Annotated in this window: 100 protein-coding genes and 3 pseudogenes (2 of these 103 running past the window's edge); 44 read left to right on the top strand and 59 right to left on the bottom strand. The window is 65.7% G+C overall.

The features are described 5' to 3' along the window. The 3 genes in view from ACW4E8_RS01775 to ACW4E8_RS01765 are tightly spaced (at most 31 nt apart) and all read left to right on the top strand, a layout consistent with a single transcriptional unit that may run on beyond the window. A protein-coding gene (locus tag ACW4E8_RS01775) for a molybdopterin-dependent oxidoreductase (protein WP_456803026.1) crosses the window boundary here: on the top strand, positions 1-17 show its 3' end. It extends 3,397 nt beyond the left edge of the window; only the last 17 of its 3,414 coding nucleotides appear in the window; its start codon lies beyond the left edge, outside the window; it ends in the stop codon at positions 15-17. Positions 18-47: 30 nt separating this feature from the next. Next, positions 48-992, top strand: coding sequence for a bifunctional Delta(1)-pyrroline-2-carboxylate/Delta(1)-piperideine-2-carboxylate reductase (gene lhpI, locus ACW4E8_RS01770; RefSeq protein ID WP_456802938.1), 945 nt, complete (start codon positions 48-50; stop codon positions 990-992). Between the two features lie 31 nt (positions 993-1,023). Next, positions 1,024-2,472, top strand: a complete 1,449-nt coding sequence (locus ACW4E8_RS01765; RefSeq protein ID WP_456803025.1) for a short-chain fatty acid transporter — start codon at positions 1,024-1,026, stop codon at positions 2,470-2,472. Positions 2,473-2,529: 57 nt separating this feature from the next. Here ACW4E8_RS01765 and ACW4E8_RS01760 read toward each other — a convergent pair whose 3' ends face one another. Together ACW4E8_RS01760 and ACW4E8_RS01755 are read right to left on the bottom strand one after the other, a co-directional pair. Then, a complete protein-coding gene (locus ACW4E8_RS01760) occupies positions 2,530-3,192 on the bottom strand; it encodes a DsbA family oxidoreductase (protein ID WP_010810636.1) in 663 nt (220 codons plus the stop codon). A 131-nt stretch (positions 3,193-3,323) separates the two neighbouring features. After that, positions 3,324-3,737, bottom strand: coding sequence for a hypothetical protein (locus ACW4E8_RS01755; RefSeq protein ID WP_456802937.1), 414 nt, complete (start codon positions 3,735-3,737; stop codon positions 3,324-3,326). 178 nt (positions 3,738-3,915) lie between these two features. Between ACW4E8_RS01755 and ACW4E8_RS01750 the strand changes: the two genes are divergently transcribed. After that, the gene (locus ACW4E8_RS01750; RefSeq protein WP_456802936.1) at positions 3,916-4,296 is read left to right on the top strand and encodes a c-type cytochrome; all 381 of its coding nucleotides are present in this window, start codon (positions 3,916-3,918) and stop codon (positions 4,294-4,296) included. Here the strand turns inward: ACW4E8_RS01750 and soxR are convergent. Beyond that, on the bottom strand, positions 4,259-4,774 hold the full coding sequence (gene soxR / locus ACW4E8_RS01745; protein WP_456803024.1) for a redox-sensitive transcriptional activator SoxR: 516 nt from the start codon (positions 4,772-4,774) through the stop codon (positions 4,259-4,261). The genes ACW4E8_RS01750 and soxR overlap by 38 nt on opposite strands. 172 nt (positions 4,775-4,946) lie before the next feature. Here soxR and ACW4E8_RS01740 point away from each other — a divergent pair, with 172 nt between their 5' ends. After that, positions 4,947-5,399, top strand: a complete 453-nt coding sequence (locus ACW4E8_RS01740) for a RidA family protein (RefSeq protein WP_456803023.1) — start codon at positions 4,947-4,949, stop codon at positions 5,397-5,399. A gap of 169 nt (positions 5,400-5,568) precedes the next feature. On the opposite strand, the gene ACW4E8_RS01735 is transcribed toward ACW4E8_RS01740, so the two are convergent. After that, entirely contained in the window at positions 5,569-5,955 is a 387-nt protein-coding gene (locus ACW4E8_RS01735; protein WP_114134091.1) for a nuclear transport factor 2 family protein, read from the bottom strand. A 105-nt stretch (positions 5,956-6,060) separates the two neighbouring features. Then, the gene (locus ACW4E8_RS01730; protein ID WP_456802935.1) at positions 6,061-6,954 is read right to left on the bottom strand and encodes a LysR family transcriptional regulator; all 894 of its coding nucleotides are present in this window, start codon (positions 6,952-6,954) and stop codon (positions 6,061-6,063) included. A gap of 87 nt (positions 6,955-7,041) precedes the next feature. Between ACW4E8_RS01730 and ACW4E8_RS01725 the strand changes: the two genes are divergently transcribed. Next, positions 7,042-7,818: an NAD(P)H-dependent oxidoreductase gene (locus ACW4E8_RS01725; RefSeq protein ID WP_456802934.1), complete on the top strand. Its 777-nt coding sequence runs from the start codon at positions 7,042-7,044 to the stop codon at positions 7,816-7,818. 30 nt (positions 7,819-7,848) lie between these two features. On the opposite strand, the pseudogene ACW4E8_RS01720 reads toward ACW4E8_RS01725, so the two are convergent. Next, positions 7,849-7,955, bottom strand: a pseudogene (locus tag ACW4E8_RS01720) (tripartite tricarboxylate transporter substrate binding protein); the annotation flags it as partial. Positions 7,956-8,618: 663 nt separating this feature from the next. Between ACW4E8_RS01720 and ACW4E8_RS01715 the strand changes: the two are divergent. From ACW4E8_RS01715 to ACW4E8_RS01655, 13 genes are all read left to right on the top strand, one after another. Continuing rightward, positions 8,619-9,476: a hypothetical protein gene (locus ACW4E8_RS01715; protein ID WP_456802933.1), complete on the top strand. Its 858-nt coding sequence runs from the start codon at positions 8,619-8,621 to the stop codon at positions 9,474-9,476. Between the two features lie 234 nt (positions 9,477-9,710). Continuing rightward, positions 9,711-10,574 carry a hypothetical protein gene (locus tag ACW4E8_RS01710; protein ID WP_456802932.1) on the top strand — a complete coding sequence of 288 codons (864 nt, stop codon included), beginning with the start codon at positions 9,711-9,713 and terminating at the stop codon, positions 10,572-10,574. Positions 10,575-10,692: 118 nt separating this feature from the next. Beyond that, a complete protein-coding gene (locus ACW4E8_RS01705) occupies positions 10,693-11,091 on the top strand; it encodes a hypothetical protein (RefSeq protein ID WP_456802931.1) in 399 nt (132 codons plus the stop codon). Between the two features lie 385 nt (positions 11,092-11,476). Beyond that, positions 11,477-12,319 carry a hypothetical protein gene (locus ACW4E8_RS01700; protein WP_456802930.1) on the top strand — a complete coding sequence of 281 codons (843 nt, stop codon included), beginning with the start codon at positions 11,477-11,479 and terminating at the stop codon, positions 12,317-12,319. After that, the gene (locus ACW4E8_RS01695) at positions 12,319-12,447 is read left to right on the top strand and encodes a hypothetical protein (protein WP_456802929.1); all 129 of its coding nucleotides are present in this window, start codon (positions 12,319-12,321) and stop codon (positions 12,445-12,447) included. Before ACW4E8_RS01700 ends, ACW4E8_RS01695 begins: the two co-directional genes overlap by 1 nt. Before the next feature lie 62 nt (positions 12,448-12,509). Further along, the gene (locus ACW4E8_RS01690) at positions 12,510-12,845 is read left to right on the top strand and encodes a hypothetical protein (RefSeq protein ID WP_456802928.1); all 336 of its coding nucleotides are present in this window, start codon (positions 12,510-12,512) and stop codon (positions 12,843-12,845) included. A 631-nt stretch (positions 12,846-13,476) separates the two neighbouring features. Next, complete coding sequence (locus ACW4E8_RS01685; RefSeq protein WP_456802927.1) at positions 13,477-14,343, top strand: hypothetical protein; 867 nt, start codon at positions 13,477-13,479, stop codon at positions 14,341-14,343. Beyond that, positions 14,343-21,485 (top strand): tandem-95 repeat protein, encoded by a 7,143-nt coding sequence (locus ACW4E8_RS01680; RefSeq protein WP_456802926.1) that lies wholly within the window; start codon positions 14,343-14,345, stop codon positions 21,483-21,485. Before ACW4E8_RS01685 ends, ACW4E8_RS01680 begins: the two co-directional genes overlap by 1 nt. A 164-nt stretch (positions 21,486-21,649) precedes the next feature. Continuing rightward, entirely contained in the window at positions 21,650-23,845 is a 2,196-nt protein-coding gene (locus tag ACW4E8_RS01675) for a peptidase domain-containing ABC transporter (RefSeq protein ID WP_456802925.1), read from the top strand. Positions 23,846-23,903: 58 nt separating this feature from the next. Beyond that, positions 23,904-24,581: a hypothetical protein gene (locus ACW4E8_RS01670; RefSeq protein WP_456802924.1), complete on the top strand. Its 678-nt coding sequence runs from the start codon at positions 23,904-23,906 to the stop codon at positions 24,579-24,581. A 78-nt stretch (positions 24,582-24,659) separates the two neighbouring features. After that, positions 24,660-26,000, top strand: coding sequence for an HlyD family type I secretion periplasmic adaptor subunit (locus ACW4E8_RS01665; RefSeq protein ID WP_456802923.1), 1,341 nt, complete (start codon positions 24,660-24,662; stop codon positions 25,998-26,000). Between the two features lie 8 nt (positions 26,001-26,008). Continuing rightward, a complete protein-coding gene (locus tag ACW4E8_RS01660; RefSeq protein WP_456802922.1) occupies positions 26,009-27,427 on the top strand; it encodes a TolC family outer membrane protein in 1,419 nt (472 codons plus the stop codon). Further along, a complete protein-coding gene (locus ACW4E8_RS01655) occupies positions 27,424-27,876 on the top strand; it encodes a toxin-activating lysine-acyltransferase (RefSeq protein WP_456802921.1) in 453 nt (150 codons plus the stop codon). Before ACW4E8_RS01660 ends, ACW4E8_RS01655 begins: the two co-directional genes overlap by 4 nt. A 34-nt stretch (positions 27,877-27,910) precedes the next feature. On the opposite strand, the gene ACW4E8_RS01650 is transcribed toward ACW4E8_RS01655, so the two are convergent. Both ACW4E8_RS01650 and ACW4E8_RS01645 read right to left on the bottom strand, forming a co-directional pair. Then, a complete protein-coding gene (locus tag ACW4E8_RS01650; protein WP_456802920.1) occupies positions 27,911-28,894 on the bottom strand; it encodes a Bug family tripartite tricarboxylate transporter substrate binding protein in 984 nt (327 codons plus the stop codon). 80 nt (positions 28,895-28,974) lie between these two features. Next, positions 28,975-30,429 carry an amidase gene (locus ACW4E8_RS01645; RefSeq protein ID WP_456802919.1) on the bottom strand — a complete coding sequence of 485 codons (1,455 nt, stop codon included), beginning with the start codon at positions 30,427-30,429 and terminating at the stop codon, positions 28,975-28,977. A 118-nt stretch (positions 30,430-30,547) separates the two neighbouring features. On the opposite strand from ACW4E8_RS01645, the gene ACW4E8_RS01640 reads away from it, so the two are divergent. Next, positions 30,548-31,474: a LysR substrate-binding domain-containing protein gene (locus tag ACW4E8_RS01640; protein ID WP_456802918.1), complete on the top strand. Its 927-nt coding sequence runs from the start codon at positions 30,548-30,550 to the stop codon at positions 31,472-31,474. A gap of 27 nt (positions 31,475-31,501) precedes the next feature. On the opposite strand, the gene ACW4E8_RS01635 is transcribed toward ACW4E8_RS01640, so the two are convergent. Together ACW4E8_RS01635 and ACW4E8_RS01630 are read right to left on the bottom strand one after the other, a co-directional pair. Beyond that, positions 31,502-32,437, bottom strand: coding sequence for a BON domain-containing protein (locus ACW4E8_RS01635; protein WP_456802917.1), 936 nt, complete (start codon positions 32,435-32,437; stop codon positions 31,502-31,504). Positions 32,438-32,741: 304 nt separating this feature from the next. After that, entirely contained in the window at positions 32,742-33,353 is a 612-nt protein-coding gene (locus tag ACW4E8_RS01630; RefSeq protein WP_456802916.1) for an OB-fold protein, read from the bottom strand. 404 nt (positions 33,354-33,757) lie between these two features. Between ACW4E8_RS01630 and ACW4E8_RS01625 the strand changes: the two genes are divergently transcribed. From ACW4E8_RS01625 to ACW4E8_RS01615, 3 genes are all read left to right on the top strand, one after another. Further along, positions 33,758-34,432, top strand: coding sequence for a response regulator (locus tag ACW4E8_RS01625; protein ID WP_456802915.1), 675 nt, complete (start codon positions 33,758-33,760; stop codon positions 34,430-34,432). Positions 34,433-34,441: 9 nt separating this feature from the next. Next, on the top strand, positions 34,442-36,328 hold the full coding sequence (locus ACW4E8_RS01620) for an ATP-binding protein (protein ID WP_456802914.1): 1,887 nt from the start codon (positions 34,442-34,444) through the stop codon (positions 36,326-36,328). A gap of 316 nt (positions 36,329-36,644) precedes the next feature. Further along, positions 36,645-38,594 (top strand): methyl-accepting chemotaxis protein, encoded by a 1,950-nt coding sequence (locus ACW4E8_RS01615; RefSeq protein WP_456802913.1) that lies wholly within the window; start codon positions 36,645-36,647, stop codon positions 38,592-38,594. A gap of 15 nt (positions 38,595-38,609) precedes the next feature. Here the strand turns inward: ACW4E8_RS01615 and ACW4E8_RS01610 are convergent, their stop codons facing one another. Continuing rightward, positions 38,610-38,810 carry a DUF2905 domain-containing protein gene (locus ACW4E8_RS01610; protein WP_340525616.1) on the bottom strand — a complete coding sequence of 67 codons (201 nt, stop codon included), beginning with the start codon at positions 38,808-38,810 and terminating at the stop codon, positions 38,610-38,612. Between the two features lie 469 nt (positions 38,811-39,279). On the opposite strand from ACW4E8_RS01610, the gene ACW4E8_RS01605 reads away from it, so the two are divergent. Continuing rightward, on the top strand, positions 39,280-40,662 hold the full coding sequence (locus ACW4E8_RS01605; protein WP_456802912.1) for an MFS transporter: 1,383 nt from the start codon (positions 39,280-39,282) through the stop codon (positions 40,660-40,662). Here the strand turns inward: ACW4E8_RS01605 and ACW4E8_RS01600 are convergent. Continuing rightward, positions 40,656-41,609 (bottom strand): LysR substrate-binding domain-containing protein, encoded by a 954-nt coding sequence (locus ACW4E8_RS01600; protein WP_456802911.1) that lies wholly within the window; start codon positions 41,607-41,609, stop codon positions 40,656-40,658. The genes ACW4E8_RS01605 and ACW4E8_RS01600 overlap by 7 nt on opposite strands. 94 nt (positions 41,610-41,703) lie before the next feature. Between ACW4E8_RS01600 and pcaH the strand changes: the two genes are divergently transcribed. The 4 genes from pcaH to pcaDC all read left to right on the top strand — a co-directional run bounded on the left by pcaH (position 41,704) and on the right by pcaDC (position 45,691). Then, positions 41,704-42,405 carry a protocatechuate 3,4-dioxygenase subunit beta gene (gene pcaH / locus ACW4E8_RS01595; RefSeq protein WP_316156092.1) on the top strand — a complete coding sequence of 234 codons (702 nt, stop codon included), beginning with the start codon at positions 41,704-41,706 and terminating at the stop codon, positions 42,403-42,405. 4 nt (positions 42,406-42,409) lie between these two features. Further along, positions 42,410-42,979, top strand: coding sequence for a protocatechuate 3,4-dioxygenase subunit alpha (pcaG, locus tag ACW4E8_RS01590; RefSeq protein ID WP_456802910.1), 570 nt, complete (start codon positions 42,410-42,412; stop codon positions 42,977-42,979). Positions 42,980-43,056: 77 nt separating this feature from the next. After that, the gene (locus tag ACW4E8_RS01585; protein WP_456802909.1) at positions 43,057-44,442 is read left to right on the top strand and encodes a 3-carboxy-cis,cis-muconate cycloisomerase; all 1,386 of its coding nucleotides are present in this window, start codon (positions 43,057-43,059) and stop codon (positions 44,440-44,442) included. Between the two features lie 70 nt (positions 44,443-44,512). Then, entirely contained in the window at positions 44,513-45,691 is a 1,179-nt protein-coding gene (pcaDC, locus tag ACW4E8_RS01580; protein ID WP_456802908.1) for a bifunctional 3-oxoadipate enol-lactonase/4-carboxymuconolactone decarboxylase PcaDC, read from the top strand. 13 nt (positions 45,692-45,704) lie between these two features. On the opposite strand, the gene ACW4E8_RS01575 is transcribed toward pcaDC, so the two are convergent. After that, positions 45,705-46,613 (bottom strand): helix-turn-helix domain-containing protein, encoded by a 909-nt coding sequence (locus ACW4E8_RS01575; protein WP_456802907.1) that lies wholly within the window; start codon positions 46,611-46,613, stop codon positions 45,705-45,707. A gap of 126 nt (positions 46,614-46,739) precedes the next feature. Between ACW4E8_RS01575 and pobA the strand changes: the two genes are divergently transcribed. Beyond that, positions 46,740-47,909: a 4-hydroxybenzoate 3-monooxygenase gene (gene pobA / locus ACW4E8_RS01570; protein ID WP_456802906.1), complete on the top strand. Its 1,170-nt coding sequence runs from the start codon at positions 46,740-46,742 to the stop codon at positions 47,907-47,909. Positions 47,910-48,154: 245 nt separating this feature from the next. Here the strand turns inward: pobA and cobA are convergent, their stop codons facing one another. Beyond that, positions 48,155-48,928, bottom strand: a complete 774-nt coding sequence (gene cobA, locus ACW4E8_RS01565; RefSeq protein ID WP_456802905.1) for a uroporphyrinogen-III C-methyltransferase — start codon at positions 48,926-48,928, stop codon at positions 48,155-48,157. Positions 48,929-49,016: 88 nt separating this feature from the next. Between cobA and ACW4E8_RS01560 the strand changes: the two genes are divergently transcribed. Then, positions 49,017-50,066, top strand: a complete 1,050-nt coding sequence (locus ACW4E8_RS01560) for an RNA-guided endonuclease InsQ/TnpB family protein (protein ID WP_456803022.1) — start codon at positions 49,017-49,019, stop codon at positions 50,064-50,066. A gap of 52 nt (positions 50,067-50,118) precedes the next feature. Here the strand turns inward: ACW4E8_RS01560 and ACW4E8_RS01555 are convergent, their stop codons facing one another. From ACW4E8_RS01555 to ACW4E8_RS01505, 11 genes are all read right to left on the bottom strand, one after another. Then, positions 50,119-51,618 (bottom strand): cytochrome D1 domain-containing protein, encoded by a 1,500-nt coding sequence (locus tag ACW4E8_RS01555; RefSeq protein ID WP_456802904.1) that lies wholly within the window; start codon positions 51,616-51,618, stop codon positions 50,119-50,121. Then, the gene (nirJ, locus tag ACW4E8_RS01550; protein WP_456802903.1) at positions 51,615-52,778 is read right to left on the bottom strand and encodes a heme d1 biosynthesis radical SAM protein NirJ; all 1,164 of its coding nucleotides are present in this window, start codon (positions 52,776-52,778) and stop codon (positions 51,615-51,617) included. The genes ACW4E8_RS01555 and nirJ overlap by 4 nt, the downstream gene beginning before the upstream one ends. A gap of 12 nt (positions 52,779-52,790) precedes the next feature. Continuing rightward, complete coding sequence (ahbB, locus tag ACW4E8_RS01545) at positions 52,791-53,291, bottom strand: siroheme decarboxylase subunit beta (protein WP_456802902.1); 501 nt, start codon at positions 53,289-53,291, stop codon at positions 52,791-52,793. After that, positions 53,291-53,755 (bottom strand): Lrp/AsnC family transcriptional regulator, encoded by a 465-nt coding sequence (locus tag ACW4E8_RS01540; protein ID WP_456802901.1) that lies wholly within the window; start codon positions 53,753-53,755, stop codon positions 53,291-53,293. Before ACW4E8_RS01540 ends, ahbB (ACW4E8_RS01545) begins: the two co-directional genes overlap by 1 nt. Continuing rightward, positions 53,752-54,741 carry a siroheme decarboxylase subunit beta gene (gene ahbB / locus ACW4E8_RS01535; protein WP_456802900.1) on the bottom strand — a complete coding sequence of 330 codons (990 nt, stop codon included), beginning with the start codon at positions 54,739-54,741 and terminating at the stop codon, positions 53,752-53,754. The genes ACW4E8_RS01540 and ahbB (ACW4E8_RS01535) overlap by 4 nt, the downstream gene beginning before the upstream one ends. A 7-nt stretch (positions 54,742-54,748) precedes the next feature. Next, on the bottom strand, positions 54,749-55,984 hold the full coding sequence (locus ACW4E8_RS01530) for a cytochrome D1 domain-containing protein (RefSeq protein ID WP_456802899.1): 1,236 nt from the start codon (positions 55,982-55,984) through the stop codon (positions 54,749-54,751). Then, positions 55,924-56,286: a c-type cytochrome gene (locus ACW4E8_RS01525; protein ID WP_456802898.1), complete on the bottom strand. Its 363-nt coding sequence runs from the start codon at positions 56,284-56,286 to the stop codon at positions 55,924-55,926. Before ACW4E8_RS01525 ends, ACW4E8_RS01530 begins: the two co-directional genes overlap by 61 nt. A 12-nt stretch (positions 56,287-56,298) precedes the next feature. After that, a complete protein-coding gene (locus tag ACW4E8_RS01520) occupies positions 56,299-57,963 on the bottom strand; it encodes a cytochrome D1 domain-containing protein (protein ID WP_456802897.1) in 1,665 nt (554 codons plus the stop codon). Between the two features lie 220 nt (positions 57,964-58,183). Further along, positions 58,184-58,828, bottom strand: coding sequence for a 3-isopropylmalate dehydratase small subunit (leuD, locus tag ACW4E8_RS01515; protein WP_456802896.1), 645 nt, complete (start codon positions 58,826-58,828; stop codon positions 58,184-58,186). Further along, positions 58,821-60,239, bottom strand: a complete 1,419-nt coding sequence (gene leuC / locus ACW4E8_RS01510; protein ID WP_456802895.1) for a 3-isopropylmalate dehydratase large subunit — start codon at positions 60,237-60,239, stop codon at positions 58,821-58,823. The genes leuD and leuC overlap by 8 nt, the downstream gene beginning before the upstream one ends. A gap of 20 nt (positions 60,240-60,259) precedes the next feature. After that, positions 60,260-61,222 (bottom strand): tripartite tricarboxylate transporter substrate binding protein, encoded by a 963-nt coding sequence (locus ACW4E8_RS01505; protein ID WP_456802894.1) that lies wholly within the window; start codon positions 61,220-61,222, stop codon positions 60,260-60,262. Positions 61,223-61,325: 103 nt separating this feature from the next. Here ACW4E8_RS01505 and ACW4E8_RS01500 point away from each other — a divergent pair, with 103 nt between their 5' ends. Both ACW4E8_RS01500 and ACW4E8_RS01495 read left to right on the top strand, forming a co-directional pair. Then, positions 61,326-62,252: a LysR family transcriptional regulator gene (locus ACW4E8_RS01500; RefSeq protein ID WP_456802893.1), complete on the top strand. Its 927-nt coding sequence runs from the start codon at positions 61,326-61,328 to the stop codon at positions 62,250-62,252. Between the two features lie 117 nt (positions 62,253-62,369). Then, complete coding sequence (locus ACW4E8_RS01495) at positions 62,370-62,942, top strand: DUF2889 domain-containing protein (protein ID WP_456802892.1); 573 nt, start codon at positions 62,370-62,372, stop codon at positions 62,940-62,942. Here the strand turns inward: ACW4E8_RS01495 and mobB are convergent. The 9 genes from mobB to ACW4E8_RS01450 all read right to left on the bottom strand — a co-directional run bounded on the left by mobB (position 62,908) and on the right by ACW4E8_RS01450 (position 74,595). Further along, positions 62,908-63,465 carry a molybdopterin-guanine dinucleotide biosynthesis protein B gene (gene mobB, locus ACW4E8_RS01490; RefSeq protein ID WP_456802891.1) on the bottom strand — a complete coding sequence of 186 codons (558 nt, stop codon included), beginning with the start codon at positions 63,463-63,465 and terminating at the stop codon, positions 62,908-62,910. The two genes, ACW4E8_RS01495 and mobB, sit on opposite strands and share 35 nt — an antisense overlap. A 4-nt stretch (positions 63,466-63,469) precedes the next feature. Continuing rightward, positions 63,470-64,177: a carbonic anhydrase gene (locus ACW4E8_RS01485; protein WP_456802890.1), complete on the bottom strand. Its 708-nt coding sequence runs from the start codon at positions 64,175-64,177 to the stop codon at positions 63,470-63,472. Positions 64,178-64,192: 15 nt separating this feature from the next. Then, positions 64,193-64,945, bottom strand: a complete 753-nt coding sequence (locus ACW4E8_RS01480) for a peptidylprolyl isomerase (protein WP_456802889.1) — start codon at positions 64,943-64,945, stop codon at positions 64,193-64,195. Between the two features lie 27 nt (positions 64,946-64,972). Then, positions 64,973-65,656, bottom strand: coding sequence for a respiratory nitrate reductase subunit gamma (gene narI, locus ACW4E8_RS01475; RefSeq protein WP_456802888.1), 684 nt, complete (start codon positions 65,654-65,656; stop codon positions 64,973-64,975). A 48-nt stretch (positions 65,657-65,704) separates the two neighbouring features. Then, complete coding sequence (narJ, locus tag ACW4E8_RS01470; protein WP_456802887.1) at positions 65,705-66,379, bottom strand: nitrate reductase molybdenum cofactor assembly chaperone; 675 nt, start codon at positions 66,377-66,379, stop codon at positions 65,705-65,707. A 31-nt stretch (positions 66,380-66,410) separates the two neighbouring features. After that, a complete protein-coding gene (gene narH / locus ACW4E8_RS01465; protein ID WP_456802886.1) occupies positions 66,411-67,961 on the bottom strand; it encodes a nitrate reductase subunit beta in 1,551 nt (516 codons plus the stop codon). Further along, positions 67,958-71,695: a nitrate reductase subunit alpha gene (locus ACW4E8_RS01460; protein ID WP_456802885.1), complete on the bottom strand. Its 3,738-nt coding sequence runs from the start codon at positions 71,693-71,695 to the stop codon at positions 67,958-67,960. Before ACW4E8_RS01460 ends, narH begins: the two co-directional genes overlap by 4 nt. Before the next feature lie 197 nt (positions 71,696-71,892). Then, a complete protein-coding gene (locus tag ACW4E8_RS01455; protein ID WP_456802884.1) occupies positions 71,893-73,278 on the bottom strand; it encodes a NarK family nitrate/nitrite MFS transporter in 1,386 nt (461 codons plus the stop codon). 36 nt (positions 73,279-73,314) lie between these two features. Then, positions 73,315-74,595 carry an MFS transporter gene (locus ACW4E8_RS01450; protein WP_456802883.1) on the bottom strand — a complete coding sequence of 427 codons (1,281 nt, stop codon included), beginning with the start codon at positions 74,593-74,595 and terminating at the stop codon, positions 73,315-73,317. Between the two features lie 259 nt (positions 74,596-74,854). Here ACW4E8_RS01450 and ACW4E8_RS01445 point away from each other — a divergent pair, with 259 nt between their 5' ends. Continuing rightward, the gene (locus tag ACW4E8_RS01445; RefSeq protein ID WP_456802882.1) at positions 74,855-76,081 is read left to right on the top strand and encodes an NnrS family protein; all 1,227 of its coding nucleotides are present in this window, start codon (positions 74,855-74,857) and stop codon (positions 76,079-76,081) included. A gap of 44 nt (positions 76,082-76,125) precedes the next feature. Here the strand turns inward: ACW4E8_RS01445 and ACW4E8_RS01440 are convergent, their stop codons facing one another. Next, complete coding sequence (locus ACW4E8_RS01440) at positions 76,126-78,264, bottom strand: PQQ-dependent dehydrogenase, methanol/ethanol family (protein WP_456802881.1); 2,139 nt, start codon at positions 78,262-78,264, stop codon at positions 76,126-76,128. A gap of 145 nt (positions 78,265-78,409) precedes the next feature. Here ACW4E8_RS01440 and ACW4E8_RS01435 point away from each other — a divergent pair. Beyond that, positions 78,410-78,887, top strand: a pseudogene (locus ACW4E8_RS01435) (substrate binding domain-containing protein); the annotation flags it as partial. 11 nt (positions 78,888-78,898) lie between these two features. On the opposite strand, the gene ACW4E8_RS01430 reads toward ACW4E8_RS01435, so the two are convergent. Continuing rightward, positions 78,899-79,927, bottom strand: a complete 1,029-nt coding sequence (locus tag ACW4E8_RS01430; RefSeq protein WP_456802880.1) for an AraC family transcriptional regulator ligand-binding domain-containing protein — start codon at positions 79,925-79,927, stop codon at positions 78,899-78,901. Positions 79,928-80,446: 519 nt separating this feature from the next. Between ACW4E8_RS01430 and ACW4E8_RS01425 the strand changes: the two genes are divergently transcribed. Continuing rightward, complete coding sequence (locus tag ACW4E8_RS01425; RefSeq protein ID WP_410054231.1) at positions 80,447-80,980, top strand: hypothetical protein; 534 nt, start codon at positions 80,447-80,449, stop codon at positions 80,978-80,980. Positions 80,981-81,057: 77 nt separating this feature from the next. Here ACW4E8_RS01425 and ACW4E8_RS01420 read toward each other — a convergent pair whose 3' ends face one another. Beyond that, positions 81,058-81,366 (bottom strand): H-NS histone family protein, encoded by a 309-nt coding sequence (locus tag ACW4E8_RS01420; RefSeq protein WP_010810880.1) that lies wholly within the window; start codon positions 81,364-81,366, stop codon positions 81,058-81,060. Positions 81,367-81,648: 282 nt separating this feature from the next. Here ACW4E8_RS01420 and ACW4E8_RS01415 point away from each other — a divergent pair, with 282 nt between their 5' ends. Next, positions 81,649-82,059: a VOC family protein gene (locus tag ACW4E8_RS01415; RefSeq protein ID WP_456802879.1), complete on the top strand. Its 411-nt coding sequence runs from the start codon at positions 81,649-81,651 to the stop codon at positions 82,057-82,059. 181 nt (positions 82,060-82,240) lie between these two features. Here ACW4E8_RS01415 and ACW4E8_RS01410 read toward each other — a convergent pair whose 3' ends face one another. Further along, entirely contained in the window at positions 82,241-83,635 is a 1,395-nt protein-coding gene (locus ACW4E8_RS01410) for an NCS2 family permease (protein WP_456802878.1), read from the bottom strand. Between the two features lie 468 nt (positions 83,636-84,103). Here ACW4E8_RS01410 and ACW4E8_RS01405 point away from each other — a divergent pair, with 468 nt between their 5' ends. Then, positions 84,104-84,310 carry a hypothetical protein gene (locus tag ACW4E8_RS01405; RefSeq protein ID WP_456802877.1) on the top strand — a complete coding sequence of 69 codons (207 nt, stop codon included), beginning with the start codon at positions 84,104-84,106 and terminating at the stop codon, positions 84,308-84,310. 14 nt (positions 84,311-84,324) lie between these two features. Here ACW4E8_RS01405 and ACW4E8_RS01400 read toward each other — a convergent pair whose 3' ends face one another. Further along, the gene (locus ACW4E8_RS01400) at positions 84,325-84,948 is read right to left on the bottom strand and encodes an N-acetyltransferase (protein ID WP_456802876.1); all 624 of its coding nucleotides are present in this window, start codon (positions 84,946-84,948) and stop codon (positions 84,325-84,327) included. 166 nt (positions 84,949-85,114) lie between these two features. Continuing rightward, positions 85,115-85,306, bottom strand: a complete 192-nt coding sequence (locus tag ACW4E8_RS01395) for a glycosyl hydrolase (protein WP_456802875.1) — start codon at positions 85,304-85,306, stop codon at positions 85,115-85,117. Positions 85,307-85,531: 225 nt separating this feature from the next. Here ACW4E8_RS01395 and ACW4E8_RS01390 point away from each other — a divergent pair, with 225 nt between their 5' ends. The 3 genes from ACW4E8_RS01390 to ACW4E8_RS01380 all read left to right on the top strand — a co-directional run bounded on the left by ACW4E8_RS01390 (position 85,532) and on the right by ACW4E8_RS01380 (position 88,184). Beyond that, entirely contained in the window at positions 85,532-86,689 is a 1,158-nt protein-coding gene (locus ACW4E8_RS01390) for a glycosyl hydrolase (protein WP_456802874.1), read from the top strand. A 27-nt stretch (positions 86,690-86,716) separates the two neighbouring features. Further along, positions 86,717-86,977, top strand: coding sequence for a MoaD/ThiS family protein (locus ACW4E8_RS01385; RefSeq protein ID WP_013953842.1), 261 nt, complete (start codon positions 86,717-86,719; stop codon positions 86,975-86,977). A gap of 238 nt (positions 86,978-87,215) precedes the next feature. Further along, entirely contained in the window at positions 87,216-88,184 is a 969-nt protein-coding gene (locus tag ACW4E8_RS01380) for a chemotaxis protein (RefSeq protein WP_456802873.1), read from the top strand. 275 nt (positions 88,185-88,459) lie between these two features. On the opposite strand, the gene ACW4E8_RS01375 is transcribed toward ACW4E8_RS01380, so the two are convergent. Further along, the gene (locus tag ACW4E8_RS01375) at positions 88,460-89,116 is read right to left on the bottom strand and encodes a peroxiredoxin (protein WP_013953840.1); all 657 of its coding nucleotides are present in this window, start codon (positions 89,114-89,116) and stop codon (positions 88,460-88,462) included. Between the two features lie 92 nt (positions 89,117-89,208). After that, on the bottom strand, positions 89,209-89,646 hold the full coding sequence (locus ACW4E8_RS01370; RefSeq protein ID WP_035823164.1) for a universal stress protein: 438 nt from the start codon (positions 89,644-89,646) through the stop codon (positions 89,209-89,211). A 211-nt stretch (positions 89,647-89,857) separates the two neighbouring features. Here ACW4E8_RS01370 and ACW4E8_RS01365 point away from each other — a divergent pair. Then, positions 89,858-91,521 (top strand): annotated as a pseudogene (locus ACW4E8_RS01365) (SulP family inorganic anion transporter). 1 nt (position 91,522) lies between these two features. On the opposite strand, the gene ACW4E8_RS01360 reads toward ACW4E8_RS01365, so the two are convergent. The 13 genes from ACW4E8_RS01360 to ACW4E8_RS01300 all read right to left on the bottom strand — a co-directional run bounded on the left by ACW4E8_RS01360 (position 91,523) and on the right by ACW4E8_RS01300 (position 105,972). Continuing rightward, positions 91,523-91,717: a hypothetical protein gene (locus ACW4E8_RS01360; RefSeq protein ID WP_018308668.1), complete on the bottom strand. Its 195-nt coding sequence runs from the start codon at positions 91,715-91,717 to the stop codon at positions 91,523-91,525. Positions 91,718-91,910: 193 nt separating this feature from the next. After that, positions 91,911-92,189: a PAAR domain-containing protein gene (locus tag ACW4E8_RS01355; protein WP_456802872.1), complete on the bottom strand. Its 279-nt coding sequence runs from the start codon at positions 92,187-92,189 to the stop codon at positions 91,911-91,913. A gap of 16 nt (positions 92,190-92,205) precedes the next feature. After that, entirely contained in the window at positions 92,206-93,432 is a 1,227-nt protein-coding gene (gene tssL / locus ACW4E8_RS01350; protein ID WP_456802871.1) for a type VI secretion system protein TssL, long form, read from the bottom strand. Between the two features lie 131 nt (positions 93,433-93,563). Continuing rightward, on the bottom strand, positions 93,564-94,058 hold the full coding sequence (locus ACW4E8_RS01345; protein ID WP_456802870.1) for a hypothetical protein: 495 nt from the start codon (positions 94,056-94,058) through the stop codon (positions 93,564-93,566). A 54-nt stretch (positions 94,059-94,112) separates the two neighbouring features. Continuing rightward, positions 94,113-96,386, bottom strand: a complete 2,274-nt coding sequence (locus ACW4E8_RS01340) for a T6SS phospholipase effector Tle1-like catalytic domain-containing protein (protein WP_456802869.1) — start codon at positions 96,384-96,386, stop codon at positions 94,113-94,115. After that, positions 96,383-97,000 (bottom strand): DUF3304 domain-containing protein, encoded by a 618-nt coding sequence (locus ACW4E8_RS01335; RefSeq protein ID WP_456802868.1) that lies wholly within the window; start codon positions 96,998-97,000, stop codon positions 96,383-96,385. The genes ACW4E8_RS01340 and ACW4E8_RS01335 overlap by 4 nt, the downstream gene beginning before the upstream one ends. Positions 97,001-97,040: 40 nt before the next feature. After that, a complete protein-coding gene (locus tag ACW4E8_RS01330) occupies positions 97,041-97,661 on the bottom strand; it encodes a DUF3304 domain-containing protein (protein ID WP_456802867.1) in 621 nt (206 codons plus the stop codon). Next, positions 97,648-98,502, bottom strand: a complete 855-nt coding sequence (locus ACW4E8_RS01325) for a DUF4123 domain-containing protein (protein WP_456802866.1) — start codon at positions 98,500-98,502, stop codon at positions 97,648-97,650. The genes ACW4E8_RS01330 and ACW4E8_RS01325 overlap by 14 nt, the downstream gene beginning before the upstream one ends. Positions 98,503-98,534: 32 nt before the next feature. Next, positions 98,535-100,985: a type VI secretion system Vgr family protein gene (locus ACW4E8_RS01320; RefSeq protein ID WP_456802865.1), complete on the bottom strand. Its 2,451-nt coding sequence runs from the start codon at positions 100,983-100,985 to the stop codon at positions 98,535-98,537. Between the two features lie 648 nt (positions 100,986-101,633). Beyond that, a complete protein-coding gene (locus tag ACW4E8_RS01315; RefSeq protein ID WP_456802864.1) occupies positions 101,634-102,752 on the bottom strand; it encodes a dihydrolipoamide acetyltransferase family protein in 1,119 nt (372 codons plus the stop codon). A gap of 34 nt (positions 102,753-102,786) precedes the next feature. After that, on the bottom strand, positions 102,787-103,764 hold the full coding sequence (locus ACW4E8_RS01310) for an alpha-ketoacid dehydrogenase subunit beta (protein WP_456802863.1): 978 nt from the start codon (positions 103,762-103,764) through the stop codon (positions 102,787-102,789). A 45-nt stretch (positions 103,765-103,809) separates the two neighbouring features. After that, positions 103,810-104,895 carry a pyruvate dehydrogenase (acetyl-transferring) E1 component subunit alpha gene (gene pdhA / locus ACW4E8_RS01305; RefSeq protein ID WP_456802862.1) on the bottom strand — a complete coding sequence of 362 codons (1,086 nt, stop codon included), beginning with the start codon at positions 104,893-104,895 and terminating at the stop codon, positions 103,810-103,812. A gap of 255 nt (positions 104,896-105,150) precedes the next feature. Further along, positions 105,151-105,972: a MetQ/NlpA family ABC transporter substrate-binding protein gene (locus tag ACW4E8_RS01300; protein WP_010810904.1), complete on the bottom strand. Its 822-nt coding sequence runs from the start codon at positions 105,970-105,972 to the stop codon at positions 105,151-105,153. 183 nt (positions 105,973-106,155) lie between these two features. On the opposite strand from ACW4E8_RS01300, the gene ACW4E8_RS01295 reads away from it, so the two are divergent. Next, positions 106,156-106,512: a hypothetical protein gene (locus tag ACW4E8_RS01295; RefSeq protein WP_456802861.1), complete on the top strand. Its 357-nt coding sequence runs from the start codon at positions 106,156-106,158 to the stop codon at positions 106,510-106,512. Between the two features lie 294 nt (positions 106,513-106,806). Then, complete coding sequence (locus ACW4E8_RS01290) at positions 106,807-107,766, top strand: lysylphosphatidylglycerol synthase domain-containing protein (protein WP_456802860.1); 960 nt, start codon at positions 106,807-106,809, stop codon at positions 107,764-107,766. Positions 107,767-107,881: 115 nt separating this feature from the next. On the opposite strand, the gene ACW4E8_RS01285 is transcribed toward ACW4E8_RS01290, so the two are convergent. Beyond that, complete coding sequence (locus tag ACW4E8_RS01285) at positions 107,882-109,156, bottom strand: O-acetylhomoserine aminocarboxypropyltransferase/cysteine synthase family protein (protein WP_456802859.1); 1,275 nt, start codon at positions 109,154-109,156, stop codon at positions 107,882-107,884. An 89-nt stretch (positions 109,157-109,245) separates the two neighbouring features. Here ACW4E8_RS01285 and ACW4E8_RS01280 point away from each other — a divergent pair, with 89 nt between their 5' ends. Further along, positions 109,246-110,295, top strand: a complete 1,050-nt coding sequence (locus ACW4E8_RS01280) for an RNA-guided endonuclease InsQ/TnpB family protein (RefSeq protein ID WP_456803021.1) — start codon at positions 109,246-109,248, stop codon at positions 110,293-110,295. A gap of 303 nt (positions 110,296-110,598) precedes the next feature. Here the strand turns inward: ACW4E8_RS01280 and ACW4E8_RS01275 are convergent, their stop codons facing one another. The 3 genes in view from ACW4E8_RS01275 to ACW4E8_RS01265 are tightly spaced (at most 32 nt apart) and all read right to left on the bottom strand, a layout consistent with a single transcriptional unit that may run on beyond the window. After that, positions 110,599-111,561: a TauD/TfdA dioxygenase family protein gene (locus tag ACW4E8_RS01275; protein ID WP_456802858.1), complete on the bottom strand. Its 963-nt coding sequence runs from the start codon at positions 111,559-111,561 to the stop codon at positions 110,599-110,601. A gap of 31 nt (positions 111,562-111,592) precedes the next feature. Next, entirely contained in the window at positions 111,593-112,387 is a 795-nt protein-coding gene (locus ACW4E8_RS01270; protein WP_456802857.1) for an ABC transporter ATP-binding protein, read from the bottom strand. A 32-nt stretch (positions 112,388-112,419) separates the two neighbouring features. Continuing rightward, a protein-coding gene (locus ACW4E8_RS01265; RefSeq protein WP_456802856.1) for an ABC transporter permease crosses the window boundary here: on the bottom strand, positions 112,420-113,211 show its 3' portion. It continues 6 nt past the right edge of the window; the window shows 792 of its 798 coding nt (coding positions 7-798); the start codon falls outside the window, past its right edge; its stop codon occupies positions 112,420-112,422.

Raw genomic sequence — 113,211 nt, 5'->3', positions numbered from 1 at the left:
TGGTGATCGATGCCTGATTCCCTTTCTACTTCTGACCCGATAACGCCATGCTGAATATCGATGCAGAGAGCGCCCGCGCGTCGCTCCCTTTTGACCGGCTTGTTGATGCACTCAAGGAAGCGTTTGCCTCTGGCTGCGAGGTGCCGCTGCGGCATAACCATACCGTCACCACCGCGCAGGGCCAGCAGGGGACGCTGCTGCTGATGCCGGCCTGGAGCCCGTCGCACGGATACCTGGGCGTCAAGACCGTCTCGATCTATCCCGGCAACGCCGGGCGCTCGCTGCCGGGACTGTTCTCGACCTACATCCTCTACAGCGTGGAGACCGGCGAGCCACTGGCGCTGATCGATGGGAACGAGATCACGTCCCGGCGCACCGCGGCCGCGTCGGCGCTCGGCGGCTCCTTCCTGAGCCGCAAGGACGCCAGATCCATGCTCTTGCTGGGCGCCGGTCGGGTGGCCAGCCTGGTGCCATATGCCTGGCGCAGCGTTCGGCAGATCGAGCGGGTCGGGCTGTGGGACATCAATCCTGCCCAGGGCCGCCGGCTGGCCGAACAGCTTTGCAGGGATGGCTTCGACGCATACGTCGTGGACAGGCTCGATACGGACACCTGCGCCGTGGACGTCATCAGCGCGGCAACGCTTTCGACCGAGCCGCTGATCCGTCGCGAATATCTCCGTCCCGGCACCCATGTCGACCTGATCGGTGGCTTTACGCCAGCGATGCGTGAAACCGATGACGCTTGCTTCGCGGACACCTCTGTGTTTGTCGATACGGACGAGGCGGCAACCAAGGCCGGCGACCTGTTGTCCCCGCTCGGCAATGGCGTGATTGCCCGGAAAGATATCCGTAGCGACCTTGCCGGTCTCTGCCGGGCCCGGCATGCAGGAAGAGTTTCAGACGATGAGATTACGGTCTTCAAGGCTGTCGGTACCGCCCTGGAAGATCTTGCCGCCGCGGCGATGTGTTTCGAAGCCGTGGCAAATAACTAGAACGATCAAGGAAACTGCCAAGGAGTTCAGCATGAAAGAGACAATGAGGATGGCATTTGCCGATGCCGGCAAGCCGCAGCAAGGCGGCCTGGAGAGCCTGGCCATACGGGTGACGAACTGGTCAGAGCGCTGGTTTCCGGATTCCTACATCTTTGCCGCGATTGCCGTCGTGGTGGTGGCGCTTGGCGCCATGCTGGTCGGGGCGCCGGCACCGGCCGTGGCGAAGGCATTCGGTGACGGCTTCTGGAGCCTGATCCCGTTCACGATGCAGATGGCCGTGGTGGCGATCGCCGGCTATGTGGTGGCGGTCTCGCCGCCGGCGTCGATGCTGATCGCGCGGCTGGCATCGCTGCCGCGCACGGCCCGCGGCGCGGTCGCGTTCGTGGCGCTGGTCAGCCTGCTGACGTCGCTGCTCAACTGGGCCATCAGCCTGATCTTCAGCGGCTTGCTGGTGCGCGCGATTGCCCGGCGTGGGGGCTTGCGCGTGGATTATCGGGCCGCGAGCGCGGCGGCTTATCTGGGGATGGGCGCAACGTGGGCGCTAGGGCTCAGTTCCTCGGCCGCGCAGCTACAGGCAAATCCTGCCAGCCTGCCGAAGTCGCTGCTGGATATCACCGGGGTGATCCCGTTCGCTGAAACGATCTTCCTGTGGCAATCGATGGCGATGACCGCCGTGCTGATTGTCGCGTCACTGCTGATCGCGTATTTTTCTGCGCCCACCGGGGAGCGGGCCCGCACCGCGGCCGATATGGGTGTAGACCTGAACGATGCCGACGAAGGCGTCGCGCGGCCGTCGCGCCCTGGCGAGTGGCTGGAATACAGCCCGCTACTGACGCTGGCGCTGGTGGCGATGGGCGCAAGCTGGCTCTGCCAGGAGTTTTCCGCAAAAGACCCGATCCTCGCCATCTCCAACCTGAACACCTACAACTTCCTCTTCCTGCTGCTCGGTATGTTGCTGAACTGGCGCCCGAAGCGGTTCCTGCGCGCGGTGGCCAGGTCGGTGCCGTCGACCTCGGGCGTGCTGATCCAGTTTCCGCTGTATGGCGGTATCGCTTTCATCCTGACCAAGGCGACCGGCGTCGACGGTGCGACGCTATCCCATCATCTCGCGTCGGCCTTTGTCTCGATGGCGACCACCGAATCGTTCTCCGCGGTCATGGGCGTGTATTCGGCCGTGCTGGGGTTCTTCGTGCCGTCGGGCGGCGGCAAGTGGATCATCGAGGCTCCGTACGTGATGCAGGCCGCCAATGAACTGCAGGTCCACCTGGGATGGGCGGTACAGGTCTACAACGCGGCCGAGGCGCTGCCGAACCTGATCAATCCCTTCTGGATGCTGCCGCTGCTCGGCGTGCTGGGGATTCGGGCCAAGGATGTGGTCGGCTTCACCTTCACGCAGTTGCTGGTGCACACGCCGCTGGTGCTGCTGATGCTGTGGGCGTTCGCCACGACGCTGCCTTACCATCCACCGGTCATGCCTTGAGTCCCGGGAGGAACGTCGGCAGGGCGACTGAGGTGTCGCCCTGCGATCGAGGCAGGTTCACCCGTTCGCGGGCTGCTGCTGCGCCTCGGCCACGATCTCCCGGATCGCCTGTTCGAAAGCCTCCACCGGCTGCCCGCCGGTAACCAGATAGCGATTGTTGAAGATGATGGACGGGACTGACTGGATGCCCATGCGCTGGTACTCCTGGATTTCCGCGCGCACCGCATCGGCATAGTCATCGCTGTCCAGCACCTTGCGCGCCGCCGCGGCATCCAGGCCGACGGCCTGCGCGGCTTCGACCAGCACCTCGTGATTGCTCGGGTCCTTGCCGTCGGCATGGTAGGCGCGCAGCAGCGCCAGCTTCAGTGGCAGCTGCTTGCCTTCCAGGCCCGCCCAGTGCAGCAGCCGGTGGGCATCGAAGGTGTTGTAGACATGGGTGCGCTCGCCAAACGGAAAGCCCACGCCGGCGCCGCGCTCGCGGATCATGGCCTGGGTCTCTGCGATCTGCGCCGGGGTGCGCCCGTACTTCCTGCCGAGATAGTCGACGATCGCCTCGCCCTCCGGGCGCATCCCCGGGTTGAGTTCAAACGGATGCACGACGATTTCGGCATCTACCGCATCGCCAAGGCGCTGCAACGCGAGTTGCAGCGAAGACAGGCCGATGGCGCACCAGGGGCAGGCAATGTCGGAGACGAAGTCAATCTTGATGGGTTGGGGCATGGCTACTCCTGGCGTGGGCAGGGGTGTGGCCCCGGCCCGGATCTGGAAATTGCCGACAGGGTAGCCTGACTGGCGAATCCTTGCAGGCGGGCACCGCGGCCGTGGCCGGGCGCCCGCCCCATAAGAACCCGTCAGTCCCAGCGGCGCCCGTGGCCGTGGCCGTCATTGTCGCCATGACGATGTGCCCATTCGCGCTCGCGCCAGTCGCGGCGGTTGTCTCGATAGCCTTCGCGGTAGCCTTCCCGGTAGTAGCCCCGGTGGTAGTCCCTGCGATAGCCGCGGTCATAGTCATAGCGTACCGGCACCGGTGCCATCACGACGGGGCGCGGTGCCACCACTACCGGGCTGGGCGCATAGGCAACCGGAGCCGGCGCATACACCGGCGCAGGGGCATAGACCGGGGCCGGATGATAGACCGGCGCCGGCTGGGCCACCACCACGCCCGGCACGCCGATGCCGATATCGATATTCACACCGGCGTAAGCCCCGGCGCTGGCCACCAGCATTGCACCACCTGCTACCGCCATTGCGATGATTCGTTTCATGGTTGCCTCCCAAGGGGCGTTGGACATGGGCTCACTGTAGGGGGCGGGCTTGTAATATGGGGCGCGCGAAGTGTTGCAAGTGTGACGTGGTGTAACCCTGCTGCAGGGCTGGGACGTCCTGGCTACGCCTGTATCATGCAACCCCGTTGCCGAAGCTCTTTCCTTCCTTAGCTGCTCCATGCGCCGAACCGCCTTTGTCCTGCTGGCCCTGACCGCCTTCACCGCTATCCCTACCGCAGCCACTGCCGCCGCCGATATCCAGGCCGGCAAGGCGCTGTTCACCACGCGCTGCGCCTCGTGCCACCACGTCGGCCGCAACGCGCGCGCAGGCTTTGGCCCGCAGCTCAACGGCATCTTCGGCCGTGCCGCTGGCGGCACCAGTGATTTCCAGTATTCGGAGGCGATGCGCGCTTCAAAGGTGGTGTGGTCGCATGACACGCTGCGTGCCTTCATCCATTCGCCGGGCAAGGTCGTGCCTGGCACGAAGATGCGCTTCTGGGGGCTCAGTGATGACAAGCAGATCAGCGATCTGCTGGCTTACCTGCAGACATTGCAGTAGGCGGGAAATGCGGCCCCGGCCCTTCCCCGGCCAGTGCGTCATGCGGATTGCGCAACGGACACGCCTTCAACGACAAACACCCACACCCGATACACCCATCTAGCTGGTCACGCAATTGCGTGAGCGTACGGATGCGTTCATCGAGGTCATCGCGCCAGCTGGCCGACAGCCGGCGCCAGTCGGCCACAGTGGGCGCACGCCCGTCCGGAAGCTTCTGCATGGCGTCGGCGATCACCGCCAGCGGCAGCCCCATGCGCTGCGCCACGCGGATCACGGCCAGCCGCCGCAGCACGGCGCGCGCATAGCGGCGCTGGTTGCCGACGCTGCGGGTGCTGGCGATCAGGCCGCGCGATTCATAGAAATGCAGGGCGGATACGGCGATGCCCGTGCGCGCGGCGACTTCGCCGACGGAGAGCAGTTCTTCTGAAGGCGCGGCACGGCGCCGGCGCGGTGAGGGGGGCTTGTTCGCGGAGGCCATCGCCAGTGGAAGACACCAGTGGAACTGAGGAATGCCCATGCTACCACCAAGGCCGCGCTTGACCTCAAGCTAAGTTGAGGTTCGATACTTGCGACTCCACTGTTCGCCACGCCTCAATACAGAGCTGATGACCATGTTCCCGTTCTCGCCCTCATCCTTGCGTTCACCCTCGATGCCCGCGCTGCCTTCAATGCCCACCCTGCCGGTCGCCCGCCCCAATTCCTCGCTGAGCCTCATCAATCCCGAGGGCCTGTACGACCCGCGGCCCAACGGCTATTCGCATGTGGCCATGGTGGAAGGCCCGGCCCGCATCGTCTATATCGCGGGGCAGGGCGGTGAGGACGCGGCAGGCTGCCTGCCGCTCGATTTTCCGCGCCAGGTGGCGCGCGCCATGCAGAACCTGCGCATCGCGCTGCAAGCGGCAGGCGCTGACGTGGGCGATGTGGCCAAGCTCACGGTGCTGGTGGTTGACCACTCGCACGACCGCCTGCGCACCTTCGGCGCGGCGCTGCGCGAGATGTGGGGCGACAAGCCAACGCCGGCCTGCACGCTGATCCCGGTGCCGCGGCTGGCGCTGGACAACATGCTGTTCGAGATCGAAGCGACGGCGGTGCTGCCGGGCTGAACGCAACTCAACGACTGCGTGATCGCCGAAGTGGCGCGCGTGGTCGGGCGGGAGCGGATGAAGGCAATGTTCCTTCGGGCCGATGCCAAAGGCAGGATTGCCTGCAGCCGCAAAGTAGGCCCGGGCTGCTGCACCGCTGCGGCGATTTGCCGCAGCGGCTGTCCCATCCTCAGCGCGGTGCGGCGCTGAAAGTCTTGTTGACGATCTTCCAGACGCCGTCGATCTCCAGCAGCGTCATGTAGTCGGTGAAGGTCACGCCCGGGTATTCCAGCACCACCTTGGCGACGCCGGCATTGCCCACCACATCGAACTGCGTGATAAAGCGCTTGCGCTGCGCCTCGTCCGCTGCGGGATGGCCGGGGCAGCGCGCCGAGGTGAATTCCTCGACCGTCAGCGAATGCAGCTTGCCGTCGCGGAACGAGACGATGCGCGCGTCGGCGGCAAACGCCTTGTACATGAATTCGGCCTTGCCGGTGATATGGCCCTGCAGGTAGTCCTCGATCGGCGCGAGCGCGGCCACGTGGCGGGAAGTCAGGCCCGTTTCTGAATACGTCATAGTCTCCTCCAAAACTGGGGCGGCACCGGGCACCACCCCATGCCGCAGCGTTGAAAGCGATGATTGTATTCCAGTTTTGTATGCAAACGTGCGAGGCAGCGCCGCTCAGACCGATGTGGCGATGAGCTCACGCAGCCAGCGGTGTGCCGAATCGCGATGCACGCGCTCCGGCCACAACATCGACATCTCATAGCCCGGTACGTCGACTGGCGGTTCCACCACCTTCAGTCCCGGCACGCCGTGCACCAACCGCTCGGGCAGCATCGCCACCAGATCGGTGCTGGCAACGGCCGACGTGACAAACAGGAAGTGGGGCACGGACAGCACGACACGCCGCTGCATGCCGGCCAGTGCCAGCGCCTCGTCGGTGACGCCGTAAAAGCCGCCGCCGTCCGGCGACACGATCACGTGGTCGAGCGCGCAGAACTGCGCCAGCGTGGGCCTCCGCTTCAGCCGCGGATGGCCGGCGCGGCCCACCAGCACATAGCGCTCGGTAAACAGCGCGCGCCGGTGCAGGCCCGGCGGCGAGCCATCGGTGGTGTGGAAGGCCAGGTCCAGTTCGGCGCGCTCGGCCTGCCGGGCGATACGCGGTGGCACCATCTCCACCACGGCCAGGCGTGCGCCGGGCGCCGCCATGCGCAGCGCCTGCAGCGCCGGCAGCACGATGGTCGATTCGCCATAGTCGGTCGCGGCCACGCGCCAGGTGTGGGTCGAGGCAGCAGGATCGAATGGACTATCAGACGAAACCGCGTGCTCCAGCGCGCCCAGCGCTTCGCGCAACGGTTCGCGCAGCGATTCCGCCTTGGCGGTGGGGCGCATGCCGCGCGGGCCCGGCAACAGCAGCGGGTCGCCGAAGTAGTCGCGCAGCCTGGACAAATGCACGCTGACCGAAGGCTGCGACAGGTGCAGCCGCTGCGCCGCGCGGGTCACGTTGTGCTCGGACAGCAGCACATCCAGCGTCACCAGCAGGTTCAGGTCGAGCCGCCTGAGATTAGTCATGACAATACCTGGGATATTGGATATTCATTTCTAATATAACGGAAGACGGCCTATGCTGGCTTCACTCAATCATTGGAAGCCGCTGTCATGAACGTATTGCTTGTCTATGCCCACCCGGAACCGAGGTCGCTCAACGGGGCGATCCGCGACTTTACCGTGCAGCGCTTGCGCGGTGCCGGGCACCAGGTCCAGGTCTCGGACCTGTATGCGATGCAGTGGAAGGCGCAGCTCGACGGCGCCGACACCAAGGCCCGGCCCGGCGACACGCCGTTCCATCCGTCACTGGATTCCAAGCACGCCTTCGAGAACGGGCTGCAGAGCGATGACATTGCGCATGAGCAGGAAAAGCTGCGCTGGGCCGACACGGTCATCCTGCAGTTCCCGCTGTGGTGGTTCTCGATGCCGGCCATCCTGAAGGGCTGGGTCGAGCGCGTCTATGCCTATGGTTTTGCCTACGGCGTCGGCGAGCACTCTGACGAGCGCTGGGGCGACCGCTATGGCGAAGGCAGCCTCGCTGGCAAGCGCGCCATGCTGGTCGTCACGACTGGAGGCTGGGAATCGCACTACAGCCCGCGCGGGATCAATGGCCCGATCGACGACATCTTGTTCCCGATCCACCACGGCATCCTGTACTACCCCGGGTTTGACGTGCTGCCGCCGTACCTCGTGTATCGGACCAGCAAGGTTGATGAGGCGCGCTTTGCTCAGATTCGCGAGGAGTTGGGCGAGCGGCTGGATGCGCTGGGGACGACCGCACCGATGCCGTTCCGGCGGCAGAACGCGGGGGACTACCAGATTCCGCAGCTGACGCTTCGCGAGGACGTTGCGCCGGGAACGGTGGGGTTCGCGGCGCATTTGGAATAGGGACGGCAACCGACAGCCGCCCAGGCGGACTTACTCCGCCCGAATATCGGCCCGCGGCGCATCTCGGGCAATTCCTTCTCCACCCGCGCTTTTACCGCCGCGCCATTGCCATAGGCCAGCGTCAGCGCCGACTCGATCCGGACCCCGGCAGGCTTTACGGTGCAAATAGGGATCTGACGCCGACGCGTAATTCGCCCGCGACAGCGCTATTCCCGGCATCGACAGCACCGGCTCGGCCACGAACCCATTCTGAGGGCGGCGCTGTAATCTAGCCGAACGACAAGCATCGCGACTGTGTGCCGCTGGATTTGTTCAAGAGCGCGCCGTAGGACATCTCAAGAGCAAATGTAAACAATTGCCATAAACAAAGGAGTGGGCCAGATCGCTCGCGGTATCCTGGCGCGACCCAGCACTGGACGCGATCCCGGACTGATATTAGAGAATTTAGTTTCTGATCATATTTATTTATATTCAGAATCTTCTGGTAGTTCTTGGGGAATATTCCCGCATGATCAGGAAAGTGGACTTGGTATGATGAGTCCGCCAGGATTCTTAGAGGCGTGTTCTATTGCTCTCTAATGTTCTGGTCCGCTGGTGGCCTTGGATGAGTGCGTTGCACTCACTCTTTGAGAGTAAGAATGCCAGACTCGATTTCGCTTTGGGGAAGCAACGAAGATCGCCTGTCACAGTTTTGTGCGGTATATCTTATTTGCGCGAGGACCATCGTGTCGATGAAAAGCGGTTGCTGTAGTAATGGAAAATAAGCGAAGGGGCAATGCAGCATGTTTGGTCGCGCACCAATGAAGCTAGTCAAGAATCGTCGGTTGCTTGATGCGACGTTGCTTGCTGGCGCAATCATTCTTGCTTCGGTCGTGCTCTGGGCCCACGCCCAAGAGCGCCACGACCTGCCACCATTTGACTACAAGAAGGCGAAGCAGCTTTCGCCGGAAAAGAGGGCCGAATACGAACGAAGTCTGTTCAACGAACTGGATGATTGGAACACCGGCACGCCCAAGTACATGGGCAAGGACGGAACCACCCGGCGTGAGGCCGACTGGGTGAGCATGGCCCAGAACGGCTATGAACTGGCGTATATCACGCTGCAAATTCTCCAGCCGTCCACTGGCATTCGCTACGCGGTAAAGAAGCCCCTGGCCCGACTTAACGAATTGGCTGATCGCGGAGATGCAAGCGCCATGTGCTTGTACCCACTTCTCAGCAACATGGGGTCGGAGCGGGAGCGAGCCGAGTACAGGGAACAAGCCCGTGCATATTGGCGGCGCGGCGCGGAACTCGGGCATCCGGCGTGCCTAAGTCGCGTCGGATTCTTCCTTATGACCGGCATCCAGGGATTCCCCAAGGACGTGCCGGCAGGGTTCGATGCTTCCGTCAAGGCGGAACGGGCGGGATATGACGGAGCCGGCTCAATAGCGGTATACATCGCCCGGCAGGAGATGATTAGCCCTATGGAATGGACGAGGTACTACTGCTGGCAGACACATGCTAGCCAGTACAGCACCTATGCCAATCCTAAAAGCGTCTTGCGTGAAGTGAGGAACCAAACGGAAATGTCCGAGAGCCGGATTCTTGCCGACAGGCTTGAAGCCTGGCATCCGACACTGGATGAATGCATTGCTCTTAAGCTTGGAGATAGCTGATGGCTGGACCGGCGGCCCAACACTGGGACGCGATCTCGGTGGATGAGTGCGTTCACTCAAGTTTGGAGAGCAAGAATGCCCGACTCGATTTCGCTGTGGAGAAGCAACGAAGGTCGCTAGCCAAAGATGACCCGGTTTTTCGTGGGCGGTGCACTCGTGCATCCATGAAAAGCGGTTGCCGTAGTAATGAAAAGATAATCGAAGGGGCAATGCGGAATGTTTGGTCGCTCACCGATGAAGCTAGTCAAGAATCGTCGGTTTCTTGATGCGACGTTGCTTGCTGGCGCAATTATTCTTGCCTCGGTCGTGCTCTGGGCCCACGCCCAAGGGCGCCACGACCTGCCACCGTTTGACTACGAGAAGGCGAAGCAGCTTTCTCCGGAAAAGAGAGCGGGGTACGAACGGAGCCTATTCAACGAGTTGTATGCCTGGAACACGGGCTCGCCAAAGTACATGGGCAAGGACGGTACAAATCGCCGTGAGGCTGATTGGATGGCCATGGCTCAGGACGGCTATGAGCTGGCGTATATCACGCTGCAAGTTCTCCAGCCGTCCACCGGTATTCGCTATTCCGTAAAGGAGCCACTGACGCGACTTACCGAATTGGCCGATGGCGGAGATGCGGGGGCTATGTGCTTATACCTTAACTTGATTGACGCAGACCCCAAAGGCAAAGAAGCAAAGTACATTGATGCGGCATTTGCCTATCTACGAAGAGGGGCTGAACTTGGCCATCCAGCCTGTTTGCGGAATGTTGGATCCTTTTCCCTGAGAGGAATTTATGGATTCCAGCGGAATGTTGCTGAAGGGTTCGATGCGGAAATCCGATCGGAGCGAGAAGGCTATGGTGGCGCCGCGTCTATAGCTATTTATCTCGCACGCAAACCAATCATCAATGATGCGGACTGGCAGCGACTCTATTGCTGGCAGCAATTGGCTTCGAAATACGTAGTCTATTCAGAATTCAACACGGTAATCTTTCAGCTTACCAATTCGCTCAAGAACCCCAGTACACACAATGTGGCGTTGGCAGAACAGCTAGCCAAATGGTCACCGTCCTTGCATGAATGTGTTGCACTTGGGCTTGGAGATGAATGATGGGAACACTCTAGGCACAGTATGTTGCGCGGCGTCTGTATTACTGCTTGCTCAACCTCAAGAGCTACTTCGAGTCCTTCATGTTGACAAAATATACCGTCAGTATTTTTGGCGAACCATGTCGGACGGTTCGATTGATCAGGCTTTCCGAGATGACATTAAAGCCGGTGGGTTGTTATCTGGTGGAGTTTGGAACGGGGCCTATTACTACGAAGGACGTGTGGATGCTCCCCCACGATGGGGCGCCAGTCTAAACCGTGACGCTGGTGCCGAATTCGCCCTCGATAGCGCCGTTCCCGGTACCGACTGTACCGGCGCGGCGACGACCCCATTCGAGGGCGAGGCCGACATCAAGCTGAACGACCGTCTCCCCGATTGCGTGCTGCTGGTGTTCCAGAACCCGTCGCCGCAGGACATCTCACGAGCAAATGTAAACAATTGCCATGAACAAAGGAGTGGGCCAAATCGCTCGCGAAATCCCGGTGCGGCCCAGCACTGGACGCGGATCCCCGACTGATACTAGAGAATTTGATTTCTGATATTACTATCTCTATTCGGAATATTCTGGTAGTTCTTGGCGAATGTTCCCACATGATCGGGAAAGTGGACTTGGTATGATTTGTGCACCCGGATTCTTGAAGATGTGTTCTAGCGCTCTCCCTAGTTTCGGTTCACTGGTGGTCTTGGATGAGTGCGTTCATTAAAGCTTGGAGAGCAAGAATGTCAGCTCGATTTCGCTGTGGAGAAGCAACGAAGGTTGCCAGCCAAAGATGACCCGGTCTTCCGTGGGTGGGGGCACTCGTGCATCCATGAAAAGCGGTTGCCGTAGTAATGAAAGATAATCGAAGGGGCAATGCAGAATGTTTGGTCGCTCACCAATGAAACTCGTCAGGAATCGTCGATTGCTTGATGCGACGTTGCTTGCTGGCGCAATCATTCTTGCATCGGTCGTGCTCCGGGCGCACGCCCAAGAGCGCCACGACATGCCCCCATTTGACTACGAGAAGGCGAAGCAGCTTTCGCGAGAAAAGAGAGCGGGGTATGAACGGGACCTGTTCAACGAGCTGTACGCCTGGAACACGGGCTCGCCAAAGTACATGGGCAACGACGGTACAAATCGCCGTGAGGCTGATTGGATGGCCATGGCTCAGGACGGGTATGAGCTGGCTTATATCACGCTGCAGGTTCTCCAGCCGTCCACCGGTATTCGCTACTCCGTCGACAAGCCCTTGGCTCGACTTACCAAATTAGCCGCTGGCGGAGATGCCGGGGCAATGTGTTTGTACACCTATCTCATTGATAGAGATCCTGCAGGGAAGGAGGCGAAGTACATTAAACCCGGTTATGCATACAAGCAACGAGGTGCGGAGCTTGGACATCCGGCTTGCTTGCGGGATGTTAGCTATTATCTGATGACCGGAATTCACGGGTATCCGAAGGATGTGCCAGCAGGTATCACCGCAGCCATAGGGGCTGAACGTGCAGGCTACGGCGGGGCACGACCCATAGCTACCTATCTTGCGCAGCAATCAGCAGAAAGCGATGAAGAGTGGACAAGGCTCTACTGTTGGCAGTATCTGGCAAGGCGCTACACCGTCTATTCAGATCTCAATACTGTAATTTCACAGCTTCGCGACCCCTTCAGACGACCACCGAGGCCGACGTATTTCGCACTTGCAGACAAGCTTGAAAGGTGGGCACCTTCATTGAGCGAATGCGTTGCCCTTGGCATGGGAGATGATTGATGTCTGCGTTACAAGATCAGTGGATAAACCAAGCGCAGCAATTGCGCGCAGACTTATTGCGCTTGGAGAATGCGGTACTTAAGCTCTCCGGCCTCAACCTGTCCAACGCCATTCAAGACGGCAACTGACTGGGCATTGCTGTTGCCAGTGCCAACCTTGGTAGCGCCAGGCGGCGGCTCTCTACGCCAACATGCTCAAGGACGAGGGTATTGCGGCGTATCAGACCGGTGCCACCGCCGCAGGGAACAGTCTCATGGAATCGGCCGGCGCCATGGGGCAGGTGGCGGGAGGCCTCGCCCTGGTTGTGAGCACGGTGACGTTGGTCATGGCGATCGAGGACGGGAATGGCTATCAGATTGCCAGCGCCGCGCTGAGCACGGCCGCGGCCGGTATGGCGGTCGCCGGGTACACGTCGTATTGCCCTCGCTCGCCTCATCGCGCTACCGCCGCCCGTCAGGCGGCCCACCAGAGGTCGTGGCTGCCATCGCCAACTTGGCTCGAACCCGGCGGGCTTTGCGGGTACTAATAAGGCTCCTGATGCTGGCGAGTAGCTCGCCCTCGATAGTGCCATTTCCGGTACCGACTGTGTGCCGGCTCGGCGACGACCCCATTCGAGGGCGAGGCCGACATCAAGCTGAACGGCCATCCCCCCGATTGCGGGCTGCTGGTGTTCCAGAGCCCGTCGCCGCAGGACATCTCACGAGCAAATGTAAACAATTGCCATAAAAAAGGGAGTGGGCCAAATCGCACGCTATATCCTGATGTCGCCCCAACACTGGACGCGATCCTCGGACTGATGTTAGAGGATTTAATTTCTGATCTTATTATTTATATTCTGAATTTTCTGGTAGTTATTGGGGAATATTCCCGCATGGTCCGGAAAGTGGGTTTGGTATGATGCGTGCGCTAGGATTCTTGGAGGTGTGTTCTAGCGCTCCACCCTAGTTTCGGTTCGCTGGTGGCCTTGGATGAGTGCGTTCACTCAAGCTTGGAGAGCAAGAATGCCCGACTCGATTTCGGTGTGGAGAAGCAACGAAGGTCGCCAGCCAAAGATGACCCGGTCTTCCGTGGGGGGCACTCGTGCATCCATGAAAAGCGGTTGCCGTAGTAATGAAAGATAATCGAAGGGGCAATGCAGAATGTTTGGTCGCTCACCAATGAAACTCGTCAAGAATCGTCGGTTGCTTGATGCGACGTTGCTTGCTGGCGCAATCATTCTTGCATCGGTCGTGCTCTGGGCGCACGCCCAGGAGCGCCACGACCTCCCCCCATTTGACTACGAGAAGGCGAAGCAGCTTTCGCGAGAAAAGAGAGCGGGGTATGAACGGGACCTGTTCAACGAGCTGTACACCTGGAACACGGGCTCGCCGAAGTACATGGGCAACGACGGTACAAATCGCCGTGAGGCCGATTGGATGGCCATGGCTCAGGACGGCTATGAGCTGGCGTATATCACGCTGCAGGTTCTCCAGCCGTCCACCGGTATTCGCTATTCCGTAAAGAAGCCACTGACGCGACTTACCGAATTGGCCGATGGCGGAGATGCAGGCGCCATGTGCTTGTACTGGCGATTAATTGACAGAGATCAAAAAGGTAAAGAAGCGAAGTATATAAGCCCCGCGCTCTCATATGTGGAGCGAGGAGCAGCTATTGGGCACCCCGCATGCTTACGAATAGTTGGTGGACTTCTTCTGACAGGAAGCCAAGGAATGTCTTTGGACATCCCTGTTGGAAGCAATTTTGCGATTAGGGCCGAACGGGAGGGCTACGGCGGTGCTTTATCTATTTGGGCATATCTCGCCGGATTCTCCCCGAAAGATGAGAGGGATTGGATTCGCCTGTACTGCTGGGAACATTTTGCCAAACGATACGCGGTCCTGCTTGACGTGAGCACAGTCCTGTCGCAGCTTCGAGATCCATTGCAAGTGCCAAAGGCCCTTGGTCACCTAGAACTGGCAAGCAAGCTGGAAGCGTGGACTCCTCGACTGGAGGAATGCGTCAAGCTCGGGCTGGGGAACAACTAATGGCGACGCAGAATCAGCAATGGCAGAGTCAGGCAGCGCGATATAAAGCTGAGCTCAAGAATTGGGATCAGACGATCTATCGGCTACAAGATACAGGCGCATCCCCATCGCAATTCGGGCAGGCGCGGCTGAGCCAACTAAAGGCTGTCAAGCAATACAACGACTTCCTGGATACCGCCAAGCAGGACTACGCGAAAGCGATGCAGTACGAATCGCGTCTGCGTAACGATCCCAATCTTTCGGCTCTGGAACGCCATCAGTTGGAAGTCACGCGCGATGCGCTGAATGCGCGAGCCGGCGAATTCCAGCAATTCGCAAACGACAACAAGCTGTTCCCCGAGTCTGCCAATCCGGTGAAGCTGGACGGCAAGATCTACTACGACAACGGCCACACAGAGTGGGATACCGGTACCGCACGAGGGATATTGGGTTCCGCCATCGACAGTGGCAAGTCGGTGTTTTCGGCCGGTCTCGAATGGATTACGCCAAGCAACGCTACGAATCAGCTTGCTTGTGCGGAGGGCTTCAATAGCCTGGTGGGTGCCGTGACCGGCAAACTTCTGCCCAACCCAGGCGGCGCAGCGAATCCCGCCGCCGAGAAGGCGCTAGAAGAAATCTGGGGGCAAGGCAAGGGCGGCGTCATGAAGCCGGGCGAGGGTATTTGCAAGATGCTATACCCCAAGGACGATCCAACCATACAGGAGATGCGAAAGGCCGGGCTTATCAGTGAGTTGGAGCTGCCCGGTGAATTTGGTGATCAGTATGTGGTGCTCGACATTCCCGCCGAAATAGTCGCCTATGGTCTCGTGGGCGCTGAGGCAGAGAATCGCGTACGAAATGGCGAGATGACGGCGGAAGAAGCCTACGCCATACTTGGGCCACAACGCGACAAGGTACCTGAAAATGCTTTCGGCCTTCTTCCACATGAGGGGGCCACCGAGTTCGACTTCATTGAAGGCACAGAGGTCGCCTCGCTTCCCCATCTTGATACCGCTCCAACGCCTGACGATATCACTTCCCATCCCGATTCCTCGGATTCATCTCCGGTGCAATTGCAGGACGTGCTGGGCAGCGTGCAAAGCTTGCAATCTCTCATGCAAGCCATCGAGTCCGGCGATACAAAGGCCATCGCGCTTGCGAGCGCAGCCATGCTGTCCAGTCTCGACAGCGTAAGCGGCGGAAAAATTCTTCCCGACGGCATACCGGGTGCCTTGAACGTACTGGCGGCGGGAATGAACCTGCTCAATGCCATCCAGGACGGGGATGGCTTGGGTATTGCCGCATCAAGCTTGAACCTTGGCAGTCAGGCTGCGGCGATGTATGCCAATGTGCTCAAGCAACAAGGCATCGTTGCCTTCCAGGCCGAGTCGGGCTCCGCGGCCTCCTTGCTGGACACCGCCGCCACAGTTGGGCAAGTGGCTGGTGCCCTGGCATTTGTCGCCAGTGTTGTCACGCTGCTGAAGGCAATCGAGGACGGCAACGGCGTCCAGACCGCCGGCGCTGCGCTGAGTGCTATTGCTGCTGGCATGGCCGTTGCGGGATACACCTCTTATTGCCCTCCGGTAGCCTTTGCGGCGATAGCCGTCACGATGATCGGCTCGGCGGTATTCGCCGAGGATCTTCCGACGCTAGAAGGCGAAGCCACCGCTGTGTGGAATCCGGACGGCAGCATTCACGTGCTCAAGACCACCGATGCCGAGGATGGCGGCGCGACGCCTGCCAACATCCTGCAAAGCCTGGTCGACGCCCTGCAGGTGTCGCTTGCCCAGCAGGTGGATGCCAACGGCAACCCCCTTTACGCCATCATTCCACAGCGCCTGCCGACCATCGGCTATATCTTCGATCCTGATGGGGCGCGCCTGAACGATAACGGCGGTCAGTTGTATCTCAAGTGGATCGACGACAACGGCCAGGAGCAGAGACGCTACTATGATGGCGCTGGTTTGCGCTATGACACCAGCCAGGCGACCATTGCGCAGCAGTTCATGCAGCAGGCATTCGCTGCCATCGTCCCGGCCTGGGAAGCGGAATCGGTGCTTGCCCACATGCGCGAATCTGGCGTCGTCACCGCTCCGGCAACGGGCAGCATTGAAGAGAACCGGTCGCGAGCTGGCCAGCAACTGCACAGCCCGGATTGGCATGAGGCTAAGGCCGACGCAGGCATGCCTGAGGCAGACGCTGACGGCATCCACCAGCATTTTACTGCGCTGACGGTCGACCTGAAGCCGGAACTGCCTGCAGGTGTGAACCCTGGCCGGATCGGCAAGAACGTCGATCTGGACGGCTACATCGAGCAGACGGACTGGGTGAAGGCCAACCAGGGCATCCTCTCCATCGATGTGAACGGCGATGGCAGGATCGGGCAGAACGAGATCCTGACCAACGACCCGGATGCCTCCGCCGCCCATGCCCGCAACAGCATGCAATGGCTCGATGTCAACCACGACGGCAAGCTGGACACTTCCGACCCGGCCTTTGCCGCCCTGGGCATCTGGCTTGACGTTAACCGCAACGGCCAGACCGATCAGGGCGAGTTCGCCTCGTTCCTCGACCGGGGTATCGCCAGCCTGGACTTCACCAGCACGCCACCAGTCCTGCGCGCCGCCGATGGCAGCGTCATGACGGTCACCGAGCACCACCTGACGGCGGACGTGCGCGGCGACGCCTATCAGGCGGCGTTTGTGGACACGGACGGCGATGGCCAGCTTGACGCCTTTGCCGGCATGTTGCACGCGAAGGAAGGCGGCGAGACGATCCTGAATGCCGTCGTCACCCATGATTACACGGGCGAAGCTGGCCATACCCATGGTGGCGTAGCCTTGGAAAACGCCAGCGCTGAGATGCAAGTCGCCGAAGGCGACAGTCGCATCAAAACTGCCAGCGACAAGCAGCACGAGCAGACGCTTGCCGAAGACGCGATCGTCGCTGGCGATGACCGCGTGGCCGATGGCGAGGGCACGACCCCGGTCGGGCAGACTACTGCCACCCGTGTCGAGCGAGATGACAGCCGCCTGATCTCGAAGGACGACGCGAATCCCGGCAGGCCTGCGCAGCGTACCGATACGGTGCGCCCGGCGGACGGCCGTGTCACCAGCGCTCCGCCAGCTAGCCCAACCGATGCTTTCGCTGCGATCCGCGATCAGTGGATCAAGAGTAGCGACAGCCTGTTTGCGGGCACCGGCGCTCTGCTGGGTGTCGCGGTAGGTGCCGTGGCCGGCGTTGCCAACGCGGCAGAAGGTGGCGGGCAGCCCGATGGGCCAGTCCCCGCTATCGATACAACCGGCAACAACACCATCAGCCACCTGCCGGCAGAACTTGCAACGACGGCTGATTCGCCGGGCCAGCCGCAACCGACTGTGGCTCAGCCGCCCTTTGTACAGGTGCCAGTCAACGCCTTGCCACCGGCGACGCGCCCAGTTGTCAGCGAGGCAACGATCGGGTCGCCGGTCGAAGTCACTTTGGATCTGATCGGATCAGTGCCGGCGGGTGGTGTCAACTACGATGCGGCAAGTGACGATACGATCCTGACCACTACGCCCGACCGCGTGGTGGCCGGGCCGAACGGCGAGGATATCCAGATCATCGCGCCGGACGTAGCCGATGAGCAGGTCGCAGGCATCGAGGACACTCGCTATGCCATCGATGCGGCAGTGCTGCTGGCCAACGATACCTCGCGCAACGTCCTGACCCAGCCACTGCGCTTGATCAACGTCTACGGCGGCGAGAATGGCACGGTGACCCTGACACTGCTGCCTGACGGCAGCCAGCGCATTGTGTTCACCCCTGACCCAGACTATTGGGGGCCGGCGCGCTTCCGCTATACCGTCGAGGATGAGTATGGCCTGCAGGCGACCGGCCGCGTCTACCTGGACATTGCGCCGGTCAATGATGCGCCGGTAACCGCTGGCGAAACGGCTGCTTTCGATGAAGATACCGGCCTGCTGTTCACCTCGGCGCAACTGCTTGCCAACGATTTCGATGTGGATACGCCCACCATCGGCGACGTGCTGAGCATCCAGCGTGTTTCCGACGCCACGCACGGCCTGGTGGCCCTCGATGCCCACGGCAACGTGCGCTTCCTGCCTGACCAGGATTATTTCGGGCCGGCCAGCTTTGTCTACTGGGTGTCGGATGGTAACGGTGGCCTGACGCCCGCCACGGTCAACCTCGAAATCCGCCCCGTCAATGACGTGCCGGTGGTGGCGGGTGAAACCGTCGCCACCGACGAGGACACCGTACTGCTGATCGAGCAGGCGACGCTGCTGGCCAATGACTGGGACGTGGATAACCCCCACTCGGACCTGACTGTGTTCTCGGTGCGCAATGGCCAGCACGGCACGGTCGAGCTGACCCCCGAAGGGCAGATCCGCTTCGTGCCGGAGCAGGACTTCTTCGGCACCGCGACCTTCTTCTACAGCGTCTACGACGGCGCGGGCGGCTATACCGAGGCGATGGCCACGGTCGATCTGGCACCGGTCAATGACGCGCCGATCGTGACTGGCGAGGACTTCCGTGGCAACGAGGACGAGGTAGCGGCCTTCACCGCGGCCAGCTTGCTTGCCAATGACCGGGATGTGGACGATGCGCAAGCCACGCTCACGCTGGTAGCGGTCGGCAATGCCTTGCACGGCGAAGTGCGTCTGAACGCCGATGGAACCGTCACCTTCATCCCGGAAGCGGACTACTTTGGTGCCGCAAGCTTTGAGTACACCGTGTCGGACCCGCACGGCGCCATCACCACGGGGCGGGTGGACATTGACCTGGCTCCCGTCAATGACGCTCCGCGGCTGCGCGACGATGTGATTGCGAGCAACGAGGACACCGCGCTGACCATTGATGCCGTCGCACTGCTTGCCAATGATACGGATGTGGACAACCCGCCGGAGGCGCTTTCCATCACCCGCGTCAATGGCGCCACGCACGGTACCGTGTCGCTGAACCCGGATGGGACCATCCGTTTTGTGCCCGATCCAAATTTCTTTGGTGATGCCAGTTTCACGTATGAAGTAAGCGATGGTGTCGGAGGCGTCTCGACCGCGACGGCGACTATTCACGTGGCGCCAGTCAATGATGCGCCGATCGCCAACGACAATATCGTGGACGGACGCAGGGGCGTGGCCATTACGCTGACCGCGGCGGCCTTGCTGGCGGATGATTTCGACATCGACAATCCGCACGGCGATCTGCGCATTGTGGGCGTGTCCGGTGCCGAGCACGGCACTGTGCGACTGAATGCGGACGGCTCGGTGACCTTCCTGCCGGAGCCGGGCTTTGGCGGCTACCCGGGTGCGCAAGGCCACTTCACCTACACCATCTCGGATGGTGTTGGCGGCTTTGCCACGGCGACCACGACCATCAACCTGGAGAAGATCAACACGACACCGGTGGCGGTTGATGACGGCTTCTCGGGCTATGAGAATACGCCATTCGTCATCAACGCAGCGCAGTTCCTGGCCAATGACGCGGATCCGGACGGCGACGCGATCGCGGTCACCCAGGTTGCCAATGCGCAGCACGGTACGGTCGAGATCCAGGCCGATGGCCAGATCCGGTTCACGCCTGACCACGACTTCTATGGGCAGGCGTCCTTTCAGTACCTGGTGTCCGATCCCTACGGAGGGCAGACCTGGGCCACTGCCTTCCTGCATGTTGAGCATGTGAACAAGGCGCCGATCATCGAGGCCATCGAGTATGGTCGCGCCATTTTTGGGTATTACGACGGCCCGCCGGTCGTGGTGGGCCAGGCTGGTCCGGGTGCGGGTGCGGGCTCTGCCGGGCAGTATGTATACAGTGATGGCCCTGTCTTCCAGCCAGTCTATGACGAAGCACTGGCCTTGTCGCTGGCCTTGCAAGGCCAGCTGTTTGATGCCGGCCGGCAGCCTTATACGTCATCGCATTATCAGAATGGCATGCTCAGGCCACTGGCACTAGACCAGATGGATGGCGACTACTTTTTCGCCGGGGCAAGCTATGAGTCAGAACGCGTTCTTGTCCCCGCCAATGATCCCCGAAGAGAAATGGGCCGGATCATTGCCTACGATCCAGATGGCGATACAGCGGCCATTGTCATATCGATTGTTCAGGCGCCGCAACACGGTTACGCCTACGCCAACACCTATCGGGAAACCGAACATGGCTTTGAACACTCAGGTGAGCTCGTCAGCCGCTATGCCAACTGGCAGTACGAGAGCCATGCGGGAGACCCTTACACCGGTGCTGACGCCTTCACCATCCGTATTACCGATGCTCAAGGGGCATCCATGGACGTGGTGATCAGCGCTACCCACAAGGGCACCAATGCTAGCGGCGGCTACACGCCCCTCGTGATGGACCTGAATGGCAACGGCGTGGAGTTGCTCGCGGCGGATCAATCCAACGTCAAGGCAGACGTGAATCATGACGGCCAGGCGGAGCAAATCGGATGGGCCGCCGCGACCGATGGTGTACTAGGCTTCGATGCCGACGGCGATGGCAAGATCACCGTGGAAGAGACGCGCCTGACCAATTTCGCGCCCGGCACGAAAACTGACCTTGAGGCGCTTGCCACTTTCGACACCAATGGCGACGGCAGGATCAGCAAGGAAGACGCTGCCTGGAGCCAGTTCAAGGTGGTGCAGGACGTCAATGGCAATGGCGAATTCAGCGAGGCCGAGCACAAGACCCTGGATGACGCCGGCATCGCCTCCATCGCACTCCAGCGCCAGGGCGAGGCCCACCTCGATCATGGCAATGTTGTGTTCGGCACGGTGGATGTCACGCACACCGATGGCAGCAAGAGCGAGGCCGCCGACGTGATGTTTGCCGGCAAGGATGTACCGCTTCCCGGCTTCGCCCTGTATCTGAAAGAGGTCCAGCAGGGAATCGCGCCGACCGAGCCGACCGATGATGCCGTCTTTGCCGCGGATGCCGTGGCACAGCTGCTCGCCACTGCCGAGACACCTTCTTCAGGTTGTCCCTATTCGCCGCACAGCGCGGAAGCCGTGCAATGGAGTTGCCTCCAGTGGAACAAGCTGCTGACGACTGCCGATGAGTCCCAGGCCCCCAGCGGCTTTGTCCCACCGCGCGAGGACACCCTTGCCGACATGATGGATCGCGCCGCACAGGCCAGCGCGGTGGACTTGGGCATGGGCCAGCCGTCATGACCTTGATACTCGACATGTAAAGGTCCGCAGTCACCGAGACTGGCAGTAAAAAACTATCCCGCGGGGGAGAAACACGCCACCCGCCGGGAACGCTTGATTTTTTGACGAGAAAGTACGATGAATGCATTGCTTTGGGCTGTGATGGCCCGGGCATGGGTGCGGCCATGAACTGGAAACCAACCCTGCCCAATCTTGGCATGCTTGCCGTATTCGCACGCCTGCATGAGGTCAAGGCCGATCCCGAGGGCCTCGCGCGCCGCTGGGACGTGCGTGAGGACTTTGACGCCAGCCGGCTGCTGTGGGGCCTGGACGATCTTGGCTTCGACGCCAGGTTGGTCGAGGGCGGCGTGGACAAGCTGCGCCGCGCAGCACTACCTGCGCTGGCACTGACCCGCAGCGGCCGGGTTGTGCTGGTCGGCAAGGTGGATGCCGATGCCGTCCACGTGCAGCGGGAACCGGACCAGCCGCCGCAGGCAGTGCCCGCGGCGGCCTTCGCGGGCGAGTTCGCCAATGCCTGGATCGAAGCCAGCCGCAGCGTGGCATCCCTGACCGATGGCACGGCCAATGCCGGTGTCTCGGCGTTCGGCTTTGGCTGGTTCTGGCAGGCCATCAAGAAATACAAGGCCGAACTCACGCAAGTGTTGCTGGCCTCGTTCGTCGTGCAGATCTTTGCACTGGTGACGCCGCTTGCCTTTCAGGTCGTGATCGACAAGGTGCTGACCCACCGCTCGCAGGCGACGCTGGTCGTGATGCTGGTGGCGCTGGCTGGCGTGGCGCTGTTCGAGGCGATGCTGACTGGCTTGCGCCAGTACCTGCTCTCCCATACGACCAATCGCGTCGATGTCGAACTGGGCGCGCGCCTGTTCCGGCACCTGATGCGCCTGCCGATGTCTTACTTCAATTCGCGCCGCGCCGGTGACGTGATTGCGTCGATGCGCGAACTGGAGACGGCGCGCAACTTCCTGACCGGGCAGGCGCTGACCGCCTGGCTGGACCTGTTCTTCGCGATGGTGTTCCTGGCGGTCATGTTCTACTACAGCCCGCTCCTGACCATCATCGTGATCTGCTTCCTGCCGATCTTCTTTGGCGCGTCGTATGTCGTCAGCCCGATGCTGCGCAAGAAGCTGGAAGACAAGTTCGCACTGGGCGCCGACAACCAGGCGTTCCTGGTGGAGACCATCGGCGCGATGGAGACCCTGAAGGGTCAGGCCGTTGAAGCCAACTGGCAGCGCCGCTGGGAAAGCCGGCTGGTGCGCTACGCGGTGGCCGCATTCGAATCGGGCCATACCGGCAACTGGACCAACCAGGTCATCAATCTGACCAGCAAGGTATTGACCGTGGTGCTGCTGGGCGTCGGTGCCATGCAGGTGATCGACGGCAACCTCACCGTGGGCGGGTTGATCGCTTTCAACATGCTGTCGGGCCGGGTTAATGCACCGATCATCAAGCTCTCGTCGCTGTGGCAGGAGTTCCAGCAGATGCGCGTGGCGGTCAAGCGCCTGGGCGGCATCATGGACACGCCGACCGAGGCGGGCCAGTTCTCGGATCAGACCCAACGGGCAGCGATTCAGGGCTTTGTCCGCTTCGACCGCGTCAGCTTTGCCTATCAGGCCGACGGCGCTGAAGTGCTGTCGGATGTCTCGTTCTCTGTTCCCGCTGGGGAAGTCGTGGGCGTCGTTGGCGTATCTGGTGCCGGAAAGACGACGCTGATTCGCCAGTTGCAGCGCCTCTACTCACCCACTGGTGGCAGGATCACGATTGACGGAATCGACCTGGCGACAGTGGACACGGCCTGGCTGCGTAGCCAGGTAGGCGTGGTGTCGCAGGATGTCGCGCTGATGAACATGTCGGTGCGCGACAACATCGCCATCTCCGATCCGGGCCTGTCGCTGGAGGCCGTGATGGCAGCTGCCGAGCTGGCCGGAGCGCACGATTTCATCAACGCCTTGCCCCAAGGCTACGACACCGTGATCGGTGAGCGCGGCAGCCTGCTGTCGGGCGGCCAGCGTGCCCGTATCGCCATCGCGCGGGCGCTTGCAACCAACCCGCGCCTGCTGCTGCTCGATGAGGCCACCGCCAGCCTGGACTACGAGTCCGAGCGGGTCATCCACGACAACCTGGAGAAGATCTGCGCGGGCCGTACCGTCTTCATCGTCGCACACCGCCTCTCCACGCTGCGCCTGGCCGACCGCATCCTGGTGCTCGATGGCGGGCAGCTTGTCGAGCAAGGCCATCACACTGAACTGATCACTGGTGCGGGCAAGTATCGCGCTTTGTTCGAGGCGTCGCGTGTGCTGGAAACCCTGGCCGTCACAGGCCGGGCGCCGGTTCAGCCGATCGTACAAGCACAATCGGCATGACCTGTCGACCAGGCCATGTAACGAACAAAACTAACAAAGTCATGGAAAGGAGTATCAGATGTTGAGGAAGCTTGTGGTGGTCTTGGGCGCATGGGTGCTCGCGGGTTGTGCGATGCTGGATTTGTCGGGGAGCAAGCCGGTTGCCCTGCAACCGGACGAGACTTTGGTCCTGCTGGCCGCCCGCGTCCAGAACACCCGAGAACCCAAGTATCCCTTCACATCGTTCAGGGCGACATTCGCGCAGGCCGACATGAATGGTTTCGCCAAAAAGGCATTGGAACCCGCTTCCAGTCAGATGTTTCTGCTGGCGGCCAAGGTGAAGGCTGGAGCCAACGAATTGACGACGTTGCATGGAGTCACAGAGCGGACCCCAGTCCTTGACCCCGGTGGCATGGCTTTCGCGGTATCGGGGAAATTCAACGCAGTGCCGGGCCAGGTCCAATACCTTGGGTTTCTGGATATCGAGAACGTGGACAGGACCGATGACGGCCAGCAGCCGTCAGGGCCCGGCATTCCAATCATTGCGCAGGCTTTGACCGGGCTTGCCCAGGGCACGCTTGCCGTGCGCTTGGCGGACTCCGCGCATCGCGACATCCCCCAGTTTAAACAAGCGTTCCCGGCTATCGCCGATGCCGACGTCGTGGTCATGCCTTTGCAGCAGTTGATGCTCATGCGCAGCAGCGTGAATGTCGGGGAACCAATTGTCGTGACGCGGGAAAAGGCTTCTCTGCAATAACGCACGCTGCGTGCGGGTGACCCACTTGGTTCTTCGCCCGCCCAGCAAGGCTGGGCGGGCCGGCATCCTTTACCAATCATGAAGCACAAAGACTCAACTGACAGAAGCCGATCCGCAGCCGATGCCTTCGCCACTGCCGCCATGGGCATCGCCAACCGCCGTCCGGCGCGCATGGCACGGATCGTCGCTGGCAGTATCTGCGGCATGGCCGTCCTTGCACTGGTCTACGCCACGATGGCGAAAATGGACGTGGTGGTCTCCGCGCAGGGCAAGGTGATTCCCTCGGGCAAGTCCAAGGTGGTGCAGCCGCTCGAAGCCGGCATCGTGCGCGAGATCCATGTGCGCGACGGTGAGAAGGTCAAGGCTGGCGCCGTCCTGGTCGAACTCGACCCGACCACCACTGCAGCAGACCGTGACCGGCTGCAGCGCGACCAATGGGAGGCCGTAGCCGGGGTGCAGCGGCTGACAGCGCTTCTCGACGGCAAGCCCACCATGCCGGCCGTCGAAGGCTTGCCTGCGGATATTGCCCGGACGCAGCAAGCGCTGCTCACCAGCGCGCTGGCCGAGCAACGCGCCAGGCTGGCGGCGCTTGACGCCGAGATTGCCCGCAAGCGTGCCGACCGGGACGGGGCCGCTGCCAGTCTGGAGCAGATCCGCGCCAGCCTGCCGCTTGTCACCAGGAAGAACGACATGCGCGAGGAACTGGTCAAGACCGGGCATATCGCCGAGACCGGCCTGATCGAGACGCGGCTGGAGCTGATCAACCTCAGGAGGGATCTGGCGTTGCAGACCAACCGGCTGGCCGAGGCCGGCGCGGGCCTGAACGCCGCACAGCAACAGCGCGCGCAGGCGGTGGCCGAGTTCAGTGCGCGGCATGCGGCTGAACTGGCCGAGGAAAGCCGCAAGGCTGCCACGGCCGAGCTGGAACTGGTCAAGGCCACGCAGCGGCGTGACCTGCAGACGCTGCGCGTACCGATCGACGGCATCGTCCAGCAGCTGGCGGTGACTACCGTTGGCGGCGTGGTGACCCAGGCGCAGCCGGTGGCGATCGTGGTGCCCGAGAACACTGCGCTGGAAGTGGATGCTCAGGTGCAGAACAAGGACATTGGCTACGTGAAGCCCGGCCAGCGTGTCATCACCAAGGTGGAGACCTTTGACTTCACCCGCTTCGGCTACATCGAGGGTGAAGTGCAGTGGGTGGGTACCGACGCCATCAATGATCAGAAGCTGGGCCCCATCTATCCAGTGCGCATCAAGCTCGACACGATGGCCACGCCGAACTCAGTCAATGGGCGCAAGGGGGCGCTGACTCCTGGGATGAGCGTGACCGCCGATATCCGCGTGGACGAGCGCCGCATGATTTCCTACTTCCTGTCGCCGCTGATGCGCTACAAGGATGAAGCCTTGCGGGAGCGGTGATGGCACGCATGCATGTTTTGAGCAGCGCTGCTGTGGCTGCGCTGGCCGCGGTCGGCGCTCTTGTCCCGAGCCAGGCCAGCGCCATCGACCTGCTGTCGGTCTACCGGATGGCACAGGGGGGTGACCCCACCTTCGAGGCATCACGCTACGCGCTGGAGGCCGGACGCGAGAAGCTGCCGCAGGCTCGCGCCGGCGTGCTGCCCTCGATCAACCTGAATGGCAACGGCAATCGCCAGGACGGGCAATCGAGCTTCGCGGGCAGTCCGTTCACGGACCGCAGCGTGAATAGCTGGGCGTGGAACTTGCAGCTGTCGCAGCCGGTGGTGCGTGTCGCCAACTGGATCGGCGTGGCACAAGCGGGTGCACAGGTCGAGCAGGCCGAGGCGCAGTTCGCGCAGGCCGAGAGCGACCTGATCCTGCGCACCTCGCAGGCGTATTTCGATCTGCTGACCGCGCGCGACAGCGTGACAGTTGCCAGGGCACAATTGCGGGCCGTGGAGCAGCAGCGCGTGCTTGCCCAGCGCCGCTACGACGTGGGCGAGGCGACCATTACCGATGTGTACGAGTCGCAGTCCCGCCACGACCTGGGGCGCTCGCAGCTGGTGCAGGCGCTCAATGACCAGGAAGCGAAGCAGGCGGAACTCGAACGGCTGGTCGGGCCATTGCCAGAGCCCGTGGCGGGCCTGAAGGCTGACGTGACCCTGCCGGGTCCCGAGCCGAAGGATGTCAATGCCTGGATGGGTCATGCGCGGGAGAACAACCCGGTAGTGCGCACGCAGTCGGCAGCGGTCGAAGTTGCCGAGAAAGAGGTGTCCAGGAACCGCGCGGCGCACCTGCCGACGCTGGATTTCACGGCTGGCTATGGCAACAACTACACCTCGGGTTCGATGACCTCGCCGGCGGACATCGAGAACCGGGTCAAGTCCGGCACCATCGGGCTGCAGCTGACAATCCCGATCTACCAGGGCGGCGCCGTCAACTCGCGCGTGACCGAGGCAATCGCCAATCGATACAAGTCGCGCGCGGAGCTGGAAGCGGCGCGGCGCCAGGCGGCGACGCAGGCACGGCAAGCCTACGGTGGTGTAACGAGCGGCCTGTCCCAGGTCGAGGCGCTGACTTCCGCGGTCACGTCGAGCCTGGATTCGGTCAACGCCAACAAGATCGGCTACCGGATCGGCACGCGCGTGAACATCGACGTGCTCAATGCCGAGCAACAACTCTTTGCGGCGCAGCGCGATCTCGCGAAGGCACGCTACGACACTATCCTGCAAGGCATGCGGCTGAAGGCGGCGGCGGGCACGCTGACTGAGGCGGATGTGCAGGGCGTGAATGCGCTGCTGACCAACAATGCACAGCAGGAAACGCCGGCAGTGCCCGCCATGCCCGCTGCTGCCCGCATGAAACAACCCAGGACGAGTATCCAATGACTATCCCGACCGATAACGAACAGCTGATGAAGTTTGCTGCCGAGCAAGCGCAGCGCGTCATCAAGAAGATCCCGCTGCTTGGCCCGGTGTCTTGGCTCATGATGAACAACCCGACCACACGCCACAGCTTCTTCTCTGACCTGGAGTGGCGCGTAATGCCGCCGCTGATCCTGGAGCAGGCCAAGCTGTATATGCGGGGCGACATGCCCACGGCCTTTGTGACCTGGGCCTACCTCTCCGACGCTGTGATCGAGCGGTTTGCCAAGCCGCCATACCAATTGGCGCCCGGAGATTGGAAGTCGGGCGACAAGGCGTTCCTTATCGACGTGTTCGCCCCCTATGGCGGCGCCAAGGACGTGCTGGATGATCTGAAGGCCACGGTTTTCAAGGGCAAGGTGCTACATCAATTGGCACCGGAGGGCGAGCGAACGATGCGCGTGCTGGGGTAAGCCGCAGCGGGCCGGTGGCCCGCCCGCTGTGTCGTTACTCCGCCCGAATATCCGCCCGCGCCGCCACCGCCCGCATCTCCGGCAATTCCTTCTCCACCCGCGCCTTCACCGCCGCACCATTGCCATAAGCCGGCGTCAGCGCCAGTTCGACCATGCGTGCCTTGGTAGCCGGCGCGTTGGCGACGTCGGCCAGGGCCTTCTCCAGCTTCTGGTGCACCGGCGCGGGCAGGCCCGCGGGTGCCAGCAGCGCGAACCACGTGCCCATCTGGAAGCCGGGGTAGCCACTCTCGGCCACCGTCGGTACCTGCGGCAACGCTGGCAGTCGCTGCGGCGACAGCACCGCCACCGGCCGGATCTTGCCGCCCTTGATCAGCGGCAGGGTGGCCACCACGGTATCGACCGCGACCGGCACCTGGCCGCCGGCCAGCGCGGTCAGGCTGGGGGCGCTGCCGTTGAAGGGCACGTGGACCATGCGGATGCCGGTGGCGGACTTGAGCATCTCCGCGCCGAAATGCACCGAGGACCCCGCGCCGAACGAGCCGTAGGAGAACTTGTCAGGGTGGGCCTTCGCCTGCGTCACCAGATCCTTGAGCGAGGTGATCTGCGTGTCCGGGTTGGCCACCAGCACCAGGCTCATGTCGGCGACCAGGCCCAGCGGGGTGAAGCTCTTGATGGGGTCGTAGCCCAGGTGCTGGCGGATCGCCGGGTTCAGCGTCAGCGTGGTGCTGGCCGCCAGCAGCAGCGTGTAGCCGTCGGGCGCGGCCTTGGATACCTGGGTGGCGCCGATCACGGTGCTGGCGCCGGGCTTGTTCTCGACCACTACCGACTGGCCGAGCTTTTCGCCAAGGCCGACTGCCAGCAGGCGGCCCAGCACATCAGTGGCGCCGCCCGCGGCGAAGGGCACCACCAGCCGGATCGGGCGGTCCGGCCAGTACTGCGCGGCGGCGGGCGTTGTGGACAGCACCGCGGTCAGGGCGGCGGCGCAGGCGAGAAACAGCTTCGGGGGCATTGCGGTCATCGTTGGCACTCCTGCCGGCAGTTATAGGAATAGAAGGCAATCGGAAGCAATACGAAGCGGGGCCAGGACAAGTCGAGGGCTCAATCGAGCCAGGGGCTGCGCACGCGCGAGAAGCCGCCGGCCTGGTCATAGGCATGGCCGAGCTGCAGCACCGCGGCGTCGGCCTGCGCCGGGCCGATGATCTGGATGCCGGCCGGCAGGCCCTGGGGGCCGAAGCCGGCTGGTGCGGCCAGGGCGGGCAGTCCGGCCATGGTGGCCGGCACCACGGCCTGCATCCAGCGGTGGTAGGTGTCCATGTCGTGGCCGTCGATGGTGTGCGGCCAGTCCCAGTCAGCATCGAACGGGAACACCTGCGCGGCCGGCAGCACCAGGTAGTCGAAGCGCTCGAACAGCGAGCGCAGTGCCTGGTACCACGCGCTGCGCTCGCACAGGGCCTCGTACACGCGCGTGCCCGGCAGGGCCAGGCCGCGCTCGATCTCCCATGCGGCCTCGGGCTTGAGCAGCGCGCGCCTGGCCGGGTCGTGGTACAGCGCCGCGTTGGCGCCAGCCACCGAGAAGCTGCGCAGGTCGATCCACGCGTGCCACAGGCGCTCCAGGTCGAACTCGGGCAGCGCGGTGTCCACGGTGCAGCCGAGCGTGCGCAGGTGCGTGAGCGCCTGCTCGCAGGTCTCGAGCACGCCGGCTTCGGTCGGCAGGTGGCCGCCCAGGTTGCCCAGCCAGCCGATGCGCACGCCGGCCCAGTCGCGTTCGGGCGGCAGCGTGAAGGTGCCGGGCGCTTCGGCGCGGTGCGTCAGCGGCAGGCGCGCGTCGAAGCCGGCCTGCACCGACAGCAGCAGGGCCAGGTCCGGCACGTTGCGCGCCATCGGGCCGGCCACGCTGAACTGCTGGAAGAAGACCTCGTCGCCCGGGCCGTGCGGCACGCAGCCGACCGAGGTGCGCAGGCCATACACGTGGTTGAATGCCGCGGGCGTGCGCAGCGACCCCATCATGTCCGAGCCATCCGCCACCGGCAGCATGCGCAGCGCCACCGCCACCGCGGCGCCGCCGCTGCTGCCGCCGGCGGAGCGTGCCGGGTCGAAGGCGTTGCGGGTGGTGCCGTAGACCGGGTTGTAGGTATGGCCGCCCAGGCCGAACTCCGGCGAGTTGGTGCGCCCGACAAAGACCGCGCCGCCGGCGCGCATGCGCTCGAAGATCACGGCGTCGGCCTCGCTGACCTGCCCGGCGAAGATCGGCGAGCCCTTGGTGGTGACCATGCCCGCCGCCGGGCTGATGTCCTTGGGCGCCTGCGGGAAGCCATGCAGCGGGCCGCGGCTGGCGCCGCGCCCAAGCTCCACGTCGAGCCCGGCCGCCTGCTTGCGCAGGGTGTCGCGGTCAACCGGCGCCACGATGGCGTTGACGCGCGGGTTGTGGCGGTCGATCTGGCCAAGGAAGGCATCGAGCACTTCCACGCACGAGACCTCGCGCGCATGGATGGCGCGCGACAGGGCGACGGCATCGAGTTCGGTGATGGGATCGGGGGTCTGGGTGGGCGCCATGGCTCGGGTGTCTCCTGTGGTGTCGGGAAAAAGCATACGGGCGGCGCACGGTTTCCCGCAATCGATGATTTTTTCAAATATCCTTGCGTAAAATGCAAACCAGCCCCCGGAGCCGCCCATGCTGTCGCATCGCCTGCAGGACACCTCGCTGCGCTATTTCCTGGAGGTCATACGCAGCGGCTCGCTGACCGAGGCGGCGCAGCGGCTGAATGTCACCGTGTCGGCGGTGAGCCGCCAGGTCGGCGCGCTCGAAGCGTTGCTCGGCGTGCCGCTGTTCGACCGCCGGCCGCGTGGCATGGTGGCCAGCGCCGCCGGGGAGTTGCTGGCAGCCTATGCCCTGCGCGGCGCGCTGGAAGCCGATCGGGTGGTGTCAGAGATCGCCGCGCTGCAGGGCCTGCGCCGGGGCCGCGTGCGGGTGGCCAGCTCGGCGGGGTTTGCGATCGAGTTCCTGCCGCGCATCATTGCCGAGTTCCGCCTGCGCTATCCGGGCCTGCAGTTCCATGTGCGCGTGGCGCCGCCGGCCGAAGTCACCGGCATCGTGCTGCATGGCGATGCGGACATCGGCATCACCTACAGCCGCGCCGCGGAGCAGGGCATCCGCGTGGAGCACCGCCAGCCGGCGCCGGTAATTGCCATCATGCGTCCGGACCATCCGCTGGCGCGCTTTCGCAGCGTCACGCTGGCGCAGATGCAGCCTTACCCGCTGGCGCTGCCGGAGGGCGACAACACCGTGCGCCAGCTGTTCGACATCGCTTGCGGCGAACGCGGCATGGTGTTCGAGCCGGTGCTGGTGACCAACCACTTCGAGACCCTGACCAACTTCGTGCTGCACGGTGGCGGGCTGTCGATCTCCGGCGCCGTCACCGTGGGAGACAGGTTGCGCCGCGGCGAACTGCACGCCGCCTCGATCCGGGAGCGCGGCATGCGCAGCCGCGCGGTCGAGTTGCAGACGCTGGCGGGCCGCACGCTGCCTGAGGGTGTGCGTGCGTTCCTGGGGTTTATCCGCGAACGGCTGGCGGCGGAGGTTGGCGTGGCGGGCGCCTAGGGCCTGCAGCGCCCGCCATCGCTGGTGTCATCCGCGCCAGGTGCTGCCGGTCACATCGCCGGTGCTGCGGGCTTCGGGGGGCTCGCGGCGCACGCGGATGTCGTTGTTGACCTCCTTGACGCCGTAGGTGCCGTCGGCCAGGTCTTCGATATAGAACTTCTGGCCGCGGTCGCGCACGGTGCCGGTCAGTGACACCACGCCTTCGCTGACGTCGACGCTGACGTCGCTCACGTCAACGCCGCGCGCGTAGCTGAGTTGCTCGCAGATCTGGTCGCGGATGCGCTCATCGCTGCGCTGGTAGCCGCGCGGGCCGGCGCGGCGTTCGGAGGTGCCGAACCAGTCGCCCACGGCTTCGCCGATGCGGCGGCCCAGGTTGTAGAGCACGCCATGCGAGCCTTCGCGCTCGTCATCGGGATTGTCGGCTTCCCAGCCGCGGCGCTGCGCATACTCCCGGTAGCCCGGGCCGTGGCGCCGGGCCTCATAGCGCTGCTTCTCTTCCCAGTCCTCGTGCGGGTCGACCCAGTAGCGGGTGTCGCTGCGCAGGTCGCTGAAGTAGGTGTCATGGCCGCGCGCGTGAGGCGATTCACGCGGATCCCGTGCGCGTTCGGCGCTGCGGCGCCACTGGCGCTCGGCGTCCTCGTCGTCGCGTTGCCATGCCTGCGGATCGCGCCATTCGCTGGCACGCTCCCAGCCATAGCCGCCGTTCAGGCCGTAGCGCAGGTTGCTGCCGTAGCGCGCGCCGGACGGGTGTTCCGGGTACCTGCCGGTGCCGTACGCTTCATTGAATTCCCGGCCCGGGCGGGCGGGGCCGCCGTAGCTGGTCTGGCCGGGGGCCATTTGCTGGCGCCGACGCTGCGCTTGCCAGCGCTCCTGTTCGGATTCAGGTTGCCAGTCATCGTCTTCCCATGCCTGGCGGCGTTGGCGCGCGGCGCGCGCATTGCGCTCATCGTAGTAGTAGCCCATGCTGTTTTCCTGACAGTGTGCGTGTGGCGCCATGTGCGGGCGCACATGCCGTGCGCGAACCGCTGGCGGGTAATCAGGAAGGGGCAAGATTCGTACCGTGCGGCGGGGTGCCCCGCGGACGGGGGTTTGCCGGCACTTTGGCGCGCGCCACCGTGCAACGGTTTCAGAGTTTGTAAGGGATGCAGGGCCGGCTGGGCGTGCCGTGCCGCAGTATCCACATGGCGCGAGGCAGGGCGCCGCACGCGTGGCCGGGGCGGGCGTGCCGGGCGGCCATACTGCCGCCCGTCGCCACCGTTTGGCCGGTTTACTTCGTGCTGCTGGTCTTGGTCGACTTTGTCGATTTGGTGGTCGTGGCTGCCTTGGCGGGAGCGGCTGGGCTGCTGGCAGCTGCCGTCGTATTGGCCGCCGGCTCGATCTTCGACTTGCTGAACGCGAAATAGCATTCGGTATTGCTGCTGTTGGCCATTTCCGAATCGCGCGTGGCCAGCACGCCGGTGACGTTGATCTTGTCCCCGGTCTGCAGGTTGCTGATCTTCTTCTGGTTGACCATCAGCGCGTCGCGCATCAGCGCCTTGCCGGTGCACTGCGGATTGACCGAGTCCTTGAAGTAGACGGCGATGGTGTCGTCCGATTTGCGCAGGCCATCCACCTTGGTGATGCGGGCGACCGTACCGGATACCAGGATTGCCTGCGAATCCCACTTCTTCTTCGCGGTGATTTCGTTCTTCTTCCAGTCCGACCAGATATCGCCCAGCGAGGCAGGCTTCGGATCCGCCAGCATGCGGAAGTCGCCGCTCAGCACGTCGCCGGTGCCGTCGAGCACGCCGCTGATGGAGGACATTGCGCCGTCCATCGATTCACACCCCGCCAGCAACCCGGCCAGCGCCAGCCCTATCACCAGTTTTCCCGTCTTCATTCTTCTTTTCTCCAGGTCCGCCAGCTCCCTCGGCTGACGCCGGGGCATTGTATTCGTACAGCCTGCAAAATCCAACAGAACTGGCAAAAACGCTCTATTTCCGGAAAAAATGGGGTGGCATCCCCCAAACGGGGCTGTCCCGGCGCGATCTCAGGAGCCGGCCGGTTCGGCGCCTCCCAGAATATGGGATGGGCAACGGTGCGCGGCCATGCGATGAGTCAGGGCGGCAGACAAGCGCGGCGGCGTTTACCCTGAAGGGACCCGCCCGGCCGTCCCATGCGCGGGCGGATATGTCAGAATCCGCCGTCGTACCCGGCACAGCATGCAGTAGGACGGGCAGCAAGACTGGCCGGACAACGGGCAGCACAATGGGCAGCACAACGGCATGGCTCGGGAACACAGGCATGGCAAGCACAACAAGAGTCCTGATCGTCGAAGACGATCCCGCGGCGCTGAGCCGCCTGGTGCAGGCCGTCGAGATGCATGCGCCGGCCACGGTGGTGGCAGGCTGCACCGCCAGCGCGACGGAAGCCCTGGCCTGGCTCGCGCAGCATCAGCCCGACGTGCTGCTGTGCGACCTCGGCCTGCCGGACGGCAGCGGCATTGACGTGATTCGCGCCGCGCGCGAGCGCTATCCCGCCTGCGACTGCATGGTGGTCACGGTGTTCGGCGACGACCAGCACGTGCTGGCCAGCATCGAGGCGGGCGCCATCGGCTACCTGCTCAAGGACGAAACCACGGACCGCATCGCAGCCTCCATCGGCGAACTGCGCGCGGGCGGCTCGCCGATGAGCCCGCTGATCGCGCGGCAGGTGGTGAACCGGCTGCGCGGCGCGCCGGCAGAGGCGGTTGCGCGCGATGCCGCGGCCACCGGCGCCGTGGTGCTGTCGGTGCGCGAGAACGAGATCCTGGACCTGATCTCGCGCGGCTATACCTATGCCGAGACTGCCCGCTACCTGGGGCTGAGCGTGCATACCGTGCAATCGCACATCAAGAACATCTACGGCAAGCTGGCAGTGCGCTCGCGCGGCGAGGCCGTGTTCGAGGCGGCCAAGCTGGGCCTGCTCAAGTCCTTGTGACCCCACCCCATGCTGCATCGGCCGCGCCACCTCCGGACCGTGCTTGCCGTGCTGCTGGCATGGGCCTGCCTGATGCTGTCCGGCATGGCGGCAGCCGCGGGCACGATGGAACTGGCCGCGGCCACGCGCTCGGCCACGCTGACCGATGGCACGGTGCTGCCGGCGCGCCCGCTGACGCTACCTGACTACTGGGACCGCGAGCAGCCGGGCAAGTCCGGCACGGTAGTCTACGAACTGCGCTTTGACCGCAACTGGCCCGCGGCTGACCCTGGGGGGCTGTTCGTGCCATGGGCCGGCGGCAGCTACGAGGTGCGGCTCAATGGCGTGCTGATCGCCGCCGGCGGGCGCCTGGACGCACCTTCGTCGGCGCTGGCCAAGCGCCCCTACTACGCGGCCGTGCCGCCCGAACTGGCGAGCGCGCACGGCAACCTGCTGCGCATCACCGTGGCGGCGCGCGCCTATGCGCGCTCGGGCCTGCTGCCGGTGACGGTGGGCCCGGCCGCCGAAGTGCGCGCGCAGTTCGAGCAGGCCTTCCGCCTGCGCGTGGTCGGCCCGCTGATTGCGGCGGTGCTCAGCGTCGTGCTGGGTGGCCTTGCGCTGCTGATCTGGTGGCGCCAGCGCGATCCGCTGTTCGGCCTGTACGGACTGGCCGAGGTCGCCTGGAGCGTGCGGCTGCTCGACTACTTTGTCGATGACCTGGCGATTCCCGCGGAACTGCGCAGCTATATCGTTGCCGCCGCGCGCGAGGTATTCCTGGGTGCCATCGCCCGGTTCTGCCTGCTGGTGATCCGCGTGCCGTGGCGCTGGCTGCATCGCACCCTCAACGCCTACTTGTGGCTGGCGCTGCCGGTGATCGCGCCGCTGGCCGCCATGTCTAGCCACCCGATGGTCTTTCCGCTGAGCTGGCTGGTCAAGGTGGGCATCATCCTGACCGTGGCCGGCGCGATGGTATGGGGCGCATTGCGCCGGCCCAGCCGCGAGGCGACGCTGCTGGCCGCCACCGTGGGCGTGTCGGCGGTGCTGTTCCTGGCGGACTGGATCAAGGTCTGGCTGACCGGCGACTACTACTGGGTCCATTCCATGACCCGCTATGTGTCCGTGCCGTTCAGCGTGGTGATGGCGTGGATGCTGGTGGAGCGCTACACCAGCGCGGTGCAGAGCCTGCAGGACGCCAACCAGGTGCTGACCGAGCGCGTCGCGCAGCGCGAGGCGCAGCTGCGCGCGGCCTTCGCGCGCACGCAGAAGATCGCAGCGGAGGAGACCGCGCTGCGCGAGCGCGGCCGCATCCTGCGCGACATGCACGATGGCCTGGGCAGCCAGCTTGTCACCACGATCTCGATGCTGGAATCCGGCAAGGCCAGCTCCCCGGAAATCGCCGTGCAGGTCCGGCACGCCCTGGATTCGCTGAAGCTTTCCATCGACGCCATGCAGGACACCGGCGGCGACCTGGCGGCGGTGCTGGGCAACCTGCGCTACCGCCTGGGGCCGCGCATCGCCGATGGCGGCCTCGATATCCACTGGGAGGTCGAGCGCCTGCCCACGCTGGCGCATTTCACCGCGCGCAAGGTGCAGGAGCTGCAATACCTGCTGCTCGAAGGCATCACCAACGTGCTGCAGCACGCGCGGGCAACCGCCCTTACCGTGACCGCCCAGGCGGACATGGACGCGCAGGTGATCCGGATCACGCTGGCCGACAACGGCCGCGGCTTCGACACCGGGGCCACGCGCGGCGGGCGCGGGCTGCGCAACATGCAGGTGCGCGCGGCGGCCATCGGCGGCCGGTTGCAGATCCGGTCGGCGCCGGGCAGTACGGCGCTGACGGTGGAGGTTCCGCTGGCGCCGGGAGACGGCGAGGAGGCCGGCACGGACGGGGAGGGCATCGCGCCCGCCGCGTAGAGGCCCGCACGGCCCGGGCGGCCCGGGCGCGAAGGCTCAGCATGCAAGGCCCGGCCCTGGTCGGAAAAACTGCGCGACCGGCTGGCTTCGCTGATCGGTGCGCAGCTATGACGGGGCCTGCATTACGGGCCTGATCAGAAGCGCTATCGAGGCCGCCCGAAAATCGTGCTGACGGCCCATTTTTCCTGGATTTTTGCCCCACTTCAGCGCTTTCCTTGCACCGCATTTGCGCATCGTCAAGAACTTGGAAATCCGCGCTTCAGCCCTGCAAAACAAGGCCGATAGCAGGGGAAACCAAGCTCTGTCCGACGACGCCATGCCCGCCTTCTTCCTTCCCGCCGAGCGCCTGATGGCGCGCCTGAATATCAACCGCAAGCTCACGCTGATCGCTGTGCTGTTCCTGGTGCCGCTATGCGGCGCGATGTACGTGGTGCTGAGCGATGCGGCGCGATCGATCCGCACCACCGGCGATGAAGTGCGGGGGCTTGCCGTGGTCGGGCATGCGCTCGACTTCATGCGCGAGACCCAGGTCCGGCGCGGCGCCGCCAATGCGGTGTTGTCCGGCAATGCGGCCTTTCGCGCCACCTTCGACGGCGCCGACAACAAGGCCGCGGCCAGCCTGGCGGGGCTGACGCGCAGCATCGCGGAGAATCCTGCCTTCGAACTGGGGGCCGGGGCGCGCAAGCTGGAGCAGGACTGGCAGCATCTGCGCGGGCTAGGCCTGGACACCACGGCCGGGCCGCTGTTCGAGCGCCACAGCGCGCTGGTGCGGCAGACGCAGGCGTTTATCGGCGACGTGGCTGAGCGCTCGCAGCTGGCGCTGGACAGTGACGCGGGCTCGTACTACCTGATCAACCTGCGGGTGGGCCCGATGCCGCGCCTGGCTGAGCTGAGCGCGCTGGCGCGCGGCCGCGGGGCCGGCATCATCGCGCAGGGCGGCTATGCCGATGCCGCACAGCAGGCGGGCCTGGGCGCGCTCGCCGAGCAGATCCACGAGGGGCTGGAAACGGTGCGGCGCGACATCGCGCGCGTCGGGAACGCGGCACCCGCGTACCGGCCGCGCATCGACGCCGCGCTGGCGCGACTCGCCGCGATGGACAACTTCCATCGCACGCTCAAGGTCCGGATGCTGGGCGCGACCGGCATCGATATCGATGCCACGACTTACTTCGACGAGGCCACCGCGGCCATCGAAGGCGTGGCGGCCGCCAACAAGGCGTTTGCCGGGATCGTGGACGCCATGCTGGCACAGCGTGTCGCTGCGCAGGAAAGGCAGTTCGTGTCGCTGGCGGGCATTGCGCTGGTGACCGTGGCCGCCGCGTTTTACCTGTTCATCGGCTTCAGCCGCGGCATGCGCGGCGACGTGCGGCAGGTGGCGGACATGGTCGAGCGCATCAACGCGGGCGACCTGACCCTGCGCATCGCGGTGCGGGGGCGCGACGAACTGAGCGAGATCAAGCGGCACCTGCTGTCGCTGGTGGACAGCTGGCGCGCGCTGATCGGCGACACCAAGGCCGGCGCGCACAACGTGCTGGCGGCGGCGGGCGATATCGCGCAGGGCAATATCGACCTGTCGCAGCGCACTGAGGAGCAGGCCTCGTCGCTGGAGCAGACCGCGGCCAGCATGGAGCAGCTGACGGCGACCGTGCAGCAGAACGCCAGCAATGCCGGCCAGGCCAGCGAGCTGGCGCGCGAGGCGTCCGGCGTGGCGCGCGCCGGCGGCGACGCGGTCGGGCGCATGCAGCAGACCATGCAGGAGATCGAGGCCGATTCGCGGCGCATCGTCGACATCATCGCGGTGATCGACGGCATTGCCTTCCAGACCAATATCCTGGCGCTGAACGCGGCGGTGGAGGCCGCGCGCGCGGGCGAGGCCGGCCGCGGCTTTGCGGTGGTGGCGACTGAAGTGCGCGGGCTGGCGCAGCGCGCCGGCAACTCGGCCAAGGAGATCCGCACGCTGATCTCGCAATCGGCGCAGCGCGTGGCGTCGGGCAACACGCTGGCGCTGGACGTTGCCGCGACCATGGAGAACACCGTTGCCGCCATCGGCCGCGTGACGGCGATGATGGATGAGATCAGCCATGCCTCGCGCGAGCAGAGCAGCGGCATCGCCCAGGTCAACCAGGCGGTGACGCAGATGGACCAGGTCACGCAGCAGAACGCCGCGCTGGTGGAGGAGGCCGCCGCGGCGGCGCAGTCGCTGCAGGAGCAGGCGCTGCATATGCAGCGGGCGGTGGCGGTGTTCCGGACCGAGGCGCAAGCCTAGTGCACCTCGCAGTGCTCAGCGCCGGAAGATCCAGATCACGACCGACACCAGCACCGACACCAGGATGCAGGTCGTGATCGGAAAGTAGAAGCTGAACCCGTCCCGGACGATATGGATATCGCCGGGCAGCCGTCCAAGTGGCAGCTTCGACAGCCAGGGCCAGGCAGCCGCGGCTGCGATCAGCAGGCAGCCAAGGATGAGAAGCACACGTTGCATGATCGGATGGATTCGGTTCGGCCGGCGGCTTGTGGCGCCGCGTGCCCTGAGACATTGGACAGGCACGTCACCGCAGGATTGCATCGGTTCGGCGCACCGGGGCCAGGGACTATAGGTCGCGGGTTTCGGAATGTAAATTGAGAGTTGGCGCTCTTTGCATGAAATTTGGTTATACCGCCGAAATGCCGCAAGGCTAGTCTGATAGTAAATTTCACGATCAGCCGGTTTTCTGATAGAAAGCACTGTTCCCTGATCCAGATGTTCAATCTGGTTCCACAAAAATGGCGCGTTCCGGTGAAATCCACACGCTGGACGGCCAATTTCCCGCCGGGTTAACGCTAATTCTGAGTCGCAATGCCCGTTGCCTAAGATTCCGTTCAATTGGAGAACAGCAGTTCGCCATTAGAACAAAATCGCATGTCCGGCCTGCAGGACGGCTAGTGCGATTTCCAGGCAAACGGAGACAGCAGTGCAACATCCCACCCAAACGAAGGGCGGCGTCGCAGACGTCCAGGCCCTGATCGATGGCCAGCGATTCACTGGTTACCAGTGGCTCATTCTTGGCCTGTGCTTCCTGATTGTGGCCGTTGACGGCTTCGATACCGCGGCAATGGGCTATATCGCGCCGGCGCTGGTGCAGGACTGGGGGATCGAGAAAGCAGCCCTCGGGCCCGTCATGAGCGCGGCCCTGTTCGGTCTTGCTTTCGGTGCGATCTTCGCCGGTCCGCTGGCTGACCGTGTCGGCCGCAAGAAGGTGCTGGTGCTGTCCGTCTTCTTCTTTGGCGCCTGCAGCCTCGCCACCGCGTTTGCGCCCACGCTGGGCTGGCTCACGGTCTGGCGCTTCCTGACCGGCCTTGGCCTGGGCGCCGCCATGCCCAATGCCGTGACGCTGACATCGGAGTTTGCGCCGCAACGCCGCCGTGCCGTGCTCGTGAACACCATGTTCTGCGGCTTTCCGCTGGGTTCCGCGGCCGGCGGCTTTGTCGCCGCCGCGATGATTCCGCACTTCGGCTGGCACAGTGTGCTGCTGCTTGGCGGCATCGTGCCCCTTGCGCTCGCGCTGTTGCTGGTGGTGCTATTGCCGGAGTCCGTGCGCTACATGGTCCTGCGCAAGTATCGGGCCGACCAGATCCGCAACGTGCTGCGGCGCGTGACCGGCGCAGATCTGCCCGAAGCCAACACCTTCATCATCAGCGAGCAGGCCCCTGCGACCCGATCCGCCATCGGCACCGTGCTGGCCCCCGGCTATCGCCTGGGCTCGGCGATGCTGTGGTCCACTTACTTCATGGGCCTCGTCATCTTCTACCTGCTGACGAGCTGGATGCCGACGCTGATGAAGGACGCCGGTTTCTCGATCCAGCACGCGTCATTCCTGACGGCGCTGTTTCCGCTCGGCGGCGGCATCGGCACTATCGCGGCCGGCTGGTTCATGGACCGCTTCAATCCGAACAAGGTCATCGCCATCACTTACGCCGCAACCGGCGTGCTGATCTACGCAGTGGGCCACGGCACCGGCAGCCAGGTGCTGCTGGGCGTGCTGATCTTCGTCGCCGGTACGGCCATGAACGGCGCCCAGTCTTCGATGCCTTCCCTGGCCGCGTCCTTTTACCCGACGCAGGGTCGCGCCACTGGCGTTGCCTGGATGCTTGGCATCGGCCGTTTCGGCGGCATCACCGGCGCGCTGCTCGGTGCTGAACTGCTGCGCCTGCACCTGGGCTTCGACACGATCTTCACGCTGCTTACCGTGCCGGCATTCCTTGCCGCCGGTGCACTGCTGGTGAAGCATTTCAGCAGCCGCCCTGCGGCTGCCGCCGACTCAGTCAATGGCAGCGCAAGCGTCGCCAGTCACTGAGCGGAAGCAGGCTGGGCCGCGGCGCGTATGCAGTTCGCCAGCGCCTCGGCCATCGGCGTGAGCGTGCGGTCGCCGTGCCGCAGCAGGCCGATCGGTTCCTCGGTGCCCTGCGTATCGATCGGCAGCAGTACCAGATCCCCCTCGGATACCGCGCGCCTGGTTGCAGAGAGCGGCGCTGCCCACACGCTGTCGCTCTGCCGGGCCAGCAGCCGTCCGAGATAGGCGTCCGAGGTTTCCACGCATCCGCCCGGCAGGGGCAGGCCGTGCCGGGCGAGCAGGCTTTCCGTGTTGTGGCGGGGAATCGAGCCCGCGGCCGGAATCACCAGCGGCCACGCCAGCGCGTCAACCAGCGTTGGTCGCGATAGGTCGGCGAGGGGATGCCCAGGACGAACCGCCAGTGCCAGCGAGTCCGGGCCCAGGGACTCGAACCACAGGCTCTCCATGGCCACCGGGTCGTCCATGCGGCCAATGACGAGGTCGAGCACATCCGCCTTGAGCTGGTCGATGAGGTTGCGGTTCATGCCGGTCTGCACGGCAAGGCCGACCTCGGGATGCGCGGCGCGGAAACGCAGCAGGGCGTCAGTCAGCACTGCCGGCACCACGCTCGGCAGCGCACCCAGCCGGATGCGCTCCTGCGGCAGCGCATCCGCGCCGGCCATGCTGTCCGCCGCCGCATCGATATCCGCGAGGATGCGCAGGGCGTGGCGCAGGAAGCGCGTGCCGGCGGTGGTCAGTTCAGTGCCGGCCCGCTGCCGGACCAGCAGGCGGGTGCCGGCCAGTTCCTCGAGCTCGCTCAGTGTCTTGGAGACGGCCGGCTGGGTCAGGCCCAGGCGTTCGGCCGCACGGCCCAGGTGCTGAGTCTGCGACACCGCCACGAAACAATAGAGGTGCCGCAGCCGCACGCGATTGCGGAAGATTTCGAGCGCGAGTGGGGCTTGGGGTTTCATGTCAAAAAGTTATCGTATTTCGACGAATTCTTAATTTACATGACTTTATGTGTTGTTTAAAGTCAAACCATTCCAATGACAAGGAGACTGCGCGATGACCCGTCTTGCCCAGTACCGTCGTCCCTACTGGGACACCCAGCCCGAATACCGCTTCGACCCCTATGCCTCGACGCAGAAGCGCTCGCCGGACCAGCCGCTGATTGCGCTGCCGCAGTCGTTGTCTGAAGTGACCGGGCCCACCTTTGGCGCCGAGTTCGTCCGCGAAGGCGATAACGACCTCACCGTCGGCAACGGCGGCGAGCCCATCGGCGAGCGCATCCTCGTGACCGGCCGCGTGCTGGACGAGAATGGCAGGCCGGTGCCGAACGCGCTGATCGAGGTCTGGCAGGCCAATGCGGCCGGCCGCTACGTGCACAAGCGCGACCAGCATGATGCGCCGCTCGACCCGCATTTCTCGGGCGAAGGCCGCACCGTCACCGATGCCAGCGGGCGCTACCAGTTCAAGACCATCAAGCCCGGCGCCTATCCCTGGCGCAACCACCACAATGCCTGGCGGCCGCAGCATATCCACTTCTCGCTGTTCGGCAACGCCTACGCCACGCGGCTGGTGACGCAGATGTATTTCCCCGGCGATCCGCTGTTGCCGTTCGATCCGATTTTCAACTGCGTGCCGGACGAAAAGGCGCGCGACCGGCTTGTGGCCAGCCTCGACTGGGAGACGACCCAGCCCGAATACGCGCTCGGCTACCATTTCGATATCGTGCTGCGTGGCCGCGATGCCACGCCGATGGAGTAAGACCATGCTTTACGCCACCGCATCCCAGACCGTCGGTCCTTATCTCCATATCGGCCTGAGCGGCCTGAACTGCGCCGACCTGACCGCCAGCGCGCCGGAACTGGCCGGCCAACGCATCGTGATTGAAGGCCGCGTGACGGACGGCAACGGCGAGCCCGTGCCGGACGGCATGGTCGAGATCTGGCAGGCCAACCCCGCCGGCCGCTACCGCCACCCCGACGATGCGCGCGAACTGCCGCTGGTGCCCGGCTTTACCGGCTTTGGCCGCGTGCCGACCGAGGCCGACGGCTCGTTCCGCTTCGTCACCGTCAAGCCGGGCACCGTGCCCGGTCCGGACGGCCGGCCGCAGGCGCCGCACATCATGGTGTCGGTATTCATGCGCGGGCTGGTCAGGCATGTCGCCACGCGCATGTACTTCCCGGACGAAGCGGCGGCCAATGCCGCCGATGCCGTGCTGGCGCTGGTCCCCGCCGAGCGCCGCGGCACGCTGCTTGCCAGCGATGCCGGCAACGGTACGCTGCGCTGGGACGTGGCGCTGCAGGGGCAGGGCGAGACGGTGTTCTTCGATATCTGAGGACCCCGCTGCCGGCAACAGACGCATAATCGGGTGGCCGTCGATGTCACGGCCACTCACGCTACCCATCGCCCCCAATGCCAACCGCTACGCGTCTCACCGATCCCATGTCCGGCAGCCCGGCCGTGCTGGACATTTTCTCCGACGCCGGCACGGTGCAGCGCATGCTTGCCGTGGAGGCCGCGCTCGCGCGCGCCGAAGCCGACAGCGGCGTGATCCCTGCCACGGCCGCGGCCGTGATTGCCGACGTCTGCCGCGATCTCGGCATCATTGATCGCGACGCGCTTGCGCAAGCCGCGGTCGCTGCCGGCAATCTCGCCATTCCCTTCGTCAGGCAACTGACCGCCGCCGTGGCCGCGCGCGATGCCGAGGCGGCGCGCTTTGTCCACTGGGGCGCCACCAGCCAGGACATCATCGACACCGCACTGGTGCTCCAGGCCGGCGACGCGCTGCGCGCGCTGGATGCCGACCTGGTGCGCCTGGGCGCAGCCTGCGCCGCGCTGGCTTCGGCGCATCGGGCCACGCCGATGGTCGCGCGCACCTGGCTCCAGCATGCACTGCCGGCCAGCTTCGGCCTCAAGGCCGCGGGCTGGCTCGATGCGCTGCGCCGCGATCTCGGCCGTCTCGATGCCACCCGCGCCCAGGCCCGCGTGCTGCAGTTCGGCGGCGCCGCCGGCACGCTCGCCAGCCTCGGTCAGGCCGCGCCCGCGGTGACCGCCGCGCTGGCCCGCGAATTGGACCTGGCCGCGCCCGTGCTGCCGTGGCACGCGCATCGCGACCGCATGGTCGAGATCGCCACCACGCTGGGTATGCTGACCGGCACGCTCGGCAAGATGGCGCGCGATATCTCGCTGATGATGCAGACCGAGGTGGCGGAAGTGGCCGAGCCTGCTGGCCCCGGCCGCGGCGGCTCCAGCACCATGCCGCACAAGCGCAACCCGGTCGGCTGCGCGGCGGTGCTGACGGCCGCCGTGCGCGTGCCGCCGCTGGTGGCGACGATGCTGGCGGGCATGGTGCAGGAACATGAGCGCGCCCTGGGCGGCTGGCAGGCAGAGTGGGACACGCTGCCGCAGATCGTGACGCTGGCCGCCGGCGCGCTGCGCCAGATGGGCGAGGTCGTGGCGGGGCTGCAGGTCGATACGGCGCGCATGCGTGCCAACCTCGGCCTCACCCATGGCCTGATCCTCGGCGAGGCGGCGATGCTTGAACTTGGCAGCAGGATCGGCCGGCTGCCGGCGCACCACCTGGTGGAACGCGCCTCACAGCGTGCCGTGGCCGACGGCACCAGCCTGCGCGACGCGCTGGCCCGCACGCTGCAATCCGACCCGGCGCATGCCGGCCTGCTCGATGACGCCGCGCTGGACCGCCTTGCCGACCCCGCCAACTACGCTGGCCAGTCAGCGGCCTTTGCGGACGCCGCCGTGCAGGCCTGGCAATCCGCGCTGGCGGCGCGCCAGTCCTGAGACTGCCCTGAGCCCGGAACTACCGCGATGCGCCGGCCACGCCGCCGGCCGCGCACCCAAGGAGACTGCATTGCCCTACCTCGACCACGCCGGCGCCCGGCTCTTCTACACCGTTGACGGCCCCGCTTCCGCGCCCGCCATCCTCTTCTCGAACTCGCTCGGCACCGACCACACCATGTGGGAGCCGCAGGCTGCCGCGCTGGCCGGGCGCTTTCGCGTGGTGCGCTACGACACCCGCGGCCACGGCCGCTCGACCGCGCCGGGCGATGCCTTTACCGTGGCGCAGCTCGGGCAAGACGTCATCGCCATCCTGGATGCGCTGGGGATCGGGCAGGCGGTGTTCTGTGGCCTGTCGATGGGCGGGCTCACGGGGATGTGGCTGGGCATCCATGCGCCGCAGCGGTTCTCGCATATCGTGCTGGCCAATACCGCCGCGAAGATCGGCAATGCCGACGGATGGAATACCCGCATCGACACCGTACGGCGCGAAGGCATGGCCGTGATGGTCGCGCCTTCGGTCGAACGCTGGTTTACGCCGGGGTTTGCCGCCACGGCGGAGCGCGCGCTGGACGGCCTGCGCGATGTGCTCGGCGGGCTCGATCCGCGCGGCTATGCGGCCAATTGCGCGGCCGTGCGCGACGCCGATTTCCGCGAGTCGGTCGCGTCGATCCAGGTGCCGGTGCTGGTCATCGCCGGCAGCCAGGACCCGTCGACCCCTGCGCAGGAAGGCCGCGCGCTGGCCGACGCGATTCCCGGCGCCTGCTTTGTCGAACTGCCCGCCGCGCATATTTCCAGCTTCGAGCAGCCCGGCCGCTTCACGGCAGCGCTGCTCGATTTCGTGCGCGGCCGGCTGCCGGTGACCGATGATCATGCGCGCTACGACGCCGGCCTTGCCGTGCGGCGCGAGGTGCTGGGCAGCGCGCACGTCGACCGTTCGCTCGCGCGGCTGACACCGCTCAACGAGGAATTCCAGCATCTCATCACGCGCTATGCCTGGGGTGAGATCTGGACGCGCGAAGGCCTGCCGCGGCATACGCGCAGCCTGCTGACGATCGCGATGATGGTGGCGCTGAACCGCGCGGAGGAGCTAAAGCTCCATCTGCGCGCCGCCGCCAACAACGGCGTGACGCGCGACGAGATCAAGGAGGTGCTGCTGCAGGCCGCGATCTATTGCGGCGTGCCGGCGGCGAACTCGGCATTTCACCTGGCCGAGGAGGTGTTCGCCGGGATGGACCAGGCGGCCAACTGACCGGTCCCACCAGTCAGCCCGCTGCATCCGCGGGCGGCGGCATGGCAAATGCCGGCAGCCGCGCGCGCCCCGATTGCCGGAACTCAGTCGGCGACTGTCCTACCAGCCGCGCGAAGAAGCGCGAGAAGTAGGCGGCATCGGAGAACCCGAGCGACAGGGCGATGTACTTGACCTCCAGGTCGCTGAACAGCAAGTCGCGCTGCGCCTCGGCCAGCACGCGCGCGTGGATCATCTGCAGGGCAGACTGCCCGCAAGCCTGGCGGCACACGCGGTTGAGCTGCGTGGGCGTGACGCCGATGGCGCCGGCATAGTGCGTGATGTCCTTGTGCTCACGATAGTCGGATTCTAGCAACTGCTGGAACAGCCGGAAATGCCGCGCAGGCCGGCTGTCGCTGCGCGCCGCGGCCGGCGCAGCGGCATTGGCCAGCCGCGCGATGCCGATCAGCAGCAGCGTCAGCAATGCCGACAGCGACGCCCCGCGCCAGGCGGACACGGTTTCCATCTCGCCGCGAACCAGTGCCAGCGTATCGGCCAGCGCGTGGCCCCGGCGCACGCGGTCGTGGCGCGGATGGGCGAACAGCGGTAGCGCATCCGGCACACCGGCCAGCAGCGTGCGCAGGTGGCTGTCGGTCATGGTCACGACCATGCCGTCGGTGTCCGGCGTGAAAACAAAGCCGTGGATATGCCGTGGCGGCATCGTCACCAGCGAGCCGCTGCGCAGCGGTTCGCGCCGCTCCTCCAGCAGGGCTTCGCCAGCGCCCGCATGGATGTACAGAATTTGCAGGAAGCGCTCATGCCGGTGGGGCTTGATCTCCCACCCGTGCAGGCGGCTGCGCGCGGCAATGGATTCGAAATGCAGCTGGTTTGACAGCAGTTCCGAGGGATTGATGCCATACAGCGAGTACGTCGGGACAGGTCTCACGGTAGCTTAGGTGTTTACCAGCGATGTTCCGATTGTCCTGTCATTGGTTCGATCTGTCCATTCCTTGGCGGGCCGCCGCCGACTATCTTTAGCGGCAGAAGACGGATACCCACAAGGAGACAAGACATGCGCACCCAGGTTGCCATCATCGGCGCCGGCCCGGCCGGCCTGCTGCTCGGCCAGTTGCTGACACGCGCCGGCATCGACAACATCATCATCGAACAACGCGGTCCCGAATACGTGCTTGGCCGCATCCGCGCGGGCATCCTGGAGAGCGTCACCGTCGACGCGCTGGAACGTGCGGGCGTGGCCAGGCGGCTGCATGCGGAAGGCCTGGTCCACCACGGCATCGCCCTGTCGTACGGCGGGCAGCGCCACCATATCGACCTGCATGCGCTGATCGGGCGCAGCGTCACGGTGTACGGGCAGACCGAGGTCACGCGCGACCTGATGGATGCACGCCGCGCCGACGGCACCCCCACCATCTATGAAGCACAGGAAGTCAGCGTGCAGGGCTTCGACGGCAGCACGCCGTCGGTGCGCTATCGCAAGGATGGCGCCATGCACGAGGTTGCCTGCGACTACATCGCCGGCTGCGACGGCTTTCACGGCATCTGCCGCCAGAGCGTGCCGGTGGCGGCGCGGCAGGTGTTCGAGCGTGTCTATCCGTTTGGCTGGCTGGGACTGTTGTCGGAGACACCGCCCGTTGCCGATGAGCTGGTCTACGCCAGCCATGAGCGTGGCTTCGCGCTGTGCAGCATGCGTTCGCGCCACCGCAGCCGCTACTACGTGCAGGTGGCGTCGAGCGAGCGCGTGGAAGACTGGTCCGATGAGCGCTTCTGGCAGGAGCTGAGCAGCCGGCTCGACCCGCAGACGGCAAGCGCGCTGGTGACCGGGCCCAGCATCGAGAAGAGCATTGCGCCGCTGCGCAGCTTTGTGTGCGAGCCGATGCGTTTTGGCCGGCTGTTCCTGGCGGGCGACGCGGCGCATATCGTGCCGCCTACCGGGGCCAAGGGTTTGAACCTGGCGGCCAGTGATGTGCTGGCGTTGTCCGAGGGCTTTGAAGCCCGTTACCGCCATGCCGATGCCAGCGGCCTCGATGGCTATTCCGCGCGTTGCCTGCAGCGAGTGTGGAAGGCCGAGCGCTTCTCGTGGTGGATGACTTCGCTGTTGCACCGGTTCCCGGATGCGGATGCGTTCTCGTTGCGGATGCAGCAGGCGGAGCTGGATTATCTGGTGGGGTCCGAGGCGGCGTCACGGGTGTTGGCGGAGAACTATGTGGGGTTGCCGTATTGAGCGGTCTCCCAGCAAGCGAGGCGAGTGCGGCATCGGCGCGCGATTGCTGACAGACTTTGCATGCTGCCGGTTTGCTCCCCTCTCCCGCTTGCAGGAGAGGGGCAGGGGGAGAGGGCAGGCACTGGCATACTGGCACACCTCACTTCGTTGACGCACCGGCCCTCTCCCCAACCCTCTCCCGCAAGCGGGAGAGGGAGCACACAGTCGGCTCGCTGAAACCCGGTAGAACTTGCAGGCGGCCGACGCTAGGCGGCCAGCGAGCCGGCGTCCGGCACCACCGCCTGCACCGCCTGCAGCGTGTCTGCGACCACCCCACCCACCAGCACCACGGCCGGGCTCGCCAGCCCCGCTGCGAGCGCTTCGGCGAGCATGCCGAGCGAGCCGGTCCAGCTGCGTGCCTGCTCGCTGCCGGCATGCATCACCACCGCCGCCGGCATGTTGCTGCGCATCCCCGCCGCCAGCAAGCCGTCGCGGATCGCCGCGATCCGGCTCATCCCCATATAGATCACCAGCGTGGTGCCGCCACGCACCAGCGCCTGCCAGTCGGGCGAGCCGTGCGCGCTGGTATGGCCGGTCACGAAGGTCACGCCGTGGCAGTGCGCGCGGTGTGTCAGCGCAATCCCCAGTGCCTGCGCGGCGGCCATGCCGCTGCTGATGCCATTGACGACCTCGACGGCCACGCCGTGGCCGCGCAGGAAGGCGGCTTCTTCGCCGCCGCGCCCGAACAGCAGCGGATCGCCGCCCTTGACGCGCGCCACGGTGCGGCCGGCCAGCGCATGCTGCAGCGTCAGTTGCTGGATGCGTTCCTGGCTGACCGAGCAGCGCCCGCCGCGCTTGCCGACCCACTCCACATGGGTGCCGGGACTGGCATAGCAGGACATCTCCGGCGCGACCAGGTCATCGACCAGCCAGACCTCGGCCGCGGCCAGCGCGCGCATGGCGCGTACCGTGACCAGATCCGGGCTGCCGGGGCCGACGCCGACCAGCCAGACCTTGCCGGGTTTCAGGGGTGGGTTCATCAGCTTGCTCCGAAAAACATCGCCCTTCAGGGCGGGGAGTGAAAGGAGTGCTGCCGGCAGCAAGCAATCCCAAATTAGAATGACCGGCATGCTTCTCGTCTATCGCTACCGGGTAAAGTCGCTTAACGGCCTGCTCAATCAGCAGAGCCGCGCGGTGAACTACGTCTGGAACTTCTGCAATGACACGCAGAAGCACGCACTCAAGTGGGGCAAGAAATGGCCTACGGGTTTCGATCTGAACGTGTTGACCACCGGCAGCAGCAAGGAACTCCGTATCCATTCCGGCACCGTCAACGCGGTTTGCGAGGAGTACGCCAAGTCGCGCAGCCAGCATCGCAGGCCGTACCTGCGCTATCGCGGCCGCAGGTCCCTCGGTTGGGTACCCCTCAAGGGGCGAGATCTCGAACGTTCGGGTGAGGCATTCCGCTTTGCCGGCAACACGTTTCGCGTTTTCAACTCCAGGCCCCTTCCCGAAGGCAAGATCAAGGACGGCACGAGTTTCTCCCGCGACGCGCGAGGCAACTGGTTCCTGAACATCGTGATTGAAGTTGCCGACATCCAGGCCCGGTCCCCGGCACGCGGCGTTGGCGTCGATCTTGGTTTGAAGGACCTTGCCACACTCTCCACCGGCGAGAAGATCGGGAATCCGCGCCACCTTGGTCGACTCGAGCAAGCCCTTGCCAAAGCGCAGCGCGCGCAAAAAAAACGACAGGCGACGAACCTCCACGTGTGCATCAAGAATGCACGGCGCGACTTTCTGCACAAGCTCTCGCATCGCCTCGTGCGGGACTTTGACTACATTGCGGTGGGGAATGTGAATGCCGCTGGCCTCGCCAGGACCAGCATGGCGAAGTCCGTCCTCGATGCGGGCTGGTCGTCCTTCCGCACAATGCTCGCGTACAAGGCGATTGCGCATGGCGCGTGGTACGAGGAAGTCGACGAACGTTTCACCACCCAGGTCTGTTCTTCGTGCGACGCGATGCCGCCGGAGAGGCCGAAAGGTATCGCAGACCTTGGAATAAGGCAGTGGGTATGCAGTGAATGCGGTGCTGTACATGATCGCGATGTGAACGCTGCGCTAAATATCCTCGCCCGATCGGGACATCGATCGCCTGCAGAGGGAATCTCCTCCCTTTAGGGAGGGGAGGATGTCAATTCGGGCTCCTGCAATGGGGCATCACCACGCCGGCTCAGTGGCTGGTGCCGGCCGAGCGCGTGGTCTTGTTGAAGACGTTGTACTTGCCGATGGGCTTGTCCATCGGCAGGCGTTTGACCTCCTGCAAGGTGGCCGCGTCGTAGACCACGATGGCGCCGTCGCGCTCCATCAGGCTGACCAGCGCGTAGCGCCCGTCGCGCGTGAATTCGACGTGGGCGGCGGTGCGCCCCGGGCTCGGCGTGACGCTGCCGACCACCCGCAGGCTTTGCTTGTCGATCACCTGCAGCGTGTCGCGCTTCGGGCTCATCATGGCGTCGGCCCAGGCGTAGGGGGTGTTTTCATGGCTGCGCAGGAAGAAGCCCGGACCGTTGGTTGGTATGGTGGCGACCGTGTGCCAGTCCTGCATGTTGATCACCGTGATGCGCCCTTGCCCGAGGTCGGGCGAGGCCATCACTTCACGTCCATCGCGCAGCCAGGTGATGCCGCTGCCCAGGTGCGGCATGCCGCCAAGCGCAAGCGCCGCGACCTTGCGGCCCTGCTGCAGGTCGATCACCTGTCCGCCACCTTTGCGCGAAGCGCCCAGGATATGGCGATAGGACTGGTCGAAGAAGAAGTCGTCGAGCACATCATCCAGCACCACCACGCGCGGTGCCAGCGCGGGCAGTGGCGCGCCGGCCGCATCGGCATAGGGAATCTCCCAGACCTCGGCGATATCCTTCAGCGCGGCAATAAAGCTGCGGCGCGGCGCGGCGTCGTAGACGGCGGAGACGCGCGAGGCCTCGCCATCCCGCCCCCTCACGTCGATGACCCGCGCCAGCGACAGGTCTTGGGCATGGAGCAGCACCAGCGTGCGCGGCAGCGTATTGCCGGCCAGTACCCAGCGGCCGTCGTCGCTGACGGCGACGTTGCGCGTGTTCACGCCGACCCGGATCTCCGCCACATAGGCCAGGTTCCACAGGTCGTACTTGCTGACCCAGCCATCGCGGCTGGCCATGTAGACATAGCGGCCGTCGCGGCTGAACTTGGGGCCGCCGTGCAGCGCAAAGCGGGTGGCAAAGCGATGGACCGGCGCCAGCCGGTCCCCGTCCAGCACGGTCATATGATGGCTGCCGGCCTCCACCACCACGAACAGGTTCTGCGGATCGGCGCTGAACCCGGGCCGTGCCGGCAGGCTGCCGGGGGCGTGGTGGACGATATGGCTGGCGCGGATGGCCTCCGCGTGCCATTGCGGCGTGGCTGCGGGTGCCGTGCGCAGCCAGCGCGCCAGCGCCTGCAAGTCGGGTTCGGCCAGCGTGCCGGCGAATGCCGGCATCTGCGTGGCGGCGCGGCCATCGCGCAGCACCTGGTCAAGTTCGCTGGCGCGCAGGCGTTCCAGGCTTTCCGGCAGCAGCGCGGGGCCCATGGCGCCGAGGCGGTCGGTGCCATGGCAGGCGGCGCAGTGCTGGCTGTAGACCGCCGCGGGGTCGGCGGCCGTTGCGGCTTGCGCGGCGCAGGAAAAAGCCAGGGCGAGCAGCCATCGGAGCACGGCCTTCATGCCGCGACCTCCGTGCCCGGCGCGTGCGCGATCTCGTCATCGCTCAGGTAGCAACCCGGGTCTTCCGCCCAGGCGTTGCCCGTCAGCGCAAAGGCGCGCACACGGGTATTGCCGTTGCAGATGGCGCGATATGCGCAGCCGGCGCAACGCCCCTGCAGCGGACGCGGCGTGCTGGCCAGGCCTGCCATCAGCGGATCGGCGCGGCTGGCCCAGATCTCGCCGAACGGCCGCTCGCGCACATTGCCCACGGTCACGTGCCACCACATCGTGTCGGGATGGACATTGCCCAGGTTGTCGATATTGGCCACGCCGACGCCCGTGGCGTTGCCGCCCCAGTGTTCCAGCCGCTGGCGCATATCGGCCAGGCGATGCGCAAAGCGCCTGGCGATCCAGTACAGCAGGTACACGCCATCCGCATCGTTGTTGCCGGTGACGAAGTCGCCCGCATGGCCCTGCTGCGTGCGCTGCCAGACGTGGTCGAACAGCCAGTCGAGCGCGGCGCGGGTGCGCGCATGGTGCGCGTCTTCGGCGCGATGGCTGCGCGCACGGCCAGCATAGTTGAAGTGCGACAGGTAGAACTTGTCGATGCCCTCGCGCTCGGTCAGCGCCACCAGGGCGGGCAGTTGCGCCGCGTTGGCTTCGGTCAGCGTCATGCGCACGCCCACGCGCAGGCCGGCCGCACGCGCGACGCGCAGGCCCGCCAGCGCCTGCGCAAAGGCGCCGTCGCTGCGGCGGAATCGGTCGTGCGTGGCGGGCAAGCCGTCCAGGCTGACGCCGACGTAGTCGAAGCCCGCTGCCGCGAGCCGGGCGGCATGCCCTGCATCAAGCAGCGTGCCGTTGGACGACAGCGACAGGTGGAAGCCGAGCGCGCGCGCCCGGGCGGCAATCTCGTAGAGGTCAGGCCGCAGCAGCGGCTCGCCCCCGGACAGGATCAGCGCGGGCACGCGCGCATCGCGCAACTGCTCGAGCACGCGCAGCGCCTCGGCGGTATCCAGCTCGCCCTTGAAGTCCGTGTCGGCGGAGGTGGCATAGCAATGCCGGCAGTTGAGGTTGCAGCGGCGGATCAGGTTCCAGATCACCACCGGGCCGGCGGGCTTGCGCGGCGGCGGCACCGGGCCGGCATCGCGCAGGGCTTCCATGAAGCGGGACAGGCGGAACATGGGCGGGGTTTCCTATTGGTCTGGGCCGGGCGGCGGCAGGCGCAGCCCGGTTTTCTTGAGGATGCGGGTGGACCACAGCACGTCGTGCGCGCGGCAGGCGTCGCCAAGCAGTGCCGCGATCACGGCAACCTGCGGCGCGGCATCTTCGCGCGTGCGCGCATGGACCATCGCGAACAGGTTGTAGGGCCAATGCGGCAAGTGGCGCGGACGGCGATAGCAATGGCTGACGAAGGGCAGCGCGCCGATGCGCTCGCCCAGCGTGTCAATGCACGCATCGTCCACGTCCCACACGGTCATGCCGTTGGCGCGCCAGCCCAGCCGGTAGTGGTCGGGCACGGCGCCGATACGGCGCAGCACGCCGTGCGCCTGCATCGCGGCGAGCCGCGCAATCACTTCCTGCTCGGTCAGGCCGAGTTTGTCGGCCACTTCCGCGTAGGGCGCCGGCACCAGCGGCAGGCCGGCTTGCGTGGCACGGATCAGCGCCAGATCGACGGGATCGACAGGCTCGGACATCAGGCGGGCAGGTAGAGGTTGACGAAGAACTCGCGTTCCTTCGGGAACGGCAGGATCTCGACGCCGGCCGCCGCGGCAATGCGCGCGAGCACCGGCGCGACCTCCTCCGGCCGCGCTACCGCCAGCACGAACCACAGGTTCAGGTGATGCGTGCGCGCGTAGTGGTGGGCGACCTCGGGGTGCGCGTTGATGGCGGCGATCACGGCTTCCATGCGCGTGGCAGGCGCGTGGCAGGCGCACAGCACGAAGCTTCCGCCCGCGCGCTCGATCTGGTACAGCGGGCCGAAGCGCGTCAGCACGCCTGCTGCAAGCAGCGCGCGCAGCCGCTCCAGCAGTTCGGCCTCGGTGATGCCAAGGGCCGACGCGGCTTCGGCATACGGATGCGGCACCAGGGGCAGGCCGCGCTGCAGCGCGTTGATGATGCGGCGGTCGTGCGGGTCGAGTGCGGCGATTGCACGGGTCATGCCGACACCTGCATGGCATAGCGCGTGCCGCGCTGCTTGTAGCAGCGCGTGCCGACCAGCACGGTCCCGGGCGCATGTTCCAGCCCGGCGGTGGCGTGGATGCGCGCCAGCGCGGGCTGCAAGTCCTCTGCATTGCGCGCATGGACCATCGCAAACAGGTTGTAGGGCCAGTCGGGCAGCCGGCGCACGCGGCGGTAGCACAGGGTCACGCGCGCCTGCCGGGCCAGCCGCATGCCGATGGCGTCCACGTGCGCGTCGGGCACGTCCCACACGCACATGGCGTTGTGGCGGAAGCCGAAGCGCCCATGCTGCAGCACCACGCCCAGGCGCCGGATCACGCCCTGCGCGGACCAGCGCGCCAGCCGCTCCAGGACCTGCGGCATCGGCATCCGCGCCTGCGCCGCCAGCGCGTGGAACGGGCGCGGCGTCAGCGGCAGCCCGGCTTCCAGTGCGGCCACCAGGCGCCAGTCGTCATCGTCCAGGGCGACAGGCGCGGCGGGAGCGGCCGCGCTGGCTGCGCGGCGGGCGCGTGCGCTGCCCGGGCGCGCCAGCGGGAAGCCGAGGTCGATGTGATACTCGCGGGCCATGGGCAGGTCCAGCGGCGCCAGGCCGGTCATGTCCCCGATCGACGCCAGCGTGACGTCGAGCATGTGGCGCTCGCGCGCGCCCGCGACGAACCACAGGTTGTACGGGTGGCCGCTGCGCGCATAGTTGTGGCTGACCGCCGCGCAGGCGCTGACGCGTGCCGCCACGCGGTCCAGCTGGGCCGGCGGCACGGACAGCGCCGCCAGCGTGCTGACGCCGATCACGTTGGGCGCGAACACGGCGCCGACGCGGCTGACGCGCCCGCTGCCCAGGTCGCGCGCCAGCAGGCTCAGCAGCGTGTGCTCGCACAGGCCGAGCTTGCCGGCCAGCGCCTGGTAGGGCCGCGGCTGCAGCGGGAAGTCGCGCTGCAGGGTGTCGTAGAGGTTCAGTTCATCGTACATGGTGCCCTTACATGCCGAACCGTTGCGCGCGCACGGTGAAGAAGATGCCGCTGGGGTTGTCGGCGGGCAGCGTGGCGATGCGCGCCAGGCTGGCCGTGTCGTAGACCTCGACCCGGTTGTCGTCGCGGCAGGACAGCCACAGGGACTCGCCCTTGGGCGTGAATTCCATATGCAGCACGCCGCGGCAGGGATGCAGCGTGCGCACCACCTGGCGCGTGGCGGTGTCGATCACCTGCACCGTGTCGTTGTGGGGGAAGGCGAAGTTGACCCAGACCTGGCGCCCATCGGGCCGTGCCATCACAAAGACCGGCTGGCCGGCCAGCGGCACGCGCGCGGCCTGCTGCCAGCCGTTGGCGGGGTCGGCCACCAGCACCTCATGACGGCCGATCGCCGGCAGCCAGGCCATGCCCTGGGCCATGGCCCAGCCGCGCAGGTGCGGCATCTTGTAGACCGGCAGCGGCGCGCTGCCGCGGCCGTAGCCGGAGAGCACGCGGCGCGCCTGCAGCGGCGCCTGCCACAGGTCGACCAGCGCCAGGCCGTCTTCGCCGAACAGGCCGGCCAGGTACCAGCGGCCATCGGGCGTGACCAGTCCGTCGTACGGCTCGCGGCCCGCGGGCAGGCGTGTCAGCTGCGGCTGGCGCGGATCGCTGGCGTCGATGATCCAGATCTCGCCGGATTCGAACAGGCTGGCGGCAAAGCGGCGGCCGGGCAGGTCAGCCAGCCCCACGACCTTGGAGCGGCGGCCGTCGTTGCCGATCGCCGGCAGCTCGGATAGCGGCTCAAGCGTCTGGGCATCGAACAGGCGGATGCCGCCGGGCGCGTAGTTCTGCGCGGCCACCACGCGGCCATCCTGCGAGATCGCGCCGCCGATGCTGTTACCCGCCTGCAGCACGCGGTGGGTGATGCGGGCGCCGAGCAGGTCCACGCGCGTCAGGCCGCCGTCGCGGCCGAAGACATAGGCGTAGCGCGCATCGCGCGAGAACACCACGCTGGCGTGGGACAAATCGCCCAGTCCTTCCACCGTTGCCAGCCGGGTCATGCCGGTGGTCTCGACAATCTGCAGCCGCCCGGCGGCGCGCTCCACCACCACGCCCAGGTCGCCGGTGCCGCGCACGGCGCTGGCACAACCGGCCACCAGCGCGGCGGCAAGGGTGGCGCACAAGGCCGCGGCCAGGCCACGGATCAGTTGCCTTGCGGCGAGGTGGCCGGCGGCTTGCCGGCCTGCAGTCGATCGATCAGCCATTGGGCTTCATCCTGCGTCATGAAGGGTTGCCAGGGCGGCATCGCGGTGCCGGGCCGGCCGTACACCACGGTAGCGACCAGGCCCTCGGGCGGCTTGCCGGACAGTGCCTCGCGCGTCAGCGGCGGGCCCAGCCCGCCGCGCAGCGTCATGCCATGGCAGGCGCCGCAGTCATCGCGCAGCAAGTGCGCAAACTGCGCCTGCCGGGCAGGGGTGGGCTGGGCCGCCGCGCCGGGCGCTGCGCCCAGCAAGGCCGCTGCCAGCCCCGCCAGTGCAGCGCGCCGCCAGGCGATGTGATTACGCATGGTGGCGCCGGCTCAGTACACGTCGTGCTGCGTGTTGTAGGCGTTGAACTTGCCGGTCGGGGTGACCAGGCGCTTGTCCTTGATCACGGTCTTGAGCGTGCGGGTCTTGTCGTCGACCACCACCAGCGCGGACTCGCCGTCCTTGGTGCCCCAGACCGAGAACCAGACCTCGTCGCCGGCCTTGTTGTACTCGGCCTGCACCACGCGCCTGGCGCCCGCGCCCTTCAGGTCGGCCCAGTCGGCGATCGGCAGCACCTTGTAGCCGGCTTCCAGGTTGCGCGTGTCGAACACCGCCACCGACCGGTTGAGCTTGGCGTCAGGGTTCAGCGGCGTGTCGACCCACAGGTTGGACGACTTCGGGTGGGTCTTGATGAAGAGCGAGCCGCCGCCCTGGCCCTTGATGGTCTGCACCACCTTCCACGCCTGCGCCGGGTGTCCGGCCGGGTCGGTGCCGATCAGGCTGATGGTCTCGTCGCCAAGGTGGCTGGTGGTCCAGACCGGGCCGAACTTCGGATGCGTGAAGTTGGCGCCGCGCCCCGGATGCGGGGTCTTGCCCACGTTGATCAGGGCGGTCAGCTTGTTCTCCTTGGTGTCGACCACGGCGATCTTGTCGGACGCATTGGCGGCCACCAGGAAGTAGCGGCCGGTGGCGTCGAAGCCGCCGTCATGCAGGAACTTGGCCGAATCGATGGTGGTGGTCTTCAGGTTGGACAGGTCCGAGTAGTTGACCATCAGGATCTTGCCGGTCTCCTTGGCGTTGATCACGAACTCCGGATGGAAATGGCTGGCGACGATGGCCGCCACGCGCGGCTCGGGGTGGTATTCGTTGTCCACGGTCATGCCGCGCGTGGAGACCACCTTGAGCGGCTTGAGCGTGTCCCCTTCCATGATCACGTACTGCGGCGGCCAGTAGGAGCCGGCCACGGCGTACTTATCTTCATAGCCCTTGTACTTGGAGGTCTCGACCGAGCGCGCCTCCATGCCGACCTTCACTTCCGCGACGATATCGGGCTTGGGCAGCCACAGGTCGATCAGGTCCAGCCGCGCGTCGCGGCCGATCACGTACAGGTAGCGCCCGGACGCCGACATGCGCGAGATATGCACCGCGTAGCCGGTCTTGACGATATTGATGATCTGCTTGCTGTCGCCGTCGATCAGCGCCACCTCGCCGGCATCGCGCAGCGTGACCGAGAAGAGGTTGTCCAGGTTGTACTGGTTCATCTTCCTGGTCGGACGCTGGGCCACCGGCAGGATGTCCTTGCGGCTCTTCTCGATATCGGCCAGCGAGTACTCGGGCGGGGTCGGCGGGTCGAGCTGGATATAGCGCGCCATCAGGTCGACTTCCGGGTCGGAGAGATCGCCCGAGGTGCCCCAGTTCGGCATGCCGGCGGGGCTGCCGTACTTGATGAAGATCTTCAGGTACTCGGTGCCGCGCGCGCGGGTGATGTCCGGCGTCAGCGCCTTGCCGGTCGCGCCCTTGCGCAGTACGCCGTGGCAGCCGGCGCAGCGTTCGAAGTAGATCTGCCGGGCGTGGTCGAACTCAGCGGCAGTGAGGGTGGGGATGGCGGCTTTCTGTTCCGCCTTCGGTTCTGCCTTGGTGGCTGCATGTGGCAGCCCGAGCCAGAGTGAGAGCGGCAATGCCGCGATTGCCGGGTACAGCCAGTTTTTTGCTTTCATGGGTGCCGTGGATCAGCGGTGAGGAAAGCGGTTTCGTGGTGCCCATGCCTGCGTGGCGGGCACCTGTCGTCATGTGGAAATCATGCGGACACACTGACGACATGGAATTGACTGGCATCAAACGGCGGAGTGGTGCGGGAACGAAGTGTGGGGTGGTTGATCCTTGTCGTTTGCTATGGTGCAAGCGCTCCGTGGAGGCGGCGCGCATGCAAGGCATGCTTCAGGTCGCGTCCAAGCGGTCGCGCGTGCGCCTGGCCACGTTCGTTGTCCACGGGAACGCGGTCCGGTACTGCTGGATGAACTGCTCGATCTCGCCGCGCTGCCGCAGCGACAGGCCGATCATGTCCAGCCCTTCGATAAACATGCGGCGGTGCCGTGCCGACAGGTCGAAGGCGTAGTCGCCGGACGGAGTGTGCACGCGCATCGCCTCGACATCGATGCTGATGGTGTTGCCCGCGTTCGCATCGACATCGTTCATCAATTGCTCGATCACCTCGCGCGGCAGCATCACCAGCAGCAGCCGGTTGTTCATCGCGTTCGAATAGAAGATCTCGCCGAAGCTCGGTGCAATCACGGCGCGGATGCCGAATTGCTGCAGACCCCAGACGGCGTGCTCGCGGCTGGAGCCGCAGCCGAAATTGGCGCCGCTCACCAGGATGCTGGTGCCGGCGTACTCGGGCCGGTTCAGCACGAAGCCAGGGCGCGGTGCGCCGCTGGCATCGAAGCGGTGGTCGTAGAGAATGCCCTCGGCCAGCCCGGACTTGTCGATCCCGCGCAGGAACTGCTTGGGGATGATCTGGTCGGTATCGAGGTTCTCGAAGCGGATGGCGGCGCCTTTGCCGGCGATGCAGGTGTTTTCAGGCATGGGTGATCTCCAGCTTGCGGACGTCGGTGATGACGCCGGTGACCGCTGCCGCGGCGGCCATGGCCGGGCTCATCAGGTGGGTGATGGCACCGCGTCCCTGCCGGCCCTCGAAATTGCGGTTGGTGGTGGAAGCACAGCGCACGCCGTCGGCGAGCACGTCGTCGTTCATGGCCAGGCACATCGAGCAGCCCGGTTGCCGCCATTCAAAGCCGGCGGCGGTGAGGATCTCGGCCAGGCCCTCGCGCTCGGCCTGGGCCTTGACCGCGCCCGACCCGGGCACCACCATGGCCCGGACCCCTGCAGCGACCTTGCGGCCGCGCACCACGCTGGCCACCGCGCGCAAGTCCTCGATGCGGCCGTTGGTGCAGGAGCCGATGAAGACGTGCTGGATCGGCGTGCCTGCCAGCGCGGCGCCCGGTTGCAGGTGCGTGTACGCCAGCGCGCGCTCGACCGAGCGCTGCTCGGCCTCGTCGATCTGGTCTTCCGGGAACGGGATCTGCCCGGAAACCGGCAGCACCTGGTCCGGGCTGGTGCCCCAGGTGACATAGGGCTCGATCTCGCTTGCGTCGAACACGAAGTCCATGTCGAACACGGCGTCCGCATCGCTTTGGAGCGTTGCCCAGTAGCTGAGCGCGGCGTCGCGCTGCGGACCTTCGATATCCACGGCGCGGCGCAGCACATAGTCGGTGGCGACCGCATCCGGCGCGATCAGCGCGCCGCGCGCCGCGGCTTCCACGGTCATGTTGCACAGTGTGAAGCGGGCCTCGACGCTCAGGTCGCGGATCGCCGATCCGCAGTACTCCACGACATAGCCGCGCGCACCTTGCGCGCCGATTGCGCCGATGATCCTGAGGATCAGGTCCTTGGCGGTCGTGCCGGCGGGAAGCTTGCCGTCCACGCGGATGCGCATGGTCCTGGCCATCCGGTAGACCAGCGTCTGGGTGGCCAGCACATGCTCGACCTCGGACGTGCCGATGCCGAAGCCCAGCGCGCCGAGCGCGCCGTAGGTGGTGGTATGGCTGTCGCCGCAGATCACCACCATGCCCGGCCGGATCATGCCGTGCTCGGGCGCGATCACGTGCTCGATGCCCTGCAGCGTGTCGTTGGTGTCGAACAGCGGGATCGCATGCCGCTCGCAGTTGGCACGCAGGTTGGTGGCCTGCAGCGCCGAGGCCGGGTCCGCGATCACGCGGATCGCGGTGGGGTGCGTCGGGATGATATGGCTGACCACCGAGACGTTCTGTCCGGGCACCAGCACGCCGCGATCCTGTTCATGCAGCCCGGCGAAGGCCTGCGGGCTGGTGTACTCGTTCATCAGGTGCAGGTCGCAGTACAACAGCACGTTGTCGTCGTCGATCCTGGCCACCGTATGGGAGTCGACCAGCTTCTGGTATAGCGTCTTGGAGGTCATGGCAACTGCCTTGTCTGTCGTTATTCCGCGGTGATGCCGCGCTGCTTGATCAGGTTGGCCCACACGGGCATCTCCTTTTCCAGGCGCTGGCGCGCGGCCTCGGGCGTGGTCGGGGTGGGCTCGAAGCCTTCCTTGAGCATGCGGTCACGGGTTGCCTGCGCGGCCAGCGCGGTGTTCAGCGCCGCGTTCAGCTTGTCGATCACGGGCCTGGGCGTGCCGGCCGGGGCAAACACCATGAACCAGGTCTCGAAGGCATAGCCGGGCAGGCCCGCCTCGGCCGCGGTCGGCACATTCGGCAACTGCGGCGAGCGCTTGGTGCCGGTGACGGCGAGCGCCTTGAGCTTGCCGCCCTGCACATGCTGCTGCGCGGCCGAGATCACCGGGAAGCTCATGTCGACCTGGCCCGCAATGGTGTCGACCAGGGCCGGGCCGCCGCCCCGGTACGGCACGTGGACGATGGAGACGTTGGCCACCGACTTGAACAGCTCGGCCGACATATGGAAGGTGCTGCCGTTGCCCGCGGACCCGTAGGTCAGCTTGCCCGGCGTGGCCTTGGCCGCCGCGATCAGTTCCTGCAGGTTCTTGGCGGGCACGTTGTTGTTGACCACCAGCACATGCTGCGAACTGGCGACCATGCCGATGGGGGCCAGGTCTTTCAGCGTGTCATACGGCATGCGCGGGAACAGGCCCGGGTTGATGGCCAGGGACACGGTCTGCAGGCCGATGGTGTAGCCGTCGGCGGCGGCCTTGGCCACGGCATCGACGCCGATATTGCCGCCGGCGCCGGCACGGTTCTCGACCACGATGGTGCCGCCCAGGCTCTTCGACCAGGCATCCGAGACCAGGCGGGCGGCGATGTCGGCGCTGCCGCCCGGGGCGTACGGGACGATCAGGCGCACCGGGCGCTGGGGATAGGACTGGGCCGCGGCCGTGCCGATCGACGCGGCACACAGCAGCAAGGCAGTGAGGTGGGCAACTTTCATGGGCGTCTCCTGTGGGTATGACTCGTTATGGAAACCATCGTATCATTCACCCAGAAGAACATAATTCAAACTCAGTTACTTCTTTGTTTCCTTTAATTCATTAATGGACAACCTCTCCGACGTCGCGTTTTTTGCGTGCATCAACAAGCACGGCAGCCTGGCCGGCGCCGCGCAGGAGCTTGGCGTGACGCCGCCCGCGGTCAGCAAGCGGCTGGCGGGGCTGGAGGCACGGCTGCGCGTCCGGTTGCTGCACCGGACTACGCGCCGCATCAGCCTGACGCCGGAAGGGGAAAGCTATCTGGTGGAAGGGGCGCGGATTCTTGCGGAGATGGAGGCGCTGGAGCGCTCGATCACAGGCACCGGCAGCACCCCGCACGGCTTGCTGAAGATCGGCGCAACGCTCGGCTTCGGACGGCGGCATATCGCGCCGGCGCTGTCGGGGTTCTCGCGCCGTTTTCCGAATATCGAGGTCCAGCTCTACCTGACCGACCGGCCCCTGAACCTGGTCGAGCAGGGCCTGGACGCCATGATCCACTTTGGCGAGATGCCGGACGTGCGGCTGACGGCGCGCCTGCTGGCCAACAACCGCCGCCTGCTCTGTGCCGCGCCGTCCTACCTGGAAGCGCGGGGCGAGCCGTCAAGCCCGCGCGAGCTGGCGCGGCACAACTGCATCTTCATCCGCGAAGCCGACGAGACTTTCGGCACCTGGCACCTGCGCCATGGCGCGCAGCAGGAGACCGTCAAGGTCCGCGGCACCATGAGCACCAATGACGGGGAATCGGCGCTGGCCTGGGCGCTGGATGGCCAGGGCCTGATCGTGCGCTCCGAGTGGGATGTTGCGGAGCACCTGCGCAGCGGCGCCCTGCGCCGGGTGCTGCCCCAATGGCAGTTCGCGCCCGCGGATATCCATTTGGTGTTCCCGGCGCGCAACCATCGTCCGGACAAGGTGCGGGCGCTGGTGGACTTCCTGCTGGAGCACTTTGCCGGCCACCGTGCCTCCGGCGCGGGCAGCGCGGACAGCTGCTGGTAGCCATTTGGCGGCGATCATGCGCGGTATGGGGGCCGCGCCACCCGATATTGGGGGGCGATTCCGGCGCCACTAGCGTCCATCATGGCTGTCAATACCAGAAGCCCGATGGAAATGCGCATGGAAACAGCCCCCACGCCCCAACCCGGACGCACGCTGCGTCACACCCGCCAGATCGAATGCCGCGGCTATCTGCGCGACGATGGCCTTTACGATATCGAGGCCGAAATGCGCGACATTTCCGCCGATGCCACGGAAATGCCCTTTGCCCGCGTGCCAGCCGGTGGTTCTATCCACCATATGCGCCTGTGCATGACGATCGACGCGGACCTGGTGATCCAGGACTTCGAGGCCCGTACCGAGACCGGGCCGACACCGTTCTGCACGGAGATCAATGCCGCCTATCGCCAGTTGCGCGGGGTGCGCATTGGCAGCGGCTTCCGCCAGGAGGCCCGGGCGCGCCTGGGTGGCGCGAAAGGCTGCACGCACCTGACGGAACTGCTGTCGCCGCTGGCGACCACTGCGATGCAGACGGTGATGTCGGTGCAGCGCGACCAATCGCCGTGGCATGCCAAGCTGGCGGGAGACGCGCCGTTACCCAGGCCCTGGATACTGGACACCTGCCACGCCTACCGCATCGACGGCGAAGGGGCCAAGGTCATCTGGCCGCTGCATCGCCGCGCAGGCGGCTGAGCGCGCCAGCCGCGGGCATCGCCGCGGCCGCATCCTTCATGGCGAGGATAAAGCCGCCGACCTGCGCGATGTCGTCCAGCGCCATGCAGGGCAGCACCGTGTCCATGCGCGCATCGGTGGCCAGCGCGATGATCGAAGGATCGCCCGGATAGTAGGGCGCGCGCCCGTGCGCCGGCCGGTAGACCTCGATGCGCGGAATCGCCTCGCGCCGGAAGCCTTCCACCAGCGTGATATCGGCCGGCCGCAGGCGCGCCACCTGCTCGGCCAGCGTCGGCTCGGCCTCGTCGGCCAGTTCGCGCACGATGGCAAAGCGATAGGGCGATGCCACCATCACCTCGGCCGCGCCAGCGGCGCGAAAGCGCGCACTGTCCTTGCCCGGCGGCTCCAGTTCCAGCGGATGATGGCTGTGCTTGATCACGTTGACGGTCAGGCCCTGTGCGCGGAACCACGGCAGCAGCGCCGTGATCAGCGTGGTCTTGCCGCTGCCGGAGGTGCCGGTGATGCCTAGGATAAAGGGATGCATGGTGTCAGGGTTCGCAGGATTCGCGGAGTTCAGTTTGGGCGGGCAGCGGGCACACCAGCGGCAGGAAGCTGTCGGCACGCTGCGAATAGGCCAGCAGCGCGCCGGCCTGCAGGTCGAAATACCAGCCGTGCAGCGTCAGCCTGCCGGCCTCCAGCGCGCGCCGCACGAACGGGAAGGTCTGCAGGTTGCGCAGCGACACCAGGATCGCCGCCTGCTCGCAGGCGCGCTGGCGCTCGGCGGCGCTGGCCGCGGCCAGGCTTTCCTCTACCTGCCTGCGCGCCGGTGCCGCGATGCGCACCCAGGCGCCGATGTAGTCGGGGTCTTCGCTTTCGTCGGGCGGCTGGTCGCCGGCGTCGGCCGGCTGCGCCAGCAAGGCGCGGATGCCGCCGCAGCCGCCATGGCCCATCACGATGATGCGGGCCACGCGCAGCTGCTGCACGGCAAACTGGATCGCTGCGGAAACGCCGTGCAGGCTGCCTTCATGGCGGCCGGTGCACGGTGGCACCAGGTTGCCGATGTTGCGCACGGTAAAGAGTTCGCCCGGATCACAGCCCAGCAGCAGACCAGGATCGACGCGTGAATCGCTGCAGCCGATCAGCAGCGTGGGCGGGCGCTGGCCGGTGCGCAGCGTGTCGAACAGCCCGGGCTCGTCGTCGAAATAGCGTTGCTGGAAGCGTTCGAAACCTTTGAGCAGTTGTTCGATGTGATGCATGTCGGCATCCAGGGGCTACTGCACCAGCGGGCTGTCGGCGCCTTCCAGCTCGATGCCTTCGATGCGCGCGCGGCCGATCAGCAGGCTGGCGTACTGCTTCCAGGCACGGTCGCGCGCGGCGCTGGCCAGGGCGCGGGCAATGTCGCCGCGCACCGCATCGAAGGGCAGGCGCGTGCCGGGGCAGCGTTCCAGGATGCGCACGATATGCAGGCCATAACGGGTTTCAAGCAACTGCGGCAGCACGCCGTCCTGCTGCGCGGCGAACAGCGCGCGCTCGAATTCCGGCGCGGTCTCGCCGCGGAACACGCGGCCAAGCCGACCGCCGTTGGCGCCGCTCGGGCAATTGGACAGCGCGCGGGCGTGCTCGGGGAAGGTGGAAGGATCGCCCCGCACCAGCGCCAGCGTCTGCGCGGCGATCTCGCGCAGCGCGTCCAGCGGCACGCGCGGCGTGACCTGGAACAGGATATGGTCGGCCTCGACCCAAACGCCCTCGCGGAAGCGCTCCGGGCGGCTGTCGTAGTGGCGGCGGCAGCTGGCTTCGTCGGGCTCGGGCGTGCCGGCTTCATGTGCCAGCAGCGCCTGCGCCAGCGCGTCGTCATCCAGGCCTTCGGCCGCCAGGCCGATGCGGTCGGCTTCGGCGCGCACCAGCTGGCGCAGGATGGCCGAGATGGTGGCCAGCCGCGCCGGGTTGGCCGCATCGTGATGGTGGTCCAGCTCGCGTTCGATATCGGCGTCGCGCAGTTCCACGCCGTTGACGGTGACAGGCATGCTGTTCTCCTTGTCGGGTTGCGGCGCTCAGCGGCTACGCACCAGTTGCCAGGCGCGGCCGAGGTAGCCGACCGAGGCAAAGCCGCTCCACACATGCACCAGCCGCGTGAACGGGAAGATCGCGAACAGCGTGATGCCCATGAACAGGTGCGCCTTGAACAGCAGCGGCGCATCCGCGACATAGCTGGCGGCGTCGCCGCGCAGCGTGACGATGTGCTGCGCCCAGGTCATCAGCTGCACCATCATGTGGCCGTCCATGTGGCTGGCGGATTCGAAAATGGTGGACAGGCCCAGCAGCAGCGTCACCAGCAGCCACAGCAGCAGCACCTTGTCGCCGGTGCGGGTGACCGCCGACACGCGGGCGTTGGTCAGGCGGCGGTGCAGCAGGATCAGCAGCCCGGCCAGGCACATGGTGCCCATCACGCCGCCGGCGGCCATCGCCACGGCCTGCTTGAAGCCGTGCGAGACGCCCAGCGCATCCCACACCGCCACCGGCGTCAGCAGGCCCACCAGGTGCCCGAAGAACAGGCCCAGGATGCCGACGTGGAACAGGATGTTGCCGGTGCGCAGGTTGCCGCGGTACAGCACCTGCGAGCTGTCGGTCTTCCAGGTGTATTGCTCGCGCTCGAAGCGCGCCAGGCTGCCGAACAGGAAGATGGCGGCAGCGATGTACGGGTAGACGCCGAAGAGGAATTGGTGGATCGTTGCCATGGTGTGTTAGCCCATTGTCTGGTGTTCGGTTTGCATTGCCATGCCCTGTCAGCAGGCAGCCGGCACTGGCGCCTTGGCACGCGGATCGCGCGGATAGAACTTCACCGCCTGCGGCCCCGTCTGCGGCGCCAGCAGCGGTTCCACGCCGTCGGCTCCCGGCCCGAAGGTTTCCAGCGCCTCGTCCATGTCTCGGACCGGCGGTTCCTGCTGCGGTTGCGGCTGCACGTCGGTCAGCGTGCGCAGCACCGCGAACACGCCGGCGTAAGGGCTCTGGTTGCGCGCCAGGCGCTCGCCGATGGCGGCCAGCACGTGGATGGCCTCGCCCAGCAACTGCTCGGCGCGCGCTTCCCTGCCGTCGGCCACCAGCGCGCCGAGGAACTCCAGGAACAGCGGCACGTAGTCGGGCAGCTCGGACGCCGCGGGTTCAAAGCCTTCGCGCCGGTACTCGTCGATCAGGTCGACCATGGCCTGGCCGCGGTCGCGGCTTTCGCCGTGCACATGCTCGAACAGGTGCAGCGAGTGCGCCGGGTTGCGGTCGAAGGTGGCGACGTAGTTCTCCTGCAGCGCGATCAGCGACTCGCTGCGCAGCAGGCCGGTCACGGGGGCCAGCCGCTCGCGCGCCTGCGGCCATTCGGCCAGCGCGGCGTCGATCTCGGGCAGGGCGTCCAGCAGATCCTGCTCGGGATAGCCGAGCAGGGCGCTGAGGATGGGATAGAGGGGCATGGTCTTCTCCGGGCGGTTCGTGGATGCGGGCTCAGCTCATCACGGCGTTCTTGCGCGACTTGGGCATGTCGACAAAGTGGACGCTGCCCTGCGGCTTCTTGCCGAACAGCGCGCCGTCCGAAGTACCGCCCGAGCAGCCGTTGCCAAAGGTGAAGCCGCAACTTGCCTTGTCGTTGAAGCTGTCCTCGACCATTTCCTTGTGCGAGGACGGGATCACGAAGCGGTCCTCGTAGTTGGCGATGGCCATGGTCTGGTACATGTCTTCGACCTGCGCGGGCGTAAGGCCCACCTGCTCCAGCACGCCCAGGTCCTGCACACCGTCCACCACCTGCGAGCGCTTGTACGCGCGCATCGCCAGCATGCGGTCCAGCGCCGACAGCACCGGCATCACGTCGCCCGCGGTCAGCAGGTTGGCCAGGTACTTGACCGGGATGCGCAGGCTCTTTACGTCCGGGATCACGCCGTTCAGGCCCATGTGGCCGGCTTCGGCCGCCGACTGGATCGGCGACAGCGGCGGGATGTACCAGACCATCGGCAGGGTTCGGTACTCCGGGTGCAGCGGGAATGCAATCTTCCACTCGCACGCCATCTTGTAGACCGGCGACTTGCGCGCGGCATCCAGCCAGCTTTGCGGAATGCCCTGGCGCAGCGCCTCGGCCTGTACCGCGGGATCGTGCGGGTCGAGGAAGACGTCGAGCTGCGACTGGTACAGGTCGCGCTCATCGGCCACCGCGGCGGCCTGCTCGATGCGGTCGGCGTCGTACAGCATCACGCCGAGGTAGCGGATGCGGCCGACGCAGGTTTCGGAGCAGACCGTGGGCTGGCCGGCTTCAATGCGCGGATAGCAGAACAGGCATTTCTCGGCCTTGCCGCTCTGCCAGTTGAAGTAGATCTTCTTGTACGGGCAGCCCGAGATGCACATGCGCCAGCCGCGGCACTTGTCCTGGTCGACCAGCACGATGCCGTCGTCCTCGCGCTTGTAGATCGAGCCCGACGGACACGAGGCCACGCAGGCCGGGTTCAGGCAGTGCTCGCACAGGCGCGGCAGGTACATCATGAAGGTGTTCTCGAAGGTCGAGTACATCTCCTTCTGCACGTCGTCGAAGAGCTTGTCGCGGCCGCGCGAGCTGAACTCGCCGCCGAGGTCGTCTTCCCAGTTCGGGCCCCACTCGATCTTTTCCATCTTGCGGCCGGTCAGCACGGACACGGGGCGCGCGGTGGGCGGGGTCTGGACCAGCGGCGCCTTCTGCAGGTGCTCGTAGTCGTAGGTGAAGGGCTCGTAGTACTCGTCGATCTGCGGCAGGTTGGGGTTGGCGAACAGGTTCGCCAGGATCTTCAGCTTGCCGCCCTGGCGCGGTTCCAGCGTGCCGTCGGTGTTGCGCTTCCAGCCGCCTTGCCACTTGTCCTGGTTCTCCCATTCCTTGGGGTAGCCGATGCCGGGCTTGGTCTCGACGTTGTTGAACCAGGCGTACTCGACGCCGTCGCGGCTGGTCCAGACGTTCTTGCAGGTCACGGAGCAGGTATGGCAGCCGATGCACTTGTCGAGGTTCAGCACCATGGCTACCTGGGCACGGATCTTCATTGCGTTGCTCCTTCCTTGTTCGATTCCACGAGCGGCCCTTCCAGCCAGTCGACCTTCTTCATCTTGCGCAGGATCACGAACTCGTCGCGGTTGCTGCCCACGGTGCCGTAGTAGTTGAAGCCGTAGGCCAGCTGCGCGTAGCCGCCGATCATGTGGGTGGGCTTGGTCACGGCGCGCGTGACCGAGTTATGGATGCCGCCGCGCATGCCGCTGGTCTCGGCGCCGGGCACGTTCACGATCTTTTCCTGGGCGTGGTACATCAGGCACATGCCCTTGGGCACGCGCTGCGACACCACCACGCGGGCGGTCAGCGTGCCGTTGACGTTGAACACCTCGACCCAGTCGTTGTCGCGGATGCCGTTGGCCTTGGCCTCGGTCTCCGAGATCCACACGTGCGGGCCGCCGCGCGACAGCGTCAGCATGCGCAGGTTGTCCGAGTAGGTGGAGTGGATGCCCCACTTCTGGTGCGGCGTGATCCAGTTCAGCACCAGTTCCGGGTTGCCGTTGGGCTTCTTGCCCAGCATCGGCGCCACGGTCTTGGTGTCGATGGCCGGCTTGTACACGCACGCGCCTTCGCCGAAGTCCAGCATCCAGCGGTGGTCCTGCCAGAACTGCTGGCGGCCGGTCAGCGTGCGCCAGGGGATCAGCTCATGCACGTTGGTGTAGCCGGCGTTGTAGCTGACCTCATCCGATTCCAGTCCCGACCACGTCGGCGCGGAAATGATCTTGCGCGGCTGGGCCTGCACGTCGCGGAAGCGGATCTTGTCGTGCTCGCGGCCCTCGGCCAGGTGGGTGTGGTCGCGGCCGGTGATCTTCGACAGCGCTTCCCAGGCCTTGACGGCGACGTGGCCGTTGGTCTCGGGCGCGAAGGTCAGGATCATTTCGGCGGCATCTATCGCGGTTTCCAGCTTCGGCCGGCCCTGGCTCACGCCCGGCTCCTGCACGGTATGGCTGAGCTGGCCGATCTCCTTCACTTCATGCTGGGTGTTCCAGTTGATGCCCTTGCCGCCGTTGCCGAGCTTGTCCAGCAGCGGCCCGATCGAGGTGAACTTCTTGTAGATGTCCGCATAGTTGCGCTCCACCACGGTCATCGACGGCGCGGTCTTGCCGGGGATCAGGTCGCACTCGCCGGCCTTCCAGTCCTTCGGTTCGAACGGCTGGCCGAGCTCGCCCGGGGTGTCGTGCAGCAGCGGCGTGCACACCAGGTCCTTGCGCGTGCCGAGGTAGGGGCCGGCGATTTCGCTGAACTTCTTTGCGATGGCCTTGTAGATCTCCCAGTCGGTCTTGCTCTCCCACAGCGGCTGCACGGCTTCGGACAGCGGGTGGATGAACGGGTGCATGTCGGACGTGTTGAGGTCGTCCTTCTCGTACCAGGTGGCTGTCGGCAGCACGATGTCGCCATACAGGCAGGTGGTGCTCATGCGGAAGTCCAGCACCGTCAGCAGGTCCAGCTTGCCTTCGGCCGCCGGGCGCACGTTGACTTCGCTCGGCGTGATCGCATCGTTCTCGTCGCCGAATACGGCGTTCTGCGTGCCGAGCAGATACTTCAGGAAGTACTCATGGCCCTTGCCCGAGCTGCCCAGGATGTTGGAGCGCCACACGAACATATTGCGCGGGAAGTTGGCCGGGTTGTCGGGATCGTCGCAGGCGAACTGCAGCTTGCCAGACTTCAGTTGCTCGACCGTGTAGGCGACCGGATCCTGCCCGTTGCGCTCGGCGGCATCGACCACGTCGAGCGGATTGGTGCCGAGCTGCGGTGCCGACGGCAGCCAGCCCATGCGTTCGGAGCGCGCGTTCAGGTCCAGCAGCGAGAGGCCGTCATAGCGCTTGCGGTCGGCGGTGGGCGAGAGGATCTCGTCGACGCCAAGCTTCTCGTGGCGCCACTGGCTGGTGTGGTTGTAGAAGAACGAGGTGCCATTCATCTGGCGCGGCGGGCGCGACCAGTCCAGGCCGAAGGCGAGCGGGGCCCAGCCGAACTGCGGGCGCAGCTTTTCCTGGCCGACATAGTGGGCCCAGCCGCCGCCGCTCTTGCCGATGCAGCCGCACATCATCAGCAGGTTGATGATGCCGCGGTAGATCATGTCGTTGTGGTACCAGTGGTTGAGCGCGGCACCGACGATCACCATGCTCTTGCCTTGCGTGCGGTCGGCGTTGTCGGCGAACTCGCGCGCCACCTGGGTCACCAGGCGCGCCGGCACGGAGGTGTGCTTTTCCTGCCAGGCGGGGGTGTAGGGCACATCGTCTTCATACGACGCGGCCACGTTCGGGCCGCCCAGGCCCTGGTCGACACCGTAGTTGGCCATCTGCAGGTCATACACGGTGGCGACCAGCGCGGTGCTGCCATCGGCCAGCGTCAGCCGGCGGGCCGGCACGCGGCGGCGCAGCAGCTCGTCGTGTTCGCTGCCGAAGTAGGGGAAGCCGACTTCGACCACTTCGTCATGCTGGCTGACCAGCGACAGGCGCGGATCGATGGTGCGGCCGCTGCCGCCGTCCTTCATTTCCAGGTTCCAGCGGCCCACCTTCTCGCCGCCGTTGTGCGCGGCTTCGCCCCAGCGGAAGCCGATCGAGCCATTGGGGGCGACGATCTCACCGGTGGCGTCGTCAATCTGCAGGGTCTTCCACTCGGGATGGTTGGCTTCGCCGAGGTTATTGGCGAGGTGCGACGCGCGCAGGAAGTGGTCCGGCACCAGCGTGCCCTGGTTCTCACGCAGCAGCACCAGCATCGGCATGTCGGTGTACTGCTTCACGTAGTCGCGGAAGTAGGCGGACTTGCCGCTGGCGTGGAATTCCTTCAGCACCACGTGGCCCATGGCCATCGCCAGGGCGGCGTCGGTGCCTTGCTTCGGCGCCAGCCAAATGTCGCCGAACTTGACCATCTCGCCAAAGTCGGACGACACCGCCACGGTCTTGGTGCCCTTGTAGCGGACCTCGGTGTAGAAGTGTGCGTCAGGCGTTCGCGTCTGCGGTACGTTCGAGCCCCACACCATCAGGTAGGTGGAGTTGTACCAGTCGGCCGATTCGGGCACGTCGGTCTGCTCGCCCCACACTTGCGGGCTGGCCGGCGGCAGGTCGCAGTACCAGTCATAGAACGACAGGCAGGCGCCGCCCAGCAGGCTCAGGTAGCGTGCGCCGGCGGCATAGGACACCATCGACATGGCGGGAATCGGCGAGAAGCCGATCACGCGGTCCGGGCCGAACTTCTTCACGGTGAAGGCATTGGCCGCCGCGATCATCTCGGTCGCCGTGTTCCAGTCCGCACGCACGAAGCCGCCCAGGCCGCGCACGCTCTTGTAGCGCGCGGCCTTGACCGGGTCCTGGCTGATCGATTCCCACGCGGCGACGGGGTCCATGGTCTTGCGGGCCTCGCGCCACATTTCCATCAGGCGGCCGCGGATCATCGGGTACTTGACGCGTTGCGCGGAGTAGACGTACCAGCTGTACGAGGCACCGCGCGGGCAGCCGCGCGGCTCATGGTTGGGCAGGTCCGGGCGCGTGCGCGGATAGTCGGTCTGCTGGGTCTCCCACGTGATCAGGCCGTTCTTCACGTAGACCTTCCACGAGCAGGAGCCGGTGCAGTTCACGCCGTGGGTGGAGCGCACGATCTTGTCGTGCTGCCAGCGGCTGCGGTAGCCGTCTTCCCACTTGCGGTCTTCGTTCACCACCGCGCCGTGGCCGTCCGCATAGGTGGACTTGACGCGCGACATGAACTTCAGTCGATCCAGGAAATGACTCATTGCTTTGTTCTCCGCGAGTGCTTTGCTGCGGGCGCTCCGGTGGTTTCAGGCGCTTTGCAGGGACACCCTCAGCTTATGGGGGAGGCGGACGGCAGCCAATTCGCTGGTGGAACAGCCGCCGCATGGCGATCGGGCTAGGCGCCGGGCACGGGACTAGTTCGGAAGAACTAGCCCGGCCGGCGGCGCTGGTGACAGGGTCAGCAGGGCATGGGCGCGTTGCGGCGCGCGTAGTGCCACCACGTCACCAGCACGCAGCTGACGTAGAAGGCGATAAAGCAGTACAGCGCGGCGTCGGCGGCGCCGGTCAGCTCCAGCGAGGTGCCGAAGCTCTTGGGGATGAAGAAGCCGCCGTAGGCGCCGATCGCGCCGGAGAAGCCCAGTACCGCCGCGGATTCCTTGCCGGCCTCCTGCAGCGCTTGCCGCTGCGCGGCATCGCCCTTGCCTGCGGCAGCGCGCTGGCGCTCCGTCAGGAAGATCACGGGGATCATGCGGAAGGTCGAGCCATTGCCGATACCGGTCAGCGCGAACAACGCGATGAAGGCGGCCAGGAAGGATGTGAAGTTGCCGCCGGCGCCGTCATGCGGCAGCGCCGCCAGCACCGCGAACACTGCGGCGATCATGCCGACGAAGGTCCACAGCGTGACGCGCGCACCGCCGAGCTTGTCGGAGATCCAGCCACCTACCGGCCGCGTCAGCGCGCCCACCAGCGGCCCCAGGAAGGCATAGGCGGTCGGGTTCACGCCCGGGAACTGCGACTTGGTCAGCAGCGCCAGCCCCGCCGAGAAGCCGATGAATGAACCGAAGGTGCCCACGTACAGCCAGCACATCAGCCAGTTGTGCTTGCGCTTGAAGATCACGGCCTGCTCGGCAAACGATGCCTTGGCGTCGGCGATGTCATGCATGCCGAACCACGCCGCCAGCGCCGAGACGATGATGAACGGCACCCAGATGAAGCCGGCGTTCTGCAGCCACAGGTCGTGCGTGACGCCATTGGCCTGGTACTGCTGCGGCTCGGCGCCAAGCGCGCCGAAGATGGCCACCGACACCACCAGCGGCGTGACGAACTGCACCACCGACACCCCCAGGTTGCCGATGCCCGCATTCAGCCCGGTGGCCAGCCCCTTCTTCGCCTTGGGAAAGAAGAAGCTGATATTGGCCATCGACGAGCTGAAGTTGGCGCCGCCCAGCCCGCACAGCAGCGCCAGCACCAGCAGCGTCGGATAGCCGGTGGACGGGTCGCGCAGCGCGAAGCCCATGCCCAGCGCCGGGATCAGCAGCAGCGCGGTGGAGATCGCGGTGAAGCGGCGCCCGCCGAACACCGGCACCAGGAAGGAGTAGAAGATGCGCAGCGTGGCGCCAGACAGCGCCGGCAGCGCGGTCAGCCAGAACAGCTGGTTCTTGGTGAACTGGAAGCCGGCGCGGTCGAGGTTGACCGCGACCACGCTCCACAGCATCCAGACCACGAAGGCCAGCATCAGCGCCGGGATCGAGATCCACAGGTTGCGGTAGGCGATGCGTTCGCCCTGGGTTTGCCAGAAAGCCTTGTTCTCTGGCTCCCAGCGGGTGAGTACGGAAGAGGACATGATGGTGTGCCTTGGTTGCTATTGTGATGAAGGGCGTCAGGCGGCTTGTGCCAGGCCGACGGCGCTTTCCTTGCGCCGGCGCTCGGCGCGCTGGCTGTAGTGCATCCACACCAGGCTCACGCACACGGTGCCGTACATCAGCATGAAGCAGCTGCTGCGCACGCCGGTCAGGTCGGCCAGCACGCCGAACAGGATCGGCAGCACGAAGCCGCCGAGCCCGCCGGCCAGGCCCACCACGCCCGAGACCGCGCCGATGTTGTGCGTGAAGTCGTTGGAGATGAACTTGAACACCGAGGCCTTGCCGATGGCGAAGGCGATGCCCACCACGAACAGCAGGAGGGTGAACACCGTGGGCGTCAGCGCAATGCGGAACGCCTGCGGGCCGCTGGTGGTCTGGATGATGAAATCCGTCTGCGGATAGCTCAGCAGGAAGAAGCCGACCCAGCTCACCCACATCACCCACCAGGTGGTGCGGTGCGCGCCGTAGCGGTCGGAGATCCAGCCGCCGATGGCGCGCAGCACGCCGCCGGGCAGTGAGAAGCAGGCCGCCAGGAAGGCCGCGGTCTTGATGTCGAAGCCGTATTCGCCGATGTAGTACTTGGTCATCCACAGCGACAGGCCGACATAACCGCCGAACACCACCGAGTAGTACTGCGAGTAGCGCCACACGCGCGGGTCGCGCATCACGGCGAGCTGCTCGCGCCAGCCGACGCTGGACTTGACCAGGTGCGCCGGGTTGCTGCGCGAGCACACCCAGAACAGCAGCGCGGTGACCAGCATCGCCACCGAATACACGCGCGGCACCACGGTCCAGGTGCCGGCGGCCAGGATCATCGCCGGCGCGACGAACTTGGTCAGCGCCGCGCCCGAGTTGCCGGCGCCGAAGATACCCATCGCCAGCCCCTGGCGCGAGCGCGGGAACCAGCGTGCCACATATGGCGTGCCGACCGAGAACGAGCCGCCCGCCAGGCCGACGAACAAGCCCAGCACCAGCAGCTGCCACAGCGTGTGCGCATACGAGATCAGCCAGATCGGGATCACGGTGGCCAGCATCAGCACGAAGAAGACGATGCGCCCGCCGTAGCGGTCGGTCCAGATGCCAAGCGGCACCCGGATCAGCGAGCCGCTGAGGACGGGCGTGGCGGCCAGCAGGCCGAATTCAGTGTCGCTCAGGCCAAGCTCCTGCTTGAGCGGGATGCCGAGGACCGCGAACAGCATCCAGACGGCAAAGCAGATGGTGAAGGCGAAAGTGCTGGACGCCAGCGTCATTGCGGCGCCGGGCGCGATGGGCTCCGGCGCGCGTGGGTGGGTGGCCATGGCCATGCTCCTGTGTCAACTTTGGCGGGGGTGATGCCAGAGTAGGGGCGGCCACTGGTGCTGCCTATTCGCCGGCCGCACAGCGCACGCGGGTGCGCAGCCTGCCTTTGGAGGTAGTTCTACCGGCGGAGGTCGCCGGCGCGGCGGCGGTGCTATCGTGCAATCAGCGTGAATGGCATCCGTTTGCGCACCTGCGGCAAACCGTGCGCCGGATCAAGAAGCCGGCGCGCGCCGCATCACCTGATTCCCGTAGCCAGCCATGGACACCATCCCCATCCTCCCCGCGCGGCGCTCGCCGCCCCCCGGCAAGGCGCCTGCCGGGCCGCCGCCGCGCGGCTTTGCCTTGTTTGCGCTGGGTTTCCGGCCGTTCTACCTGGGCGGGGCGATGTTCGCCGCGCTGGCCATCGCGGCGTGGTCGGCGATGCTGGCGGGCGTGACCGCAGTCGGCCCGGCGCCGGTGATGCCGGCGATGTTCTGGCATGCGCACGAGATGGTGTTCGGCTTTGCCGCGGCCATCGTGGTGGGCTTCCTGTTCACCGCGGGGCGGGCCTGGACCGGCCAGCCGACGCCCACCGGCGCCGCGCTGGCTGCGCTGTTCCTGCTGTGGCTGGCCGGACGCGTGGGCATGTGGGGGGCACCGGGCACGGCGGCTTTCGTGATCGAAGGCGCGTTCCTGCCGCTGGCCGCGCTGGCCTTCACGCGCACGCTGGCCCGCGCCGGCAACCGCCGCAACTATCCGCTGGCCCTGGCGCTGTGGCTGCTGGCCGCGGCCGATATCGCCAGCCTGTGGCTGCAGGCGCGCGGCCATGAGGCCGGTGCGATGCTGGCCTGCCGCGCCGGCGTGGCGCTGGTCACGCTGTTCGTGGTGGTGATCGGCGGGCGCGTCATCCCGATGTTCACGACCAACGCGATCCCGGGGTTCCGCCTGCGCCAATACCGGCAGGTGGACCGCATGGTGGTGCCGGCCGCGGTGCTGGGACTGGCCGCGGGGCTGCTGCCCTTGCCCGGCTGGCTGGCGGCGGCACTGTCATTGCTGGCCGCGGCTGTGCTGGCCGTGCGCGTGGCTGGCTGGCGCAGCCATGCGGTGGGCAACCGGCCGATCCTGTGGGTGCTGCACCTGGCCTATGCGTGGCTGCCGGTGGCGCTGCTGCTGCAGGCGCTGGGTGCGCTGGGGTTGGTGATGGCGGGGCTGGCGACGCATGCGTTCACGGTGGGCGTGCTCGGCGTGGCGATCATCGCCATGATCACGCGCACCGCGCTGGGCCACACCGGCCGCATGCTGGTGGCCGGGCGCGCGGAAACCGCGGCGTACTGGCTGGTGGCTGCGGCAGCGATGTTGCGGGTGTTCGGGCCGATGGTCTGGCCGGGCGGCTACCTGCACTGGGTGTGGGGAGCCGGGGCGTGCTGGGTGGCCGGGTTCGGCCTCTATGCGCTGGCGTATGCGCCGCGGCTTGCGCGTCCGCGGGTGGACGGCAAGCCGGGCTGAGTGCGCGCGCCCGGCGAACAGCAAAGCCGGGCTGCGCCGCCATATCACTGGCCGCTGTTCGCGATCGCCTTCGGCCGGACCGCGTCAGCGGTGCCCTGGATGAACGCCTTGATCTTCTCGACATCCTCCGCACTCAGCTTGCCGGTGAAATCCGGCATGCCTCGCGCCATCGCGGGTCCCTTGAAAATGAACTTGTCCAGTTGCTCGATATAGGTGCTGTGCATATAGCCCAGGTTGGGGATACTGCCGCCGCGATCCACGCCCGGCACGCCGTGGCAGGCTGCGCAGCTGCTGACATAAAGGGCGGCGCCCGCCTTGACATTGGCCGGATCGTATTTCACGCCAGACAGCAGCTCGCCGGCCCGGGCCTGCACGAATGCCGGCATCGGCGCCTTGCCGCCCACCGCGAAGGTGTAGACCGTGCCGGGGCCGGCACGATCGACCGCGCGTCGCGATACCCCGTACGCACCGCCCCAGCCGACAGCGATCGACACATACTGCTTGCCGTCAACCATGTACGTGGCGGGCGCGGCAATCACGCCGGTGCCGGTCGGGGACTCCCACAGCTTGTCTCCGTTGCGCGCGTCAAATGCCATGAAGCGCCCGTCGGCGGTGCCCTGGAATACGAGGTTGCCCGCGGTGGTGAGGGTGCCGCCGTTCCACGGCGACACGTGTTCCTGCGTCCAGGCCGCCTTTTGCTGCACCGGATCCCAGGCAATCAGGCGCCCGAACGGCTTGTTCGCGGGCGACGGCGAACCGAGCAGCTTGCCGGTGTTCCAGCCCGTGTTGCCTTGTGGCGCGCCGGGCTTGTTGTCATTGAAGACCCAGCGCTTGTCGTCCATCAGGTTGGCGGGAACATTCTGCGCAGGCACATAGACCAGGCCCGTCTGTGGGTTGAACGACATCGACTGCCAGTTGTGGCCGCCGTACGGACCCGGAATGGCGTCGTAACGCTGGTCGGTCGCGCGCGCCTCGGCGACTTCGGCAGGGCGGCCGTCCTTGCCGTAGCCCGTCGTCCAGTTGACGTCGACATAGTTCTTCGCGGAGATGAACTGGCCGTTGGTGCGGTCGAGCACGAAAAAGAAGCCGTTCTTGGGGGCGTGGAGGATGACCTTGCGCGGGCGGCCATCGATCTTCAGGTCGGCCAGGATCATCGGCGAGGTGGAGGTGTAGTCCCAGTTGTCGCCCGGGGTTTCCTGGTAGTGCCAGACGTACTTGCCGGTATCCGGATCAAGCGCCACGATCGAGGCCAGGTAAAGGTTGTCTCCGCCGGCGGGGCTGCGCGTGCGGTGTGCCCAGGGCGAGCCGTTGCCGGTGCCGACGTACATCAGGTTCAGCTCCGGATCGAAGGTGAGCGTGTCCCACGCCGTGCCGCCACCGCCGGCTTCCCACCATTTGCCGGCGGGGTCCCAGGTTTTGGCGGCCTTTTCCATCGATTCATCTTCGAACGGCTTCGAAGGGTCGCCAGGCACGGTGAACCATCGCCACTTCTGCTCGCCGCTGGCGGCATCGTAGGCCGTGATATAGCCGCGCACGCCATACTCCGCGCCGCCGTTGCCGATGATGACCTTGCCTTTGAATACGCGTGGCGCGCCAGTGATCGTGTACGGGCGGCTGCGGTCGATGATGGTGTCCTTCTCCCACAGCTTGCGGCCGCTGGCGGCGTCGAGCGCGATCAGCCGTCCATCAAAGGCAGCCACGAATACCTTGCCCTGGTAGAGCGCCACACCACGGCTCACGACGTCGCAGCAGCCCTTGTAGCCGGTCGACTTGTCGACTTTCGGGTCGAAGGTCCACAGCCGTTTGCCGGTGCGGGTGTCGATCGCGTGCACCACGCTCCATGAGGCGCTGATGTACATGATGCCATCGACCACCAGCGGCGTGGCTTCGATGCCGCGCGTGGATTCGAGGTTGTAGGACCAGACCAGGCCGAGGTTCCTGACGTTCTGGGTATCGATCTGTCCGAGGCGGCTGAAGCGCGTCTCGGCGTAGTCAAGGCCGTAACTGGGCCAGTCACGCGTGGCTGCGGCGTTGGCCTGGATGTAGCTGCCATCGACCTTGCCTGTGGCGGCAGCGATGCGTGCTGGCGAGAGGTCGGCGGCATTGGCGGCGAAGGCCGCCAGGGCGAGTGCAGCGGCTGCGGCGCGCGCCATGGGGCGTCGCCCGCGCTGGGCGTGGGGCATGGGGGTCTCCTCGTACTTGTCGATTTGGTGTTCTCCCCCCAGTCTATCGGCGAACCTCGGCAGTCTTCCCCTCCAAAAGGAAGGGGATAGCTTCAGACTTGCGGGCGCAAAGGAGGTTGGTTCTAGGGCGTCTCCATCGCGAGGGGACGATTCGACGCTGGTCGCGCGACGGCTGGCCAATAACCGGCGGCTGCTGTGTGCCTCGCCGGACTACCTGCGCCGGCGCGGCACGCCGCGCGCCCCGCAGGACCTGGCGCGGCACGATTGCCTGGTGCTGGTGGGCAGCCAGGGCCGGCAGGATGTCTGGCGCCTGAGCGATGGCGCCGGCGGGGAGATTGCCGTGCGCGTGCGTGGCCGGATCGAGGCCAATACCGGCGAGCTGTTGTCCGATGCGGCGCTGGCGGGCTTTGGCATCGCCCTGCATTCCACCTGGCATGTCAGCGCCGACCAGCGCGCCGGGCGGCTGGTGCAGGTGCTGCCCGATTACCCGGTCGCCGACACCGGCATCTACGCCGTGATGCCGCAAGCGGCGGCTGGAGCCGCCGCGTGTGCGCGCCTTTGTCGATTTCCTGGCCGGGCGCTTCGGCGACAACCCGCCGTGGGAGCAACCCGACGGCGGGTGAGCCGGCCTGCCCTAGGCGGGCGGATGCGCCGCCGCGCGCCGGTAGTCGCCCGGGGTCATGCCGGTCCAGCGGCGGAAGGCGCGGAAGAACGAGTTGGCATCGTCAAAGCCGAGCCGGAACGCGATTTCTCCCAGCGACATCGCGCCCCCGGCCAGGTAGCCGCCAGCCAGCTCGCGGCGCGCCTCCTCGCACAGCGTGCGAAAACTCGTGCCCGCCGCCATCAGCCGGCGCTGCAGCGTGCGCTCGCTGATGTCCAGGTGGCGAGCCACCGCGGCCAGGCTGAGGGCGCGCTCGCCGGCCAGCGCCTGCAGGGCCGCGCGCACATCGTCCAGCGAAGCGGACGCCGGCCGCGCTTCGCGCATGGCGTGGCCCGCGCCCGGGCCGGCCGGTCCGCTGCGCACGCGGGCAGCCAGGCGCAAGGCCAGGTCGCGGCGGCCGAACACGATGGCGTCTTCCGGCTCGCCAAAGCGCACCGGGCAGTCGAATGCCTCGGTATAGCGCAGGTGCCAGTCCGGCTGGCCGATGCGCAGCGACACCCGCAGCGGATGCAGCGGCTTGCGCGTGAACTGGCGCCCGAAGGCCAGCAGCGAGCACAGCTCCATGTCGATGCGCGGGCGGGTGTCGGGCGCCTCGGGGTCGCTCGGGCGGATGCAGACCCAGGCTTCGTCGCCCTGGCGGCGCAGTTCGATGCGGTCGCCGGCGAGCAGCTTCTGGTAGCGCGCGATGCGCCGCAGCGCGGTGCCCAGCGACGGCCCGGCCATGGCCGGCAGGCCCGCCAGCCCGAGCAGGTCGGTCTGCATCCGGCTGCCCAGCCACAGGCCGATGGTTGGATCGCCGGTGGCACGGTAGACCGCGCAGAGCACGTGGCAGGCCTGTTGCGGGCCGGCCGCCGGCACGGTGGGCCTGAGGTCGCTGGGGTCGGAGTCGGTGTCGGATTCCGGGGCAGGCGCGAGTCCCGATACGTCGTAGCCGCCGTCACGCAGTGCGTGCAGCAGGTCACGAGGCAACGGCCCGGCCTGGATAGGCTCTTGTTGTGTCATTGTCATTATCTGGCTGGCAAGTTGGCGCAAGTGCGCCAGTGCAGCCCCCGGTAACAACGAGATTACGCGGTGCCGGTGCCCCCTTCAAGGGCATGCGGGGGGACGAAGTGTGGCCTGGGCAGCGCAACGGCGTGCTGGCGGCGGGCGGTGCCGCACCGTTGCCGGATTCCGGGGCGCCTGCAACCGGTTGCCTAAAATTTGGGCGCTCCGGTGGGTTGCCGCACAGACCGGGGCTTTCGGGGAGGGCAGGGGCAGGATATCCACAGATTCTGTGGATATCACACGCCGGTTTTCAACATGGGTTTGTGCGGCTGCCGCCAGGCGCCGGATGCGGGTATGCTGGGCGGTTTGAGAGCGTGGCGTCTTGCCTGGCCGCGCTGTCATCGTGTGGCATCCCTGCCGGATTTGCCGCCATCGTGCCGCCAACGCCCGCTGTTGGCCCAATTGCGACTCTACCTGCCTGCTGCCATGCGCCATGACCGGTCGTCCGCAGTCCTGCCTCGCCTTGCCTTGTTGCCGATACTTGCCGCCGCGCTGGCGCTGTCCGGCTGCGTGGCGCAATACCGGGTGCCTGCCGGCGCCCCGGCCGCCAGCGTGCGGCTGCTGACCAGCACCGACGACAACACTTCGTTCACCGTGGTTGATCCGGCCAAATGCCCGGTGCCCGCGCGGCCACTGGTGCTGGCGGGAACCGGCAGGCAGTTGTCTGCGATGGGACGGGACCGGAGCCTGGACATGGCCGGGCGCTCGCCCGAGCCGCCGGCGCGCACGCGCGAGCGGCTGGTGGAGGCGGGCCGGCGCATCTACGTGGCGGTGACGTCGGCCGCGGCGCCGCCGCTGCCTGAACTGCGTTGCGCGGCGGGCGTGTCATTCGTGCCGGCTGCCGGCGGCCAGTATGAGATCCGCTACCAGCGGGACGAAACCGCGAGCCAGTGCTCGGCGCAGGTATTGCGCATGCAGCCGCTGGCCGACGGCGGCGCGCGCCTGACGGCGGAGCCGACCCAGCAGGGCTTCAGGGCGCTGCGCAAGGACTATGTCTGCCAGGCGCAGTGACGCGCGCCCGGCAGACCGATGGCACCATCGATTGAAGCGGGCGTTTGAGGCAGGCGCCCGCTGGCCGCGCAGGCGGCTTACTGCTCGATCAGGAAACGCTCCGGGCGCTTGCCCAGCCACGCCGGCGCGCGGCCGCGGCCCGACCAGGTCTTGCCGGTCTTGGGGTCCATGTACTTGGGCGGCAACGCGGATGCAGGCTTCTTGGCGCTCGAACCGGCCGGGCGGCCACGCTTGCGGCGGGGCAGGATGTCTTCGGCGGTCAGGCCGTATTCAGTCATCAGATCCCGGATTTTGTCGATCACGCCGGCGACTTCCGTCGCACGCACTTCATTCAGCTTGGCTTCCAGCGCTTCCTTCTCAGCCAGGAGTTGCTTGTATGTCGCCATTTATATCCCCTTTCTGCAAATAGGCCGCTGCATGGTACTAGAAGTTGTGGTGTCGGTTCACCTAAAAAAATTTTACAAAAAATAACGGAGATTGCACGGACTGATTGTTTGCCGGCCTGAATTGACGGTTGCACAGCCCACGATGCAGTCAGCCTTGGGCTGTTCATAGCCCGTTTTGCCTGCATTTAAGGACAATCAAAATACGCACAACCGGGGGCTTTAGCGCCTAGACTGCTTGTCTGCGCCCAGCGCAGCCCCCTGACACGACTACCGGAGCCCCCGATGAGCCAGCAGATCTTTGTCAATTTGCCCGTCCGCGACCTGCAAAAGTCGATTGCCTTCTTTACGCAGTTGGGTTTTTCCTTCAATCCGCAATTTACCGACGACACTGCCACCTGCATGATCGTCAGCGACAACATTTTCGTGATGCTGCTGACGGAAGCCAAGTTCCGCAGCTTCTCGCCCAATGAAATCTGCGATGCACGGAAATCGACGGAGGTGCTGGTTTGCCTGTCGATGGAAACCCGCGCCCGCGTGGATGAAATGGTCAATGCCGCGGTCGCGGCGGGTGGCAATACCTACAAGCCGCCGATGGATTTGGGATTCATGTACGGGCATGGATTCCAGGATCCGGATGGCCATGTCTGGGAACTGATGTACATGGATATGGCCGCAATGCAGGCCGGGCAATGAAGGCGATTTAGCGAAACGCCATTCACCATCCGCGGGACCTTTCAAGCAAGCCACCAAAAAAAACAGCCCGGGAAAGCAGGAAGCCCGGGCTTGAAATCCACCTGGATCACGGTGGAGGAGACATCTGGTTGTCAGCGTCCCGGGCGTGGCGCCCGGGACGCGGCAGTTGGCTTCGGCAGGATCAGATGGCCCAGCCCCCGGCATAGAACGCAGCCAGCACGACCGCGATGGCCACCGTGCCGACATTGAGCTTGCGCCATTCGCCGGCCACCACGCGGCCCACCACCAGGGTGCAGAAGCCCAGCATGATGCCCGTCACGATATTGCAGGTCAGCACGATGAACACGGCGCAGACCAGGCCAGCCATCGCGTCGACCATGTCGTCCATGTGCAGGCGGCTCACGCTCGACAGCATCAGCAGGCCCACGTACATCAGCGCCGGCGCGGTGGCGTACGAGGGCACCAATCCGGCCAGCGGCGAGAAGAACATCACCGCCACGAACAGCAGGCCCACCACCACGGCGGTCAGGCCGGTCTTGGCACCGGCGGCCACGCCGACGGTCGACTCGATATAGGCCGCGGCCGGGGCGCCGCCAAACATCGCCGAGAAGATCGAGCTGACCGAATCCGCGGTCAGCGCGCGCCCGCCGTTATGGATATGGCCGGCTGCGTTGAGCTGGCCGGCTTGTCCGGCGACAGCGCGGATCGTGCCGGTGGCATCGAACACCGCGGTCATCACCAGCGCCAGCACGCTCGGCAGCACCGCGGCCGTCAGCGCGCCGCGCACGTCCATGGCGCCGATCAGCGATTCATGGCCGGGCGCGCTCAGCGACGGCAGCGCGAACACGCCGGTGAACTTCACCGCCGGGTCGAAGGCCAGGCCCAGGGCGGAAATCGCGACGATCACCAGCAGGATGCCGCCCGGCACCTTGCGGCGCTCCAGGCCGAAGATCGCGGCCAGGCCCAGCACCGACATCACCACCGGGAACGAGGTGATCTTGCCCAGCGACACCGGCAGGCCGGGATGGGCGTTCTTGACCACCAGGCCGACTTCATTCGAGGCGATCAGCAGCAGGAACAGGCCGATGCCGATACCGGTGCCGTGCGCCACGCCGGCGGGCAGGTTGCGCAGGATCCAGGAGCGCACGCCGGTGACGGAGATCGCGGTGAAGATCACGCCCATCAGGAACACGGCGCCGAGCGCGACCGCCGGCGACAGGCCCTGCCCCAGCACCAGCCCGAAGGCCATGAATGCGGTCAGCGAGATGGCGCAGCCGATGGCGATCGGCAGCTTGGCCCACAGGCCCATCAGCAGGGAGCCGAAGGCGGTGGTCAGGCACACCGCGACAAAGACCGCGCTGGTGTCAAAGCCGGCCTTGCCCAGCATGCCGGGCACGACAAAGACGGCGTAGACCATCGCCATGAAGGTGGTCACCCCGGCGACCACTTCCTTGCGCTGGGTGCTGCCGCGCGCCGTGATCTCGAAAAACGCGTCGAGCCGGCTCCGGACTTCGGGGACTTGGGGGCGTGCAGCATCGGCTTCCGTCGCGGGCGACGGATAGGGCTGTTCGATCATGATGAGCTGTCTCCTTGCGGGCGCTGCAACGTCCGTCGTACGGACTGTCGTCAGGCGTGTCTCACGTGGTTCTGGTCTGGGCTGGAGGCGGAAACCTGGCCAACCCGCTGTTATCGGTGTGCCGCTTGTCGGTGCCTTCTGTGGGCGCGATCCGGACAAGGCTGAAGGCTAGGTGACCACGCGCCATGCATCATCACCGGCAGACAATGCGCGGCATGTGCATCGAGGAATATCGAATATGACGATTAATCGACTTCGATTGGCGGATTGGCATCAGGTGGCGCTTCCGGCAGGTGGCCATTATCACGCACCCCATATACGGCCTATAGGTACAGACCCGGATGATTCAGGCGCAACTTCTCTATACTAGGGATAACCCTGAACTGCCTCCCGATCCGGGCCGAACCACGGCTGGATGTGCTTCGTGAGGCGCACCAACTTCCATCCCAACCGGAAAGGATATTCGCCATGCAAGTACTCGCCGACACCCTCTATCGCCAGCCCGCCCAAGCCAAGGCATCGAAGCCCGCCGCCCAGCCGGCACGCAATGTTGCCTACTACGCCCGCGTGGGCGGTGGCCAATCGCTGGCCGCGCGGGTGCGCGCCTACTTTGCCCAGGGCTGGACCCTGTACGCAGCCAATGCCCGCGAAGCCGCGCCGATCCGCCGGCTGTAAGCGGGCGCGCTGCCTCAGTACATGCCGGTGCGGGCCATGAACGCGTCCAGCGTCCAGCCGCGCCCGAGCAGCAGCATGCGCGTATGCAGGCCCTCACGCACGGGCGCGTCGACGGCCTGGCCCAGCCAGGTCAGCGTCTTGTGGCGCAAGTCCACATAGCCCATCGGGTGATCGGCGGCCAGCGCCTGCCATAGGGCGTTGGCGCCGGCCGACTGGCGCGCCCCGCTCAGCAGGCACAGCCCGCCGTCCAGCGCCCAGCGGTATAGCGCCCGAGCCAGGCCGCGGCGCTGGTAAGCGGGCGCAAACTTTGTGTGCGGCGCCCGTACCCATGGGTCGGCCCGGCGGCCGACCTCGATCAGCCGGTTGAAAACCGTATAACCGGCCAGCCGGCGCTGCATCACATCTTCCACATACACGTAGTACTCGCCGTCGGCCTCGCGATAGCGCAGGCGCAGGCCTGGCGCTCCTGCGGGCAGCGCCGGCATGGGATGCAGGCGGTCACCGGGTTGGCCGATGCGGTCGTGCACGGCACCCAGCTCGCGTTCGATATCGCCCGGCGCCAGCTCAACGTCGATGCGCAGTTCGAGCGCGTGCGGCATGGCCGGCGCCGGCAGGCGCAGGGCATGGAAATTCACCATGGCAAGACTCCACCGGGCTCAGGGATTGAGGATCAGGTAGAGGGCGGCAAGCGCCACCATGGCGCAGAAGGTATGACGGTAGAGCGGGGACATGTCTGGCTTTCTCCTGGCTGCATGATCAAGCGGGTGCCGGATGGCATCCGCGACATGGGCCGTGCGGGAAAGCTCAGGACTGGAGGGTGGCGCCCCGAGCTGCCCGCACGGCCAGGAAAAGCACGGCGCGGCGGACCTGGGCGTACGCGTGGAAGCGGTCGGCCAGGTCGATGGCAACGCCCGGGCGCTGCGCGGCGCGCACGCGCACGCCTGCCGCCGGCAGGGCCGGGCGGTTCAGGGTGGCGAAGCGGACAGTGCGAAGCATGGGTGTCGGGGCGCGAAAGCATCGGGGGAACATTGCTTATGCCACACTTCGCACATAACGTCCAGGCAAGTTGCCGGCTTCCGCTTTTAACTCCGTTCTACCTCGTAGTCTTTGTGGCTGTCGCTGACCCGCCGCCGACAGCTTTGGTCATCCTTCAATTGTGAACACTGTCTACATGTACTAGACTCGGAAGCATCGTTCGCCGGCCTTCTTGCAGGAGCCATGATGACGACTTCCCCCATTCCCGAAACCGATACCGGCCCCGTCAGGCTGCTGGTGGCCACCACCAAGGGCGCCTGGTTCCTGACCAGCGACGCCGCACGCCGTAGCTGGCAGATCGAGGGCCCGACGTTTCTCGGCCACACCATCCACCATATCGTGCAGGATCCGCGCGACCCGTCGCGCATGCTGGTGGCGGCGCGCACCGGCCACCTGGGCCCGACCGTGTTCCGCTCCAGCGACGGCGGCCGCAACTGGACCGAAGCGGCGCGCCCGCCCGCCTTCGACAAGGCCCCGGAGGGTGAGGCCGGCCGGGTCGTCGACCACGTGTTCTGGCTCACGCCCGGCCATGCCAGCGAGCCCGGCACCTGGTACGCCGGCACCTCGCCGCAGGGCCTGTTCCGCAGCGCCGACCATGGCGCGACCTGGGAGCCGGTATCCGGCTTCAACGACCACCCGAATCGGCGCACCTGGACCGGCGGCGAGCAGGACGGCACGCCCGACGGCCCCAAGATGCATTCCGTGCTGGTCGATCCGCGCGACGCGCGCCACCTGTATATCGGCATGTCCAGCGGCGGCGTGTTCGAGAGCACCGACGGCGGCGCGGACTGGAAGCCGCTGAACCGCGGCAGCCTCGCCACCTTCCTGCCCGATCCCAACCCCGAATACGGCCAGGACCCGCACTGCATGCTGCAGCATCCTGCCGACCCGGACATCCTGTACCAGCAGAACCACTGCGGCATCTATCGCATGGACCGCCGCGAAGGCGTGTGGAAGCGCATCGGCGAAGCCATGCCGGCGGAGGTTGGCGATATCGGTTTCCCGATCGTCGCCCACCGCCGTGATCCGCGCACGGTGTGGGTATTTCCGATGGACGGCAGCGACGTCTGGCCGCGCGTCAGCCCGGGCGGCCGCCCCGCGGCCTATGTCACCCGCGATGCTGGCGAGACCTGGCAGCGCCAGGACCGCGGCCTGCCCGCCGAACAAGGCTGGTTCACCGTCAAGCGGCAGGCCATGGCCACCGACGGCCACGCGCCGGTGGGCGTGTACTTCGGCACCACCGGTGGCGAGATCTGGGCCAGTGCCGATGAAGGCGAGGGCTGGCAATGCATCGCCCGCAATCTTCCGCAGGTCTACGCGGTCACCGTGGCGCGCCCTGCCTGAATGCCATCAGCCGATCGGAGAACTTCCATGCAGGTCCGTATCGCGACGCCGCTCTTCTCCTATACCGGACAGCGCGAATACGTCGAAGCCCGTGGCGCCAGCATTGCTGAACTGCTCGACGACCTCGACCGCCAGTTCCCCGGCATGCGCTTTCGCATCGTCGATGAGCAGGGCAAGCTGCGGCCGTATATCCGTGTCTTCGTCAACCGCACGCAGCTGATGCGGCTGGATGCGGCGCTGAAGGAAACCGACGAGGTGCATATCCTGCAGGCGCTGGCGGGCGGCTGAAGCCGATCGCCGGCGACGCGGCATCACGCGGCATCACGCAGCCGCATCACGTCGGGCATCGAGCGATGCGCCTCATGCCCATCGCTGAACGCAGGCCATGCCGCCGGCTTCGGCCTCTCAACTCCCAATGCCCGCCGCCGATATCCAGTCATGAACCCTGCCGTCCGCCATCCGCCGCGGCCGCAGGCAGATGACAACGACGGCGGCAAACACCACACGCACGGCACGGGAGCGCAGCATGAGCAGTTCCATGAGGGACATCGACGAACGGACCAACCTCACCAACAACAACCAGTTCGAGCTGCTGCTGTTCCGGCTTGGCGAGGCCGAGCACTCCGGCCAGACGGAGCTGTTCGGGATCAATGTCTTCAAGGTGCGCGAGATCCTGGTGATGCCGCACGTGACGACCGTGGTGGGGGCCGACCCGTCGATCCTGGGCATGGCGGATATCCGTGGCCAGGTGATCCCGGTGATCGACCTGCCCCGGCTGGTGGGCTGCAAGCCTCGCAGCGGCCTGGGCATCCTGCTGGTGACGGAATATGCGCGATCGACGCAGGGCTTTGCGGTGGAGGCGGTGGAGGAAATCGTGCGCCTGGAGTGGAACCAGGTGCATTCGGCCGAGGCCAGCGTGCGGACCGGCCACGTCACCAGCATCGCCAAGCTGGACGGGGACACCGCGGGGGGCACGGACCCGTCGCGGCTGGTGCAGGTGCTGGACGTGGAGCAGATCCTGCGCGATGTGCTGCCGACGCGGCAGCCGGACGTGGACCCGGGCACGGTCGGCCCGCAACTGAGCCTGCGCCCGGGCGCCAAGGTCATTGCCGCCGACGATTCGGCACTGGCGCGCGGCCTGATCGAACAGGGGCTGAAGGCGCTGGGCGCGCCGGTGGTGATGACCAAGTCCGGCAAGGAGGCGTGGGAGCTGCTTGACCGCATCGCCGCCGAGGCGGCCAGCCATGGCAAGTCGGTGCAGGACGAGGTGGCGCTGGTGCTGACCGACCTGGAGATGCCGGAGATGGACGGTTTCACCCTGACCCGCAAGATCAAGGCGGACAGCCGGCTGAAGTCGCTGCCGGTGGTGATCCACTCGTCACTGTCGGGAGAGGCCAGCGAGGAGCATGTGCGCAAGGTGGGCGCGGACGCCTATGTGGCGAAATTCGTGGCCAAGGAACTGGCTGACACCATCCGCGAGGTGCTGACGCGTTGAGCGCCTGGGCGGAAGAATCGCAACAGGCACAAAATTCAAACGCCCGCAACCATTCCCGTACCCCGGCGGGTTGCCTATAAAACGGGCACTCCAGTGAGTTCCAGCGCCGGCGCGCCCTTTGCGGTTGTCAAGAGGGGGGATATCCACTGAAGCTGTGGATAGTTCCTGTGGACAAGTCGGGCCTCCCGGCCGCTACTGCCCGGGAGGCCCGGCGGCGGCCGGCGTGACCTCCACGCCTGGCCGCACTCCCTGGTGCTGGCGCTCCTCGCTCCCCCTTACTTGGGCTGCTCCACCGTGCGCAGGTAGGGCTTCAGGGTCTTGAAGCCCTGCGGGTACTTCTTCTTCGCATCCTCGTCCGAGACCGAAGTTGGGATGATGACGTCCTCGCCCGGCTTCCAGTTCACCGGCGTGGCCACGGTGTGCTTGGCATTGAGTTGCAGGGAATCCAGCAGGCGCAGCACCTCGTCGAAATTGCGCCCGGCGCTCATCGGGTACACCAGCATGGCCTTGACCTTCTTGTCCGGGCCGATGATGAACACCGAGCGGATGGTGGCGTTGTCTACCGCCGTGCGCGGGCCGCTGCCGCTGGCCTCGGGGTGGATCATGTCGTAGAGCTTGGCCACGGTCAGGTCGGCATCGCCGATCATCGGGTAGTTGATCGCATGGCCTTGCGTTTCCTCGATGTCCTTGGCCCAGCGCTGGTGGTCGCCGACCGGGTCGATGCTCAGGCCGATGATCTTGGTGTTGCGCTTGTCGAACTCGGGCTTGAGCCCGGCCATATAGCCCAGTTCGGTGGTGCACACCGGCGTGAAGTCCTTGGGATGCGAGAACAGGATGGCCCAGTTGTCGCCGATCCACTCATGGAAGCTGATCTTGCCTTCCGTCGTGTCGGCGGTGAAGTCAGGGGCTTGCTCGCCCAGTCGAATCGCCATGGTTGCGCTCCTTGCAGTTGGCGTGGTGTGGAAACGCGCGTCGCCGCGCACTGTTGCCCGCTATCTCGCTATCTCGTTGTTCGCCCGACCGCCTAGCGGAAGACCAGCACCGGGATCGTGCTGTGGGTCAGGACCTTGTGGGTCTCGCTGCCGATCAGCAGCGCCTGCAGCCCGCGCTTGCCGTGCGACGACATCACGATCAGGTCGCAGTCGCGCTGCTGTGCGCACTGGATGATGGCCTGCCAGGGATGGTCGTCGGTGGCGGTGACGGTCTCGCAGGCCACGCCGGCCTGCGCGGCGGTGTGGCTGAGCGTGGCCAGGAAGGTATCCGCGTGGCGCGCGGCCTCTGCGGCAAAGGTGTCCTTGGTGTCCTGCAGGCTGGTCAGCCGGTAGGTCAGCACGTGGTACTCGGGAATCACATGCAGTCCGGTCACGCGGGCGCCGATGCGGCTGGCGAAGGCCATGGCGCGGGCCGCCATCGCGTCGGCGCGTGCGGAGCCGTCGGTAGGCACAAGGAGGTGCTTGAACATGATGGGCCTCCGATTGCAGAAGATTGCCGCGTCCGCCTGGGCCCATACCCCGTACGCCCGGGCGAGCCAATCCAGTATAGGAATTGAGTGGCATAAGCGACAGGGCAGACGTGGCGAATATCACGGCGCAAGCCGCAAGCCGGCGGACATTAACATCCTGTTATCATCCAATGCACCATCATCATCCTGCACGAACCCGAGGGATTGACGCATGATCGCGCTGCGCGAAGCTTGGCTGGCCGGACTGTTCCGACGCGGCAACTGGCTGCCGAACATCGTGTCGGGCGTGATCGTCGGGGTGGTGGCGCTGCCGCTGGCCATGGCGTTTGCGATCGCGTCGGGAGCCAAGCCGGAGCAGGGCCTGTACACGGCCATCGTCGCCGGGCTGGCGGTATCGCTGTTCGGCGGCAGCCGGCTGCAGATCGCGGGGCCCACCGGCGCGTTTATCGTGGTGCTGTCCGCCGTGACCGCGCGCCACGGCACCGACGGCCTGCAGATCGCCACCCTGATGGCGGGCCTGATCCTGCTGGCGATGGGGCTGACGCGGCTGGGCAGCGTGATCCGGTTCATCCCCGCGCCGGTGATCGTCGGCTTCACGGCTGGCATCGGCGTGATCGTCTTTGTCGGCCAGTGGCGCGATTTCTTTGGCCTGCCGCCGGTCACTGGCGAGCATTTCCACGAAAAACTCTGGCACCTGCTGCAGGCGCTGCCGCAATGGCACCCGGCCACCACCGCGCTGGCGCTGGTAGTGGGCGCGCCGCGCGTGCGCTGGCTGCGGCGCATCCCCGGGCCGCTGGTGGCGCTGCTGGTTGCCACCGCGGTGCAGGCGCTGTTCCGCTTCGACGGCGTCGCCACCATCGGCACCGCCTTTGGCGGCCTGCCGCGCGGGCTGCCCGTGCCCGCGCTGCCGGACATCACGCTGGCGCGCGTGCTGGAACTGGCCGGGCCGGCCTTCACCATCGCCATGCTGGGCGCGATCGAGTCATTGCTGTCCGCGGTGGTGGCCGACGGCATGGCGGGCACCCGGCACGATTCCAACCAGGAGCTGGTCGGCCAGGGCATTGCCAATATCCTGGCGCCGCTGTTCGGCGGGTTTGCCGCCACCGGCGCCATCGCCCGCACCGCCACCAATATCCGCAATGGCGGCAACAGCCCGCTGGCCGGCGTGGTGCATGCGCTCACGCTGGTGATGGTGCTGCTGTTCCTGGCGCCGCTCGCGGGCAGCGTGCCGCTGGAGACGCTGGCCGCGATCCTGTTCGTGGTGGCCTACAACATGAGCGAGGGGCGCCAGTTTGCGCGCATGGTCCGCCGCGCGCCGACGTGGCCATCCTGCTGATCACCTTCACCCTGACCGTGCTGACCGACCTGGTGGTGGCGGTCAATATCGGCGTGATCCTGGCCATGCTGCAGTTCCTGCGGCGCATGTCGGCGTCAGTGGAGGTGGCGCGCCAGGATGCCGTGGACGTAGCGCGCGAACTGGGCGACGCCGGCGCCGGCCTGGCCGCGCGGATGCCGCCGGGCGTGCTGGTCTATGTGATCGACGGCCCGTTCTTCTTCGGTGCCGTGGAAGCCTGCGAGCGCGCGCTGGTGCAGACCCATACCGAGCCGCGCGTGCTGCTGATCCGCCTGGGCCGCGTGCCCTTCATGGACATGACCGGCCTGCAGACGCTCGAGGCCGTGATCGTGACGCTGCAGAAACGCGGCGTGGCGGTGGTGCTGGCCGAAGCCAACGAGCGTGTCAGGGAAAAGCTGGCGCGCGCGGGCGTGCTGGCGGCGCTGGGGGAGGGCAACTACGTGGATTCGCTGGCGCAGGCGGTGCAGCGCTGCAGCGAGCTGGCAGGCGAAGGTGCAGGCGAGGGCAACGCCCCGCGCTGAGTTACTTCTTCTGCCGTGTGCTGCCCGCGGGCTTGGCCTTGGTGGCGTATTCCACGCCATGCTGGGCCAGGTATTCGCGGATCAGCTGGCGCACGACCTGCGACGGTGTCAGGTCCTGCGAGGCGCACAGGGTTTCAAAGGCCTTTTTCTTGACCGGATCGATCAGGATGGTAAGGCGGGCGGTCTTGGATTCCATGAGGGTGTCCGGCTGTCCCGGCCGGTGATGGCGGCGGCGATTGGATGGGCATTATATACAGGGCAAAACAGTGCCGAGGCCAGCGAGCCAGCACCTGCCTGGTCTCCCGTCTTCGCGTTTGATCCATGGCGCAGCTTCTTGGCTGCGACGTAGGCCCAGCCGCTTTGCCGCTCTCGCTACCCAGGAACTTGTCCTATCCCGCGCTCGCGTCCGAGCTGCCGAGCAGCGTACAGCCGCATTCGGTCATGTCACCCGCGCAGGCGGCCTCGCGGTCTCCCAGCATCAGGCCGGAGGTCGCGGTGATGATCTTATTGATGCCGTGCGGGCGTCCGTCGGGGTAATGCCCGGGGCAGTCCACGAGGTCGCCGAGTCGGGCCATCGGCTTGCCGTCGAGCAGGTCCTCCTCGGACCCGGTGATGACCACGCCCTTGTGGCTGGTCGCGTCGCCCTTCCTGATGAGTGTTCCTGACATTGGCGTGGCTCCTGCGTTACTGGGTCACCACCACTTCCACGCGCCGGTTCGCGGCACGTGCGGCGGGGGTCCGGTTATCGGTAATGGGCTCGCTGTCGCCCTTGCCGATGGCTTCGAGGCGGCCCTTGGCAACGCCATTGCCGGCGAGGTATTCGCTGACCATGGCGGCGCGCTCTTCCGACAACGCCTGGTTGGACGGGAACCGCGCGCTCTTGATCGGCTGGTTGTCGCTGTGGCCGATGACCTGCACCTTGCCCTCGACCTTGTTGATCTCGGACGCCACCTTGTCAAGCGCCGGCATTAGCTTCGCGTTGACTTCGGCCTGGCCCGCGCCGAACATGTCGTCGCCCCGGAACACCACGGTGCTGCGGCGGTCGTCGTCTTTGACCGCCACCACACCGCGCGCAATCTCGTCCTTGAGCAGTTCGGCCAGGCGCAGCGCCTTCGGTGCCGGTGGCGGCGTCAGATTGCCGATGGCGGCGATCTGCTGCGTCACGTCGTGCTCCTTGAACAGCAACTGGTATTTGTACCAGCCGGCCAGGCCGGCTAGAACCAGCGCAGCTAATACCCAGCTCATCCAGACGGGAATGCCGCGCAGGTGATGGAAGCGGCCAGGCGGGGCGGGCTCGCAATGCGGGGACAGTTCCTTGGGTACCGGCCCATAGTGCTTGTTGAGCGCATCGAGCAAACGGCCCCGGATCATGCGCAGTTGCTGTTCGCCGTCCGCCATGCCGCGATACCGCCCCTGAAAGCCTAATGACAAGACTAGGTAATAGACCTCGATGGGACCGATGTTCTCCGGCACCGATTCCACCAAGCGGCCAAGGATTTGGAACACCTTGGTGCCGCCCTGGCGGTCCTGATGGAAGGTCGAGGCGAGAGCACTGCTCGGCCATGCGCCGAGCGAATCCGCATTGCCACCGCCCCATTCTGTGTGGCTGACCGCCTCATCCAGCGCCGTGCACAGCGCGTAATGCGCGGCGGTGGTGTGCTTGCGGTCGATGTTCAGCCGGTCGCAAATCGCCTGGAAGTCCCGCAGTTCCTGTTCAAGCAGCGCACGCAGCCGCTCCACCTTGCCGCGCTCTTCCATCTTTGCCGGGATTTCAGCGAGCGCGCGCAATAACCGTCTGGCGGCTTCGTACAGTGGATTTCGCGCGCCAGCAATTTCCGCGACACGCGCTTCGATGGATTTGCCGGCAGGCAATGGCGCCTGGGAGGGTTCCTGCTTTTCCTGCCCCGCCACCGCCTGCCTGGCGGTGGAACCTTGCGCCGGCGGCTTCGGACTTGGTGCGGGGTCGTCCTTGTTGAGCCACGCTGTCATGCTTTACCTCGTTTGCTGTTGGCGATAAGGGTCGTAATGACTTGAGGCATGCCTTACCTCGTGCTTACACGCGATTTAGCGAGATGTCTGCTTCGAAGTCTCCCAAGTAGAAATCCAATTAATGCATAACAAGGTATTCCAAGATAAATAGGAAGGGCAAATAGAAATTCAAAGAACGGAGCGGATGGAACAAGATAATTTTCAGCTATATCCATCCCCAATTTCGGATCCAATATCCCGATTAATACTATTCTGAATATTGACCACGAAAGATATATTAATGCACCAATCAATGCTCCTAGAATGCTATATAAAATTGGTGGGCTCTTCCTCTCGGGCAGGATGGCAATCAGGATTCCTATGAATGCCCATATAAGCGTCAGCCATTCGGCGTAGGCCCGGATAACCATCCAGCGGTCGATACCTGCCCGGCATGCGGCATCGCCAGCAGCTTCTAGGCCAAGCGCCAGCGCAGCGCCGAACAGCACTCCAACAAGGCCGTAGCCAATGATTCTTTTCCAGTTCCGCACCGTTTTCGTGTAGTTCATACGTGGTTTTCAAGGTTGATGGATTGGATTCTGTGGAACGCGAACGGGCTGTTGTCAGGCCGCACGTTTTTGCGCACTGCCCGTCATGCCGAGGTACTGGATCCTTTTGTCGCCGCCGACAAAGAAGCTGCGAGCCCAGCCGTACCCGCCTAGCGCGTATTCATGGAAATTCGGTACGCGGAACCAAGCGCGGCTGTCGTGGATGTAGTTGTCAAACAGTTCGATGGCCGCCTTCTCGCGCAGAGAAAATTCGTCTACCGCTTTCGGGGCAGTGGTTGCAGTCAGATAGGAAATCATCTCCGGAGCCGGCTTGACCAGCACATCATCACTGGCGTAATAGGACCGGAGGGCGGCGGTGGAAACCAGCGCATCGGGGTCCACAAGCACAACGTTGGGTGAATCCGCTTTCGCGCGATCCGCGCGAGGCACCGCAAGATGTTCGCCAGACTTCTTGATCGTGCCGCCAACGGCGCCACCAATGGAACCGCCGGCTGCACCGACTATTCCACCGAGAGCGCCGGTAGCAGCTCCCTTACCAGCATCATCGAGGCTGAACAGGCGGATGACAGATTCTTTGCGCACGTTCAAACTGGCCTGCTGCTCCGGATGAAGGAAGCCCAACAGCAGTTGGAATTCTTCCGCTGCCTCCAGCAAATCGGTCCGGTCATTGGTGACGAGTTCGTCAGCGCCTTCCCCGGCGCGGCGTTCTGCAGGGTCTTTCCCGGCAGCTTCCGCCATGATGTCCCACTCGCGCTTGGCAATGGCCGCTTCATTCGCCGCGGCTTTGGCTCGGATGGCGGCCATTTCCTTCATGTCATCCATGATCTGAGGAATCGCCTGGCGCTGTCCGGAGTACGCTTGCAGCCGCGCAGCCTGCTTACATAGCTCGGCCTTCTCTTTGCGTAGCCGCAGAAGCTCGGGATCGTTCTGCTTGCGCCTTTCGGTTTCGAGGTCAAGCTGATGCGGCGTCAGTTTCGCCTCGCACTTCTCCGCCGCATAGCGATAGAACGGCTGATTGGTGATGTAGGTACCGGTGTGCCAGCGGGCGCGCAGGCTGCGCCATTGCAGGCTCTGGCGCAGACCGAATTCGAGCGCCTTCTCAACATTGTCTATGGCGGGCAGTTTGGCCCGCCACTCGTTGAAGGCTTCGGCGACAGCCGGATCAATGGTGAAATCCGTAAGCACAGGGGCAGGCATGCGGTCTTCTTCGCTCTTGGCATCCACGGTGTACAACGGCACGCCTACCTTCAGCGCTTCGATATACATCTCGTGCAGCGTAATCTTGCCCAGCCGGTGTCCCTCGCCCTTGACCGACTTGCCCTGGTCGCCCGGCGCATAGCTGCCGCCCACGTCCGAGTGCACGCCAGGATACGGCACTTCCAGCACTTTGCGTTTGAGCGTGGGGTAGCTGTCGCCTTGCCGGATGGAATCCAGCGGGAAGCTCATGCGCTGCTCATGCATCGAAAAGAAATGAACGCAATGGCGGACTTGCGGCGGAATGTCCAGGGCGCCGCCGCGCGCGGCCCAGAAGTGACCGTCAAATGTGCCAATGTCCACGGCGGCACGGAACGAGTCAGGCGGCCCGACCGACGCCACCGTATCAAACAGGCCCATGAAGTTGACTTCGTACTCGATCTTGTCGGCCAGCTTGCCATTTTTTGCCCAATCCTTGAGCAATTTGCTGACGAAGACGCGAGCACCCGCCGCGCCACGTGAGAAGCCAAAGACATTGATGTAAGCCTTCTTGACGAGCCGGTTGCGCTTGCACTGCTGGACCAGCGATTCATAAAGGCTGCCGAGGTGCTTTTCCTTGGTAGTGAGCAAGGAGGAACTGAGGCCCCAATCGAGCTTATCGCAAATCTTGGCGGCATCGTCATCCTTGATCAGGTCGTCACCATGTACGCCAGTCATTGCTTCATGTACACCATTTAGTACACGGGTATAGCCCCAGACGCAGCGCTTGGCAAAGCCGCTGGCGAAGGCCTTGCCGCTGCTGCTGTAGGTGTGCTCACCCAGTTCTGGGAACGGTGTGCCAACGCCTGCCATGTAGTAGCTGAAGATCCCCTTCAACGGGCGATGGGGGCAGGCATTGAACAGCCGCGCTACATTTGTATGCGTCTTGTAAGTCGAGTCTCGCCAGCTTCTTCTAGTCTTGGGGTCGTCGTTGTTGTTGGTGCCGTCGAAGAACAGATTAATGTGGATGGTCTGTTCACACGCCCCAAGCACATCATTGACCGTCGTCTTGCCGAATTCGTAGGCGCGCTTTCCTTCAGGAAGGCGGCCTGTGTCGGTTTCTGGCATGGTACTAGGCAAGCGGAAAACGCTCATCGATATCTCTCCTGGAGTTCCTTGGTTTGGGCGTCATCACGCACGCCTTGCGCGACAAATGGGTCATCGTCGGCTGGTCTGACATTGACATCGTTATGCCCATTTCTATTGCCATCCGCGACCATGACTTTCACTCGGTCACCCGGCAGGAAGATGGCCCAGAAGCCCGATGTGCTCGATCCATATTGAGGTACCGTGACAGTGGCCGTAAGCACTTCGAATTGGCTCCTGTCTTTGTAGTCGTAAGGTTTGCGGTCGCGCTCCCATTCAATATGCAGTTGCGTATCGGGCTTCCATGGTTGCGGTATCCCGATGCAGCATCGCTCGCCCGCTTCACCAGGTCCTTCCTTACCGGCGCGAATCATGTTGCCCCCGCCCCCCTCCATGCCACGCGGGCCGCTAACGCTGAAACTATGGATGTAGTCAGGGGAGTAATTCAGCCCGCGAACTCCGCCCGGATAGATTGTTTCCTTGCCGGTGCTACTACCCGCGCTTGCTGTCGGGGCAGAACGCGATTCCCCCGAGCATGCGGACATGGCGCCGACCGTGCCCAGTACCACCAGGGCGGTGAGCCATGAACGAGTGCGTTTGCGGCTCAAGCTCCTTGTTGTCATTGTTGGTCTCCCTTTGCAACGCTGGGCAAGCGGAATACGCTCATCGATATCTCTCCTGGAGTTCCTTGGTCTGAGCGTCGTCACGCACGCCTCGCGCGACAAATGGGTCATCGTCGGCTGGTTTGACATTGACATCGTTATGCCCGCTGGCATTGCCATCTGCGACTATGACTTTCACTCGATCTCCCGGCAGGAAAATGGCCCAAAAACCCGACGCGCTCGATCCATATTGAGGCACTGTGACCGTTGCACGCATCGCTTCCAAGCCGTTTTGGATGTCGCCGTCATAGGGGGACCGATCCAGCTCCCATTCGATTTCCAGCTTGGTATCGGGCTTCCATGGCTGGGGAATACCGATACAACACATTTCCGCACCACCTCCGCCGGGACCATCTTTTTGGGCTGGACTGACATTGGGGCCGCCGCCCTCCATGCCACGCGGGCCGCTAACGCTGAAACTATGGATGTAGTCAGGGGAGTAATTCAGCCCGCGAACTCCGCCCGCATAGATTGTTTCCTTGCCGGCGCTATTAGCCGCACTTGCCGACAGGCCAGAATGCGATTCACCCGAACAGGCGGACGTGGCGGCGATAGTGCCGAGCAACACCAGCACGGTGGTCCATGGCCGCGAGCGCTTCTGACTCGGACTAATTTTTGTCATTGTCAGTCTCCGTTTGGTGATTGGCCTGTCTGGCAAGTACGCGGTTCCACGCATAATCCGGAATGCGTTCCATGCAGGCGTCGAAGGTGCCGCCCGCGCGTGAGCGTTCTTCCAGCACCCGACGCACCTCGGGGTCCTGGTCGAAGTCCGCGCCATAGCGGTACGAGTATTGGCAGTAACCCACGCGGTCGGCGGGTTCGGTGAGCCGCCATGCCGCCACGCGCTTGTAACGTCCGATGAAATCCAGAAAGCGCGGCAGGTACGGGCCGTCGCCGGGCACAGTGCCGTCGTCAATCAGGCCCGCCAGCATTTCATCTGGCTCGCAGTGCGCGACAAAATAATCAACCTGCTGCTGACCGAGCGTGATGGCGACAGGCGAGGTCTGGACTTGCTGGCCGTTCAGCGGACCATCCACACGCTTCCACTCGGGCTCGTGACCGCGATACTTCCATTGCAGGATGGGGGCTATCAGTTTGCGTGTCGTGTCCTCGCCCCATAGGTTCATGACCGTGCGCAGGTTGCGCGGGTCGAAGTAGCGCACCATCGCGCTCAAGCCGTCGCCGAGGTCGGCGAACAGGAAATGGCGCAGGTGCGCGGCGAGCGCATCGATGCCGACCCGGCTCCAGAGCAGGGTCATGCAAGGCGCCTGCACGTCGAGTTCGTCGAGCTTGGCGAGCCAGGGCTCGTCGGCATCGGCAATCAGCGCCAGGAACAGCGAGGCGTCACCGGCGTCTTCCTCCGGCAGGCCGGCATAGACGTTGCGGTGCTCGGTGGCCTCGCGCATGAGGTTGCCGATAAGCAACGGGTGCTGCGCGCCATCGGCCAGCGCGTAGATGTACACGGGGTGTCGTTCCGCGGTCATTGGCACCCCTGTCAGCGCAGCAGCAGGCCGGTATTGCGCTTGGCCGCCTTCAGCAGGCATTCCAGGCAAACCTGCTTGGTGCTCAGTTCGGTCGGAATGCTGTTCGGCCCCGTCAGCAGCTTGCTGGCGGCGTGGACCGTGAACTTGCCGTTGGTGCCGTGCTCGATGTTGCCGTCCAGGCGCAGGTAGCTGCCGCCGCCCGCCAGCAGGAGCTTTTCCTTGGCCTGAATGACGATCTCGTTGGCGGTCATCGTGATCTTCAGCTTCGCCAGCAGGTTGATGTTGTTCTTCAGCGCTTGCAGGTCGATGTCGCCCATGTTGGCGACCAGCTTCATGCCCGCCTCGTATGCGAAGAGGCGCAGTGCCTTGCGCACGCTGGCAAAGAACCCGCCACCGGTGGTGATTGACAGGTGTTCCCCGGTGGTTAGCGCGGTGTCTCCGCCGCTAGCGATGTGGGTCGAGCCGGCAGCGGTGGAAACAATGCCGGCGGGGCTGGCTGACACCAGGTGGGGGGCGGTGAACTCTTTCAGGTCGCCGCCACCCTTGATCTGCTCGTTTTGCGTCTCCAGCTTCTTCGCGATGTCCGGCTGCTCGCCGTCCTGCGCCTGGGCTTCGGTGGCCTTCTCGCCCATGGTGGCGGCAATGTCTTGCGCCCTTTCCAGCAACTGAACGACATCACGCACGTTCATGGCGTTGCCTTCGGCGTTCAGGCGCGAGAAGGTGGTGATGAGCAGGCCAAGGGCGGCGCGCAGCGCACCATGTGCGTCAGTTCGCAATTCGTAGCCTTCGCCGCGCTTGTCCTTGCGCCCCTCCCAGTCGTTGACGCGGACGTTGTGGCCCAGCGCGAGCAGGCTGCTCTGATGGTCCGACGCGACTTGCACTTGCTGCTGGCCCTGCGTGTCGTCGTAGAGCGTCTGGTTGCGGCCTTCGCCGAACAGTTCCTTGCTCTGGTAGCCGGACAGGGCAAGTTGGTTCGGCAGGTCCCACGGCGGCAAATTGAGCTGGTTGTTGATCACACCGACGATGATGGGCCGGTCCGGGTCGCCGCCCACATAGGCCACAATGACCTCTTGCCCGATGCGTGGCAGGTGCGTGTTGCCGAAGCGGTCGCCCGAGGCAAAGTTGGACACGCGGATCCAGCAGGAACTGTTCTCATCGTTGTTGCCGTAGCGGTCCCAGGAAAACTCGCAGCGGACCCGGCCCCATTTGTCACACCAGATTTCCTGGTTGGCCGGCCCTGTGACCCGCGCAATGTGAGTGCCGCCGATGTAGGGCTTCTCGACCCATTCTGGCCGGAAGATTTCGCGGGTGGGCTGCGCCTCGAATTCGACCTCGCAGCGCCATTGCTGGCCGCTGCCGGCGAATTCGCCCACGTCCTCGATCAGCAGGCGCGTGTTGAAAATCAGGTACTCGCAGTTGGCTTTCTTGCGCAGGAAGCGCGAGAGCGTAAAGGTGTGGCCTGCCGCCATGGAGCGGACATTCCCCTTGCCGCGCACGCGGTGCCCGTGCTGCCGGATCGCTTCCATGCGAATGCGCGCCAGCATGTCGCCTTCCGCGCGGGCATCGCTGCCAGCCATGGGTTCGGCGTGGTCGCCCGGCCACGCGTACAGTTCATAGTTCGCGTGGCTGGTGTCGCGCGGGTCGTCGGCGGACACATTCAGGTCGGCGCGCGGCTGCTTGAAGTCGTGGTCGCCGTGCGCCCATTTGCCGGTAACCAGGCGGTCGTGCGCCTCGAACTGGTAGAGGTGTTCCTCGTCCACCCGGTCTGAGGACGGATACCAACTGATGGTGTGATACGCGGGGCTGGGGATGTTCTGGAAGGCCCCGTTGCCGTCAGTCAAGACCATTCGATGATGGCCGTTCGAATGTTCGAAGAAGAACGAAATTCCCCATTCTGCGAGCAGGCGCCGCACGAACTGGTAATCTGTCTCGCCGGGCTGCAACTGATATTCGCGCTTGGGGTACTGGATATCCAGCAGGCGGCGCTCGACCGGGAAGGTATAGTTGCTCAACACCGCTTCCACGATTTCCAGGACATTCATGTTCTGGTATCGCTTGAAGGTGCTGGTAAGCGTCGCCAGCCACAGCCAGGGGCGCAAGGTCAGGCGATAGAGGATGCGCTCATTCTCGTGGAATGGTCCTCGCACGTCGGTCACGAGGCCGGTAATCTCGCGCTTGCCTTGGCCGAAGCCGCCCGCCAAGCCAGTGCCGGAGCCATCTAGCTCGATGCTGATGGTCAACTCCTTGCCCTGCATGGCCTCCATGTCGAAGTCGCCTGCGGGGCCGTACAGGACGTTGCGGGAGTCGGGCGTCTTCAGTTCCAGGTCATACTCAAATAAGGAATTGATGCCTTCGATGCCGGACAGCCGGGAGAACACCAGCAGCGGCTGCCCCAGCAACTCCGGGAGGCCCTCACCGGACACGGTGACGGTACGAAATGAAGATGGCCGACGATTACCCATGCAAGCACGCTCCGCGAAAATGGATTGGTGGCTGCGGCAAGCAGCCAACGGGCTATTTTGCGAGGCAATCGCTGCGCCCGCATCAAGGAGGCATCAATACGTATGGGATGATATTGAAGGCGGTGTCCAGCGGTAAATCAGACGTTTCCTAAAAATGACTCGTATTGATTGAAGTCAGAATTAAGATAATCTGAATTAGCCTGAATCATTTTCATTGGCAGATTCGAGCGGACGAACGAATGCCGGCGCACGGGAAATACTCCGCGGCGCCGGGGCAAATCATGCGCTGCGGCGAGCCGTTGCATAAATCAGATTGAGAACAAAGCTCTCCCGAGCTGATGAAATCAGGCGATGTGGACGGATTGAGGGCGGGCCAGATAGTTGACCTGGAACGGTCGATAGATAAGAAGATTCATCTCGGAGATTGGCGTTCATCCCGTGCCGGCGATTCCACTACTAGCGGGGATGATTTCCGCCAACATACGCTAGCCGCGGGCGGCCAGCAGCAAACAACGGCGCCGGCATTTCCTTCCTATCGAGCGAATTTCCCACTCCTCTCCTTTCTCGCGGGAGAGGGGTGCGGCCACGACGGGCAGCGGCATTCTCAGAAACTATCGGCCGGGCCAGTGTGCCTGCTGTCGGCCAGATTTACACCGCCATCTCCAGATCCGCAATCACCGCCGCCAAAAACCGTGCCGCCTCCCCACCCGTCACCACCCGATGGTCAAAGGTCAGGCTCAGCGGCATCACCCGGTGCACCGCCGGCACGCCGCCGGCCGCGACCACTTCCTCGCGCACGCGTCCCGCACCCAGGATTGCCACGGTCGGCGGCACCACGATAGGCGCGGCATAGCGCCCCGCGATCATGCCGAAGTTGGACAGCGTGATGGTGTTGCCGCGCATCTCCTCCGGCGCGATGGTGCGCGCGCGGATATCGGCGCGCATGCGGTCCAGGCCGTGGCGCAGGTCTGCGGCATCGCGGTTGCCCACGTCGCGCAGCACCGGCACGAACAGGCCCTCGGGCAGGTCCGCGGCAATGCCGACGTCGATCTTCTTCAGCACGTGGCGGCGGGCGGTCTGGCCTTCGTACCAGGCATTGAGGCCGGGCTCGGCGCGGCAGCCGGCCACCAGGGCGCGCACCAGCCGGATGGTGACATCGGCGCCGGGCTGCCAGGCGTGGATGTCGGCGTCGTCCATCACGGTGGCGGCGGCCACTTCGGCTTGTGCACGCGCCATGTTCTGCGCCATCGCCCGGCGCACGCCGCGCAGCTCTTCCGGCGCGCCCAGCTCGGCCAGCGTGCTGGCTACCCGCTCCACGTCGGCGGCGGTGACCACGCCCTCGGGGCCCGAAGCCGTGGCCATTGCCAGGTCCACCCCCAGCCGGCGCGCCAGCGCGCGCACTGCCGGCGTGGCCTTGACGCGCGCGGCCATGCCCGCGGCGGGTGCCGCGGTGCCCGGAGGCGCGGCTTCATTGACCACGTGCGTGCCGACCTGGACCGAGCCCACCACGGTGCCGGCATCGGCATCCTCGCCCGCACCCTCGAAGCCGACCAGCGGCGCGCCCAGGTGGACGATGTCGCCGGGCTGCGCAAACAGCTTGCCGATGGTGCCGGCATACAGCGACGGGATTTCCACGATGGCCTTGGCCGTCTCCACTGACAGCAGCGGCTGGTCAGCGGCCACGGTGTCGCCGGTCTTGACGTGCCAGGTCACGATTTCGGCTTCCTGCAGGCCTTCGCCCAGGTCGGGCAGCTTGAAGACTCTCATCGGCACTCCTTGCCTATCGTCGGCAATTCCCGCGTTATGCCGCCATCGCCTTGCGCGCCGCGTCGACGATGCGGGCGACGCCAGGCAGGTAGGTGTATTCCAGCCGCGCCAGCGGCACCACGGTGTCGAAGCCGGTCACGCGCTGCACCGGCGCGGCCAGTGAGTAGAGGCCCGCGTCGGCCAGCTGCGCCGCGATCTCGGCGCCGAAGCCGGCGGTGCGCGGGGCCTCATGCACGATCACGCAGCGGCCCGTGCGCGTCACCGATTCCAGGATGGTCTGCATGTCCAGCGGCTTGAGCGTGGCCACGTCGATGACCGTGGCCGTCACGCCCTCGCCGGCCAGTGCGTCCGCGGCGGCGAGCGTCTCCTGCACCATCGCGCCCCAGCTCACCAGCGTGATATCGGTGCCTTCACGCAGCGTGAAGCAGGTGTCCAGCGGCAGCGCCGCGCCGTCGTCCGCCACTTCCTGGCGGAACAGGCGGTACAGCCGCGTGGGTTCGAGGAAGATGACTGGGTCCGGATCGGCGATGGCCGCCAGCAGCAGCCCGTACCCGCGCGCAGGCGATGAAGGCACCACCACGCGGATGCCTGGCATATGCGCGAACATCGCTTCCGGGCTTTCGGAATGATGCTCGGGCGCATGGATGCCGGCACCGCACGGCGAGCGCACTACCATCGGACACGACAAGCGCCCGCGCGTGCGGTGCCGCATGCGTCCGGCGTGGTTGATGATTTGATCGACCGCCGGGTAGATAAAGCCGGTGAACTGGATCTCGGCCACGGGCTTGAGCCCCATTGCCGCCATGCCGATGGCCGCGCCGACGATGCCGCCTTCGGCAAGCGGCGTATCCATGACGCGCGCCGCGCCAAAGCGCGCCTGCAGGCCCGCGGTGGCGCGGAACACGCCGCCATTGACGCCGATATCCTCGCCCAGCAACAGCACATCGGGATCGTGATCCAGCGCATGGGCCAGCGCCAGGTTGACTGCTTCGACCAGATTGATTTCCGCCATGGTTCGCTCGCTGTGGTCGCTACGTGGAGGCGCAGGGTTCGCTGCTTATCCGTGCGGCGCCGGGAAGCGCCGGGCAATCTCCAGCTGCGCCTGCAATTCGGCCGGCATGGCCGCGTACAGGCAGTCGAACATCGCGGCCGGATCCGGCGGCGGCATCGCCAGGTAAGTCTCCACGGCCTGCGCCACCTGCTGTGAGCAGGCCTTGACCAGCGCTTCCTCGCGCGCTGCGTCCCACGCGTGCAGCGCCAGCAGGTGCGTGCGCAGCCGCAGCAGCGGCTCTTCCTGCCAGTGCGCCTTGACGCTGGCCTCGTCGCGGTAGCGCGAGGCGTCGTCGGCGGTGGTGTGGTCGCCCAATCGGTACGTGATGGCCTCGATCAGCGCCGGGCCGCCGCCGGCGCGGGCGCGCGCGATGGCCTCGCCGACGCGGTGCCGCACTGCGACCACGTCGTTGCCGTCGACCTGCTCGCCGGGGATGCCGGCGGCAATGGCCTTCTGCGCCAGCGTCTGCGCCGCGGTCTGGCCGCTGCGCGGCATCGAGATTGCCCACTGGTTGTTGTTGATCACGATCACCAGCGGCGCGTGCCACGCGCCGGCCATGTTCATGCCCTCATAGAAATCGCCCTTGGAGGTGCCGCCATCGCCCAGCAGGCACACCGCCACGCGCGGCTCGCCGCGCAGCTGGAATGCATAGGCGGCGCCGGCCGCGTGGCAGACCTGGGTGCCGATCGGCACGCAGTTGGCAAAGTCATGCGGCGCCGCCGCAAAGCCGCTGCCGCGTTCGTCGCCGCCCCAGTACAGCAGGCTCTCGGTCATCGTGACGCCGCGCACAAACTGCGCCGCGTGGTCGCGGTACGAGGGCACCAGCACGTCTTCGGGCCGCATGGCAAAGGCCACGCCCACGCCGATGGCTTCCTGGCCGAGTGCCGAGGCAAAGGTGCCGATCTTGCCGGTGCGCTGCAGCGCAATCGCTTTCAGGTCGAACTGGCGCGTCAGCACCATCGCCTGGTACAGCGGCACCAGTGCGTCAGGATCGCTGGCGAATGGCGGAGGAGAAGAGGTGGGGGAGGAAGTGTCGCCCGGCGGGGCAAGGTAGCGGGTGTAGCCGATCTCAAAGCGCGCAACCGTGGACATGGCAGGTCTCTCGATGCGGTTGTCTCGACAGGATCCGCAGGGACGGCCGCGAGGATCTTCGCAGCTATCCGCAGCAATGATCGCGTTGTGATCCCTGCCGTGCTTTTTGGGCGCGGGGGACTTGAGCTTGAGTGTAGGGCATTTGCGCGGCGCGCGCGGCGCAAAATTGTCTTGCTGCGCACAATGCGCGCGACAGCGGCCCCAAATGCAAGAAAGCGCCTGACGGCGCTTTCTTGCTGGCGAGAGCGCGGTGGCTCAGCGTTGGTACGGCGGCTGGACGAAGCCCGCAAAGCGCTGCTGCGTCACGGCCTTGAACTCCGCCGACTCGTAGGCCTCGCGGATGTCCTTGACGAAGGGCTTGTTCAGGTCCGCCGTCTTCACCGCGACCAGGTTCATGTAGTAGTCAGGAATCTTCTCCAGCGCCAGCGCCGAGGTCAGCTTCAGGCCCGAGGCCAGCGCATAGTTGCCGTTGACGAAGGCGTAGTCCACGTCGTCGAGCGAGCGCGGCAGCTGGGCGGCTTCCAGCTGGATCAGCTTGAGCTTGTGCGGGTTGGCGTCGATGTCGCGCTCGCTGGCGCGGATCGGGTCGGTGCCCGGCTTGAGCGTGACCCAGCCGATCTGCTGCAGGATGGCGATGGCGCGCGCCAGGTTGGTGGGATCGTTCGGCAGCGACACGGTATTGCCGGGCTTCACCTCGGCCAGGCCCTTGTGCTTGCGGCTGTAGATGCCGATCGGCGCGGTCGGCACCTGGATCACGTCGGTCAGCGCCAGCTTGCGGTCGGCCGAGAACTTCTTCAGGTAGGCCACATGCTGGAACGCATTGGCATCGATGGCGCCGTCGGCCAGCGCCAGGTTAGGCTGCACGTAGTCGCTGAACTCAATGATGGTGACCTTGTAGCCGCGCTTTTCCAGCACCGGCTTCACGCCATAGCGGATCTGGTCGGCGTAGGGGCCGGCGGTGGCGCCGAAGCGGATTTCCTTCTTGTCCGGATCGGCCGCGCCCGCACCCTGCATCACGCCCAGTGCCAGCACCGCTGCCGCCAGCCGTGCGACGAAGCCGAATTTCCCGTATTGCATCTGATGCTCCCCGTTATGTTGTTGGAGGCCTGCAGCGTCTCGCCACAGCGTCGGCCCATTGTATGGAAAGGCAGGCAATAGGCGAACGAGTTATTACGCATGGTCATATGCCCCTGGTGAATATGGGCGCCGGCGCCTGGCTGCACTACGCTGAAGGACAGCGTCACCTGTTTGGAGGCGGCCATGCCCGAACAACTCACCCGGCATCCCGAAGTCACGATCCAGGTCTTGCGCAGCGCCGGGGCCAACTGCGGCGAGGGCGCCCCGCAGGCCATCCTCACGGCCTGCCCGCGCGAGCGCTTCTGCAAGCTGCCGGGCGGGGAGATCTGCGTGTATGGCCTGGACGGGGCGCCGGCGATGACGCAGTTCACGGCTGCCGACTGGCAGTCGCTCGCGCCCCTTGCGCGGGGCAGTGCAGATGTTGCCGCCGCGACGGGCTGGGACGGGACCACTGCCGCGGTGTTCATTGCCGGGCTTGCCGCCGGTGCGCTGGCGGCCGCGGCCCTGGCACGCTGGCGGCGCAGCCGTGGCCGGGGTTGAGGGGGTTGACGGGCCCGCGCTGGCACGGTGTTTGCGGCTTTCTCAGGTCATGACACCGATACAGTCCGCCTCCAATCGTTTCCGCCGGCCAGGGCACGGCGCAGAGCGCCGTCTGTCGTGTGGGTTCGGCGCGATCCCGTGCGCGCGCGAAAGCGCACTGCCGGAAACTTTTATCCTGTTTGAAGCCGAGGCAGGCCAGAAATTGCACGCCGGGCTGGCGGGCGCAGGCCTGCATTCCTGCACATTCCTGCCGCAGCCGGTCTGGCGGCGCGCGGCGACGAGGGGAGGCGCGCAATGATGGGCGCGACGACCTTCTCGGCCATCCGCCAGCATGCGCATTGGCCCGCGTGGCGCCGTGCCATCGGCATCCTGTTCATCGCCGCGGTGCTGGCGCTGATCGCGCGCAAGCTGGGCACCATCGACTGGAACGCGGTGCTGGCCGCGCTGCGCGGCTTCAACGCCCGCACGCTGGTGCCGGCGGCGGCCTTCGTTGCACTGAGCGGCTTGCTGTACAGCCAGTTCGACCGGCTTGGCTGCCACTATGCCGGACACCCGTTGCCGGCGCGGCGGGTGATGGCGATCTCTTATGTCAGCTACACGCTCAGCCTCAACCTTGGGGCCACGCTGGGCGGCGCGGGCGTGCGCTATCGCCTGTACACGCGCGCCGGGCTGACCCTGCCGCAGATCTGGAGCCTGTTCGTGGTGGTGGTGAGCAGCAACTGGCTCGGCTATGCCTTGCTGGCGGGGGGCATCCTGGCGGCGCAGCTGGTGGTGCTGCCGCCGGAGTGGGGCATTCCCGCGGTGCTGACACGGGTGCTGGGCGTGCTGATGCTGGCGGTGCCGGCTGCCTACCTGGCTGCCTGTGCCGCCTGGCACGGCCGGCACCGGACCGTGCGCGACCACGACATCTATGTGCCGTCGGTGGGTTTCGCGGCGCTGCAGTGCCTGTTGTCGGCGGCCCACTGGATGGCGATGGCGGCGATCCTATATTCGCTGCTGCATACGCATGCGGGGTACTTCACGGTGCTTGGGGTGTTGCTGGCCTCGGGGCTGGCGGGCGTGGTGGTACGGGTCCCGGGGGGCCTCGGCGTGATCGAGACCGTGTTCCTGACGATGCTGGGCGGGCAGGTGCCGCACGGGCTGCTGCTGGCGGCGCTGATTGTCTATCGCGCGTTGTATTACCTGATTCCGTTGATGATCGGGGCGATCAGCTACTTTGTGCTGGAGGCGCACGGCAAACGCGGTGGAGGGTAGGTTGTGGTCGAGAGATAGCTTTCGAGAATGCTGTCGCCCCTCGCATATGCACCCCTCTCCCGCAAGCAGGAGAGGGGTGCAATCCGGCAGGTCGCTCTGACGCCTGAGCCTGTACTCAGGCCGCCGCGAGCGCGCGGTCCAAATCCTCGATCAGATCATCGATATGCTCGATTCCGACTGACAGCCGCACCATGTCCTCACTGACGCCCGCTGCCTTCAATTCATCAGCATTGAGCTGGCGATGCGTGGTCGACGCCGGATGCGTGGCCAGCGACTTGGCATCGCCGATATTGACCAGCCGCGTGAACAGCTGCAGCGCATCCAGGAAGCGCGCGCCGCCTTCACGGCCGCCTTGCTTCAGGCCAAACGACAGGATGCCGGGACCGCGCCCGCCCAGGTACTTCTGCACCAGCGCGTGGTCGGCATGGTCGGGCAGGCCGGCAAAGTTGACCCAGTCCACCTTGGGATGCTGCTGCAGGTGGCGGGCGATCGCCAGCGCGTTCTCGGTGATGCGATCCAGCCGCAGCGCCAGGGTCTCGATGCCCTGCAGGATCAGGAAGGCATTGAACGGCGACAGCGCCGCGCCGGTATTGCGCAGCGGCACCACGCGCGCGCGGCCGATATAGGCGGCCGGGCCCAGCGCCTCGGTGTAGACCACGCCGTGGTAGGACACGTCGGGCTCGTTCAGGCGCTTGAAGCGCTCCTTGTGCTTGGCCCACGGGAACTTGCCGCTGTCGATGATGGCGCCGCCGACGCTGTTGCCGTGGCCGCCCAGGTACTTGGTCAGTGAATGCACGACGATGTCCGCGCCATGCTCGAACGGACGGCACAGGTAGGGCGACGGCACCGTGTTGTCGACGATCAGCGGCACGCCGTGGTTGTGCGCCACGCGCGCGATGGCTTCGATATCGACCACGTTGCCGAGCGGGTTGCCCACCGACTCCACGAAGATCGCCTTGGTGCGCGCGTCGATCAGGTCGCCGAAGCTGGCCGGGTTGCGGCCATCGGCAAAGCGGGTCTCGATGCCGGACTGCGGCAGCGTGTGCGCCAGCAGGTTGTAGGTGCCGCCATAGAGCTGGCTCGACGAGACGATGTTGTCGCCGGCCTCGGCAATGGTCTGGATGGCATAGGTGATCGCCGCCATGCCAGACGCCAGCGCCAGCGCGCCCACGCCGCCCTCGAGCGCGGCCAGGCGCTGCTCGAGCACGTCGTTGGTCGGGTTCGTAATGCGGCTGTAGATATTTCCCGCGACTTTCAGGTCGAACAGGTCGGCGCCGTGCTGGGCAGAGTCGAACGAGTATGCCACGGTCTGGTAGATTGGCACGGCCACCGCTCGCGTGGTGGGATCGGGCGAATAGCCGCCATGGACGGCCAGGGTTTCCAGTCTCATTAAACTTGCTCCGATATGCCCGGCCCTTGAGGACGGGGCGTGAAAAGAATGCTGTTGGCAGCAAGCAATCCCAAATTAGAATGACCGGCATGCTTCTGGTCTATCGCTACCGGGTAAAGTCGCTGAACGGCCTGCTCAATCAGCAGAGTCGCGCGGTGAACTACGTTTGGAACTTCTGCAATGACACGCAGAAGCACGCGCTCAAGTGGGGCAAGAAATGGCCCACGGGTTTCGATCTGAACGTGTTGACGACCGGCAGCAGCAAGGAACTCCGTATCCATTCCGGCACCGTCAACGCGGTTTGCGAGCAGTACGCCAAGTCGCGTAGCCAGCATCGCAGGCCCTATTTGCGCTATCGCGGCCGCAGGTCCCTCGGTTGGGTGCCCCTCAAGGGGCGAGATCTCAAACGTTCGGGTGAGGCATTCCGCTTTGCCGGCAATACGTTTCGCGTGTTCAACTGCAGGCCCCTCCCCGAGGGCAAGATCAAGGACGGCACGAATTTCTCCCGCGACGCGCGAGGCAACTGGTTCCTGAACATCGTGATTGAAGTTGCCGACACCCAGGCCCGGTCCCCGGCACGCGGCGTCGGCATCGATCTCGGCTTGAAGGATCTGGCCACACTCTCCACCGGCGAGAAGATCGAGAATCCGCGTCACCTTGGCCAACTCGAGCAAGCCCTTGCCAAAGCGCAGCGTGGGCGCAAGAAACGACAGGCGACGAACCTCCACGCGCGCATCGCCAATGCGCGGCGCGACTTCCTGCACAAGCTCTCGCATCGCATCGTGCGGGACTTTGACTACATTGCGGTGGGTAATGTGAACGCCGCCGGCCTCGCCAGGACCAGCATGGCGAAGTCCGTCCTCGATGCGGGCTGGTCGTCCTTCCGCACAATGCTCGCGTACAAGGCGATTGCGCATGGCGCGTGGTACGAGGAAGTCGACGAACGTTTCACCACCCAGGTCTGCTCTTCGTGCGACGCGATGCCGCCGGAGAGGCCGAAAGGTATCGCAGACCTCGGAATAAGGCAGTGGGTATGCAGTGAATGCGGTGCTGTACATGATCGCGATGTGAACGCTGCGCTAAATATTCTTGCCCGATCGGGACATCGATCGCCTGCAGAGGGAATCTCCTCCCATTAGGGAGGGGAGGATGTCAAGATCCGGCTGTGGATATAGCTGCCCGCTTTCAGGTCGAACAGGGCGCTGTGCCGGACGTAATCGATGTATAGGCTGTCGTTCAGTGGATCGCTAGGGCACGGCGAGCGTTTTGGGTCGATGGATTAGCTGCCTTGACAGCCTGGATTCCCAGTGTCAGACCTTCTCCCTGTTGTGCGCTGAACCGGCGCGTCGGCTCATTGGCCGTTGCCCTGCAGCGCGGTCGCTATGTTTGCGGATTTTCCCCAGCATGGGAAGGAAGACTATTGCATTTGGGTATGCGTGCGATCAGGCCGCTTGCCGTTGCGCGGCACCGGCGGACTGGTTGGCCGGCGCCGCGCCCTCGCTGCGCACGCCCGCCTTCACCGCCTTGCTGCGGCGGCCATCCACGCCGACCGGGATATCGCCGGCCACGGTGGCGCGGCGCACCACGCGGTGCGCGTCGCCATAGTCGTTGATGGCGTAGTGCTGGGTGGCGCGGTTGTCCCAGATGGCGACGTCGCCCGCGCGCCAGCGCCAGCGCACGGTGTTCTCCAGCCGGTGCACATGGCCCTGCAGCACGGCAATCAAGTGCGCCGAATCGGCCGACGAGTAGTCCAGCAGCTTCTTGACGAAGTGCCCCAGCACCAGCGTGCGTTCACCGGTTTCGGGGTGCACGCGCACCACCGGGTGCTCGGTCTCGTAGAGCGCCGAGGTGAATACCTCGCGGTAGCGCTTCAGCCCTTCGTCGCTGGGATTGACGCGCGTTGCCGCGTAGTCGTAGTCGTTGGTGTGCAGCGCCCACAGCTTGTCGGCCAGTTCGCGCAGCGGCTCGGGCAGGTCCTGGTACGCGGCGGCGGTATTGGCCCACACCGTGTCGCCGCCGGCGGCGGGAACGGTCACGGCGCGCAGCACCGAGACCGCGGGATAGGCCAGGTCGAAGGTCACGTCGGTATGCCAGGAGTTGGCGCGGCCGCCGTGCTGCGAGTCGAGCTCAAGCAGCTGCGTGCCGTCGCGCGAGGGCACGGTCGGGTGCGGCACGGTGTCGCCGAGCAGGCGCGCAAAGCCCTGCTGTGCGGCATCGTCCAGATGCACCTGGTCGCGGAAGAACAGCACCTTGTGCTTGAGCAAGGCTGCGCGGATGGCGGCGAAGGTGACGGGCGGCAGGTCGCCGTGCAGCGCGACGCCGCGGATCTCGGCGCCGATGCGGCCGGCTACCGGGTGGATGTCGAGCTGGACGGTCTGGTCTTGCGTGGCGTTGGCTTGGGTCATCACGAAGCTCCGGGGATGTAAGAGGGCTGGGTCAGGCGAGTTCAGGTTCGGGTGCCCGCTGCACGACAGGCTCCTGCCCGGCGAATTCGCGCAGCACGGCATCGCGCACCCACGCGAAGGGAAGTCCGGCGCGTTCGCGCGGATGCGGCAGGTCCACCGGCAGGATGCGGCGGATGCGGCCGGGCCGGGGTTCCATCACCACCACGCGGTCGCCCAGGAAGACCGCTTCCTCGACATCGTGGGTGACCAGGATCATGGTGATGCCCTCGGCCTGCCAGATGCGCTGCAGCTCCTGCTGCAGGTAGGCCCGCGTCATCGCATCGAGCGCACCGAAGGGCTCGTCGAGCAGCAGGATCTCGGGCCGCGTCACCAGTGCCCGCGCAATCGCCACGCGCTGCGACATGCCGCCAGAGAGCTGGTGCGGATGGGCCTGCTCGAAGCCGCGCAGGCCTACCAGCGCGATATGCTCGGCAACGTTGCGGTCTTTCTCCGCGTCGCTGCCCGGCATGTTGAGCAGCGCCAGCCGGATGTTCTGCTCGACTGTCAGCCACGGGAACAGGCGATGCTCCTGGAACACGATGCCGCGCTGCAGGCTGGTGCCCGATACGCGCTTGCCGTCCAGCAGGATCTCGCCGCGGTAGTCCTCTTCCAGGCCGACCACCAGGCGCAGCAGGGTGGACTTGCCGCAGCCGCTGGCGCCGACAATGCTGACGAACTCGCCCGGGGCGATGGTCAACGTGATGTCCTCGAGCACGGGCAGCGCCCGGCCCTCGACTTCGTACTGCTTGTGCAGGTGCGCGATGCTTAGCGTGCCGGCGTGTGGCATAGGGGTCTCCGATCAATAGGGGGTGGTGCGGCTCAGCCGGCGGCCACCGAGCGCCCGCGCCAGGCGAGCAGGTGGGATTCGATGCGGCTGGCAATCCAGTTCAGCGTGAAGCCGACCAGGCCGACCACGATCACGCCGAAGATCACCAGGTCCATCCAGAAGTTCTCGCGGCCGTCGGTCATGGTGTTGCCGATGCCCTTGCCGGATACCAGCAGGTACTCCGCGCCGAGCGTCGCCAGCCACGCATAGATCAGCCCCAGGTGGATGCCGGCGAAGATCGACGGGGCCGCCGACGGCAGCACCACGCGCCACAGCACCTGGCTGTGGTTGAATCGCAAGACACGCGCAACTTCGAGCAGGTCGGCCGGCACGGCGCGGATGCCTTCGAAGGTGTTCAGCACCACCGGGAAGAATGCGGCCAGCGACAGGAACACCACCTTGGCGGCATCGCCCAGCCCGAACCAGACCGAGATCAGCGGGATCCATGCAAACAGCGAGATCTGCTTGACGGTATGGAAGCTGGGGCCCACCAGGCGTTCGAACAGGCGCGACAGCCCAAGCGCCGTGCCGAACACCAGCCCGGCGCTGGCGCCGATGGCAAAGCCGGCCAGGTCGCGCCACAGGCTGGCGGCCAATGCTGTTGCCAGCGCGCCGCTTTGTACCTGACGCACCGCGGTGTCCCAGACGCTGGATACCGGTACCAGCAGCGGCGAAGTGGTCCAGCCAAAGCGCACGGCGGCCCACCACAGCGCGAGCAGCGTGAGCGGCAGCACCCAGCCGCGCAAGGCGCGGGGCAGGCGCATACGGGGGCGGATAGCAGAAGT

It is taken from the genome of Cupriavidus sp. CP313 (genome assembly GCF_054072015.1).
This window is presented reverse-complemented; position numbering and strand designations above follow the sequence as displayed.

Excerpts from the sequence above, each read along its gene's own strand:
- leuC (WP_456802895.1), bottom strand. The coding sequence starts at position 60,239 with ATGACCTCCAAGACGCTATACCAGAAGCTGGTCGACTCCCATACGGTG.
- ACW4E8_RS01310 (WP_456802863.1), bottom strand. The coding sequence starts at position 103,764 with ATGGCGGAAATCAATCTGGTCGAAGCAGTCAACCTGGCGCTGGCCCAT.
- ACW4E8_RS01740 (WP_456803023.1), top strand. The coding sequence starts at position 4,947 with ATGCCCGCGCTGCCTTCAATGCCCACCCTGCCGGTCGCCCGCCCCAAT.
- ACW4E8_RS01525 (WP_456802898.1), bottom strand. The coding sequence starts at position 56,286 with ATGCGTAATCACATCGCCTGGCGGCGCGCTGCACTGGCGGGGCTGGCA.
- ACW4E8_RS01385 (WP_013953842.1), top strand. The coding sequence starts at position 86,717 with ATGCAGGTCCGTATCGCGACGCCGCTCTTCTCCTATACCGGACAGCGC.
- ACW4E8_RS01495 (WP_456802892.1), top strand. The coding sequence starts at position 62,370 with ATGGAAACAGCCCCCACGCCCCAACCCGGACGCACGCTGCGTCACACC.
- ACW4E8_RS01355 (WP_456802872.1), bottom strand. The coding sequence starts at position 92,189 with ATGTCAGGAACACTCATCAGGAAGGGCGACGCGACCAGCCACAAGGGC.
- ACW4E8_RS01460 (WP_456802885.1), bottom strand. The coding sequence starts at position 71,695 with ATGAGTCATTTCCTGGATCGACTGAAGTTCATGTCGCGCGTCAAGTCC.
- ACW4E8_RS01415 (WP_456802879.1), top strand. The coding sequence starts at position 81,649 with ATGAGCCAGCAGATCTTTGTCAATTTGCCCGTCCGCGACCTGCAAAAG.
- ACW4E8_RS01540 (WP_456802901.1), bottom strand. The coding sequence starts at position 53,755 with ATGACCCGTGCAATCGCCGCACTCGACCCGCACGACCGCCGCATCATC.
- ACW4E8_RS01280 (WP_456803021.1), top strand. The coding sequence starts at position 109,246 with ATGCTTCTGGTCTATCGCTACCGGGTAAAGTCGCTGAACGGCCTGCTC.
- ACW4E8_RS01625 (WP_456802915.1), top strand. The coding sequence starts at position 33,758 with ATGGCAAGCACAACAAGAGTCCTGATCGTCGAAGACGATCCCGCGGCG.
- ACW4E8_RS01600 (WP_456802911.1), bottom strand. The coding sequence starts at position 41,609 with ATGAAACCCCAAGCCCCACTCGCGCTCGAAATCTTCCGCAATCGCGTG.
- ACW4E8_RS01315 (WP_456802864.1), bottom strand. The coding sequence starts at position 102,752 with ATGAGAGTCTTCAAGCTGCCCGACCTGGGCGAAGGCCTGCAGGAAGCC.
- ACW4E8_RS01395 (WP_456802875.1), bottom strand. The coding sequence starts at position 85,306 with ATGCTTCGCACTGTCCGCTTCGCCACCCTGAACCGCCCGGCCCTGCCG.
- ACW4E8_RS01690 (WP_456802928.1), top strand. The coding sequence starts at position 12,510 with ATGCTCAAGGACGAGGGTATTGCGGCGTATCAGACCGGTGCCACCGCC.
- ACW4E8_RS01345 (WP_456802870.1), bottom strand. The coding sequence starts at position 94,058 with ATGAACTACACGAAAACGGTGCGGAACTGGAAAAGAATCATTGGCTAC.
- ACW4E8_RS01695 (WP_456802929.1), top strand. The coding sequence starts at position 12,319 with ATGTCTGCGTTACAAGATCAGTGGATAAACCAAGCGCAGCAATTGCGC.
- ACW4E8_RS01430 (WP_456802880.1), bottom strand. The coding sequence starts at position 79,927 with ATGACACAACAAGAGCCTATCCAGGCCGGGCCGTTGCCTCGTGACCTG.
- ACW4E8_RS01760 (WP_010810636.1), bottom strand. The coding sequence starts at position 3,192 with ATGCCCCAACCCATCAAGATTGACTTCGTCTCCGACATTGCCTGCCCC.
- ACW4E8_RS01405 (WP_456802877.1), top strand. The coding sequence starts at position 84,104 with ATGCAAGTACTCGCCGACACCCTCTATCGCCAGCCCGCCCAAGCCAAG.
- ACW4E8_RS01735 (WP_114134091.1), bottom strand. The coding sequence starts at position 5,955 with ATGACGTATTCAGAAACGGGCCTGACTTCCCGCCACGTGGCCGCGCTC.
- ACW4E8_RS01610 (WP_340525616.1), bottom strand. The coding sequence starts at position 38,810 with ATGCAACGTGTGCTTCTCATCCTTGGCTGCCTGCTGATCGCAGCCGCG.
- ahbB (WP_456802902.1), bottom strand. The coding sequence starts at position 53,291 with ATGTCCGAGCCTGTCGATCCCGTCGATCTGGCGCTGATCCGTGCCACG.
- ACW4E8_RS01685 (WP_456802927.1), top strand. The coding sequence starts at position 13,477 with ATGAAACTCGTCAAGAATCGTCGGTTGCTTGATGCGACGTTGCTTGCT.
- ACW4E8_RS01290 (WP_456802860.1), top strand. The coding sequence starts at position 106,807 with ATGATGGGCGCGACGACCTTCTCGGCCATCCGCCAGCATGCGCATTGG.
- ACW4E8_RS01635 (WP_456802917.1), bottom strand. The coding sequence starts at position 32,437 with ATGGGCTACTACTACGATGAGCGCAATGCGCGCGCCGCGCGCCAACGC.
- ACW4E8_RS01370 (WP_035823164.1), bottom strand. The coding sequence starts at position 89,646 with ATGTTCAAGCACCTCCTTGTGCCTACCGACGGCTCCGCACGCGCCGAC.
- ACW4E8_RS01670 (WP_456802924.1), top strand. The coding sequence starts at position 23,904 with ATGTTGAGGAAGCTTGTGGTGGTCTTGGGCGCATGGGTGCTCGCGGGT.
- ACW4E8_RS01585 (WP_456802909.1), top strand. The coding sequence starts at position 43,057 with ATGCCAACCGCTACGCGTCTCACCGATCCCATGTCCGGCAGCCCGGCC.
- ACW4E8_RS01520 (WP_456802897.1), bottom strand. The coding sequence starts at position 57,963 with ATGAAAGCAAAAAACTGGCTGTACCCGGCAATCGCGGCATTGCCGCTC.
- ACW4E8_RS01360 (WP_018308668.1), bottom strand. The coding sequence starts at position 91,717 with ATGGAATCCAAGACCGCCCGCCTTACCATCCTGATCGATCCGGTCAAG.
- ACW4E8_RS01285 (WP_456802859.1), bottom strand. The coding sequence starts at position 109,156 with ATGAGACTGGAAACCCTGGCCGTCCATGGCGGCTATTCGCCCGATCCC.
- ACW4E8_RS01660 (WP_456802922.1), top strand. The coding sequence starts at position 26,009 with ATGCATGTTTTGAGCAGCGCTGCTGTGGCTGCGCTGGCCGCGGTCGGC.
- ACW4E8_RS01330 (WP_456802867.1), bottom strand. The coding sequence starts at position 97,661 with ATGACAAAAATTAGTCCGAGTCAGAAGCGCTCGCGGCCATGGACCACC.
- ACW4E8_RS01710 (WP_456802932.1), top strand. The coding sequence starts at position 9,711 with ATGAAGCTAGTCAAGAATCGTCGGTTTCTTGATGCGACGTTGCTTGCT.
- ACW4E8_RS01715 (WP_456802933.1), top strand. The coding sequence starts at position 8,619 with ATGAAGCTAGTCAAGAATCGTCGGTTGCTTGATGCGACGTTGCTTGCT.
- ACW4E8_RS01270 (WP_456802857.1), bottom strand. The coding sequence starts at position 112,387 with ATGCCACACGCCGGCACGCTAAGCATCGCGCACCTGCACAAGCAGTAC.
- ACW4E8_RS01665 (WP_456802923.1), top strand. The coding sequence starts at position 24,660 with ATGAAGCACAAAGACTCAACTGACAGAAGCCGATCCGCAGCCGATGCC.
- ACW4E8_RS01730 (WP_456802935.1), bottom strand. The coding sequence starts at position 6,954 with ATGACTAATCTCAGGCGGCTCGACCTGAACCTGCTGGTGACGCTGGAT.
- ACW4E8_RS01750 (WP_456802936.1), top strand. The coding sequence starts at position 3,916 with ATGCGCCGAACCGCCTTTGTCCTGCTGGCCCTGACCGCCTTCACCGCT.
- ACW4E8_RS01440 (WP_456802881.1), bottom strand. The coding sequence starts at position 78,264 with ATGCCCCACGCCCAGCGCGGGCGACGCCCCATGGCGCGCGCCGCAGCC.
- ACW4E8_RS01500 (WP_456802893.1), top strand. The coding sequence starts at position 61,326 with ATGGACAACCTCTCCGACGTCGCGTTTTTTGCGTGCATCAACAAGCAC.
- ACW4E8_RS01450 (WP_456802883.1), bottom strand. The coding sequence starts at position 74,595 with ATGGCCACCCACCCACGCGCGCCGGAGCCCATCGCGCCCGGCGCCGCA.
- ACW4E8_RS01300 (WP_010810904.1), bottom strand. The coding sequence starts at position 105,972 with ATGCAATACGGGAAATTCGGCTTCGTCGCACGGCTGGCGGCAGCGGTG.
- ACW4E8_RS01480 (WP_456802889.1), bottom strand. The coding sequence starts at position 64,945 with ATGCCTGTCACCGTCAACGGCGTGGAACTGCGCGACGCCGATATCGAA.
- ACW4E8_RS01630 (WP_456802916.1), bottom strand. The coding sequence starts at position 33,353 with ATGAAGACGGGAAAACTGGTGATAGGGCTGGCGCTGGCCGGGTTGCTG.
- ACW4E8_RS01340 (WP_456802869.1), bottom strand. The coding sequence starts at position 96,386 with ATGAGCGTTTTCCGCTTGCCTAGTACCATGCCAGAAACCGACACAGGC.
- ACW4E8_RS01705 (WP_456802931.1), top strand. The coding sequence starts at position 10,693 with ATGTCGGACGGTTCGATTGATCAGGCTTTCCGAGATGACATTAAAGCC.
- ACW4E8_RS01725 (WP_456802934.1), top strand. The coding sequence starts at position 7,042 with ATGAACGTATTGCTTGTCTATGCCCACCCGGAACCGAGGTCGCTCAAC.
- soxR (WP_456803024.1), bottom strand. The coding sequence starts at position 4,774 with ATGGCCTCCGCGAACAAGCCCCCCTCACCGCGCCGGCGCCGTGCCGCG.
- nirJ (WP_456802903.1), bottom strand. The coding sequence starts at position 52,778 with ATGTTCCGCCTGTCCCGCTTCATGGAAGCCCTGCGCGATGCCGGCCCG.
- pobA (WP_456802906.1), top strand. The coding sequence starts at position 46,740 with ATGCGCACCCAGGTTGCCATCATCGGCGCCGGCCCGGCCGGCCTGCTG.
- ACW4E8_RS01410 (WP_456802878.1), bottom strand. The coding sequence starts at position 83,635 with ATGATCGAACAGCCCTATCCGTCGCCCGCGACGGAAGCCGATGCTGCA.
- ACW4E8_RS01455 (WP_456802884.1), bottom strand. The coding sequence starts at position 73,278 with ATGTCCTCTTCCGTACTCACCCGCTGGGAGCCAGAGAACAAGGCTTTC.
- ahbB (WP_456802900.1), bottom strand. The coding sequence starts at position 54,741 with ATGTACGATGAACTGAACCTCTACGACACCCTGCAGCGCGACTTCCCG.
- ACW4E8_RS01445 (WP_456802882.1), top strand. The coding sequence starts at position 74,855 with ATGGACACCATCCCCATCCTCCCCGCGCGGCGCTCGCCGCCCCCCGGC.
- ACW4E8_RS01295 (WP_456802861.1), top strand. The coding sequence starts at position 106,156 with ATGCCCGAACAACTCACCCGGCATCCCGAAGTCACGATCCAGGTCTTG.
- ACW4E8_RS01640 (WP_456802918.1), top strand. The coding sequence starts at position 30,548 with ATGCTGTCGCATCGCCTGCAGGACACCTCGCTGCGCTATTTCCTGGAG.
- narH (WP_456802886.1), bottom strand. The coding sequence starts at position 67,961 with ATGAAGATCCGTGCCCAGGTAGCCATGGTGCTGAACCTCGACAAGTGC.
- narI (WP_456802888.1), bottom strand. The coding sequence starts at position 65,656 with ATGGCAACGATCCACCAATTCCTCTTCGGCGTCTACCCGTACATCGCT.
- ACW4E8_RS01680 (WP_456802926.1), top strand. The coding sequence starts at position 14,343 with ATGGCGACGCAGAATCAGCAATGGCAGAGTCAGGCAGCGCGATATAAA.
- ACW4E8_RS01675 (WP_456802925.1), top strand. The coding sequence starts at position 21,650 with ATGAACTGGAAACCAACCCTGCCCAATCTTGGCATGCTTGCCGTATTC.
- ACW4E8_RS01560 (WP_456803022.1), top strand. The coding sequence starts at position 49,017 with ATGCTTCTCGTCTATCGCTACCGGGTAAAGTCGCTTAACGGCCTGCTC.
- ACW4E8_RS01615 (WP_456802913.1), top strand. The coding sequence starts at position 36,645 with ATGCCCGCCTTCTTCCTTCCCGCCGAGCGCCTGATGGCGCGCCTGAAT.
- cobA (WP_456802905.1), bottom strand. The coding sequence starts at position 48,928 with ATGAACCCACCCCTGAAACCCGGCAAGGTCTGGCTGGTCGGCGTCGGC.
- pdhA (WP_456802862.1), bottom strand. The coding sequence starts at position 104,895 with ATGTCCACGGTTGCGCGCTTTGAGATCGGCTACACCCGCTACCTTGCC.
- ACW4E8_RS01320 (WP_456802865.1), bottom strand. The coding sequence starts at position 100,985 with ATGGGTAATCGTCGGCCATCTTCATTTCGTACCGTCACCGTGTCCGGT.
- ACW4E8_RS01485 (WP_456802890.1), bottom strand. The coding sequence starts at position 64,177 with ATGCATCACATCGAACAACTGCTCAAAGGTTTCGAACGCTTCCAGCAA.
- pcaH (WP_316156092.1), top strand. The coding sequence starts at position 41,704 with ATGACCCGTCTTGCCCAGTACCGTCGTCCCTACTGGGACACCCAGCCC.
- ACW4E8_RS01555 (WP_456802904.1), bottom strand. The coding sequence starts at position 51,618 with ATGAAGGCCGTGCTCCGATGGCTGCTCGCCCTGGCTTTTTCCTGCGCC.
- leuD (WP_456802896.1), bottom strand. The coding sequence starts at position 58,828 with ATGCCTGAAAACACCTGCATCGCCGGCAAAGGCGCCGCCATCCGCTTC.
- lhpI (WP_456802938.1), top strand. The coding sequence starts at position 48 with ATGCTGAATATCGATGCAGAGAGCGCCCGCGCGTCGCTCCCTTTTGAC.
- narJ (WP_456802887.1), bottom strand. The coding sequence starts at position 66,379 with ATGCCCCTCTATCCCATCCTCAGCGCCCTGCTCGGCTATCCCGAGCAG.
- ACW4E8_RS01335 (WP_456802868.1), bottom strand. The coding sequence starts at position 97,000 with ATGACAACAAGGAGCTTGAGCCGCAAACGCACTCGTTCATGGCTCACC.
- pcaG (WP_456802910.1), top strand. The coding sequence starts at position 42,410 with ATGCTTTACGCCACCGCATCCCAGACCGTCGGTCCTTATCTCCATATC.
- mobB (WP_456802891.1), bottom strand. The coding sequence starts at position 63,465 with ATGCATCCCTTTATCCTAGGCATCACCGGCACCTCCGGCAGCGGCAAG.
- ACW4E8_RS01275 (WP_456802858.1), bottom strand. The coding sequence starts at position 111,561 with ATGACCCAAGCCAACGCCACGCAAGACCAGACCGTCCAGCTCGACATC.
- ACW4E8_RS01765 (WP_456803025.1), top strand. The coding sequence starts at position 1,024 with ATGAAAGAGACAATGAGGATGGCATTTGCCGATGCCGGCAAGCCGCAG.
- ACW4E8_RS01420 (WP_010810880.1), bottom strand. The coding sequence starts at position 81,366 with ATGGCGACATACAAGCAACTCCTGGCTGAGAAGGAAGCGCTGGAAGCC.
- ACW4E8_RS01380 (WP_456802873.1), top strand. The coding sequence starts at position 87,216 with ATGAGCAGTTCCATGAGGGACATCGACGAACGGACCAACCTCACCAAC.
- ACW4E8_RS01400 (WP_456802876.1), bottom strand. The coding sequence starts at position 84,948 with ATGGTGAATTTCCATGCCCTGCGCCTGCCGGCGCCGGCCATGCCGCAC.
- ACW4E8_RS01530 (WP_456802899.1), bottom strand. The coding sequence starts at position 55,984 with ATGGCTGATCGATCGACTGCAGGCCGGCAAGCCGCCGGCCACCTCGCC.
- ACW4E8_RS01655 (WP_456802921.1), top strand. The coding sequence starts at position 27,424 with ATGACTATCCCGACCGATAACGAACAGCTGATGAAGTTTGCTGCCGAG.
- ACW4E8_RS01390 (WP_456802874.1), top strand. The coding sequence starts at position 85,532 with ATGACGACTTCCCCCATTCCCGAAACCGATACCGGCCCCGTCAGGCTG.
- ACW4E8_RS01755 (WP_456802937.1), bottom strand. The coding sequence starts at position 3,737 with ATGAAACGAATCATCGCAATGGCGGTAGCAGGTGGTGCAATGCTGGTG.
- ACW4E8_RS01620 (WP_456802914.1), top strand. The coding sequence starts at position 34,442 with ATGCTGCATCGGCCGCGCCACCTCCGGACCGTGCTTGCCGTGCTGCTG.
- ACW4E8_RS01645 (WP_456802919.1), bottom strand. The coding sequence starts at position 30,429 with ATGGCGCCCACCCAGACCCCCGATCCCATCACCGAACTCGATGCCGTC.
- ACW4E8_RS01375 (WP_013953840.1), bottom strand. The coding sequence starts at position 89,116 with ATGGCGATTCGACTGGGCGAGCAAGCCCCTGACTTCACCGCCGACACG.
- ACW4E8_RS01505 (WP_456802894.1), bottom strand. The coding sequence starts at position 61,222 with ATGAAAGTTGCCCACCTCACTGCCTTGCTGCTGTGTGCCGCGTCGATC.
- ACW4E8_RS01650 (WP_456802920.1), bottom strand. The coding sequence starts at position 28,894 with ATGACCGCAATGCCCCCGAAGCTGTTTCTCGCCTGCGCCGCCGCCCTG.